We start from the raw sequence: 115,343 nt of genomic DNA on the forward strand, positions 1-115,343 counted from the left end.
CAGAAGTGAAACCTCTTAGCGCTGATGGTAGTGTGGGATTACCCATGTGAGAGTAAGTCATCGCCAGCTCATTATTCGAAACACCCCCGGTCTAAAGGCCGGGGGTGTTTTTTTAGGCCTGGAGTTTAGTCGAAAGCTTAGTCACTCATTCTTTATTAAAATAAATTCTATTTATAATTTTTAAAATATATCTATTTACTTTTCTATGCTGAATTTAGACCAGAAACTCTGTATCTTGATGTTAATTTGGACAATAAATCAGTATGGAGAAGATAATGTTATCGCAATTTAAAATAAAAATTTTACTTAGTTGCTGTGCTTTGGCATTTACTGCCTGTCATGCAGAAAATTCCTCCTCTAGCTCTGAGACTGCTCAACAGACTTCTATAGCTACTCATGCATCCGATTCAGTCTCTTCAAGCATGCAAAAATATAAGGTTGAACAGGTTGCTCAATTTAATGAACCTTGGGCAATTGCCACCTTAAATGATGGCCAGCTGCTGATTACTGAGCGTAAAGGAAAATTGCAGCTCTTTGATCCCAAAAATAAGAAAAAAATCGAGGTGAAAGGCATACCTCAGGTTGCGTATGGAGGCCAAGGCGGCTTAGGTGAAATTGCTTTACATCCAGATTTTGTAAAGAATCAGTGGGTATATCTGAGTTATGCTGAAAAGGGTCAAGGTGGATATGGTGCTGTGGTTGTTCGTGGCAAACTTGATTTGAGCCAGCCTACCCCCCAACTGAAACAGATTAAACGGATCTGGACTCAAGTTCCCAAATTTTCGGGTCAGGGGCATTATGCGCATCGAATAGTGTTTGGGCCGGATGGCAAGTTATGGATCAGTTCGGGGGAGCGTCAGCAATTTGATCCTGCACAGGACATGCAATCCAATGCCGGTAAAATTATTCGCCTGAATGATGATGGTTCAATTCCTGCCGATAATCCCTTTATGAATCAGGGTAAAATTGCCCAGCAGGTTTGGAGTCTTGGACATCGTAATCCTCTGGGAATGGCGTTTGATCCCAAAGGGCAGCTTTGGGTCATTGAAATGGGACCGAAAGGCGGTGATGAACTGAACAAGATTATCAAGGCTAAAAATTATGGCTATCCTTTAGTATCAAATGGCGATCATTATGATGGCAAGCCCATTCCTGACCACAGTACCCGTCCTGAATTCGAAGCTCCGGCACTGGACTGGACACCAGTAATTTCTCCTTCAGATTTGCTGTTTTATACTGCGAATATCTTCCCACAATGGAAAAATAAGGCAATTGTAACCGGTTTGTCTTCCAAGGCAATCGTGATTGTAGATACCACTCAGACCCCAGTAAAAGAAATCCAGCGTCTGAATATGAAAGAACGGATTCGTGGGGCTGCCCAGGCAGAGGATGGTTCGTTATGGGTCATTGAGGATGGTCCGCAAGTCAACCTGTTAAAAATGACAGCACCTTAATCCGCTTTTTAAAGATATGGGGCTAAGAGAAATATCATCCGGAAACTGGAAAATCTCGAGATTGTAAGCTGCCGATGGGCTCTATCTCTGATTTCAGGTTGATGTCTAATACTGAGAAATGACTATTCAAGCCAAAACAAATCGTTTAAAACAAAAAAGCCTCAACATCCTGTTGAGGCTTTTCTGGATTTGCTTCTCAGATCTGACTCCTGTCTAATCTGTCAACGTCCTGTTGATTTGCGCTTTTTATTGTTGTGGTATCGCTTTGCAGACTTTCTGTCTGTCTATGCATTCACTATAGCCTTGCAGAAAATTAAGGTATAGCCGCCAAATACCGCGCTGCATGTAGGCTAAAACGTACAGGATTTCCGTCTAATCATTAGGCACTGACATACCGAATCAGTTTATCTACAGCAGCTTTTAAATTTTTATTATCGAATTCATTGCCCTGGAAGGAATAATCTTTGTTCCGTGCAAAAATATCCCGAATTTCGATGACAGCATTAGTATCCACCAGTCCAAGCTGAGTACCCACTTGACGAATCTGGTCAATTGAACGTGAGCCATTGGTCGCGCCATAACCAATATAAGCTGCCGGTTTGCCCTGCCATTCCTTGCCGAGATAGTCCAGGGCATTTTTCAGAGCTGGACTATAGCCATGATTATACTCAGGCGTGACAAAAATAAAGGCATCTCCAAGCGCAATCTTGTCTGCCCACTCTTACTGTTTGGGCTGATCATAAATCCCGGTCAGGGGAGGATGAGCGCCAGCAAATAGCGGAAGATCCCATTCTTTTAAATCGACAATTTCAGTTTCCAAAGTGCTAAAGGTATAACTTTTAATTTCCTGCAGTACCCAATGCGCCACTTTAATTGCAGTACGCCCCTCACGCACGCTCCCAACCACAATATAAATTTTCATATTTAGTCCTTTTTCAGGGTCTTAATCATCAAATTAAATTAATTAGATTTCAGAAAGGTGACTAGACATGATTTGTATCCGGAACATAAAAAAAGCTCCCGAAGGAGCTTTTTTAAATCAGTCAATTAGTTGAAACTTTACATCAGTTTAACGCCTTGCTGGCCAGCAGGTGTCACTTTAAAGATTTCCACTTCAAAGGTGATGTTCTTGCCTGCCAATGGATGGTTAAAGTCCACTTCGGTAATATCATCATTGACTGATCTGACTACGCCATACAGGGTGGCCTTGGCTTTGTCTTCAAACTCGATCATGTGACCTTCGATCGGACGTTCTCCGAATTTTACCGTGTCAAATTTCTGGATGTTTTCTGGATTCCATGGCCCAAAAGCATCTTCTGGTGGCAGGCTGACCGTGCGACGGTCACCGGCACGTAAGCCAATCAGTGCTTTTTCAAAACCAGGCAGTAGATTGCCATCGCCAATCACCAGGCTGACTGGTTCTTCACGGCTACGGGTATTATCAATTTCCACGCCATTTTCGATTGCGACAGAAAAGTGCAGCTCGACTTTAGAACCGTCTGCAACCCGGGTTTCTTCGTTGGGATGAATAAAATCAGTCATGTTGTGCTTGCGCCCGTTGAATTCGATGTTTTTCTAAGAAAAAGGTATCAATCAGCATCAGAATAGTACCTATAGTAATGGCACTGTCTGCAATATTGAAAGCAGGGAAGTGGCTGTTCTGGTAATACACATGAATAAAATCGACCACATAGCCAAGGCTGATCCGGTCGATTAAATTACCGATGGCACCGCCCAGAATCAGGGCTATCGCCAGCGGCAAGATTTTCATGTCTTTTGGCATACGCATCAGCCAAAACACGAAGACCACAGACACTAAACCTGCCAGTGAAGTAAAGAAATAGCGTTGCCAACCACCGGCATCGGACAGAAAACTAAAGGCAGCGCCATAGTTATGTAGCAGTGTCCAATTTAAAAAGGGCAGTACAGGAACAGGATCTGCATAATTCAGATTTGTTACTGCAATCCATTTGGTCCATTGATCCAGAATGATCGCCAGAATGGCCAGTCCAATCCACCATAAATTATGTGGATAGAACTGGAATAAGCCCTTTTTCGTGTGGGTATTAGGCATACTTTCTCTCTTCGCCTTGGCCTGTAGGAAGGTTAATGATACAACGGCCGCATAGTCCCGGATGTGAGCTATGTGTATTCACATCTGGAAGAACATGCCAGCAGCGTACACATTTTTCGCCATCTGCCGCAGAAACTTTCACGTGAAGACCTTCAAGATCAGATGCTTCACCTTGAGCTGCATCAAACTCATTCACCAGCACTTGTGACGTAATCAATACGAAACGAAGTTCGTCACCCAGTTTATCAAGTACCGCTTTCAGTTCGTTCGACGCCCAAAGTTCAACTTTGGCTGACAAGTTGGAACCCACTGTTTTCGCAGTACGCGCTGTCTCGATAAACTTGTTCACCGCAGATTTCACCGCAATCAGGGTTTGCCATTCCGTTTCTGTCACGATGTTGGCTTCAGTCGCTACAGGAATGTCATACCATTCCGCAGTAAACACATATTTCTCTGTTTGTTCAGGAATTAATGGCCAAGCTTCTTGTGCTGTGAAGCTCAAGATCGGTGCCATCCAGCGAACAAATGCCTGTACCAGGTGATACAACGCAGTTTGTGCAGAATGACGTGCTTGTGAGTCTGCTTTGGTGGTGTACTGACGGTCTTTGATGATGTCGAGGTAGAAACCACCCAGGTCATTGATACAGAAGTTAGTCAAGGCGCTGGTGACGATATGGAAGTTCATATCTTCATAGGCTTGCTGAACAGTTTTCTGTACCTCAGCTGCACGTTGCAGGATGTATTGATCCAGTGCAATCAACTGATTTACAGGCAATGCATCGGTAGACGGTTTGAAGCCATTCAGGTTCGCCAACAAGAAACGAAGCGTGTTACGGATACGACGGTAACCATCAGAGGCACGGCTAAAGATTTCCTTACCAGCCGTCATTTCATAACGGTAATCCGCAGAGGCGATCCAGAAACGTAAGCCATCTGCACCCATATCTTTAATGATGTCTTGCGGTGTGATGACGTTACCGATCGACTTAGACATCTTGCGGCCTTTTTCATCGACCACGAAACCGTGGGTCAGCAGACCTTTATATGGCGCACGTTCATTGATCGCAATCGACGTTAACAATGAAGACTGGAACCAGCCACGGTGCTGGTCAGAACCTTCAAGGTACAAATCAGCAGGATCAGTCAGTTCTTCACGTTCACGCAGTACCGCAAAGTGTGTTGTACCCGAGTCAAACCATACGTCCAGCGTATCGCGTACCGCGTTGTAGTGTTCAGCATCATCGCCGATGAACTCAGATGCATCACGGTTGTACCAGCCATCAATGCCTTCCTGCTCGATCAGTTTCGCGACTTCTTCGATCAGTTCAGGCGTACGTGGATGTAGCTCATTGGTGTCTTTATGCACGAAGAATGGGATTGGCACACCCCAGGTACGTTGACGCGAGATACACCAGTCTGGACGACCTTCGATCATCGCCTGAATCCGGTTTTTACCCCAGTCTGGTACAAAGCTGATCTCATTTTCGATTGCGTTTAATGCACCTTGACGTAAACCTTTCGCATCCATGCTGATGAACCATTGTGGTGTCGCACGGAAGATAATTGGAGTTTTATGACGCCAGCAGTGTGGGTAGCTATGTTTGATGACGACATGTGCCCAAAGCTTGCCTGCTCCAGTCAAGGTTTCAATAATTTTGGGGTTGGCTTTGTAGATATGCTCGCCTGGAAAGATTGGCGAGGTTGGTAAATACACACCATTTCCGCCGACCGGGTTGTCTACTTTAAGGTTATAAATCAGGCCAACTTTATAATCGTCTACACCATGGCCCGGTGCGGTATGAACGGCACCTGTACCACTGGTTGCAATCACGTGTTCACCCAAAATAACGGGAACTTGACGGTCGGCAATTAAAGGGTGTTGTAATTGTAAGTTTTCAAGTTTGCTACCAGTAAAGTCAGCAAGGACTTCAAATGCTTCAAAGCCATAACGCTCAGAGGCAGATTGAACCAGATCTTTTGCTAAAATCAGGTTTTGTGCAACCTTGTTTTCGCCTGTTGCTTTCACCAGTTGGTATTCAATCTCTGCATGCAGGGCAACGGCCTGGTTGGCAGGTAGCGTCCAAGGTGTCGTGGTCCAGATCACGATGTCTGTTGAATCGGTAACGGTTACACCCAAGCGTGTAGATAAGTCAGCTAAATCTACAACGGTAAAACCCACATCAATCGCGTCGGATTTTTTATCTTCGTATTCAACTTCTGCTTCAGCCAGAGATGAACCACAGTCCAGACACCAGTTCACCGGTTTCAGACCAGGTTCGATATGGCCGGCTTTGGCAATGGCACCCAGTGAACGTACGATATCCGCTTCCTGTTTGAAGTTCATGGTCAGGTACGGATTGTCCCAGTCCCCGAACACGCCCATACGTACGAAGTCTTTCTTCTGTAATTCAACTTGTGTGTAGGCATATTCACGGCAGGCTTTACGGAAAGTTGAAGCATCGACTTTCACGCCGACTTTGCCGACTTTCTCTTCGACTTTCAGTTCAATTGGCAGACCATGACAGTCCCAGCCCGGTACATACGGCGCATCAAACCCGTCCATGACCCGGCTTTTGATAATGATGTCTTTTAAAACTTTATTGACTGCATGGCCCAAATGGATCTGACCATTGGCATAAGGAGGGCCGTCATGAAGCACGTATTTTTTCTTGCCAATACGCGATGCACGAATCTGCTGATAAATGTTGTCGGCATACCACTCTTCTAACCATTTCGCTTCACGTACTGCCAAATTTGCCTTCATTGCAAAGTCAGTACCTGGGAGGTTCAGCGTGGCTTTATAGTCCACTGCATTTTCAGGAGTTTGCTTATCGCTCATGCAAGTCGTCTTCCAATCTAATCAGTTTATGTCACTGACACGTTTTACAATAAAAATATGGGATATTAAAAGGGAAAAGTGGGGTGATTTCGACGAAACTCAAGCAGTTTCTCGACATCATCATCAATTCCGGCTTTTAGCGCTTCAAGCGAAGGATAGTCCTTTTCGCCATGTAAATAGTTTAAGAACGTCACCCGCATCAACAGGCCATACAGGTTAGCAGAAACATCTGGAAAATGTACTTCTAATCGCCATTCCGGATGCGCTTGTTTAATGGCTGGACGGGTGCCGACATGACCTGCCCCAAACAGGGCCGTCGGTTCATAGCCTGGAATACCTGTTTGCGTTGGAGTATCAGCTTTTACCTTGTCTTTTAAGGATAAGGTTTCGCAAATAACATCAACTCCATAAATCCCCTTCAGGCAGGGCTTATGACGGTTGAGGCGGATATTGATGGTCGGAAAATCAAGGGTTCGACCAATCTGATCGCCATATTGTACCCGCCCGGTAATACTGTAAGGACGGCCCAGCAGCTGTGCGGCCAGAGCCAGATCACCTGCGAGCAAAGTCTGGCGAATCCGGGTAGAACTGACCCGTTCACCATCCAGAGCAATGGTATTTAAATTGGTGACTTCAAAGCCATAATTGCGGAGAAATTCGCTGTTACCCTGGCGGTTTTTGCCAAAGTGAAAATCATCACCCAAGACCAGATGCTGCGCATTGAGTTTTTCTTTTAAAATATCGGCAAAGGCTTCTGCGGTCAGGCTGCGAAAGCTATGGTCAAATTTTGCCACTGCAATATAGTCCACACCCAGTTCAGTCAGGTATTCGACTTTTTCACGCAGTGATGAAATACGCGGTGGCGCTTCATAACCTTTAAAGTATTCAAGCGGTTGTGGCTCGAAAATCATCACTACAGATTTTAAACCCTGTGCTTTGGCCACCTGTTGCAGCTGACGGATCATGGCCTGATGACCTAAATGCACGCCGTCAAAATTACCGATAGTCACGGCAGTTTTGGGTAACTTGGAATGAGACGCTAAAGCATTTAGACGGAGCAGCTGCATGGGCAAATCAAGTGCTTAGAAATTTCGAGAGGCTATATATTGCCATAATCTCAGCGTTTCGTCTTGTTGTTGTGTTTTTAGACAATAAAATTAATGCAATGATGAATCTATAATCAGTTAAATTGATAATAAAAATGAATATTAATAAATTTAATTTATATTTAATTATTCGTATGATGGTTCTAACATCCTTTCAGAGTGAAGCTGATGAAAAAGCCATTTGCCGATTTAAATCGAGTTTCTGACCTGATCCGTGAGTTCACACCGAACTGGTTCACAGTAACCATGGGTACCGGTATTGTCGCTTTAATCATAGCAGAATCTCCGCTGGCATCTGAGCTTTTCTGGCAAATGGGTGCCGGGCTTTGGCTTTTGAATATCATCTTATTTGTTGCTTTCCTGAGTCTTTATGCGCTGCGCTGGATTTATTACCCAGTTGAAGCCAAACAGATTTTTCAGCATCCAAATATGAGTTTATTTTTGGGTGCAATCCCGATGGGGCTTGCCACAATCATCAATGGCTTTCTTAAATTTGGTATTGTTCAAATGGGCGATATTGCCGTACAGATTGCAGGACTACTTTGGTATGTCGATGTGGCACTTGCAGTTATGATTGCGTGGGCCGTGCCATTTTTTATGTATAGCCGGCAGAAGCATGAGTTTAAAAGCATGACAGCAGTGTGGTTGCTGCCCATCGTGGCGTGTGAGGTTGCTGCAAGTAGTGGGGGATTGTTGTTGGCCCATCAGGAGCCAACTCAACAGAGCGTCATGATTCTATTCGGCAGCTATATGCTGTGGGGAATTTCAGTTCTGCCTGCATTTGGAATTCTGAGCATTTTAATGTTGCGTCTGGCTTTACATCAGTTACCTGAAAAAGAAATGGCCATTAGCAGTTGGCTTGCCCTTGGGCCAATTGGTACAGGTGCATTGGCATTGTTATTACTGGGTCATCAGGCACCGCAAGTGTTGGCAGTGATAGATCAATACAGTCTGGGGCTATTTTTAGAACAGGTGGGTATTATGGGTGCCTTAATCCTGCTTGGCTTTGCTGTCTGGTGGTTTGGTATCGCCTTATTGACTACCTTATCTCATGCCAGAAAGCAGTTGCCCTTTAACTTGGGCTGGTGGGGACTCACCTTTCCAATCGGTGTATTTACTTTGGCGATATTTAATCTAGCTGCCGCACTAGAGCTTCAATTTTTATATGCGGTTGCTTATGCACTGGGAGGTGTATTAGTCATGTTATGGATACTGGTTGCAACTAAAACGGCAGCGGGTTTTTACCATGGAAATTTAATCTTTTCACCTTGCCTTAAACAGTATTTGCAAAACCAGCAAATTGCGAAGGCCACAGAAAAATAAGAATGCAATTCCTTGTATGACTAAGTATTTAAAATGATGCAACTCAGGCTGCCTTGCGCTGCTGTTTTATGGTATATCACTGCCATATAGCGCAGGAGACGATTGTGAGTCAAGAAATTGCATTAATTATGGCACTTCCGAATGAGTCCAAAGGCTTGTTTGAAGCAGAAGGTATTGAAGTACATTACAGCGGGATTGGCAAAATTAATGCAGCCTTTAAAGCCTTTGAAGTGATTCAGAAGACGGGTTGCACTACCTTACTGAACCTGGGTACAGCAGGGAGTACTCATTTTAATGCACATGAACTGATTGAAGTGAGCCAGTTTGTACAGCGTGATATGGATGTTTCACCACTCGGTTTTGAAATCGGCGTTACGCCGATGGATCATCATTTCCCGGGTGCTATTGAGCTGGAATCGTTCTTTGAACATTTGCCGAAAGGGATTTGCGGGACAGGTGATAGTTTTGAAACCAGCATGTCGAAAGTCACGTGTAATCTGGTTGATATGGAAGGCTATGCTTTGGCAAAAGTCTGTAAAAAACTGGGTGTTCGCCTGATTTCAGTCAAATATATCAGTGATGGTGCCAATGAAACTGCGCATCTGGACTGGGAAGAGAATCTGTTGCTGGGTGCGAGGAAGTTATTAGATTTATATCGAATGGTAAAATAAAAGGGAGGCTTAAGTTTGCTCGGCGACCATAGGAGCTATGGCCGTATGCCAATCATAAGTGTGCTTATTGATCCTTACGTGGGATCACGCCATATAACATCATGTTTACCGTATGCTGGATAATGCGTTGCTGCATGCTGCGGTTACGCAAGGTTTTACCTGTGACCATTTCCATCTGGATAGAGAAATCTGCATAGTTTTGGGTGATGGCCCAAATATTCAGAATCAGTAATTCAGGATCAATGTTCGCAGAGATTTTGCCTTGTTCCTGCCAGTTAGAAATCACTTTGGCTTTGCGCTTCACCAGTTTTTTCAGCGGACCTTTTAAAATCTCCAGAATGTGCGGTGCTCCTTGAATCACTTCTAAAGCAAATAAACGTGATGCTTTAGGCTGGGTACGCGATACTTCAATTTTTTGCATCAAATAATTGGTGATCGCTTCTTCAGGTTCAAGTTCTGCTTCAAGGGTTTGTAAAGGCGCCAGCCATTTTTGTAGAACGGTGGTTAATACCTCGACATACAGGGCTTCTTTATTTTCATAATAATAGAAAATATTCGACTTATGCATTTCTGCAATTTGTGCGATTTCATCCAGACTTGCCCCACTAAAACCATATAGGGAAAATACGTCTAGTGCAGCATTTAGCAGCTGATTGCGTTTTTGAGTGCTCTTTTTTTGTTCCATTAGCAAATATAAAAACAATGAAAAAAGGGAATCTTCAATTGTACGGCAAATCATCAGATTTGTGCACACAGTCACAGGCTAATTTTTTGAATAATGATGATTTATTCTCTAGATTAATATTTAAAACAGGCTAGATCCATCCACACAGAGAAAATTCAAGTTTCTGAAAATATTTCATTTTCTTGTTGGTCTTGTGACTAAATGACAGAGGAGAGTGAAGTTCAAAGGATGGAAATTGAAGTATATCGGATTAAACTTAAGATAATTTTTAAGCATCAAACCCATAACCCTGTGTGATTTTGGGTTTGATCCAAGCTTCAGGTTGCTAAAACCGCTTTTAGAACCTGCTGTTCCAGTTCTGCAAATTTGACACTTTTTTGCCGGGGACGAGGTAAATTAACCCTAAACTCTTTGGCAATATGACCTTTGTCCAGCAAGATAATCCGGTCTGCCAATTGCACGGCTTCACTGACATCGTGGGTCACCAGAATGGCGGTAAAACCTTGTTCGGTCCAGAGACGCTCAATCAGGCTTTGCATTTCCAGTCGTGTCAGGGCATCCAGGGCGCCGAGTGGTTCATCCAGCAGCAGAATACGCGGCTGATGCGATAATGCTCGTGCCAAGGCGGTACGTTGCCGTTGTCCTCCGGAAAGCTGTGAAGGCCAGAGTTCGGCTTTTTCTTTGAGGCCGACTTTTTCCAGCATTTGCGAAGCTTTGGCATGCTGCTCCCTCGGTAAACCGAGTTGCACATTCTGTTCGATGCTGCGCCAGGGCAGCAGACGAGGGTCCTGAAACATCACCCGGATATCATCTGCAGTAATGCCTTCACGAATATGCCGGGCGGACTTAAACTTGATTTCGCCATAGCTTTGTTTTTCTAGGTCAGCAATCAGGCGCAATAAGGTACTTTTACCACAACCACTGCGACCGACAATCGCCAGAAACTCGCCCGGTTGAATATGCAGGTCCAGGTCTTGCAGAACTTTGACCGAACCGTAAAATTTGTGCAGCTGTTCAATGATAATTTCGGCACCAAGCACTGTAGCAGGATTGATCTCTGCCGCAGGTTGCTCGAGTGGTCTAATCGGGTCATTGGCATGACGCCCTAAACTGAGATCAGTCATCACATGCTCCTTATTTATTCTTTATTTTTGATACCCGGCATGCCAGCGCAGCAGGAATCGTTCTAAAGCGACGGCCAGGACATCGGCCAGTTTGCCCAGCAGGGCATACAGTAAAATACCTACCAGAACCACATCGGTTTGCAAGAATTCACGTGCATTCATGGTCATATAGCCAATACCGGACTGGGCAGAAATGGTTTCGGCAACGATCAAAAGTACCCAGACCAGACCCAGAGAAAAACGCAGGCCGACCAGAATTGACGGCATCGCACCCGGCAGAATAATTTCTCTATAAAGCTGCCAGCGAGTTAAACCATAGCTTTTTCCCATCTCTATTAATTGTGGATCGACCGAGCGGATACCGTGATAAGTATTGATATAAATTGGGAAAAATACCCCAATCGCCACCAAGAACAATTTGGCGGATTCATCAATCCCGAACCATAAGATCACTAGGGGAATGAGTGCCAGTGCAGGAATATTGCGGATCATCTGCAAGGTCGTATCGAGCAGGGTAGAGGCAGTTCTGGATGAGCCATTTAACAGTCCCAGTAATAGACCCAAACCACCCCCCACCAATAATCCGCTGATGGCACGTCCTGCACTGACTTGCACATGTGTCCACAGTTCACCGCTGAGCAATAAATTCCAGAAGGCTAAAACTACGGCACTCGGTGCAGGCAGAATCCGGCTTTCCAGCAGGCCTGTGCTAGAGGCAATTTGCCAAACTGCAATCAAGAAAATTGGAACCAGCCAGGGCAGCAGGTGCTGCCCCAGAATTGTTCCACGTGAAACCGGTTTTTGGGCCAGGGTTTCAACGGAAACGACTTTTGACATTAAGCAGACTCCTGAATTTTCTCAGCCTGCTTGTTCTCGTCCGGTGTGTAGTTGTTCGCCACGATTTCACCAAATGGACCGGTCAAGTTTGGTTGAGTGAGTTTTTGCTGGGTTTCCAGTGGAAGTAAAGGGAATACTAGTTCGGCAAAACGGATTGATTCTTCCAGATGTGGGTAGCCTGAGAAAATAAAGGTGCTGATTCCCAGATCTGCATATTCCTGGATACGTGCAGCGACAGTTTCTGGATCGCCGACCAGTGCCGTACCGGCACCACCACGTACCAGACCTACACCTGCCCACAGGTTCGGAGAAACTTCGAGTTTGCTGCGGTCGCCGTTATGCAGTTCTGCCATACGGCGCTGACCGACCGAGTCCATGGATTTAAACTTGGCTTGGGCCGCAGCGATAGTGGCATCATCCACATATTGAATCAGTTCTTCAGCCGCCGCCCAGGCCTGCTCATTGGTTTCGCGTACGATCACGTGTAAACGGATCCCGTAATTCAGTTCACGACCTTTAGCTGCAGCCTTGGCTTTTACCACTGCAATTTTCTCTTTGACTGCGGCCGGTGGCTCGCCCCAGGTCAGGTAGGTGTCGACCTGATCCGTAGCCAGTTCAATGGCATCATCCGATGAACCGCCAAACCATAAAGGTGGATGTGGTTGCTGAATTGGTGGATACAGCAATTTTGCCTCATCGACACTTAAGCGTTCGCCATGGAAACTAAAGCTTTCCCCAGTATGTGAACGTTTTAAAATTTCACGCCAGATAGTGGTGTATTCGGTCGCCGTTTTATAGCGGGTTGTGTGATCTTCATAGACGCCATCACCTTTTAACTCCTGTTCGTCACCGCCAGTCACCAGATTCAGCAGCACCCGGCCATTGGACAAACGGTCAAAGGTCGCAGCCATGCGTGCAGCCAGAGCCGGGGTGGTCACGCCCGGGCGCAGGGCCACCAGGAATTTTAATTTTTTGGTCGCGTCAATCAGGCTGGCTGCAGTTAACCATGGATCTTCACAAGAACGGCCGGTTGGAATCAGGACACCTTCATAACCTAAGTTATCTACCGCAACGGCAATCTGCTTCATGTAGGCATGATCTACAACACGTGCGCCCTTGCTGGTGCCTAAGTAACGACTGTCACCATGAGTGGGGATAAACCAGAAAATTTTCATGTGATATTCCTTAAATTAAATCATCTTGTTTGCTAATTAATGTGTGGCTGCTGGCGACCAGATCTGTTGCTGGACGCTGATGGTTTTGGGAATCAGTTGAACCTGCTGGAAGAGATCGGCAATATTCTGTTGGGCTTTGATCACTTCCGTCGTTAAAGGCTGAACCGGCGAAGGTTTAAGACGACGCTCAAATGCAAGCTTTGCCACTTCTGGTTTCAGACCGGTACTTTTCTGATAAATATCTAGGGCTACAGCCTGGTTTTTAAGAATCCACTGGTCAGAGGCATTTAAAGCCTGAATAAACTTCTCGGGACTATCCGGATGCTTCTGAATAAATTCGGGATTGCCGATATAAAAGGAGTAGGTTTGCGGAAAGTCACTGGATTCAATCAGTACCTTCACCTGGCTGTCGAACTCGGCTGCGCCCAGGAAGGGATCCCAGATTGCCCAGGCGTCAATGGCTTTTTTGTCAAAAGCAGCACGTGCATCCGCGGGTGGAAGCCAGACGGCTTGAATCTCTGACCAGCTTAAGCCGGCTTTTTCCAGAGTTTTGGCCAGAAGTTCATGGGCACTTGAACCTTTCTGCACCGCGATCCGTTTTCCTTTCAACTGTTGAATCGTCTGGATGGCACTGTCTTTCGGCACGACCACGGCCAAAGAGTTTCCAGCCACTTTTTCAAAGGCTACATAGCTCAGGGCTTTATCTGCAGCCTGGGCAAAAATGGGTGGGGTATTCCCTACATAGCCATAATCCACTGCACCGACTGCCAGTGCTTCCAGCATTTGTGGACCCGCCGGAAACTCTTTCCACTCAATTTTGGCATTGGGAAATTGTTGTTCTAACAGCTTTTCATTGCGTGCTACCAGCAGATTCAAGGCTGATTTCTGAAAGCCAATCGCAATGCTTTGTACCTGTTGTGCTGCTTTGGTTTCTGCAGCAGCCGTTTGCTGTGATTCCTGTTTCTGGCAGCCAGTCAGACTAAAGCTCAATAACGCTAAGCTGATATAAAAAACTGTTTTTAAATGACTCATTTTTATTCTCAAAGTATTCTGCTGTTATTTAATAATTGCTGCATCAATATTCAGCTTTTGTGGAATTAGCTGCTGCGCATAAAACGCATCGGCGACCTGTTGCTGTTTTTGAATCACGTCAGTCGTGAGGGGTTTAACACCGAAGCCCATGCGTGAAATAGAGGTTTTTAAGACATCGACGGCCAGACCTGTCGGTTTTTGCAGGAGCTGAGCAGCAGCATCCTGATTTTTTGCCACCCAGTCCGTGGTCAGGTTCAATTCATTGACAACTGCCTGTACCACCTGAGGATGGCTTTCTGCGAACTTGCGATCTGCCAGATAGAACTGGTGGTTGCTCACCACATTTTCACCACTGGCAATGACACGCGCACCAATCTGATGTTCAGCAGCTGCAAAAAACGGATCCCAGATCACCCAGGCATCGACTGCACCACGTTCAAATGCAGCACGTGCATCGGAAGGGGGTAAATAAATTACTTCGATATCATCAAGGCCAAGCTGGTTGGCTTCCAGAACTTTTAACAGTAAGTAATGCACATTTGAACCTTTGTTCAGGGCCACCCGTTTGCCTTTCAGATCCTGAATGGACTGGATTGGTGAATCTTTCGGTACAATTAAGGCTTCGGCTTTAGGTGCTTGCGGCTGATTGGCCACATAGACCAGATTTGAGTTGGCCGCCTGAGCAAAAATCGGCGGTGCTTCACCGGCTTCACCAAAAGAGACGCTGCCAACGTTCAGTCCCTCAAGCAGTTGCGGACCAGCAGGAAATTCTACCCATTTCACATTGATCCCTTGTTGCTTCAAGGTCGTTTCCAGCGTGCCGCGTTCTTTTAAAATCGGTAATACGCCGTATTTTTGAAAACCGATATTCAGGGTAAGGGTATCTTCCTTTTTCGAGCAGCCTGAAAGCATCATGACACCCGCCATCGCAGTACCGAGTACCACAGTCTTTGTTAAAAACTGAACATGAGATTGGCGCATGAATCAAAACTCCCGAAAATGACACACTAGTGAATGAAAACTTAGGGACACGCTAATCGTTTTTGTTTTTCTAAAAAAATAACTATTCAGGAATTTCTAATGAAGAAAAAAGATAAATAAAAAAGCGCAAAACTTATGCGAAAAAGTGATTTATATAAAAATGAATATTTACTATTTAAGTTAATTAAGATTTTGAAATATATAATTATATTTTTAAGTTAAATATGTTGATATGTTTATCTGAAAAGCAGCAATACAATCTTAACAACTAAATCAAAATTACAAGATATCTTTATCTGAAATTAAGCTAAGGCACCAAAAGAAAAAGTCACTTTAAAGTGACTTTTTGCAAACAATGGAATTGCGTTGATAATTATAAAAAGCCTGACGGGCATCCGGCAGATCATCGACTGAAGCCGGTTCAAAGCCCTGTTCCAGAAACCAGTGCGCGGTGCGCGTGGTTAGAATAAACAGTTGCTGAATCTGCATGCTTTTGGCTTTTTCTTCAAGATAATGCAGGATCTGGCTACCCCGATTGGACTGGCGATAACTTGGATGGACCGCAACACAGGCAATTTCTGCAGAACGCAATTCATCCCCTGTTGTCGGAATCGGATAAAGGGCGGCACAGGCCAGAATCATGCCGTCCCGTTCGATTACAGCAAACTGGTTGATTTCATTTTCCAGACGTTCCCGGGAACGATAGACCAGAATGCCTTCTTCTTCCAATGGACGTAGCAGACTGATCAGGCCACCGACATCCTGAATATCGGCCATACGCACTTCTTCATAATGTGCATCGGTGACCAGAGTACCGGAACCATCCCGGGTGAACAGTTCTTCCAGCAGGGCACCATCATAGGCATAAGAAATCAGGTGCACCCGATGGACGCCGTTCATGGAGGCTTCTTGTGCGGCTTTTAGCTGTAATCCTCTTTCAGGTGCATCTTGCAGCGGAATATAGTCATTCAATTGTTGCGGCGTGACTTCCCGTTTGAGCTGGCCGTTACGATCTATCAAACCATGCTGCTTGCCCAGAAAAATCAGTTTATCTGCCTTGAGCCGAATTGCAGTTTTGGTCGCGACCTCTTCAGCAAGCAGATTAAAGACTTCTCCGGTGGTGGAATAACCCGTCGGGCCAAGTACCACAATATTATGATTGTCCAAATGGCGCTGAATCGCATCGGTATCGATCGCACGGACTTCCCCGGTCAGTTGAAAATCAATACCATCACGAATGCCATAAGGCTTGGCAGTGACAAAATTCCCCGAAACGGTATCAATGCGGGCACCATACATGGGTGAATTGGCCAGTCCCATCGACAGCAGTGCTTCAATTTGCAGACGGATTGAGCCGACAGCACTCATCACGCAGCTTAAAGATTCACGTGTGGTGACCCGACGCTGCTGGTAAAAAGGCGTGGTAATCTGGTTTTGGGCCAGATTCTGGTTAATTTGCGGACGAGCGCCATATACCAGAATCAGCCGAATCCCCAATGAATGCAACAAGGCAATATCATGAATAATATGCTGAAAGTTGTCATCTAAAACGGCTTCACCATCAAACATGATCACAAAGGTTTTGTTGCGGTGCGCATTGATATAAGGCGCAGAATTGCGAAACCAGTGCACATATTGCAGTGTTGTGCTTTGTGACGTGTCTGCCGAAGTCATGCCTGTGCCTATTTCAATGATGAGATCCAACTTTGATTCTAATGAAAAAAAACGCAAGTGGAAGTACAGATATAAAAAAACACCTGAAGGGGAACTTCAGGTGTCTGCAAGACGAGCAGTAATGGAGAAAGATTAGTTCATGATCCGTACGATTTTATTGGTACGCTCATTCACCAGAACATAGTCATTGTTGACTTTATACCACTGCTGGAAACGGCCGGTATTCGGTAGACGACGTGCTTCACGATCACTCACTTCAAAACGTTTGTTGTCGTATTGACGTGGTAAAGTTTGCCCTACGCGCCAGTCCCGGCTTGGATTGACTACACGGTTGTTATGACGGCGGTCATCATTCCATTTTTTACTATCTTTGGCGTCCCAGTGTGGTGCCGATTTATGCGGATTATGGTCATAACGTGAGTCATGCTGTGGTGCTGCCATTGCAGAAGTAGCTAACAAAGCACTGAGAGATAACGCAACTGTAGTTAAAACTTTTTTCATGGCTCTCACCTAAAGATGTAAATCTAATTTCGATGAGACTAAATTAGCGAACAAGTGCATAGAAAGCATGAGGGCTATTTAGTTAAAATGTTAAATTCGTGAAGAAATTTAGAAGATGGTTGCGCTAGAGCTAGATAAGCACAGGACAGCGAAATCATGGGCAGTTGGAAAAATCAGTCACCTAAATAAAAAAGACCCAAACAATGTTGGGCCTAGAGCATGAGATGTAATTTAGTCACCAACAATACGGATAATATTGTTATTTTCTGAATCGACCAGAATATAGTCGTTATTGACTTTGTACCATTGCTGCTTGCGATCAGGTCGAGGCAGGCGATGATCTTTGTATTCGACTTTATAGCCATTACCACGATAATGCTGCGGCATTACATAACCTGGCTGCCATCTGAGCTGTTGTAGACGTTTCACTCCGCGTTCTTCCCGCATACGACGGTTATCCTGCTGCTCTTGAGGAGCCTCGCGGAACTCGCGGCCTTTTTTCTTGTCTGCGCCATAATGCGAATCATCATTGAAATGAGGGGCAGCGATGACGACATTGCTCAGCATGAATGTACTGCAAGAAATTGCCAGTGCCATCAAAACCTTTTTCATGTTGAACCCTCATTAAATTGTTCACTTTCTACAGTACCTAATGTACGGAAAAATTGCAGAGAAACTGTGAAGAACAGGCACAAGTTTTATAACAAATGCAGAGATATTATGATGATGTCATAATATCAGACTGCGGTCTTGATCATAAGGCTCGGTATAAAGAGCTATGTTCTTATCTGATCAAAGCGAGGGCAAACATGCAAGCTAAAATCGATGATTTTGTTCAAAAAAGCAGCATTGAATCACTCGTAAAATAATCAATCCTCTACTGAAATGGCAGAAAATTTTATCGGTTTATCTCAAGATTAATTCCATTGTTCTGCTAGACCCTGTAAGGAGTGAATCGCTTCAGCGACTGATTCCGCTTGCAGGGCATCATCTAATGCCACAATCAGGGCCTGTGATAATTGTAATTGTTCAATCTTATGAATTGTTTCAATTTTTCGTTTCTGGTCAGCCATGCTGTACTCCTGTCTGATCTATCTGGCGATATAAGAAGCATAGTTCATATAGATTTATTTGGAAAACCGTATAATTTTATAAAAATGATGTGAAAATTCGATTAATAAATTCTTTTTTTAAAAAAATCAGCTAAAAAAAGAGTACTTTTCAAAAGTACTCTCTCTATAAACTGCTTGGCTTTTAATAAGCGTAGTTCAGGTCAGTATAATCCATTAGTGATTTATGTACATGTGCCTGGATAAAAGTACGTACATCTTCAGCGGTCATGGCTTTGCCCTGATTGCTGATGACATGTTCGATTTCTGGTTGTCCTTCAATCTTAATGCGATAAACAAAATGCTTGGCCAGACGATAACAATCGTCTAATTTTTCAATTCCGGTCACATAATAATAGGCATGTTCAAAATTCAGATCATGATGTGAAAATACAAACTGCTCGAACAGTTTGAGTTTCTGGGCATTTTCGAGTGCTTTGATGTCATCCACAATACTGGCTTCAAACTTGGTGTCATATTTTTCAGAAATAGGCTGTTGATCAATCAGCAGCGAGACCATGCCATCGTCTAAATGGGTCACCGTAATATTGTTTAATTCAGTCATGATGCACTCTTGTTAAATGTAGTGAGGCTTAGTATGCGGGGATTTTAGTGAAATTCAATGCGATCCGGCGAGAGTCATTCCCGGTTTATGCGCCATATGCAGCCTGAAAGCATAGAAAAGGGAGCAATTGCTCCCTGAATAAAGTAAAAAGAAGGTTAATCCTGCGCATCAATACTTTGACCATTCATATGCAGGCTGTCATCGCCCATCAAATACAGATAAGCCGGCATAATAGAATCGGGAGTCGGTAAAACTTTTGGATCTTCATCCGGATAGGCCTTGGCGCGCATTGCAGTACGCGTCGCCCCAGGATTGATACAGTTATAACGGATATTGGGATGTACCTGCTCTTTGGCAAATAACTGGCTTACTGCTTCAATGGCAATTTTAGATACGGAATAAGCGCCCCAGCGTTCGCGGGCTTCACGGCCTACACCTGAACTGGCAAATACGACGGAAGCATGTTCAGATTTGGATAATAGCGGTAACAGCGCCTGGGTCATGACAAAAGGGGCACGCAGATTAACTGCCATCACATCATCCCAGACATTGACCGGATAATCCGCCAGGGGAACCCGGTCACCCAAAATTCCGGCATTATGCAGAATTCCGTCCAGACGGCCAAACTGACGGTCTAGGGTATCGAGCAGAAGTTCATAATCCCGTTCCGAGGCGCTCGAGAGCTGTAACGGCAAGATGGCAGGTTGCGGTGCACCTAAACTTTCAATTTCATCATAGATGACTTCCAGTTTATTCAAGGTACGTCCATGCAGCACCACTGTTGCACCATGCAAGGCATAACTGATTGCTGCTGCACGCCCGATGCCATCGCCCGCACCCGTGATCAGGATAATACGATCCTTGAGTAGATCGGGGCGAGGTTGATATTCTGAATATTTCATTATCTACCTCCTTATTTCTTATTGTTTGGTTTTAAGCTTTCAAGATACCGCAGTCTGCCGTTGCACGAGCAGTTTCTGAATCAGCCGCTGTAATTCTGCAACTGTATCCACTATATAGTCGGCTTGCCAGGCTGTTAAGTCATCTTTGTATTGCAGTGGTAAATAACCATAAGCTGCCAGAATGGTGGTCATCTTGGCATGACGCCCTGCATCAATATCACGCGGATGATCACCGACATAGATACAGTCTTCTGCAGCAAGCTCGAGCTGTTTGGCTGCCAGATACATCGGTTCAGGATCAGGCTTGGTGCGGATGACATCTTCCGGGCAAACCAGTACCGCACAGCGTTCAGTTAAATTCAGTGCTTTCAGTAAAGCCTCACTGAGCCAGCGCGGTTTATTGGTGACGATGCCCCACGGAATATCTTGTGCTTCCAGCTGTTCCAGCAAGGGATACATACCATCAAACAGATCGGTATCGACCGCAATATCGGCACCGTACATATCCAGAAAACGCTGACGATGGGCTAAAAATACCGGATCTTCCAGTTGCAGTTCCGGATAGACCAGTTTCACCATGGCGCGTGCACCTTCTGAAACCTGGGTACGGATCAGCTCGGGTGCAACCAGTGCGCGGCCTTCTTCACGGCACATCTGCTGGATAATCCGGACAAAATCGGCCGCAGTATCAATGAGGGTACCATCGAGATCAAATAAAACTGCTTTCATTCTGTGGGCTCTGCTGCATTCTCTTTCACGGTATAGACCATATAATTTACATCTACATTCGCTGCCAGCCAATAATGCTTGGTCAATGGATTATAGTGCAGGCCGGTCATATCTTTGAGTTTTAAACCGGCATTACGAATATCATGCGCCAGTTCGGACGGCTTGATAAATTTGCTGTAATCGTGGGTGCCTTTGGCCAACATCCGCAACACATATTCTGCCCCGATAATGGCAAATAAATAGGACTTCGGATTACGGTTAATGGTCGAGAAAAACACATGACCGCCTGGCTTGACCAGCTTGTAACAGGCCTGAATAATCGATGCTGGATCTGGCACATGTTCCAGCATTTCCATGCAGGTCACGATGTCATATTGACCAGCCTGTTCGTCTGCCAGTTGCTCGACCGGCACCTGTCGGTATTCGATATTGCTGACACCTTCTTGTTCGGCATGGATGCGTGCCACATTCAGAGGCGCTGCGCCCATATCAATCCCGAGTACATCAGCACCCCGACGTGCCATGCTTTCGGCCAGAATCCCGCCACCACAGCCGACATCCAGCACTTTTTTACCATTCAGACCACCGGCATGTTCATCAATCCAGTTTAAACGTAGTGGATTAATCATGTGCAAGGGGCGGAACTCGGAATGCTGATCCCACCATATAGCTGCAAATGCTTCAAATTTGGCAATTTCTTGTGGATCAACATTCAATTGCGACATTGGTGTCACCTCAATCAGTCATGATTAGCTAAAAATATGTACGTGCCGAAAGGCCAGGGAAACTGATGTAAAACCTTGAAAATCAGTTCGATGGTTTAGTGTAGCGATTCTGGCAGAAAAAGCGATAAAAGCAGCAAAAAAGTTCACAGAATGAAAACGAAACCGGCATAATTGATTTATATTGAACACATAAACTTAAGCATAATGATTTAGAGGACGATAATCCGAATGAAAAAATTCCTTTTAGGCGCTGTTGCCGCATCTGTTTTGGCCGTTTCAGGCAATGCTATGGCCAATTTTGTGGCAGGTCAGGACTATCAGGTGGTTGCAAAACCAGTCAAAGTCGAAAAACCAGGCAAAATTGAAGTGCGTGAATTCTTCTGGTACGGCTGTGGTCACTGTTTCTCGCTTGAACCACATATGCAGAGCTGGTTAAAGAAATTACCAAAAGATGTACGTTTTGTACGTACACCGGCTGCGATGAACCCACTTTGGGAACAGGCAGCGCGAGCTTATTATGTATCTGAAGCATTGGGGGTGCGTCAAAAAGCACATTTACAGCTATTCCATGATATTCATGACAAACAGCGTCCAATTTTAGAACAGGCACAGCTGGCCAAGTTCTATACCCGCTATGGTATTCCTGAAGCGAAATTTAACAGCACCTATAAATCTTTTCCGATCACTTCAAAAATTGCCCAAGCCAAAAATCTGGCTGCCCAATATCAGTTAAGTGGTGTTCCGGCAGTCACCGTGAATGGTAAATATATTGTGCAGGGGGATGGTGCCAAAGTCATTCAGGTCGTGAATTATCTGGTTGAAAAAGAGCGTAAGGCCAAATAATGTTAAACTGAAGACCAGCCAAAAACCTGCATCTTATACGGGTTTTTTTGTTTAGGTCGGGGGAGTGACCATTGCATGGGTTAGGGGAACTGCTGTTTCGGCAGGACTCCGATACCAGTGCAAAACGCCACGCAGCAAGAGCTGCATCTGTAGCACGCTTTGGCTTTTAAAGACATTGGATTGGACTTGGCGCAGCTCGGGATCAGCCTGCTGCTGCAGATGAATCCAGCCCATGGCCCAGTTCAGGGACAGCTCAATCAGCATTTGTGCCAGAGCCTGCAAGTCCTGTGGGGTCTGGATATGCCGGGTGGTTTGCATCTTGGCCAGTTCATGCATGACATCTTCGGCCAGAAAATGAATTTCCCGTTCAATTCCGGTACGTAACACATCCGAGCCGCCCCAGCGTTCTGCCACAAAAAAAATCCAGGATTCAGGATGGTATCCGACGGCCTGAAAAAACAGTTCTAGCCCGGTTCGGGTCCGGGTATTTGGCTGATACAGATAAGCCTGTCCCAATTGATGAAGTACCCCTTTGATGTGCATCGCCACCTGATCCAGCAATTCCAGACCGAGCTGGTCCATATCCTGAAAATGCCGATAAAACGCCGCGGGTACCAGTCCAACAGCATGTGCGACTTCCCGCAAACTGATCGTGCTGAAAGCGCGTCCCTGACTGCTCAAGGCCAGAGTCGCATCAAGTAGTGCCTGATGACTTTGCTGCTTGCGATCTTCACGTAAGGACATAAATCGGTTTCCTGCCACTGGCTTCCCTTATGGGGTGTTTTAGTCTAGCAAAAATCAAGTCAAATCGTAGCGTCACAGGTCGGCAGAATTTTGATATTTCTTCGCGCTCTGATGCACTGATTTTGTAAATGAATGCCCCGCTTGCCTAATCTTGGTCAAGGCTTCTGCTATACTGGGCCGCAATTATTTTGAACCCCTACAGGACTTATTATGCGTATCGACCAACGAGCATTAGATCAATTACGTGAAGTGAAAATTACCCGTAACTATACACGTTATGCGGAAGGCTCTGTATTGGTTGAATTTGGTCATACCAAAGTACTCTGTACTGCCAGTGTAGACAGTTCTGTACCGCGTTTCCTGAAAGGTCAGGGCCAAGGCTGGGTGACTGCTGAATATGGCATGTTGCCACGTTCAACTCATACCCGTAGCGATCGTGAAGCGGCACGTGGCAAACAGAGTGGCCGTACCCAGGAAATTCAGCGCCTGATTGGTCGTAGCCTGCGCTCAATGGTTGATCTGAAAAAGCTGGGTGAAAATACCATTACCATCGACTGTGACGTGATTCAGGCTGATGGCGGTACCCGTACTGCAGCGATTACCGGTGCTGCAGTGGCTTTGGTCGATGCTATGAACGTATTGCTGGAAAGAAAGAAAATCAAACATGATCCATTAAAAGGTTTGGTGGCTGCGGTTTCTGTGGGTATTTTCAAAGATGAAGTATTACTGGATCTTTGCTATGAAGAAGATTCAAACTGTCAAACGGACTTGAATGTGGTGATGACGCAGGCAGGTGAATTTATTGAAATTCAAGGCACTGCAGAAGACAAACCATTTACCCGTGCCCAATCGGATGCCATGCTGGAAATGGCCGAGAAAGGGATTCAGGAATTGGTGAAAAAACAGCAAGAAGCTTTAGGCTGGTAATTCATTAAAGCTAAAAAAACGCATCTAAAAGATGCGTTTTTTTATGCCTCAACATTAGCTCACAAAAATTGAACAGGACCTGTCTACTGTAGCGCTCGGTTTCAGGAGATGATTTTAAATCTACTAACTCGTAGAGGATTGAGATATGAAAATATGGTTCATCGCACTGTCAGTGTGTACAGTTCTGGGTCTGGCTGCCTGTGATAATAATAAGTCCAAGTCCCATGATGCAAATCAGGATAGTACTTCTACACCAGCAGGACAAAATAACAATAAGTGATGAAAATCCGACATCACTTCATCCTCAATATATTTTTTGTACAAAATATGCGCAAAAAATTTTAAAAAATAAAAAAAGGGTGCTTCGCACCCTTCTCCTATTGCGTATCAAATTTAAGCTTCAGCATTAAAACGCATCGATAGATCAATGGCTTTGACATCTTTGGTTAGCACGCCCATGGAAATATAATCAACGCCGGTACTGGCAACCTCACGTAAATTCTCAATAGTAATATTCCCTGAAGCTTCTAGCTTACAGCGGCCGGCTACATGTTGTACCGCATCAATCATTTGTTGCTGACTGAAGTTATCCAGCATCACGATATCGGCATGGGCTTCCAGCGCCTGATTCAGCTCATCCCAGGTTTCGACTTCAACTTCGACCGGTTTGCCCGGCGCAATCTGATGAGCCTTGGCAATTGCCTGTGCAATACCACCCGCTGCCATAATATGATTTTCTTTAATTAGAAAGGCGTCAAACAGACCCAAACGGTGATTCTGACCACCGCCAATGGCCACGGCATATTTTTGTGCAATACGCAGACCCGGAAGTGTTTTGCGCGTATCTAACAGCTTGGTATTTAGACCTTGCAACTGTTTGACATAGTGGGCTGTTTTAGTGGCAACGGCCGATAGTGTCTGGACAAAGTTTAGGGCAGGGCGCTCCACGGTCAATAAACTACGCGCAGATCCCGCCAGTTTTAAAAATGCTTCGTTGGCCTGAACATGATCGCCATCATTTTTCAGCCAGATCACTTCAACACTCGGATCGTAGGCCTGAATCAAGGCATTGACCCAAGGCTGACCGGCCAAAACCATGTTTTCACGGCTAATGATGGTGGCAGTGGCCTGTTCGTCTTCAGGGGTCAGCAGGGCGGTAATATCGCCTTCACCAATATCTTCTGAAAGTGCCTGTTGGATGTTGATTTGAATCGACTGGTCTAGCAAAGCTTGAGATATGCTCATGTCTACTTCCGTATCTTTTTAAGCCGTAAAAATTGCGCCTTATCTTAGCACCGTTACATAAAAGATGAGCGATTTTTCATCCAGTTTGCCGGGATGAATTGAGATTTGTCCTTGAAAGTTTTAGCATGAAGCCGGCTGCAATGCTGATCTTGCAGATTTTATTTTTTGGGGAGAACGGTTCTATGCAACAGGCAGCTGAGTTTCAGGTTAGGGACGGGCAACTAATCGGTGTACGTCAAATCCCATCTCCCAATTTTAATCAGCGGCCAGTACAAACTGAAATCCAATTGCTGGTGATTCACAATATCAGCCTGCCTCCTTCCCAGTTTGGCGGCGGTTATATTGAACAGTTTTTTCAGAATCAGCTGGACTGGTCCGTACATCCTTATTTTCAGACAATTGAAGGGATGCAGGTTTCAACTCATCTGCTGATTTTAAGAACGGGAGAGGTGCTGCAATTCGTCAATTTTAATGACCGTGCCTGGCATGCAGGCCGCTCGACCTATTTGGGCAAAAAAGAATGTAATGATTATTCGATCGGGATCGAGCTGGAAGGCAGTGATGATTTGCCTTTTGCAACCGCACAGTATGAAGCCCTAGTCAAAGTGACTGCCTGTTTGCAAGATTATTATCCTAAAATCCAGCAGCATATTGCCGGACATTCAGATATTGCACCGGGCCGCAAGACTGATCCGGGGCCGTATTTTAACTGGGCTGATTTTCGTACACAGTTACAGCATTATAAAAACACTTCAAACTCGCTTGCGGGATGAAATTAAGCAATGAACTTCTGACAAAAGTTTCATTACAATAGCCACAAATTTATACATTAGGTGAAGAGGATGGCGCTTTGGCGTTCGACCGTCATTGTCAGTGCGATGACCATGTTGTCACGCGTACTGGGATTGGTTCGAGATATTGTTTTACTGAATGTCTTTGGTGCTGGTAAAGACTTCGATACTTTCGTAGTTGCATTTCGTATTCCAAACTTTTTCAGGCGATTATTTGCCGAAGGCGCATTTTCACAGGCTTTTATTCCGGTACTGACCGAATACAAAACCAGTCGTACTCATCTCGAAGTCCAGATTCTGATCAGTCGGGTATTCGGCTGTCTGGCGACAGTGATGACAGCGCTGACCATGGTCGCGATGATTGCTGCACCATTGATCATGTATATCTATGCGCCGGGTTTCCATAGCGATCCTGAAAAATTCGCCCTGGCAACGGACATGTTTCGCCTGACCATTCCTTATTTGCTGTTCATGTCGCTGACTGCCTTTGCCAGCAGTATCCTGAACAGTTATGGCTCTTTTAGCACACCGGCATTTGCACCGGTCTTGTTAAATGTTGCCATGATTGCCGGAGCAGTCTGGCTTACGCCTTATATGGCAGAGCCCATTATGGCACTGGGCTGGTCAGTTATTATTGCCGGTATTTTACAGCTGGCGATCCAGATTCCTGAATTGTGGCGTAAAAAGCTGCTGATTCCTCCAAAAATTGACTTCAAACATGAAGGTGTTGATCGCATCATGAAGTTGATGCTGCCGGCACTATTTGGGGTATCGGTCACGCAAATTAATCTATTGTTAAATACCATCTGGGCTTCGTTCATGCAGGATGGTTCGGTGTCCTGGCTGTACAGTGCCGAGCGTATGACCGAATTGCCGCTTGGCCTGATCGGTGTTGCGATTGGAACTGTAATTCTGCCATCATTATCTGCGCGGCATACCGAGCAGAATCCGGAAAAATTTCGTGGCATGATGGACTGGGCTGCCAAAGTGATTGTGATGGCAGGTCTTCCTGCCAGCATTGCATTATTTATGCTCTCGACACCGATCATTCAGGCCCTGTTTGAACGTGGCCAGTTCACCTTTGAAGATACTCAAATGACGGCTCTGGCATTAAAATGTATGAGTGGTGGTGTGATCGCCTTTATGCTGATTAAAGTCTTTGCGCCCGGTTTTTATGCAAGACAGGATACCAGAACACCAGTACGTATCGGCTTGATAGCCGTGGCAGCCAATGCGATTCTGAACGTGATTTTTATCGGTTTCTTCAAGCTAATTCATTGGGAAGCAGAGCATATGGCGCTTGCACTGGCATCAACGGGTTCAGCCATGGTCAATGCCGGTTTACTCTATTATTATCTGCATAAACGTCATATTTTCCGTTTTGGCTCCCATTGGAAAAAAATCTTCCTGCAGTTTATGTTTGCCAATACCATCATGATTGCCGCTTTAGCCTATGGCCTGAGCTGGTATAACGCAGATGTATCGCAATGGATGCGTGTTTTAGAAGTGGTGATCTTATGTGTTGTCGGTGTGGCAGCTTATCTTGCAGCCTTACTGGTAGCGGGATTTAGGCCTCGTCATCTAAAACCTTAAGCTTAAAACCGAGCTGGTATAAATTAATAGAGCCATAAAAAAACAAGAGCCAAAAGGCTCTTGTTTTTTTCGAAAGTTAACACTTGCCTCGGGCAAGTCTAGTTTAAATCTAGACTTTGCCGCGAGAAAGAAAACCCACGATCGCAAGAATCACCGCAATTACCAACAAGATAATTGCAAAATCCTTAGATAAGCCTGCAACGCCACCAAAACCTAGTAGACTCGCAATTAATGCAATAACAGCAAAAATAATAGCCCAGCGAAACATATATATTCTCCATGTGTTTTTATTTTCAAATTTAGTATAGAAATAAACGATTCTAGCGACTGTTAGTGTTTTGTTGATGAACTGTCTATGATTTAACAATAGTTTACGTGATAGTAATAAGAATTTGAGCGATAGGTCTGTAAGGTTCGGGCTGCTATAATAAGCTGATTTTTGAATGTGCCGACCTGATCATGAGCGATACTTTACGTCCTGAATTCTGGAAAAACTATTCACTGGCTGAACTGACGCAGGCCGAGTGGGAAGCTTTATGTGATGGTTGCGGCTTATGCTGTCTGATTAAACTGGAAGACGAAGATACCCAGGAAGTTGCCTATACCAAAGTGGCCTGCAAGCTGCTGGATTGCACCACTGCACGTTGCTCCAATTATCCGGATCGCCTGCAATATGTGCCGGACTGTATTCAGCTTACCCCAGAAAAATTGCAAACCATTCATTGGTTACCATCAAGTTGCGCCTATCGCCGGGTAGAACAGGGCAAAAGCTTGCCATCCTGGCATTATCTGGTCAGCGGTTCACGAGAAAGTGTGATTCAGGCACGCAAGTCAGCAGCAGGACGCTGCCTGAGTGAAAGCGACATTCATGAAAATGACATCGAAGACTATATCGTACGCTGGGTGCGTTAAATCTGTCTGCATGATTGCTGAATAGTTGCTTCTTGCGCTAGCGGATGCAGCAAAGCTTGGGCCGAAGCACCGGCCATCGGACGATAGAAATAGAATCCCTGTCCAATCTGGCAGTCACAATGAATCAGGGTGTCCAGCTGTTCTGTATTCTCGATACCTTCGACTAGAACATCCAGTGCAATACTGGAGCCAATCTGGGTAATGGCTTTGACAATAGCCAACGCAGATGGGTCACTGTTCATGCGTTCTACAAAGTTGCGGTCAATCTTGATGCAATCGACCGGATAGTCCTGCAAGCGGGTCAGTGAAGAATGTCCGGTACCGAAATCATCCAGCGAGATCTGGATTCCAGCCTGTTTCAGCAGGTTCAGAGCACGGACCACATAATTGGCACCATGCTCGGACAGACTCTGTTCGGTAATTTCCAGTTCAACTTTGTGGGCCGGAATATCGAAATTGGACAGGCGTGCCAACAGTTTTTCGGCATAGTCATCGCGCAGGAATTCAACCGGTGCAGCATTGATTGAAATTGGCAACAGATCCAGACCTTGAGCCTGCCAGCGACTCATATCTGCAAAGACTTTCAGTTGCATGGTTTCACTGATACGTGAGGCCAGCTCATAGTCCTGAAAGGCGCCAAAAATTTCAGAAGGTAACTGGATATTCTGGTCCTGATCCTGCCAGCGTAACAGGGCTTCAAAACCAATCACTGCACCATCAGATAGACGCACCTTGGGCTGATAATAGGGAATGATCTGATCGGCCAGAATAATCTTGCGCGCCAGAGTCAGCTGCTTGGTCATATTTTCCAGTGATCCGCACATTTCCTGATTAAACATGCGGATACCACCACGACCACTATTTTTCAGGTCATTCAAGGCAATATCGGCACATTTCAGCAGATTAGAAGTATTCAAGGCATCACGTGGATAAATTGTGCAGCCTATGCTCATGGCACTGTTGATGCTATTGCCGACATAATTGATCGGTTGCTCCAGCTGGGCATACGCCATTTGCGCTGTTGCCAGCAGCTGTTCTTCACTTTCCAGATTTTTGACTAGTACGGCAAACTCATCCCCACCCAGGCGGGCAACGATGGTATTTGGCCCGAAACAGGCCTGGAAACGCTTACCCAGAATATGGAGCAGATGATCGCCAGCAATATGACCCAGGGTATCATTGATGTGCCGGAAATAGTCCAGATCAATGAGTAGTAAACCTGCCATGGTCTGCTGTTGCTTGGCCTTTACCAAGACCTGTTTGAAGGTTTTATAGAAGGTACTACGGTTATACAGGCCAGTCAGTTCATCACGTTTAATCACTTCTTTTAAACGGGTTTCTGCGATTTTTTGCTGACTGATATTCCGTGATACACAGAGGATATTTTGAGTAATATTCTGCTGATCCAGAATCGGGGTCAGCAGGTGATCCCAATACTGGATTGGTTGATCTTTAATCTGAACTTTGCTGGAAAAACGACTGTTTAAGCCTTGGGCAGCCTGATTTAATGCGCGCTGCGCGGGTTTTCGCGCTTCAGGGGTTAAGCGATTGAACCAGGACAATGAGCGGTCCTGATCCTGTTCTTCGGCCTCATTTGCTTGTGTCAGACAACCCGGCTGGTTGCTATGTCGAATTTCACCTTCAGGACTGATAATGTTAATGCAGTCTGCACTGGCATCCAGCATATTTTCCTGGGTGGAAACAATATGAGAAAGTTGCTGCTGGATTTCAAAATAATCATGCACATCGGTCAGGGAAACGGCCCATTGCAGCAAATGGTCCGGCTGATGATGAAATTTTACAGCCAGAGTACACATGCGATAATGGGTATCACTGCGTTTAATCCGGCACTGGGTTTCAAAATCCTGATGCTGGTCCAGCGCTGCATGCCACTGCGTTAAAAACAGCTGCAGGTCCTCTGCATGAATGAAGTTCTGCCATTGTGGATTGCCCTGTTCATTCAGGTTTACCCCAAGATAGTCAGTCATGGCATGGTTAAAATATTGCAGATGTTGTTTGTTGCTGACCCATAAGGGTTGGGGTAAGGCATCAATCAGATTTTTTAACAAAATAGATTCAGACAAGTGAACGTGTGGCGCAATCAGTGATGATGATGCCAGTGGCTCCGACCAGCTCACAGTTCCCTGTTCAAATTTATCATGCTTCATGCATTCACCACTACAGCCCAGAATTGCCCAATGGGCTAGATAAGTTTCTTTTAATTAGAATAAACAATATGAAAATTACACTGTAATTAATTCACAATTAATCATGTTCAAATTATTTGCTTTTATAGAGATTAATTCATTCAGAATTAAAAAAATAGGGGATATCTATATAAATTAATTTTTTGTGCTTGGGGCTTGCAATCTTGGAATCAAAACTGCTGGTGTTAGAATGAGATCAGAATTTAATTTGAGCCAATAATAACATGTCAGATAGTCATATCCCGCTTCCAGAACGTTTACGGCCACGCGACCTTACACAGATTATCGGGCAGGAACATTTGCTGGGTGAGCAGGCGCCTTTACGCCAGATGATTGATCAGGGACATCTGCCTTCGATCATTTTCTGGGGACCACCCGGGGTCGGTAAAACCACCATTGCCTTACTGCTGGCTCAAGCGGTAGACCGGCCTTTTATCAGTCTGTCTGCTCTGAATACTGGCGTAAAAGAGCTGCGTGAAATCATTGCCGAAGGTGGTGATCTGCTGACGCCTGTAGTATTTATTGATGAAATTCATCGGTTTAATAAATCTCAGCAGGATGCGCTGTTAAACGCGGTCGAGAAGGGGAAAATTACCTTAATTGGTGCTACCACGGAAAACCCGTCCTTTGAAGTGAATAGTGCCTTATTGTCACGTTGTCAGGTGTATAGCCTGAATGCCTTGAGTGCTGAATCAATTCAGAGCTTATTGACGCAAGCCTTGCAAAATGACTCTTTCTTGCAGGAAAGACATATCCTGATTGAAGAATTTGACGCCCTGATCCAGTTCGCGGCAGGAGATGCCCGTAAGGCACTAAATCTACTCGATCTGATCGCCAGTACCTTTGAACCGGATATGGAAAATATCATCACCAATGCGATAGTGGTGAAAGTGGCTCAGCAAAATATTGCCCGTTATGACAAGTCTGGTGAGCAGCACTATGATTTAGTTTCGGCCTTTATTAAATCAATTCGCGGCAGTGATCCGGATGCAACCCTATACTGGATGGCGCGGATGCTCAAAGGCGGTGAAGATCCAGTGTTTATTGCACGCCGTATGCTGATTGCCGCATCTGAAGATATCGGTAACTCCAATCCGAATGCCTTGTTACTAGCCGGTGAATGCTTCCGTTCGGTACAGGCTGTAGGCATGCCGGAATGCCGGATTATTTTGGGGCAATGTGCAGTTTATCTGGCGACTAGTGCCAAAAGTAATAGTACCTATCTGGCAATTAACAAAGCGATGGAACTCGCAGATAAAACGTCCAACCTGCCGGTACCTTTGCATTTAAGAAATGCACCGACCAAGCTGATGAAAGAGCAGGGCTATGGGGTAGATTATCTGTATCCGCATAATTACCCTGAGCATTTTGTGATGCAGGAATATTTGCCACCAGAGCTAAAAGGAACAAAACTGTATGAGTCAGCGCGGAATAAGCGTGAAGTAGAGGCCGAGCGCTTGCAGCAACGTCGCTGGCAGCAACAACAGCAACAGTAAATAAAAGCCCGGGATCGGGCTTTTATTTTAATTACTATTAAATAATTTGAATCCTGTTTTAAAAATGGTTAAATATTGGGACAGATAATTAGTTGAAATAGCAGAAATAAATGATTTAAGTATTTTTAAATAGATTTAATATAATGGTATTAATCTGCCGGAAAATGTTTTTAATCCAATTATTTAATCATCTAAAAATTCAGGACTTAATAATAATGATTTAACTCGAAACAGATTGATTTTTTATGTAAAAATAATGCCCCAAAGATGATTAAATCTATGGAGCATCATTTGGAAATTTAAAGCTCGATGAGTTTTAGTCTTTCCCAGACAGATTATTGAATTGACTGCTTGGCAGCTTGTACTCTACCCAGGTATTCAGGAGAGTATTTTAAAATATTCATAGCCATTGAAGCGATGCCTTTACTTGCTTCAGTATCACTTAACCAGTGTACCCGGCAGACTATACGACTCTTCGCATAATCAACTGCAGTGTTTTCAAACTCACTTCTTCTGCTATTGTCTACATCGGACAGGCTGTAGCCGACCAGATATCCTCTTAAGCTATGGCCTGATGGATATGAGGTATTCGTCAACAGGAAGTCGCGGTCTTCAGGGGTACATATTTCACTGTTATAGTAAACAAATGGCCGTTCACGATTATATTTCGCCTTAATTTCATTTGCGACTGGCTGTTCAAAATCAACCATATAATTGATTAGCGCGGTAACTTCAGTGGTATAGTACTTGTAATTGAAGCCGAGAAAACGTCTGGCTAAATACTGTGAGGTGATATTGGCATCTTGTTGAGCCAGTGTCCATCTTGATGCAGAAGGGTTGAGCAGTTCCTGATAGGTCTTTTTATCAAGCTCGAACGCTGCTGAGTTCTCCGCAGGCGGGTCTGGCGTTAACCAGTTTGCGGTGATTTTAATTTTTTCAAGGTTGGACAGATTTTCAAATACAACCTGGTCATGTGCACTGAAGTAGATGCGGGATGGCTCATCTACCTTAAAGTCAATTGCTAGAATAGGAAGATATTTTTGGGTGTCCTCATAATATGCTTGCTGGAAGCTTTGAGCTGCTTCTAAACCTGCTTCATTACCCAGATTATAATAAAAAGCTTCGATCGGTGCAGTGGTGGCCTTTTCGTCATTCCAGGCAGTGACCAGAATCTCGTCATTCCACCAGTCTGGGCGCAAATCAGTTGGAACACCTTTTCGGATAGCGGCAAACATACTAAAGTAATTCGCCCGAGTCGCAAATTTAGCCTGATCAGATACAGACATGGTATACGAGCAGGTCTGTCCCGGGAACTGATCTAGGGTACCTTGTGCCTTGGTAGCCCGCATGACGGGTATAAATATATCCAGCCATTTCTGTGGCGTATCGATGCCCCAGTCCTGACAGTCTTTTACTGTATAGTCGACCGAGCCATACTGGACTTCATCCGATTTCAGACAGTTATTAAATGAGCCAGTTCTGGCATCAGTATTCATGTCCATAGGCGATGCACAGCGGGTCGGTGCTACATCTTCATAATCCGGTCTGATCACAATACCTGCCTGATAGGTATCATCGGGTAACTTGAAATTCAGATCCTGGCGAATATAAGCAAAAGCTACAGCGCCTTTGTCGCGGTCTCTTTGCCGGTGAACCCAAGGTTTCGGTTGAGCTGCGATCCGAATACCTCTAAATAACAGTCCGGAACATTCATATTGTGGCGCTGAGTCAGACCCACAGTTCTCGACCACATTATTATATCTCTGCTCGTATTTTGTCGCAGCAATATAATTATTCATGTCTTCCATGTCATAAGGGGGCGGTTCAACAGGATTAGGAATTGGGGTAGGAGGCGGATTAGAACTGGAAGAGTCATTATCGCTGTCATGACATGCACTTAATAGGGCAGCAAGCAGCAATATGGTAAAGCCAGATGTTTTCATAAGAAAATCCTCAACTTATTTTAGTTTTTTCTCGATCATTATTAATTGGTTATAAATTAAGTGGTGAGCAGTGAAAAATTTATACTTCCTTATCTTTTTTAAGCAAGGATTAATTATAATTAACATGCTTTGATAAGCTAAAAAAATAATTATGTAATGAATTATTTTAAAATAAATATTTGTTTTAAAATGTAGTTTTTTATGAATAAAAATAATTAATTATTTTAATGATTTAATTGGTTGAATTTTATTTTAAATGAATAATGTGTTGAATCTGATTTAAATTAGTACACTTTATTTTAATTATCAAAAACTAATGAAAAAGTGTTAAATAAACTATTTATTTATATGACAGGTTTATTTTTAATTTCTCTCTTTAAAAACTGAATTAAATAACTGGAATGAGAAAGTAGCAGGGATTAAAAAACCGGATTTATAAATCCGGTTTTTTAATTAAGGAATAATTAGATATCGGAAAGATCAATACCTAGACGGCCAGCGACTTCTTCATATGCCTCAACCACACCGCCTAAACCTTGGCGGAAACGGTCTTTATCCAGTTTTTTCTTGGTGTCTTTATCCCATAAACGGCAACCGTCTGGAGAGAATTCGTCACCCAGTACGATACGGTCGTGGAATACGCCGAATTCAAGCTTGAAATCGACCAGAATCATGTTACCTGCGTCAAACAATGCTTTCAGCACGTCATTTACTTGGTAAGTCAATTCTTTCATTTTTGCCAATTGTTCAGCAGTTGCCCAGCCTAAAGCAATTGCTTGTGACTCATTGACCATTGGATCGCCAAGCGCATCATCTTTAAAGAACAATTCAAATGTTGGAGGAACCAAGGCCTTGCCTTCTTCCACACCTAAGCGGCGGCATAAAGAACCTGCTGCATAGTTACGAATCACACATTCAACCGGGATCATATCCAGTTTTTTCACCAGCACTTCATTTGGAGTCAGCAGCTTTTCAAAGTGAGTTTCAATACCCGCTTCTGCCAGCTTTTCCATAATGAAGGCGTTAAAACGGTTGTTCACCTTGCCTTTACGATCTAGTTGCTCGATTTTTTCGCCATTGAATGCAGAGGCATCATCCCGAAAGACTAAAATCAGATGGTCTGAACTGTCTGTGGTATAGACAGATTTCGCTTTACCAGTATAGAGCAAGGTTTGTTTTAACATGAGGGAACCTTTTACAAAAAAAAATGCCTAGAAATGTCTAGGCTGGCCAATTTTGGTAAATCTGGTTGAGCAGTTCTGCGGCTTTTTCACGGTCGGCAAAACTGTTATCGGCATTGAACACAGCGAGGTTATTACTTGAACCTACAGAAGATAATCTTAATACATAGGTTTGCTGATCGATCTTAACCGTAATTTCGTAACGATCTTTGCTCTGGGCAACGACGCTATGATTCAGACTGCTGAGGGTGGCAAGGGTGTATTGCCAAATTGTAGCAGAATTTCCCTCAATTTTAAGCAGAGGATTAAGATTTCCGTCAGTGACCAACTGCGGTTTACCGATAGTATTGGTTTCGGTCTGATTCGCTGCACCTGAGTTTGCAGTCTGGGCTGGCGGGCGTGGCAAGGCAAAACGGTTGCCACGCTGGTTTTCAAGCTTAGGTGCATGCTCAATTGCAAGCGGATCGACCGTTGGAGCAGGGTACAATGGCGTTGCCGGACGAACCAGAGTGCCTTCAGGATATTGTAAAGCTTCCAGGCTTGTAGTCTCTTTATAGTCTAAAGAGCCGTTGTTAACGGCCAATGAACTACAACCTGCCAAACTGAATACTGAAAGTGTAAGGCTAAGTCCTAAACGTAATTGCATAATCTTCTGCTCTTTTATTTGATAACGCCCGCTTCGACCAGTGCTTCATGAAGCGGAGCGCGATATTGTTCTGCAAGTGGTGTTAATGGAAGGCGAATACCTGTACCAATTAAGCCCATGTCGTGGAGTGCCCATTTCACAGGAATTGGGTTGGATTCGCAAAATAAAATATTGTGTAAATTTGCAACCTGAGCATTTAACTGTTCAGCAGTTGCAGCATCACCGGCAATGGCAGCGGCACATACTTCGCTCATGGCTTTCGGAGCCACGTTCGCCGTAACCGAGATATTGCCTTTGGCACCATAGCCCATCAGCTGATACGCAGTCGCATCATCACCTGAATAAACAGTCATATCCTTACCGCTAAGACCTTGCAGCAGTTCAGCACCGCGTGGCACATCACCAGTCGCATCCTTAATACCGATAATTTGTGGAATATCGGCCAGGCGGATTACGGTTTCATTGGCCATATCCACACCGGTACGGCCTGGTACGTTATACAGGATCTGAGGCAGGTCAACCGCTTCAGCAATGGCTTTATAATGCTGATACAAGCCTTCCTGAGTCGGTTTATTATAATACGGCGTTACCAGTAACGCGGCATCTGCCCCCAGCTCTTTGGCTTCGCGGGTCAGTTCGATTGCTTCACGAGTCGAGTTTGCACCTGTGCCGGCAATAATAGGAATACGTTTGTTGGCCACACGAATGATTTCTTTGATCACCTGGGTGTGTTCACTCATGCTGAGAGTAGAGGCTTCGCCTGTTGTTCCAACGGCGACAATACTGTTGGTACCCTCTGCAATATGCCATTCAACCAGCTTCTCGAGACCCTTCCAATCTACGCTGCCATCTTCAAACATAGGGGTGACGATTGCGACTATGGAACCTTGAATGGTCTGTGCTTGCTGAGTCATTTTAAAAAACTATCCTATTTGTCCATCCGAAAGGAATGAGAAAACATAAATTGGGATGGATTTGTATTTAGATTTATAGCAAATTCAATAGATTTGCATTGAATTGAATATTGCTTATGCAAATTATGACTGATCAAACGCATAAGAACAATATGCTTTAGTAAAAGCTACTGAATTCTTTATACAAAGCCTTCTGGAAACAATCAAGTAATAAATAAGATGATTTATAAAGCAAAATCCTGAGACTAAAGTCCTGCCTCTACCTACATAGCAATAGATAATCCAGCAAATCGACTCAAAAATGTTAACGCTTGTGCAAAAAGCTCAGCTCAAAACCGCCGTTTCAGTATGTTTTGCTTATGGATTAATAGTTATATTGGATAAATTGAGATATTACACATCTTGATAGCCTCTTTCGGCCCAGACAAATAAAATCCAAAACTGTTAAAACTAATCTCTTTTAAATATCAATATATTGAGGAATTTTTTTCTTATCGGTTGATTTTTTAACTTGATGTATAAGCCTTAAGGTCAAAGTCTTGCATTTTATGCTGTTCTGATTAAGTGTTTTTGCGACTTTATCTGGTCGTATCCTCTCTTCACCCGCTTCTGCTCCTTTGGGAATATCCAGGCAAAACCTTCCACTTATTGATAGTTATTTCTGCAGTCAGGCTCATAGATGATGACTCTCTTTTGTAACGCTGATTGAACAAGGATAATCCAATGGAAAAATCAGACAATAAGCATGCTATCGTCACGGTCGCGATCTGTTTTCTGATTGCGGTGATTGAAGGCTTAGATATTCAGGCAGCCGGAATTGCTGCTGCAGGTATTCGTGAGCATTTTGGTCTCGATAGTTCCCAGTTGGGTGTGTTTTTTAGTGCAGGGATTCTGGGTTTATTACCTGGTGCACTGATTGGTGGTCGGTTTGCGGACCGCATTGGCCGTAAAAAGGTCTTGATCTGGTCGACAGCAGTATTTGCTGTATTTACCTTATGTACCGTCTGGGTGAATAGCTTTAACAGCTTGCTGGCAGTGCGTTTTCTGGCCGGGGCCGGTCTGGGCGGCGCGATGCCAATTCTGATTACACTCGCTTCTGAAGCTGTCTCTCCACAAAACCGTGGCCGTGCAGTCGGCTTGATGTACTGCGGCATGCCAGTCGGCGCAGCAATTTTATCTTTAATTGCGGCGACTGAATTTGGTGCCAACTGGAAGAATGTTTTTTATCTCGGTGGTCTGTTACCGATTTTTGCCATTCCGCTGATGATGCTATTTTTGCCTGAGTCGAAGGAATACCTGAAAGCACAGAACAAAACTGCAGCAGAACTTGCCGTTACACCGAAGGGTTCATTCAAGGACCTGTTTAATTCGGACAACCTGTTGCGTACGCTATGTATCTGGGTGAGCTACTTCTTTACCTTGATGGTGGTTTACATCATGTTGAGCTGGCTGCCATCATTATTTATGGAACTTGGCTTCACACGTAAAGATGGTTCAACCGCACAGTTCTACTTCATGGTTACAGCGACGATTGGTACGATTATTCTAGGTATGCTGACCGACCGCTGGAAGAAAGCCTATGTGATCCTGTTGATGTACGGTGGTATCTTGGCAGGTCTACTGGCGCTGAATGGTGCAAGCTCGCTGAACCAGATGTATATGGCAGCCGCATTGGCCGGTGCTTTTGTCATTGGTTGTCAGGGTGTACTGTATGCCTTTGGCAGTATCGTTTATCCGACAGAAGTACGTGGGACCGGTGTCGGTGTGGCATCGGCCGTTGGTCGTATTGGTGCCATGCTGGGTCCAGTCATTGCCGGTCAGTTACTGACGGCAGGTTTTGGGGCTGCGGGAGTCATTACCGCTGCGATCCCATGTATCATTATCTCTGCATTATGTATGCTGTTTTTAGTGAACCGCACCAAAGTGTAATGTTCAAAGATTTAAAAAAGCCTGCAATTAGCAGGCTTTTTTATTTTTAGAATTTAAGAACAAGACAGGGCTATATGATTAAAAACCTGCATGGCCTTATCTACGATAATCTAGAATTCATTTTTGTATAGGTCTAGATCGGCGCACGTCCAGAACTCATCCTAGATTTTCAAAAAAGAAGGAATCTCTCGATCTGCTTCTATGAGCGCATTCAGCATTCAGAATGCACAGTCATGCCATTTTTAACCGTAGGGCTAAAAATCCTGGAGTATTTTGCGCTATGCTTGGGTATAAATCGAGATTTCAATGGATGAAAACAGATGCAGAATAATATCGCTTTACTGGTCGTGGACGTACAGAGAGGATTTACCCCAGGAGGTAATCTGGCTGTAGCCAATGCTGACCAGATTATTCCAAATATCAATCAATTGGGACAGCATTTTAAGCATATTATCCTGACTCAGGACTGGCATCCGGACAATCATATTTCTTTTGCAGATAACCATCCTGGCAAGGCCGCCTATGACAGTATTCAGCTGGATTATGGCACTCAGGTCTTATGGCCAAAACATTGTGTGCAGGGAACATTAGATGCCGAACTGCATCCGGATTTGAATTTACCGCAAGCACAACTCATCATTCGCAAGGGTTTTCATGAGCAGATCGACAGTTACTCGGCCTTTATGGAAGCTGACCGGAAAACCATGACGGGTCTTGCTGGCTATCTGCGTGAGCGTGGGATTGATACCGTATTTGTGGTCGGGATTGCCACGGACTTTTGTGTGGCCTGGACTGCCATTGATGCCTGCAAACTGGGCTTTAAAACCTATGTGATTGCCGATGCCACCAAGGGCATTGATCTGAATGGTTCCCTGCAACATGCCTGGCAGGATATGCTGTCGCATGGAGTGAAACGGATTTATGTCAAAGATATCGTCCAGACAGTTTAAAAGCTTACAAGAATAGGCTTTAGATATCTCGTTAATTGTCTTTGTATTTAAATCTATAAACTCAGGTATCAAGAGATACCTGTTTTATTTAATCTCCCTTGATGTCATACCTGGATGAAACCCATGTCAGCCTTGCTCCAGTTTAGCCAATTTATCCAAAAAACCTTTGCGCTATGGGTCGTGCTCTTTTCTGGCATTGCCTTGCTGGTTCCTGAAGCTTTTGTCTGGTTGAGGGCTTATATTCCGTGGATGTTGGGCATCATCATGTTCGGCATGGGTATCACCATGACGGTAGGCGATTTTAAAAGTGTCCTGCAAAGTCCGAAAGCTGTGGCAATTGGTGTCGTCGCCCAGTTTGTGGCGATGCCAGGCTTGGCTTATCTGCTGTGCAAACTGTTTCAGCTACCGCCAGAGATTGCAATCGGGGTGATATTGGTGGGTTGCTGTCCGGGCGGAACGGCATCCAATGTGATTACCTATATGGCCAAGGGCAATACCGCCTTGTCTGTCGCCTGTACCTCGGTTTCGACTTTACTGGCGCCCATTTTTACTCCGGCCATTTTCTATGTGTTGGCCAGTCAGTGGATTGAGATTAATGCCTTATCCATGCTGGTATCAATCTTACAGGTGGTGTTATTTCCGATTGTTCTGGGTTTAATTGTTCGGGCGCTACTCAAGCAAAAAGTCAGCACCTATATTCAGGTCATGCCCTTGATTTCTGTGATTGCCATTGTTGCAATTGTCGCGGCGATTATTGCCGGCAGCAAAACCCAGATTTTACAATCGGGGCTAATAATTCTGGGGATTGTAGCCTTACATAATGGTATGGGCTATCTGCTGGGTTATTGGGCCAGTCGCATGTTCAAGCTGGCAGAAATAGACTGTCGTGCAGTATCGATTGAAGTCGGTATGCAAAACTCTGGTCTAGGCGTGGCCTTGGCGGCAACCCATTTTGCTGCTTCTCCATTGACAGCTTTACCAAGTGCCATTTTCAGTCTGTGGCACAATATTTCAGGTCCGGCATTAGCCACTTACTGGGCTGCCAAAAATAAAGACAGTGCCTCAGTGCCAAAGCAGAATCTGGATACAGAGCGCTAGAATTTTAAAAAAAGTTGATGTCTAAATTCTGCTGAGAAGCTAAAAGCAGCATCTAGCCAGTGAAAATTTGCAGAACTAAGCTATAAAAAAGCCCGATTCAATATCGGGCTTTTTAATTTAAAAAATTTATGAAGCTTTGGACTGTTTGGATTTTAAAATCTCGGTTCTAAAAGTCTGTGCCAGCTCTGCCGTTTCTGCATCCATTCCGTTCACCACAAAGGCATGACGGGTCAGGACATTGGTTGGATTAGGCATACTCACCAGCTGGAAGTGATCACTTACATCTTTCAGCAAATGATTCGGTACATGCAGGGCACTTTCTTTCGAGACCAGATGCTGTGTCAGACGCTCAGAGGCTTGTACCGAGCTGAGCTGCATCTCCTCGACTTTAGAGGCAATTGCGCTGCGGGTTTGCAGCACAAAACGTTTTTCTTCCCGGTAACGTTTATACAGTACTTCGGACAACAGCTGGAACACGGCACTGATCATGGTCAGGCAAGCCAGGGCATTTGGTTTATCTGCTGCAATACTGATCGTGGCCCCTTTTTCATCAAATTTATGTACGGTACAAATATCAGAACTATTCAATTTATAACGTTGCACACAGAGTTCGGTGGCTTTGTTCAGAAAAATCTGACAGAGATTGAAATAAGGTACCGAAACGGTTTTATTGACGCTATCCAGTAACTGTTTTGGATCATAGAACTGGATATTTAAGCTCAGGCTATCCTGCTCCAGGACCGCCGGCTTATGTTCTTTTTCTTTGGCTTTATTTTTCACTGCCTGTTGAGCCTGGGCAATGGCCAGTGCTGCATTATGCTTTTCCTGTTCCAGTGCCTGGGTCAGGGTCTGAATCTCGAATTTCAGCCGCGATTCGTTATTGATGCGTGCCAGATATTCGGTACGGCTTGGACGTGCCACAGCACGATAAGCAACCCAGAGCAGGGCATGAATGATGAATGAGAACAGAATCGCCAGCCATTGCGTTCGTAGAATTTCACCAATACTAGGCTCAATCAGCGTGATTTCAATCACACCGACTTTTTTCTCGTTTTGCAGGGCATCACGGACAAAAACTTCACCTTCCCGGGTTTTGGTCAGTCCGCCTGTGGCTAAAACCTGACCTTTTGCATCCAGGATCCGAATTGAAGCTACGCTTGGATTGGTGGCGTAACGATTTGCCAGCAAAGCCAGAGAAACACGGTTAGGCGGTTCAAGCTCGGACAGGCTGTCTGTCACCAGCTGACTGGTCATCAGCTGCCCCTGATTGGCACGGTTTTCATTCAGTTGGTGAGTGGTTGCCAATACCAGTAAAAAGGTATGCAGAGCAAAACTTATAATCAATAGGCTAGCAAATAGCCCTTGTCTAGGCGCATTCAACGTAAACTTCCAAGGCAATTCTGTTCAATTTCGATTATGATTCTAACAATAGTTGTAGCTCAGACCCGAGTCAATTCATGCGAGAAATCATTCTTATATCATTCTTAGGACCTGACCAGCCTAATCAATTTACACGATTAATGCAGGTTTTGTCCGCCCATTCCCTACAGATTTTAGATGTAGGGCAAGCGGTTATTCATAATCAGTTAACCTTAGGTATTGTTGTAGCCTCTGAAGACCAGACAGCGACAGCATTAGCCATGAAGGAGATCCTGATTCTAGCACATGATATCGGGTTAACTGTGCGCTTTAAACCGATCTCTGCGACTGAATATGATCAGTGGGTCAAAGAGGGTGGACGCACACGTTATATCGTAACGGCATTGGCTCCTGAATTAAATGCCTCTCATCTGCAAGCCGTGACCCAGATTGTCTCGGCTCAGGGTTTTAATATTGAAACCGTGACCCGTCTGTCTGGCCGTCCGGCTCTGGATGGTCAGAGCAGCGGGCCGAAACGCGCCTGTGTGGAGTTCGGTTTAAAAGGACAGATGCTCGATGCAGCCGCAATGCGTGCTGCCTGTTTGCGTTTATCCACTGAACTTAATGTCGATGTCGCGGTACAGGAAGACAATGCCTACCGCCGTAACCGTCGTCTGGTGTGCTTCGATATGGACTCGACCCTGATCGAGCAGGAAGTCATTGACGAACTGGCAATTGAAGCCGGTGTCGGTGCACAGGTTGCAGAAATTACCGAACGTGCCATGCAAGGCGAACTGGATTTCCAGCAAAGTTTCCGGGCGCGTGTCGCCTTGTTAAAAGGCATGGACGCATCGGTACTTCCAAAAATTGCCGAGCGCCTGACCATTACAGAAGGTGCCGAACGTCTGATTTCAACTCTAAAAGCATTGGGTTACCGTACCGCAATCCTTTCCGGCGGTTTCCAGTATTTTGCTGAATACTTGCAAAGCAAACTGGATATTGATGAAGTGCATGCCAACGCGCTTGATGTTCAGGATGGGGTCGTTACCGGTGAAGTCAAAGGTCATATCGTTGATGGCGCGCGTAAAGCATTCTTGCTCGGTGAAATTGCTCAGGAGATGGGCATTTCTCTGGAACAGACCATTGCGGTCGGTGATGGCGCTAATGACTTGCCTATGTTATCCATTGCAGGACTGGGGGTGGCTTTCCGGGCCAAGCCGCTGGTTCGCCAAAATGCCAATCAGGCGATTTCTAGCGTCGGTCTGGACGGAGTGCTATATCTGCTCGGTGTCCATGATAAAGACTTGAACCGTTCATAAATCAAGGCTTTAACAGATTTTAAAGGCGACCGCAGGGTCGCTTTTTTTATCTTGAATGAAATGACTTAAATGCGTGAAGGATAAAATTTGACTACAAAAACATCGATCATCTTAAACGGAAAAATAATTTTTTCCCTCAAAAAAAGCACTGATAATTTTGTAATGACACGCCAACATTGGCGCAGTCATTAATCCACAAAAATGTGAAAAGCAAAAATTGTAATGACAATATAATATCGCGACAAAGTATGTCGTTAGGCTGGATCGCAGGACTTTTTTTATGCAAAAAACTCAGCATAATGCAGACATAGAGATACAAATCAACAGATTCCATTTTATTGATGTAACGAAATTCAATAGATAGAAACTTTGCAATATCAGGCGGAAAACTATCTATCTGGATGGAGGGGGTTATATGGTAACAGCGAATTTAGCAACGATTGTGGGCTTCAGTTTAGTCGCTGTAGCTGTGCTTGCTGTATTCTTCTCGCCTTATCGTCGCTGGTTAAGCTTTATGGCTGCCGGGATGCTGGTTTGGGGCCTGATCGAGGTGATCCGTATAGGGACTCAGACCTGGTTTGAGCTGCCAATGACGTATAGTTATCTGAGTGCATTAACTGCGGTCATGCTGGTGGTGACCTGCCTGTTATTGCGTGAAGATCGTCGTGCCGAGCGTGCTTTGGCAAAACGTCGCTATATCGAACACACACCAGTCTATGAAGATGACCAGCAGCAGCTTTCTAGCCGTTAAGTTCTCTAATATCAGTGAAATAATGCACCTACGGGTGCATTATTTGTTTAGAAATATGATACAAACTGCTGCATCCACCTAACCCGGAACTATGCTAGGATATTTGTCAATTTTCGTACAATTAGAATAGGCATCCTTCATGAAACTGTCGTCCATTCCTGTGTTAAAACTTCCTCTTGTTGATGTAAGTACAGATCCGCTGGACTTACTGGTCGCAGGTTTAGCATTACGTATGAAACAGTTGGCACGTACCAGCCCAAAATTCATCGAACTGGTACATGGGCGTCAATTCCGCATCCAGATTGGTACGGATGAGGGTATGGCACGTCAGATCATTGTGAATAACGACCATATCGAGACCGTTTCTGGTGATGCTGAAAAAGCAGATTTTGTTTTGCAGTTTGCTGATAGTGAGCAGGGCGTAAAGACTTTAATTAAAGGTGATCCGACCGCATTTATGACCGGCATGCAAAGTGGCACCATCAAAATGGAAGGTGACTTCGGTTTGCTGGTCTGGTTTAACCAGGTGGCGAAGATGATTCCACCAAAACTGCCAAAGCCAGTCAAAGAAAAAGTGAAAATGGTACGCCAGTTTATTAAAGAAAAAACTGGTAAATAAGAAACTTCCGCTTAGTTCCCCCTCCTTTTTAAAGGAGGGGCTAGGGGAGGATTAAATAGAAAAAGCCCTCAAATATGAGGGCTTTTTGAATTCTGGAATAATTAAAACTTATTCAACTTCTAAATTAAAAGTCACCGGCCCATCATTGACCAGATGCACTTTCATGTCGGCAGCAAAAATACCGGTTTGTACATGCTCAAACTGGCTTCGAGCATATTCCACCAGCTGCTCATATAAGGCTTTTGCTTCAGCCGGTGGCATGGCCGGACCAAAGTCTGGACGTAAACCTTTCTGGGTTTGCGCCATCAGGGTAAATTGTGAAACCAGCAATATACCACCGCCAGCCTGGGCAACGTTCCAGCCCATTTTGCCCTGTTCATCATCAAAGAAACGGTATTTCAATATCTTATCAATCAGTTTTTTGCCTTTTTCCAGATTATCGTCTTTGCCCAACCCCAGAAAAACCAGAATTCCTTTTTCAATTTCTCCGGTAATTTCACCCTCGACCACGACTTTAGCTTCTAAAACTCTTTGTAATAAGGCACGCATTTTACATATTGACTGAAAACCATAGATAGACGTGATTGTAGCAATAAAAAAATCTGGAGCAGTATGAGATGCTGTTTTTATGAACTTTAAATATCTGAAAATCAATTGATTAATTTTTATAAATTCATTAAAACGATTGAATTTATAAAAATAATCTGTTTTATCTATTTATTGTGCTCGCGTATCTTAGTCTGTGCAGGAAAGGTAATAAATTAAGAGATTTAGAAATGTTTAAGTGTTCATTACTGGTTGCAATGCTTGCAACTGTCACAGCCGCACAAGCTGCTCCTTTAACGAAAGACAATGGTGCGCCAGTGGGGGATAACCAGAACTCGATCACTGCAGGTTCAAATGGTTCAGTGTTACTTCAAGATGTTCAATTGATTCAAAAATTACAACGTTTTGGTCGTGAACGTATTCCTGAGCGCGTGGTACATGCACGTGGTACGGGTGCCTATGGTGAGTTCGTCGCAACCAAAGACCTGTCTGATCTTACCCTTGCTTCATTATTTAAAGCCGGTACTAAAACTCCAGTTTTCTTACGTTTTTCTACCGTAATTCACGGTAAGGGTTCACCCGAAACCCTACGAGATCCGCACGGTTTTGCAGTGAAATTCTACACTCAGGAAGGCAACTGGGACTTGGTCGGTAACCAGACCCCGGTATTCTTTATCCGTGATGCGATCAAATTCCCGGACTTCATTCATGCCATGAAGCCAAGCCCGGTGACGAATGTTCAAGATGCCAACCGCGTGTTTGACTTCCTGTCGAGCCAGCCATGGGCCACCAACATGCTGACTTATGTGTATGGCAAGCAAGGTGTTCCAACCAGTTACCGCGAACAGGACGGTTTTGGGGTACACGCTTACAAACTGTATAACGACAAAGGCGAATACAAATACGTGAAATTCAACTTCCGTTCAAAACAGGGCGTGAAGGGCTTGAACGTAAAAGAAGCGGCTGAGCAGCAAGGCAAAGATTTCAACCACTTGACCAATGATCTTTATCACAACATCTATGCAGGTAATTTCCCGAAATGGGACCTGTACATTCAGGTGATTGATCCTAAAGACTTGGGCAAGTTTGATTTCGATCCGCTAGATCCAACCAAAATCTGGCCAACCGAGCTGGTGCCGGAAACCAAAGTCGGCACCTTGACCCTGAACCGTATGCCGAAGAACTTCTTCAACGAGACTGAACAGTCGGCATTTGCGCCAGGTAATCTGGTACCAGGTATCGAGCCGTCTGAAGACCGTCTGTTACAAGGTCGAATCTTCTCTTATTCAGATACCCAAATGTACCGTCTGGGTGCGAACCACCAGCAAATTCCGGTAAACCGTCCAGTGGTGAATGTGAACAACAATAACCAGGATGGCTACATGAATATCTCTGAGCGTGACTCGGATGTGAACTATGAGCCAAGCCGTAAAGAGCCAAAAGCTGCCACTGAAAAAGCACGTGCAGTACAAACTCCTTTAACTGGCCATGTTCAGCAGATCGGGACCAAAGAGCAGAACTTCAAGCAGGCAGGTGAGCTGTACCGTTCATATACGGCCAAGGAAAAAGATGACCTGATCATGAACCTTGCTGCTGACCTTGGTAATGTCAAAGATTCAGAAACCAAGCACATCATGTTGTCTTATTTCTACAAGGCAGATGCGGACTACGGTACCCGCATGACCAAGGCAGTGAACGGTAACCTGGCGACTGTTAAAGCCAAAGCTGCAAAATTAAAAGACTGATTTCGATTGGTCTTGAGGAACTGGTGATTAGGGCATAGCGCATCACCTCCGAAAAGTCCTGTAAAACTCCAAACCTTTCCTGCACCCTAGGGGGAGTTTTACAGGCACTTCGTTTTTTATCTCATCTCAGGTGAATTTGATCCTGAGTGACTGAAATTTTCTTTTCGATTTCTGTTGGAGTTCATCATGAACGTTATGCCACACGCATTTTTAGCCAGTATTCTTGCCTTCAGTTCTATATTCGCAACGGCTGTTGAAGTGAAGAATGTCTCCCTTGCAAAAACAGCGGCAAGCATTCAGATGAACTCACAACAGGAATTGGTCAACCTGTTCTTTGCTGCGGCTAAAGTTGGCAATAGTGAAGTTATCAACGAATTTCTGAAACATGGCTTCCCGGTCGATGTACGCAATAAAGACGGTTATACGCCGCTGATGATGGCGACTTATTATGGCCATCAGGAGATTGTCAGCAGTTTGCTTAAACATGGTGCTGACCGCTGTGCCCGGGACAATCGAGGCAATACGGCCTTAATGGGTGCCTTGTTTAAAATGGAATTTGCCATTGCCAAGCAGCTGCATCAGGCTGACTGTGATGCCCAGGCCCAGAAAACCGGGCAAAAGACTACTGCTGAGTTTGCCAATGTGATTGGTCAGGAAAAACAGTTACAGCAATTGATTCAGGAGCAGGAAAAAACCCAGGTCAAAACCCAGAAATAAGCCGGTTTATGTTGGGATACTGTTGTTGAAAATCCGGCCGGCTGTACGTAAATCCTGCAATATTGCATGACTTTTTATGCTTTAATGCAAAGATAAGCACAGCGATATTCCTTTAGTTATGGCTCCAATTATCCATTCTCTGTTAGATACTGACTTGTACAAATTCACCATGTTGCAAGTGGTCTTACACAAGTTTCCACAAACACATAGTGTCTACCATTTCCGTTGTCGTAATCTGGAAGATACAGTGTATCCCCTGACGGATATTCTGGATGATCTGAACCATCAACTCGATCTGCTGTGCCAGCTTAAATTTAAAGAAGACGAATTACAGTATTTACGCAGTCTACGTTTTATCAAAAGTGACTTTGTTGACTATCTGGAACTGTTCCAGCTGAAACGCCGTTTTATCAAGGCCAGTATTGACAGTCAGGGGCGTCTGGATATTGTGATAGAAGGTCCGATGGTTCAGGCCATGATGTTCGAGATCTTTGTCCTTTCCATTGTCAATGAGTTGTATTTCAGCCGGATTCGTACCCCCGAAGTGCTGGTTGAAGGTGAGCGCCGTTTAAAGGCTAAAGTGGAGCTGTTAAAACAGTATGCTGCCGCACAGGACCCAAATGATCCCCCATTTCTGGTATCGGACTTCGGTACCCGCCGTCGTTTCAGCTTTGCATGGCAGAAGCATGTGGTTGAAGAATTTAATAAAGCTGCGCCTTATGTGTTCCGTGGTACCAGTAATGTACTGCTGGCCAAAGAGTTGGGCATTACTCCAATTGGCACCATGGCGCATGAATTTTTGCAAGCTTTTCAGGCACTGGATGTACGTTTGCGGAATTTCCAGAAAGCCGCACTGGAAACCTGGGTACAGGAATACCGTGGTGACCTGGGAATTGCCCTGACTGATGTGGTGGGAATGGATGCTTTCCTGCGTGACTTTGACCTGTACTTTGCCAAGCTGTTTGATGGCCTGCGTCATGACAGTGGTGATCCTTACGAATGGGGTGATAAAGCCTATGCCCACTATAAAAAGCTGAAAATAGACAGCAAAACCAAGATGCTGACTTTCAGTGATGGCCTGAATCTGGAAAAAGCCTGGAAATTACATCAATACTTTAAAGACCGTTTCCAGGTCAGTTTTGGAATCGGGACCAATCTGACCAATGATATGGGACAGACACCACTGAATATTGTCCTGAAACTGGTGGAATGCAACCGTCAGTCGGTGGCCAAGATTTCAGACAGTCCGGGCAAAACCATGACAGATAATGATACCTTCCTGGCCTATTTACGTCAGGTGTTTAGCGTTACAGAAACTGCTTAACAGGGACACATTCTATTTAAAAACTGCTTCAGTATTGAGGCAGTTTTTTATTTCTGAGTCAGCTTTTTCTACTTTTCCTTAGCTAAAATTATGCTAAGGATCTTGATAAAAATATCATAATTGAAAAAATGAGCTGTGCTAAGATCAGACAGATTTGACCGTGACGACACCTGATAATGATGACAGCTTCAGCCTTGGATTTTGGCCTGCTGATTGAAGCAGAAGACCTGGTTCCGTATCTGGGACATGAGAAACTCAGAATTGTGGATTTAAGCCGGGCTTCGGTCTACGAGCAATTGCATATTCCACATGCCCTACATTTAAAGCCTAAACTTCTGGTGCGCCAGGAAGAAACGGCGATGGGACTATTACCGGATACCGAAGGCTTACAGGCGCTCATCAATTATCTGAATATTTCTCCAGAACATCATGTCGTGGCTTATGATGATGAGGGCGGTGCATGGGCCGGACGTTTACTCTGGAACCTGCATTGTCTCGGCTTTGAAAATACCAGTTTACTCAATGGCGGGATTCATGCCTGGCTTGGTGCCAGTCTGCCTACTTCATCTGATCAGGAAACTGTTCAGCCGGTCGAGCATTTAGTTCAGGTACAACTCGAGCACAAGGCCCAATTCCAGATTGGCTATGAGGAATTAAGACAACAGGTTGAAAATGAAAATATTCAGCTCTGGGATTGTCGTACAGAAGAAGAATATACCGGCCTGCGTCTGGCAGCGCGACGCGGTGGTCACATTCCAGGTGCACGTCATTTTGAGTGGAGTACTGCCCTTAACCGGCAAAATCATTTAAAATTACATCCTTTACCACGCACACAGCAGCGTCTGGAACAACTGGGTTTTGATTTGAATCAACCGGTTGTAGCGTATTGTCAGTCCCATCACCGTTCAGGTCTGGCTTATATTCTGGGCCGGTTATTGGGCTGGAATATCCGGGCCTATGATGGTGCGTGGAGTGAATGGGGCAACCGCCTCGATAGTCCAATCGCTACAGGAGAGGTGCCATCTTGAGCATCACATCGCGTCTAAAACAACAACTGTTTATCCAGGCCCAAAAAGTGGTGCCGCAGCATCGCCTGTCACGTGTGGTGGGAAAAATAGCAGCCAGTGAAAATCCGATTGTAAAAACAGCGGTCATTACAGCATTCAAGACCAAATACGGGATTGATATGTCGATTGCTGAGCAAACTAATGCACTGAAGTTTAATTCATTTAATGACTTCTTTACCCGTGGTCTGAGAACAGGTGTACGTGCGGTAGATGCGGATTCAACTGCAATTGTTTCTCCTGCGGATGGCGCGATTTCCCAACTGGGTAAAATTGAAAATGGCGATGTATTTCAGGCCAAAGGGCAGAAGTTCACTGTTGAAAATCTGATTGCCGATCCGCAACTGGCCGAACCATTTAAAAATGGTGAATTCGCAACAGTGTATCTGTCACCACGTGACTATCACCGTGTACATATGCCATTTGCCGGAACACTGACTGAAACCCTGTATGTACCGGGTGAACTGTTCTCGGTTAACCAGACGACAGCAGAAAACATTCCGGGCCTGTTTGCCCGTAATGAACGTATGGTCTGCCTATTTGATACAGAACTCGGCCGTATGGCAGTGGTATTGGTGGGTGCGATGATCGTTGCAGGGATTGAAACGGTTGCTACGGGTAAGGTGAAGCCTTCAGGACGAATCGAACTGAACCAGCATGATTTATTTCTGGAAAAAGGTGCTGAGCTGGGCCGTTTCTACCTCGGTTCAACCGCGATTATCCTGTTTGAAGAAAACAAAATGCATTGGGATGAGAAGTTTAAAGCCAATTCAACTGTATTGATGGGCGAAGCACTCGGGCATACGGTTTAAAAATTTTAGCTTCCCTTTATTAAAGGGAGGCTGGAGGAATTAAATATTTTCTAGTTTAGAATAAATAAAAATCCCCCTCAGTCCCCCTTTTGAAAAAGAGTGAGGTTCCCTCTCCTTGTAGGAGATGAGCAGCACTGCTGCGCAAGGGAGAGGTTCAAAAAAAGCGCCATCAGGCGCTTTTTTATTGTTAAGGTTTATCGTTTTACGACGATTGAATCGATTCCGCTATTTTGCAAGGTTTGCTGCGCGATGATTGCAGCTTCTGCTGAATCGTAAGGACCAGAAACCACGCGATACCAGACTTTGCCATTTTCCACACTGCGCACTACATCGGCAGATAAGCCATTAAGAATAATTTCTGCACGGCGAGCATCTGCCTGATCTGGGTCATCAAAACTGCGCACCTGCAGAATATAACTGGCCGGTGCGGCAACAGGAGCTTCACTGGCTTGCAGGCCAGGCTCAGTTGTGGTCGCCTCAGGTTCAGCCGCTTCAGGGCGGGGGGCTTCAACAATGACTACCGTATCCTGCTTTTTGTTTTCAGGAACTGCCTGTTCAGGAATTGGCGTCACTTGCTGCTGTGGTAACAGGTCATAAAAACGGTAATCTTTGTTGGTGTCTTCTTCTTGGACAGATTCACTTGTTTGAGTCTTCGGTTTGACTGGTTCCCATGGCTTCCAGAGCATGAGCGCCATCAAAAAACTTAACACGATTAAAATGATCACGAGTGTGCCGAGCCAGGTTGGAATAAGTGGCTTTTTAGGCTTATTCGGTCTTTCAGATACACCGCGCTGCGTTTTTCCAAACACTTGGGATTTTCCTCTTATTAATCGGGACATATAGAAAAGGCATAACAGCAGTTATGCCCCTACTATCATTTCATCCTATGTGATCAGGATCTAAAAGTCATCCTCTAGATCATAAATCACACAGAATTTTAATTTTTCTGTATCTTCAAGCATATAGCTCAAATTAAAAAATTCTGCTTGGCAGATAAACGGTAATAAAACATGCTTTCAAGCTAAGATATTTAAGCTTAAGAGCATGCCAATTGCTTACATGCTCACTTCGAGCATAGCTCTCGTCTTGCGAGCGTGCTCACCTTCTTGCATTAATGTAAAAGCAGTGCTTTACATTGATTCAGGAGCAGACACACCTAAAAGCTCTAAACCATTACGTAATACCTGGCGAACATTCACAGATAACAATAAACGTGCCTGAGTCAACTCAGCATCATCACCCAGAACCTTATTGTCGTTGTACCAGCCATGGAACAGCGCAGCCAGTTCTTTCAGGTAATTACCAATCTGATGTGGTTCATAACTGTTTGCAGCACGCACCACGATCTCCGGATACGCTGCCAGTTTTGCCAGGATTTCAGTTTCCGCTTCCAGCTCGAGTTTAGCTGCTAAACCACGCGCCACTGTCGCATCAAAGTTTACACCGATAGAGGCTGCCTTTTCTAACATACGGCAGATCCGGGCATGTGCATACTGGATGTAATACACTGCATTGTCCTTACTTTGTGACACGGCAAGATCCAGGTCAAAGTCGATGTGCTGTTCAGACTTGCGCATTACGTAGTAGAAACGTGCTGCATCATTACCGACTTCTTTACGCAGGTCACGCAAGGTCACGAACTGGCCTGAACGGGATGACATTTGTACCATCTCGCCACCGCGCCACAGGCTGACAAACTGAACTAAAAGTACAGTCAGTTTTTTCGAGTCATAACCCAGCGCATCAATGGCCGCTTTTACCCGGGAAATATAACCGTGGTGGTCTGAACCCCAGATATCAATAATATCGGTATAGCCACGTTGCAACTTGTTCAGGTGGTAGGCAATGTCAGACGCGAAGTAGGTGGTCTGGCCATTACGGCGTTTCACCACGCGGTCTTTTTCATCACCGAATTCAGTCGACTTGAACCAGATGTTGCCATCTTTTTCGTACAGGAAACCGCGCTGATCCAGAGTTTGTAAGGCTTCTTCAATTTTTTCAGTGAGAGAAGCTTCGCTGAACCACTGGTTGAAAGTCACTCCGAACTCACCCAGATCGTCTTTAATGTCATCCAGAATGGCTTTTAAAGCAGCCTGATGGAAAACACGGTAGCCTTCATTTAATAAGGTTTGTGAATTGAAGATCAGGCCATCGATATGCTTTTCTTTATCGCCAGAAACAACGACTTTATTGCCTTCAGCATCGGGCTCTGCAGCATATTGCACATCTTCCGGTACATCTTTATAAACATCTGCAACAGGGCGGACATAGGCATCACCATCCTGGTCAATAATGCTTTGCGCGATTTCTTTAACGTAGTTGCCCTGGTAAGCATTTTTCGGAAAGACCAGTTCCTGACCGGTTAATTCTAAGTAACGCAGGTAAGTAGAAGTCGCCAGAATATCCATCTGACGGCCAGCGTCATTGACATAGTATTCACGGTCGACTTTGGCACCGGTTGCTTCAAGCAGATTCGCCACCGTCATACCATATGCAGCACCACGACCATGACCCACGTGCAGGCTAGAGGTTGGATTGGCAGAGACGAACTCAACCTGGATACGTTTGCCGGCATTGACCTGGGTACGACCATACGTTGCCTGTTGGGCCTGAATTTGATCCAGAACAACAAAGCGCTGGTCGGCATTCAGAAAGAAGTTAATAAAACCGGGACCGGCAATTTCTGCCTTGCTGATATCTGCCACTTCAGGCAGGGCAGCAAGAATCTTTTCTGCTAAATCACGTGGCTTCATACCTGCAGCTTTCGACGCGATCATGGCAATATTCGACGCAAAGTCACCATGGCTTCGGTCTTTGGTACGCGTCAAATTACTTGTATTATTCCAGTCAGATGGGAGTACGCCTTGTGCCTGTAGAGTGTGCACTGCATGATCGAGAGCTGCTTGTATTGCCGTATTCATAATCAGTCGAAAATAGAGATCGCAGAAAAACAGCAAATATAGCAAATTTCCGGCTGTTTAGGTAAAAGCATTTATGGAGAAGAAAAACTATACAATTAACAGTCATAAATTTTCTAATTAAATCAATAGAGAATAACGGGATAAATCTCATGAAAATTGAATTAATATCAGGCAAAACTATCTAAATAAAAAAATCACTCAGCCAAGTCTGAAGATTTGGCTTATATTGTGGGTAGTCGAAGAACAAACAAAAAAAGAGGCAGTATGGCTTCACCACAACGTCCAACTATTATCGGGAACATTCCTAAACTCCCTGCAAAATGGGCACTGATTATTGTGCCTTTTATCCTGTCCTGCCTGATGAGTGGCATTATTTCCATGATCAATATGCTGCGTACCCTCGGCTGGACTGAAGGATTTATCGCGCTCTGGTTTCATAACTGGATGATTTCCTGGGCGATTGCTTTTCCAATTGTAGTGACTTTATTGCCGTTTGTACGCAGATTTACCGGGCTACTGGTAGATATGTCCGGACCTCAGCCACCCAAATGATCATTTTTAAATTTAATCGGGTGAGGAACAACTCTCTGACGACTTAAAAGCTGGGCTGTATGGGGCAAATAGCCTCACCTTTAAATTAAATGCTCCACTGCCGCCCGGATGATCCCGAGCACCAGACCGATACAGGCCCCAACTACCACGCCATTGACCCGGATCATATGCAGGTCACCACCGACCTCATTTTCAATCTTGTCAATCATCTCGCTTGAATCCCATTCGTGGATGCGCTCGCTGATAAAGCGGATGACTTTTTCACTGTACTGGTCGCTCAGGTCCACCGCGATTCCGCTGAGACGTTTATTCAGCAGCTCACGAACCGAGACATTCGAGATAATATTTTCTCCAACCTGCTGGATAGCAATCCTGAGATTTTCCGCAATACCCGAATCTGGTTTTTGCAAGTCTTCCTTGATTGCATCACATAAAATCACCACGGCACCACTGATAAAATTCAGCACTTGTGGACTATCCAGTAAGGCATCTTTGGTTTCATTCAGACGCTGGCTGGCTTCACTGTCATTATCCGACAGCTGTAACATCCAGCTATTTCCCATTTCCTCAATTTTAAGTCGCCATGGATGATCTGGGTCGGCCAGCATGGCCTCAACCCGCTGAATGACAGAGTCGATACTGCGTTGCTGCACATCAATCCCGATCCAGCTGGCACCTTTGGCCAGTTTCCACACACCCATTTCCTTAAACAGGTTACGGGTCAGTTCCCGGGTCTGTTCGGGATGAGAGGTCATCCAGGCATGTACCACATCCAGTCCTCGCTGTAACACATCCTGATGGAAATCATTGTCCAGTACTGCGCGTAGCATTTCACTGGCCAAGGTATTGATCTGGGTGTTTTTGACCCATTGCACGCTGTTGCTCTGGATAAATCCGGCAATCTGTTCCTGCCCGACAAATTCAAAGATTTTCGGAGCTGTCTGCTGGATGACCTGAGTCACCTGGACACTGTTCTGTGGGTTGGCCAGCCAGCGCCCCGCAGCCAGACTGAGGTCGGTACTCTCCAGACTGCGCTGTACAATTTGTGGAGAAAGAAAGTTTTCCTGGACAAAACGGCCCATCGATTCTGCAATCCGGGCCTTGTTGCGTGGAATAATTTCGGTGTGGTCACGTAAAAACTTGGGAATAGGCAGACGGCCAAAGGGATTGCGGAACAGAACCGTAATCGCATACCAGTCTGCCAGACCACCAACTACCCCTGCTTCTGCCGAAAGCATCAGGATCTGAAGCAGCCAGACATATTCCGGCAGCAGTTTGGCTGCCACCATCAATGCCAACCAGATCAGAACCGCAACCACCAGGGCAATGGTCGCGAAACGTTTACTTCGTTGTAGGCTCGGGGAAATACGCTCTGTCTGCATGAATCATCCTGTCAGGAGGGATTGGCCGGTTGCGGTTGCAGCACTGTACCAGATGGACTTAAACCATATTTAGCGCCAAGTGACTGTAAAATCAAGCGGGCATCAAAAGCATCTTGAGGTGCCTGATTGGCTTTGAAGCATTCAATGGTATAGGCCACCTGGGCAGGATCCAGAGTCACGGTATAAGGACGGTCATAGAATGGGTCAGGCCAGAAACCCGGATAACGGCGGTAATAACCAAATGGATAGTAGCTCGGTGCTGGATAAACCACGGCCTGCCGCGGCGGTTGGGTCCGGTTACTTGGATCATTGAGCACCCTGAAGAACTGAAAGCCATTCTGTACGGTGGTCTGGGCGGCTTTGAGCAGGGTAATTTCTTCCGCTGTACCAAAACTCATATTGGGGCGTGCCTGAAAGCTGATGCGATAGGTATTGGCATTCAATGGCGTGGTGCTGTACTGGCCGAGCTGGTCAAAGGTCAAGGGTTTGGAAGGTGTGGTGGCACAGCCCGTCAGGCTAAGGGCAGCAATTACACCCAATCCCAGTAGTGTATTTTTCATGTTCGGTCTCCTGATGCAATGATCCAGTCCGGACAGCCTGTTAAAAAATCTTAAAAGCTGCTGTCGGGCTGGGTCAGGAAAATAAGTTCTTCATCGGTCGATTCACGGCCCAAGATTTGATTTCTGTGCGGGTAACGTCCAAAGCGGTCAATAATGACCTTGTGCTTTTTCTCGAATTCAAGATTGGTCGGATTACCCAGACGCTGGAACAGTTTCAAAGCGAATTCATGAATCAGTCTGGATTCACTGTGCATAAACGGCATATAAAGAAAGGCACGCTGTTCCGGACTGAGCTGTTGATCCAGGTTCAGGCTGATGGCTTCCTGAGCCAAAGCCAGTGCCAGACTGTCTTGGGCAAAAGCCTGGGGAGAATCCCGGAATAAATTTCGTGAAAATTGATCCAGAACAATAATTTCAGCCAGCCGGCCTTCTGCGGTTTTACGCCAGGCCCAGAGTTCAGCTTGGGTTGCCTGCCGATGGGTGCTCATGAACTGCTGTGCAATACTTTGGTCGAATTCATGACTCTGGCTAAACCATAATGGCTGGCTGTCCGCATGAAACCAGAAGTCTAAAATATCTTGATAATTCATAATATTTACAATTCATTAGCATCTATTTGTTAATAAAATCACAAATTATCCATGTCTTATAGAGGAAGTTTGTGTTAAATATTTGCCAAATTAAAAATCAAAGGTTTGCCTGAAAACTAGGCAGCCTGTCATATGCCGGCATGAAATCACGTTATACTGATTAAACTGATGATTTTAATTTATTTAATAGTTTAGCCCCCTTAAGCGAGATTGTAATGAGTCAACCTGAATCGACTTCCCTAAATGTGTTACCGACCTGGGTCGAGTCGTCACTCATCAAAGGCATGCTGCGTGGTATTGAGCGTGAAAGCTTACGCATGCAAAGTGATGGATTCCTGTCACAGGCAGCGCATCCTCGTGCCTTGGGTTCAGCCTTGACTCATCCCCATATCACGACGGACTATTCTGAAGCATTGATGGAGTTCATTACTCCGCCACAAGACAGTATTAAAAAAGCGCTGGATTATCTCAGTGATATTCATGCGATTGTGCATCGTCATCTGGAAAATGATGAAAAACTCTGGCCCTTGTCGATGCCGTGTATGCTGGACAGCAGTGATGACAGTATTCCGCTGGCACAGTATGGCAGCTCGAACATCGGCCTATTCAAGACCTTGTATCGTCATGGTCTAGGTGTGCGTTACGGCCGTCGTATGCAGACGATTTCAGGCGTGCACTATAATCTGTCTTTTCCGGATCATCTGTTCGAGGCCTTACAGCAGCAGGAACAGGACGAATCTCTCAAGGCATTAAGCTTGCAGGATTATCGCAGCCACCGCTATATGGGGCTGATCCGTAACTTTATCCGCCTGACCCCACTGGTCATGTTCCTGATCGGGGCCAGTCCGGCAGTCTGCCAGTGCTTCATGACCGGCCGTGACCATTTCTTGTTGCCATTGGTCAAAGGCACCCTATATTCTCCATATGCGACTGCACTGCGTATGGGGCGTTTTGGTTATCAGAACTCTGCGCAGAAACAGCTCGGTATTCACTACAATAATTTGCAGGACTATCTGGATGGACTGCAAAAAGCCGTCAAAACGCCCTATGAGCCGTTTAGCCGTTTAGGATTGGACGATGCAAATGGTCAGCCGATCCAGATCAATGATCATGTGCTGCAAATCGAAAATGAATATTACAGCTTAGTGCGCCCGAAACAGGTACCGCAAGCGGGTGAAACACCCTCCCAGGCCTTGGAAAATCGCGGAATTGCCTATATCGAGTTGCGTGCAGTCGATGTCAATCCTTATAGTCCGACTGGTATCAATGAAGATACAGCCGGTTTTCTTGAAGTACTGGCCCTGTACTGTCTATTACAGGACAGTCCGGCACTACTCGGTGATGAACAGGACCTCATTGAGCAGAATCAGGCCGAGGTCGTCAACCGTGGCCGTGCACCTAATGCAGCGATTATAGAAAATGGCCAGTCTTATCTGATTGAAGACTGGTGTGGCATGCATTTGCAGCGCATGCTGCCCCTGGCCAAGCTGCTTGATTCGACCTATGACATCACCGTGTATACCGATGCCCTCAAAACCATGATGCTCCGGGTCGATGAAGTTGATGCTACCCTGTCTGCCCTGGTGGTCGGGGATATACGTAAACAGGGCGGTATGTGGCATTTTGGCCAACATCTGGCACAGCAGCACAGCCTGGTCTATGAAGAACATCAGCTCAGTCCCGAAACACTGGCTTATTTTGAAGAAATGTCACAAAAGTCATTGCAGCAGCAACAGCAACTCGAGCAAGATAGCAGCATCAGTTTTGCTGATTATTTAGCCCAATATCGATAAAAAACAAGAGGATTCACCATGCAATGGGGTTATCGCTTCGTGAGTGGGGTGTTGTTTCTGGCTGCTGTCATCGGCATGGCATTTGCCTTATATCTTGAGCATGTACAAGGGCTTGCACCTTGTCCGCTCTGTGTGTTTCAACGTGTCGGATTAATCGGACTGGGGATTATCTCCCTCATTGCATGTCTGCATAACCCTGCATCCAATCTCATGAAACGGTTTTATGCCTTGCTGGGTTCGCTCAGTATTTTGTGGTCTGTGGGGGTGGCGGCGCGGCATGTCTGGCTGCAGAACCTGCCCCCAGATCAGGTGCCGAGCTGTGGTCCCGGTCTGGAATACTGGCTGGAAACCTTGCCGTTGCAGTCTGTATTACAACAGGTGCTCAATGGTTCAGGGGAATGTGCCACGGTTGACTGGACCTTCCTGGGCCAATCCTTGCCTGTCTGGTCCTTGATCTTTTTCAGTATTTTACTGCTGGTCAGTGTATGGCAACTGCTGCGTAAATATAAAACCGTACCGGTTAAACGACTGAGAGACAAATATTAATTCAGTCAGTCATAAAAAAGCCCTTAATCGAGGGCTTTTTTATGTGCTTGAGTTTAGGTCAGGGCAATGCCTTCCAGGCTGTCCAGGTCCATTAGATATTCATGAATCTGATCAAAGGCTTCATCTTCTACACTTGGATAAAACCAGCGTACGATCTGTTCGGCCACCAGTGGATGATACTGAATTTCAAAATGGTTCAGGCCATAGAAAATAGCCTTATGTGCATCCGGGACTTTGAGCTGGAAACGAGGATTAGGGTGCTCGCCCAAAGCACTTTTCAAACTGACCAGATAATCGCCAATCATATGCAAGGTCTTGTTCTTGCGGTGTTCAAACTCAATGGTACCTGCAACCAGATAGGTATCGATATGAGAGGGAATCGGGGCAGGTTTGCGGTGATCATCCATAAGGCCGATACGAAGCGGATTATGCTCCCAGTCATCATCACGAACACTACCATGGCGTAAATCCAGAATCCCGTTACTGCGGATATTGACCAGATGGCCAATTAGCCGGATCAGTGGAAAATGTCCAAGTTTGTCCTGCAGGCTAAAGCCAAAACGTTCCAGTACCGCACCATGATGCGGTGAACCCAGACAAACCAGATTCTCCACCATGTTGACCCAGCCATACATATTTTGCTTGCCATAGAACAGTGCACTGCGTGAGACCAGTCCACCCATACTATGTCCAATCAGGTCAATACTGGTAATTCGCGGATTGCGGGTGACCAGTTCCTGTAAGGTATTTGCCAGACTGCGACCATTGGCAGAAATCCGGCGTCCGGTATTGTAGTTCAGGTAGAGCATGGTATTGCGGCTGCGCTGCGCCAGTAATTTTTCACCGATTCCTTCATATTTGCGATTTGACCAGTCTAAATGGTTCATGCACAGGCCATGTACAAACAGGGTAATACGGCCGCTCAGCTCACCTTTTTGCAGCGAGCCATAATGGTCATAGATCACCATCGGTAGGGCGAGAGGGTTTTGATATTTCAGCAGGTAGTCCCCGATAATGCCATTTAAGGCACTGACCAGGAAATGCAAGGAAGGGGTCAACGGTTTGTTGTGCAGTTTTGGAAACCGTTCAATGATCTGGCGCAAAGCGGGAGCAATCAGGGTATTGCCATAATGAAACAGCATGTCATAAGACATTTGGTAGAGCCGCACAATCGAAGGAATATTCTGAATTTTCTGTGAATTGTTTTCACTTAAACCAAAAATACTCATTAAAATTTCGCGTTGAAGACTTTTGACCAGCTCCTGGATCACATCATTAAAGCGCATCGTGACCAGCTGCGCCAGACCTTCCAGTACATCGGCCTGACTCGGCGGGGTTCGGTCCCAGCGACAATAGGTTTCATGTAACGGTGTCAAACTTGGCATCTGATCCTGTCCTTTCATTGAGCCGCGTGTAGTACTGTCTTTCTTTTTAAAGAACTTCGCGGTATAAATTCTTTTTCTTGTTGGGTTTCCAGATTTTTAAGAGCCTTCGATTAAAATAACGAGAATGAGAAAAGATTTTGAGCTTTTTTGTCAGACAATTTAAGCAATTAACAGGTTATAAAAAGTAGTGTACTTCACATTTTTAAATTAAATTTTGATGATTGATGGGTTTTTTGTTGATAGTTGATGAATATCATTTATTTGCATGGATTTAAGAGTAATTCGAACTCGATCAAGGGGAGATTGCTGCAACACTACTGTGCACAGTATCCAGAGATCCGGGTACATTTACCTGATTTAAACATGCCACCGAATGCTGCCATTGCACATGTGTCCGCGCTGATTGAGTCAATGCAAAAGGTCGCATTGCTGGGCAGCAGTCTCGGGGGATTTTATGCGACACATCTGGTCGCACAGCATGCTGTGCCTGCTGTACTGATCAATCCGGCAATGCGACCATGGCAACTGTTTCGTGAACTGTTTGATGAGCAGTTACCTTATCAGGTACATCCAAACTGGTGTCTGGATGAGGCAGATCTGACACAACTGCAACAATTGGCCCTGCCGGTTGCACAAGATGCAGACAAAATACTGGTTCTGCTGCAACAAGGTGATGAAGTTTTGGATTATCGTGAAGCACATCGTTATTATAGTGCTGCGCATCCCCCGGCTATGCTGATGACTGAAGCGCATGGCAGTCACGGGATGGATGATTTTGCGGAAAAAATTCCGTTCGTCTTACAGTTTTTATTGGACTGCATAAAAAAGGAAACCGAATAACGTGTCTCAATATACGGCTCAATCTCTCGAAGTTCTGTCTGGTCTGGACCCGGTCCGTCGTCGTCCGGGCATGTATACCGATACTTCTCGTCCCAACCATTTGGCCCAGGAAGTGATTGATAATGCTGTCGATGAGGCACTGGCAGGGCATGCCAATAAAATTACCGTCACGGTCTATAAAGATGGTTCTTTGTCAGTCGAAGACAATGGCCGTGGTATGCCGGTAGATATACACCCGGAATATGGCCAGAGCGGTATTGAAATCATCATGACCAAACTGCATGCCGGCGGCAAGTTCAGTACCGATAACTACCAGTTTTCCGGTGGCTTGCATGGCGTCGGGATCTCGGTGGTGAATGCACTGTCGACCCGTGTTGAAGTTGCGGTACGGCGTCAGGGTAACCTGTATAAAATGGCCTTTGAAAATGGCGAACCGGTTGCACCACTTGAAGTACTGGCAGGTAAGGCACCAAAACGGGTATCCGGGACAACAGTTCACTTCTGGCCAGAAGCTAAATATTTTGATTCGCCTAAATTTGCCTTAAAAGCGTTAAAACATAATCTCAAAGCCAAAGCTGTTCTGGCCGCAGGTTTACAGATCAATTATATTGATCAGATCAATGATGAAAAGATCACCTGGCAGTTTGAAAATGGTCTGGTTGACTATTTGATGGATGAGTTGGAAGACCGTGAAATTATTCCGGCACCAGCTTTTGTCGCCACAGGTGATGCAGAGCGCGCCAGCGCAGAATTTGCGATTTGCTGGAATGTTGAAGGTGGTGAAAGTGTTCAGGAATCTTATGTCAACCTGATTCCGACCGCGCAGGGCGGCACCCATGTGAATGGTTTGCGTTCAGGCGTGACTGATGCGATGCGCGAGTTCTGTGAACTGCGTAATTTGCTGCCGCGGAATATGAAACTCTCTGCCGAAGACGTCTGGGACGGCGTGAACTATATCCTGTCACTGAAATTCCAGGAGCCGCAGTTCTCAGGTCAGACCAAAGAACGTCTGTCGAGCCGTGAAGCAGTAGGGATTGTGCAGAATATTGCCAAAGATGCCTTTGCATTATGGTTGAACCAGAATTCTGACATTGCCATGCAACTGGCTGAAATGGCCATTTCCAAAGCCGGTCGCCGTCTGAAAGCGGCCAAGAAAGTTGAGCGTAAGAAGATTGTCGCGGGTCCAACTTTGCCGGGGAAACTGTCGGATTGTGTAGGCCATGATCTAGACCAGTCAGAATTGTTTATTGTGGAAGGGGATTCTGCGGGCGGTTCGGCCAAGCAGGCGCGTGACAAGAATTTTCAGGCGATCATGCCAATTCGTGGCAAGATTTTAAATACCTGGGAAGTCTCTTCTGATGAAGTACTGGCATCTCAGGAAGTACACAACATCGCGATTGCCATTGGCGTGGATCCGGGTTCAGATGATCTGTCTGAGCTGCGTTATGGCAAGATCTGTATTCTGGCCGATGCCGACTCGGATGGTCTGCATATTGCGACCCTGCTTTGCGCCCTGTTTGTGAAGCATTTCCCAACTCTGGTCGAAGAAGGGCATCTGTATGTCGCCATGCCGCCTTTATTCCGGATTGATGACAACAAAGATGTGCACTACGCTTTGGATGAAGACGAGCTGAACAGCATCCTGAAAAAATGCAAAACCAAGAATCCGCAAATTACCCGATTTAAGGGTCTGGGCGAGATGAATGCCAGCCAGTTGCGTGAAACTACACTTGATCCGAACACGCGCCGTCTGGTGCAGCTGGATCTGGATGATGCGCATTTTACCGCAGGTCTACTGGATAAACTCTTGGCAAAAAAACGTGCCAGTGACCGCAAAGACTGGCTGGAGCAAAAAGGTAATCTGGCAGATTTGGTGGTTTAAACTATCGAATTTGAGCAATCAAAAAATCCCGCAAGCGCGGGATTTTTTGTTTTAAAACAGTGCAAAAAATATTCAATGAGCTGCACTTTTTTTGTACACGCTCTTCCGTTTTAGTTTGATCATATTTTCATTGGTCTTTACCAAAGCTATTTAAGGATGGATTGGGGCTCAGTATTTAAATAGACCATGATTTCTTTTCAGTATTACTAAATCTATGATTAATAATACAAATAATGAGGTAGGTTAAAGTAATTTTTTTATTTTTCGAAGTCTTGGCACAGAAATTGAATCACTCCAAGCAGATGTAAAACAAGACAAGCATGAAACATGCACCATTATAAAGTTTGGAGAAAATCTGATGTTCCAACGCAATTTATTTTCAAAAAGTATTTTAGCCGTAACTATGGCAGGGGCTGTTACATTAACAGGATGTTCAAAATCAAATGATGCAGCACCAACAGGTGAGAGTGAGCCAAAAGCAGCCGCCAGTGGTGACACGATTAAGGTCGGTATCCTGCATTCATTGTCAGGCACGATGGCAATCTCCGAAACATCACTCAAAGATACTGCCTTAATGGCTATTAAAGAAATTAATGCCAATGGCGGTGTGCTCGGTAAAAAATTAGAGCCTGTGGTCGTTGATCCTGCATCTGACTGGCCGCTATTTGCAGAGCAAGCACGGCAGTTGATTACCCAAGACAAAGTTGCGGTGATTTTTGGTGCATGGACATCGGTATCGCGTAAATCTGTTTTGCCCGTTGTTGAAGAACTCAATGGTTTATTGTTCTATCCCGTACAGTATGAAGGCCAAGAACAATCAAAAAATATTTTTTATACCGGTGCTGCACCAAACCAACAGGCCATTCCTGCGGTGGAATACTTGATGAGTGAGGAAGGAGGTAAGGCTGAGCGTTTTGTATTGCTCGGTACGGACTATGTGTACCCACGGACCACCAACCAGATTTTACGTGCTTTCTTAAAGTCTAAAGGCGTTGCAGATGCCGATATTATGGAAGAATACACTCCATTTGGTCATAGCAACTATCAAACTATTGTGGGCAATGTGAAGAAATTTGCAGCCGGTAAAAAGACTGCCGTGATCTCCACCATTAATGGTGACTCGAATGTACCGTTCTATCGTGAATTGGGTAATCAGGGCATTAAAGCTTCTGATATTCCAGTGATGGCGTTCTCGGTGGGTGAAGAAGAACTGCGTGGTATTGATACCAAACCATTGGTGGGACATTTAGCCGCATGGAACTACTTCATGTCAGTGAAAAATCCAGGTAATACTGAATTTATGAACAAGATGAAGCAGTATGCGGTGGAATACAAACTGCCAAATGCAGCCAAGTTTGTGACCAATGACCCCATGGAAGCGACTTATGTCGGTATCAATATGTGGAAGCAAGCGGTTGAAAAAGCGGGCAGCACAGATGTCGATAAAGTGCGCGAAGCGATGGCAGGTCAGGAATTTAAAGCACCATCGGGTTATACCCTCAAAATGAATGCAAGCAACCATCACTTACACAAGCCAGTCATGATTGGTCAGATTCGTGGTGATGGTCAGTTTGATGTGGTCTACAAAACATCTCAAACTATTCAAGCAGAGCCTTGGAGCCCGTACATTCCTAAATAAGACCTATCTTTTGCCTGCTACAGCCGTAGCAGGCATTCCCTGATTTTTTTCTTACTCTCCACGGAAAACTTCCAATGGAATAGGGGTGTATATAATGAATATTCGTGTGAATATCGCCACTATTTTTCTGTTTTTTATACAAATATTTTGTATGCAAATGGCAACAGCAGAAACCTCTTTACAAGACAATAATTCAACCATAGCGATACAACAACAAGATGCGATTCAGCAATTTGTGCAAGGTGATTTTGCTCAACGTCGTGCTTTACTCAATCAATGGCCAGGCAGTATTGAACAGTTAGATCAGCTTGCAGAATATGTTGAAAACAACCAGCTTTATAGCGGTTCTCAAGGACAAACTTATATTTTAGAAGCCGATAATCAGTTGCTCAGTTATCCAAGTTTAGATGTCGTTGCAGATTGGCCAAGTGACCTTGCACAAGTCACTTTGGTGAATACCTTGCGTAAAGCACTGACCTTTGGTTTGGCACAAAGCAAGTTGAAGTCGGATGATGCCTCTGAGCGTTTAGAAGCGATTGATATTTATGAAAGCAATCTTGCAGAACTTGATATAGCACATATCAATGCGCTGTATTTAAAAGAACAAAACAATAAAGTCAAAGCCCGTTTGGCACAGTTGAAAGCGCGTCTGGATTATCAAAACTCAGATGTGCTCGTCAAAATTCAAGCCGCAAAAATTTTACAAGATTCTAATCGTCCTGATGTCTTGGCGATGATCGACAATGAGTTGGCACAGCCGAATATCCATCCTGAACTGAAAGCGGCTTTGCTTGAAGCGAAAAGCAGTATTAAAACCCGTATTCAAGCCAGCGAATGGACAGGACATTTATTTTCAGGTTTAAGTACCGCCAGTATTTTGTTGCTTGCTGCACTGGGTCTTGCGATTACCTACGGTTTGCTCGGTGTCATCAATATGGCACATGGCGAGCTCATTATGATTGGCGCCTATACCACTTATGTGGTGCAAAGCCTGTTTAAAAGCTATTTGGGCAGCTATGTCGATTGGTACTTAATCGCCGCGATTCCTGCGGCATTCTTGGTAAGTGGGCTGATCGGCATGTTGATTGAACGTACCGTGATTCGTCCACTCTATGGTCGCCAGTTGGAAACCTTGCTTGCCACTTTTGGTGTCAGTCTCATTCTGATGCAATTGGTACGGATGACTTTTGGTGCACAAAATGTTGAAGTATCGAACATTTCATGGCTGTCGGGCGGGATCTCTATCACGCCTAGCTTAATGCTGCCCTATAACCGTATTGCGATTATTGTCTTTACCATTGCAGTGCTTTTACTGTTGGTTTACCTACTGAATAAAACCCGTTTTGGTCTATTCGTTCGTGCGGTGACACAAAACCGTCAAATGGCGCGAGCAGTCGGTATTCGTTCTAGTCGTATCGATATGATGGCCTTTGGTTTAGGTTCAGGTCTTGCAGGACTAGCCGGATGTGCTTTGGCACAAGTCGGTAACGTCGGGCCGGATTTAGGGCAAAACTACATTATTGATGCCTTCTTGGTTGTAGTTGTCGGTGGTGTAGGTCAGGTGTGGGGTGCAGTCCTTGCAGCGCTTGGTCTAGGTATTAGCGGTACCGCCTTGGAAATTGGCATTGGTGCGGTACTGGCAAAAATTGTTCTCTTGGTGCTTGTGATTTTGTTTATTCAAAAACGTCCACAAGGTTTGTTTGCCATCAAAGGTCGTTTTGTGGAGTAAGCACATGAAGATTAAACAATTATTATCCGACAAACCACATAGCGGGATTGCCATAGCCGTGTGCTTTGCCATCTTATTGGCATTGCCATGGCTACATTTATTACCTGCCGATTCAACCCTGCATTTATCTGCTTATTGGGTTACCTTGATTGGCAAAATCATGTGCTTGGCCTTGGTCGCTTTGGCACTGGATTTAGTCTGGGGCTATGCCGGCATTTTAAGTTTGGGGCATGGTTTGTACTTTGCCCTTGGCGGTTATGCCTTTGGGATGTACCTGATGCGCCAGTCTGCAGGGGATGGCATTCCTGACTTTATGCGCTTCCTCAGTTGGACGGAAGTGCCATGGTTTTGGGTGGGTACGGAGTACTTTCTTTGGTCGCTCGCACTTGTAGTGTTAGTGCCGGGCATCATTGCCTTTATTTTTGGTTTCTTTGCTTTCCGCTCGAAAATTAAAGGCGTGTATTTCTCGATTATTACCCAAGCCATGACTTTTGCAGCAGCATTACTGTTCTTCCGTAATGAAACCGGTTTTGGGGGTAACAACGGCTTTACCGGTTTTAAAACTATTTTAGGTATGGACATTACCTCGGCATCGATGCGGGCAAGTTTGTGCTTTATCACGGCATTGGTGTTGTTGCTGTGCTTTATCGGCTTACGTCATTTGATGAATAAACCTTATGGTCGTGTACTCGGTGCCATTCGTGACAGCGAAAACCGTCTGCAATATTTGGGCTACCGCACGCTTTGGTACAAGCTCTCGGCATGGGTGCTGTCTGCGGTGATTGCAGGGATTGCAGGGGCGCTGTATGTGCCACAAGCCGGCATTATTAATCCAGGTGAAATGAACCCGGTGAACTCGATTGAAATGGCGGTTTGGGTGGCAGCGGGTGGACGTGGCACACTGATTGGTCCATTGATTGGTGCAGGTGTCATTAACGGGGTAAAAACCTATTTCACCTCGGCTTATCCTGAAGCATGGTTACTCATTTTGGGTGCGCTATTTATTGTGGTCACCATTTTCTTACCGAAAGGCATTATTGGTCTGTTTGACCGTTTTAAAAAGGAGCGTAGCGAATGAGCGAGATCCTACAACCTCATGGTGGTCATGCTTCTGAAGGCTATGGTCGTCCAAGAGAACAAGGCGCAGACTTTACTCACGGCATTGCGTTATATCTGGAAAAAGTTAGTGTATGGTTTGATGCCTTTCGTGCCCTAAATGATTTGTCGTTGTATATCGAAGAGGGTGAATTGCGCTGCATCATCGGGCCGAACGGGGCAGGGAAAACCACCCTCATGGACGTGATTACCGGCAAAACCCGACCAACCGAAGGCAGCGCTTTTTTTGGGCAAAACTATGATTTGTCGAAAATGAGCACCGAAGAAATTGCCGAAGCTGGTATTGGGCGCAAGTTTCAAAAACCAACAGTGTTTGAAAATTTCACAGTGATGGAAAATCTGCTGCTGGCTGCACCCAAAGACAAGCGGGTGAAAAAGAGTTTCTTTAGCAAGCTCGATCCTGATGCACAAAATGCTTTAGATGAGTCCTTAACGCAAATTCGTCTGCAAGAATTTATTAATAAACCTGCTGGCTTACTGTCACATGGTCAAAAGCAATGGTTAGAAATCGGCATGTTGCTGATGCAACGTCCAAAACTGATTTTACTGGATGAACCTGTAGCAGGCATGACCGATGCAGAAACTGAACGCACGGCGGAGCTGTGTTTAGAACTCAAGAAAAATCACACCCTAGTCGTGGTCGAGCATGACATGAGCTTCATTGATACCATTAGTGAAAAAGTCACCGTGTTGGCACAAGGCGCAATTTTAGTAGAAGGCACATTGGCAGAAGTACAAACCAATGAAGATGTCATTGAAAAGTATTTAGGACGTTAAGGAGACCGCGATGTTAGAAGTCAAAGACGTCAATCAATTTTATGGTGGCAGTCATATTTTACGTGATGTGTCGTTGGCTGCACCTGTGGGTGAATGTTCGGTGGTACTTGGACGCAATGGTGTGGGGAAAACCACGCTCCTTAAATGCCTGATGGGTATTTTACCGATTAAATCCGGACAGATTTTGCTGGATGGTAAAGACATATCCAGGCTCAGTCCTGAACAGCGTGTACGTGAAGGTTTGGCTTATGTGCCACAAGGTCGAGATATTTTTTCAACGCTGACGGTGGAGGAAAATATTCTGATTGGCATGGCGAAATTTAAAGGAGCAAAGACACGTAAAGTGCCTGAGCATTTGTATGAAATTTTCCCTATCTTGGAGGAAATGAAGCACCGCCGCGGCGGAGATTTGTCCGGTGGTCAGCAGCAGCAGCTTGCCATTGCACGAGCCCTTGCTTCTGAACCGCGTGTGCTGATTTTGGATGAACCGACTGAAGGTATTCAGCCATCCATTATTAAAGACATTGGCCGGGTCATTCGTAAACTGGCGGATGGTGGTGAGATGGCGATTGTGCTGGTTGAGCAGTTTTATGACTTTGCTGAAGAACTTGCCGATGGTTATACCGTGATGGCACGTGGGCAAGTCGTGGCGCAAGGTGTAGGCAGTGAAATGCCGGAGAAGGGAATTCGGGAGTTGGTGGCGATTTAATGCTTCTGAAGCCTCCCTTTTTTAAAGGGAGGTTTGGAGGGATTAAATTTTAAATCTCCTCTTACCAAGCAGAGTTTCTCATCTCCTAAAGAGAGAGGGGAAATCTTCTTTTAAATAATGGAGGGATTAGATTTCTGTATTTTCATCCCAAAGGAAGTACATGCCAAATTGTCCGGTTCTAAATTCACCGCCTATCGCTTTGCCCGTATCAGCCATATTTTCCCTATAATATTTTGAATATTATGTTTTTTTATAGGGCAATAAGATATCGCTGAATCGGCAATCACTCAACCTTTAAATACATGCCATCCGCCGAGACATTATGCCCAAAACCGCAAGACATCGGATTTCTGCTATTGACCATAATCTGTTGTCCAATTTGAGCGTTAAACTGAAATTTCAAATCAATTCTGCAGTCGTCATAACGATATTGGGTATGTGTTTTGTTCAGTGGCATGCGGATTGAAAATTCTCCCATATTAGGACCATAAATCAGACTGCGTAAACCCATATAGAGTCCATTAAACTCAATCTGGTAGGCATTCGAAGCCTGTTTAACTTCCATCGTATTCCACTGACCAAAACCTGCATAGCGGACATATTTCCCTGCAAGACTCTTCGGTTTTTTTGGTACAGGTAACTGTTTTAGATTGAACTGGCTGGCTTTAGCATTCGGGAAAACGGAAAACCAGGCGCGTGCCCATTGCGGCTTGCCTAGCTTGGCATAACTTATACCGACATTATTAAACGCCGTGGTGATATCACGTTCAGAAAAAGCTGTACCGCCATCTTCTACATTCATCGCACAAAAGGATGACCAGGCCGCTTGTTGCTCAAATTGCGCGATGGCCTTTTGATATTGTTTCTGGTCGTAGAATTTCTTGCCATTATTTGCGTAACTTTGCACTTTGCTACAGCCTGAATACAATTCTTTCTCGAACTCTGAATCAGCAAAAGTGAGCGCGCTTAAACTTAAAAGAGCAATAGAAAATAGAGATTTGTACATGGTGTTATTCGGTATGAGTTTAATTCGAATAAAACATAGCAAGCCTGTGAAGTAAATAATATCTCTGTTGTAATCCAATCCAGTAAAAATCAGATAATATGAAAGTGATAAAGACAGTGGGAGGCTGATGTTAAGAAAATAGATCAAGAGAAGAATTTAAAATAAAAGTGAATTAACCCTGATCCAGATTGAGTTGTAATAGGACCAAATCACGCCATTGCCCAAACTTCTGTCCAACTTGCGGCATATAGGCAGTTTGAACGAAACCCAGTTTTTCATGCAGGCGAATTGACGAGGTATTTTCTGAATCAATTGCGGCAACCATAATATGCAATTTCTGTACTTGAGCCTGTTCAATTAAATACTGCAATAATTTAGAACCCAGACCTTGTCCTGCATAATCCGGATTTAAAAAAATGGAATGTTCAACCGTCTGTCGAAAGCCCTGAATACTGCGAAAATGATCATAACAGGCATAACCAGCCACGACCCGATTTCGAGTATCTTCAACCACAAAAACTGGAAAATTCTGATTTTTAAGCTGCTTAAACCAGATTTTGAAATAGTTCAGATCAAAGGCTGTTCTGTTCCAGGTCGCAGTGCCATAGAGCACTTCCTGATTATAAATCTCAAGGATGGTTTCAAGGTCACGTTCGGTCGCAGGGCGAATGTCAAAATCAGGCATATTCTTGTTCTGTTAGGATAAAGCTGAAATTATGGTTTAAAAAAAAGCAGAACCGAAGTTCTGCTTTTGATCATACATCAATTAGAAGTGATACTTCACAAGGGCACTGACATTGTTTTCGTCCGTACCTTTTACAGCATATTTGTTATTCCAGACAGAATGTTCAATACCTAGGTATAGACGGGTTTCTGGAGAGATATGTTTGCCCAGATTCCACTTGTATTGGGTGGTCCAGTTAAGCTCGCTCGCATGACCATTTTTTTCAGCAGTAGACCAGTCAAGGAATCCATCAACAAGAAAGTCTTCGGTGCCAACTTTGAAAGGAATAGCGTACACCACAGTCATTTGGTAATCGTCTTCAGAGCCTTTTTCATTATCGGCCTTGTAGAAGTTTAGCTGAGTATACTGAAAATACGGAATTTCAAGGTCAAAGCCAACACCATACAGATAATTGTTAAAATCACTGCCAGGATAGTTAGCGCTATTGCCTTCCCATGTACCCGCAATCAATACATCTTTAATCGGTCCAAGTTCAAGCTTTTGACCGGTGACAGCACCCAGACTCAAACGAGGTGATACTTCAAAATACGTTGCATTACCTGAGTCATTATGAGTACGGTCAGCAAAACCGAAGAAATCCCCGTAGTTCAACTTGGCAGCATATTCAAAGGTTGCAGTGGTTTGCTGGTTATCGTCACCTGCACCCGGGAAGGCATAGTGTTCACCATAAAGACCAGTAATGCTGAAGTCCTGCCATACAGGTTTTGCTTGAGCAAATACTGCAGTTGAAGCCAATGCACAAAGTGCTGCGAGTTGTGTAAATTTCATTTAAATCTCTCCCCCAAGAAAGCAGAATAAGCATACAGATTAATAAGTAAAAATAAAGTTAAAATTGCGGATCTAGCCAAAATATTCAGGGAGTCATGACCGCGGAGGAATCAGTCTTATTACTGCTATTCCGGTCTGAATTTTCTAAGTCTTTATTTTAAAAAGTCGAAAAAGAGTGATCTTTGTTTGCTTGTTAAGACGGCAAAACATTATTTATCTATAAATAAGCATAGAAAATCCAGTAGGTATAAGAGGGTTATCTTGGTTTTAAATTGTTAAAAATAATAGGATTTTTATCATAAAATATTATTTTCAGGTAAGAGCAGATGAAAAGAACTCATGGCTTGGTACTTACAATCTTGAAGGTATTGCTCTTTTAGATTTTATTCACCATTGATGTCATAAAACCGGGTCTAAAATTTTAGATTATTGGTTACTTGTCCAGCTTTATTCAGATAAAAAAGTATCTGGATTGTTTAATCTTGCTGCTTAAACAGCCAAAACTAAGCTTTTTGCAAAGCTGTTTCTGCTACGGCACACTAGAATGAAAAAATAATCTGCTTATCCGTAGTGATTCTAAATACAAAATCTATTATTTTTAATAATTTGCTCTCATTTTGTATTCTTGGGGATAATGGGCGGCTGCAAGTTATAAGCAGATTTTATAATGAAGAGTTCAATACCCAGTCACATAAATAATATTGCAACTACACCATAACTCATCAGTTGTTTTTAACTCGGTAAGTACTTGTCACAATCAATTATTCTTTTGCTAAAAATCCAAAATACCACTTGCATATTTTCCAGATAGGGCCGATATTCTAGATATAAGGACACGATTCTGCAGACTCAAAAAATGTGTTCATCATTCAAAGTGGAGGTTAGAAGTCCAGTCATTTGGAGATGTAAAATGCAATGTGAAACAGCAAGTTAAGAGCGTGCCAAGATAAAGAATTTTGCACTAAAAAAGTTACAAAGATTCGAGGGTGGTAATTTATGAATATTGAAATCCGTACAGATAAGCACATTCAGAATAGCGATCGTTTAATTGAGTATGTACGTGCAGAATTGAATCAGGAATTCCAGCGCCACAGCGAACGTATTACCCATTTTTCAGTCCATCTTAGTGATGAAAATGGCGCCAAAGGCGGTGAAGACGATATTCGCTGCATGATTGAAGCACGGCCTGCAGGATTGAAACCAGTAGTGGTCAATCATCGTGCACCGAGTGTAGCGACTGCGATTAGTGGTGCTATTGACCGGCTGAAACGCAGTCTGGAGCATGTTATCGAGAAAAATGATGACCCTCGTGCAGGTACACTGGAACTTGCAGATACGGATACAGTAGATACAGAAAACTGATTTCGGAACGATTTGAAAAGAGCCCTGCGGGGCTTTTTTCATATTAAAACCAAAATATACTTGCTGGAAATACAACAAAAGCCTCTTTATTCGGCATAATAGTCGAAAACGAATTAAAGTGAGTTCCATCATGTTAACTGCGCAACAACAGCTTTTTGTGCAAGCACTCGAAGAATTGAATCTGGAACAGGTCAAACAGCTGCTGGCAGGTGGACTCAATCCAAATTTTGTAGATCATGACAAAGGTCCGGTGATTTCGGTCTGGTCGGATGGCCTGTTTAAATGGTGGGAAGAGGTGTGCGAGTTGTATGAAGCCGGCACCCCACTTTCAGAAGATGAAAAGCAGGCACGTTTACAAGTGCATTTACAGATTCTGGAAGAGCTGATCCAGGCCAAAGTAAATCTGCATCTCTGGGATGCTGAAGAAATTTATGGTCCGCTTTGGGATGCTGCAAGTGCCGCATGTGCACCTGCCGTACAGCGTTTACTTGATGAAAAAGTAGATCCGAATAGCAAAGATGAAGATGGCATGACAATTTTATCTTCAATTAGTGACCTGTTCTTTGACTGTGATTTTGATGAAATTAACTGGTCAGAAGCCCTGCAAGAAGAAAAACAGACGCTCGAACTACTTCGTAGTCATGGCGCAAAAATGACCAAAGAGCTTGGTTAAATACATTTTATAAAAGAGCCTGGATATGACAACATTAAGAATTTTGGGTCTGATAGCACTGGCGAGTTGTAGTGCCCAAATTTTCGCAGCTGATTTTGAATTTGACCGGCCTGGTGAAGGTCTCGGTACCGGCATCACTCCCGTAGGAAAGGTAGCCTGGGAACAGGGATTGCCCACAGTTCAGTATAGCGATTCAGGCGAGCAGACGATTACCAGACTTAATGCAGATATGTTGTTACGTACCGGGATTGCCAAGGATTTAGAACTACGTCTGGGCTGGGATGGTCCTGGATGGAAGCAAGTAAAATCCAATGGTCAGACCGATGACGAAGACGGCTTGGGTGATATCAGTATCGGTCTAAAAAAAGCCATTGATCTGGATGATGACAAACTGAGTATGGCCTTGCTGGCTGAAGCAATTATTGCGACAGGCAATGCCGGTTTTAGTAATGAAGAGGATATTTACAGCCTCAGTTCTGCAGTTTCTTATCAGTATAATGAGTTGGTAAGCACAGCAATCACCATGCGTTATGAATGGCAGGACAGTCACTGGGCAGTTGTGGCAGTTCCATCTTTAGGCTACCAGATTAAAGATCGCTGGTCAGGCTATTCTGAACTGGTTTACCGTAAGGCTGAAGGAGTCAATAATGAATACGCGCTTGGCACTGGAGTGATGTATGCATTAAACGATCGTGTCCAGTTGGACGCCAGTGTAGGTGTAGATCTGAATGGTATAGATCGAAGCTACTTCTCAGGCCTAGGCTTATCTGTCCTGTTCTAAGCGGTTTAGTTTACAGATGATCAAATACTCGCAGTTTCCGGTCTGGGGGAAAGTACTTGTCCCGCTCATTTTAGGCTGCTCTGTATTCAGTAGTCCTGCTCAGGCGGAAACGGCATTGTTGTCTGCCGAGCAGGCTTTTCCGTTAACTGTGATCTCCACCAGTCAGCAGCAGGCTGAACTGAGCTGGCAGATTCCAGACAATTATTATCTGTATCAGCATAAAATTGAAGTGCGGCAGGGCAATCAGGCATTAGTGCTTGAATTGCCGCCAGCTGAAGATTTATATGATGACAACTATGGGCATACCCAGGTTTATTACCAGCAGTTAAAGTTTCAGGTTCCGACCCAGGCGGGGCAATCCTATCAGGTCAGTTGGCAGGGCTGTGCTAAAGACCGGATCTGTTATCCGCCACAAACCATCCAGTTCAAGACCGATTTATCTGGTCTGGTACAATTTGAAGCAGCCGGATCAGGAACAAAACGTTTACTTGATTTGAATAGCGCCTCACCGCAACAAAATACCCTGTTTAATACAGCAGGTTCCTCAGAGTCTGCTGTAGATAACCTCTCCGCATCAGACTGGCAAACCGGACCCTATGCAGCACAAGACCAAAAATGGTCAGCCCAGCTGCTTGAACGCTCTTTAGGTTATGGGCTTTTGCTGTTCTTTGGTTTGGGAATATTACTGGCTTTTACCCCATGTTCCTTGCCGATGCTGCCGATTCTGACGTCGCTGATTGTACGAGACAGCAAAGGTCTGAAAGCCTGGATGATTGCACTGACTTTCGTCAGCAGTATGGCTGCTGTCTATGCGGTACTTGGCTTAATTGCATCTTCAGCCGGCCTGAACTTCCAGCGCTGGTTGCAGCAACCCGCCACCTTGATCGGATTTAGTCTGCTATTTGTCCTGTTTGCCCTGAATCTGTTTGGCCTGTTTGAAATCAAACTGCCACAACGTCTGGTTCATCGTCTGGACCGGGCACAGGCCATGCAGCAGGGAGGTAGTCTGGTCAGTGCGGGTATTATGGGAGTGATTTCGGCACTCCTGGTCGGACCCTGCATGACTGCACCGCTGGCAGGTGCATTGTTGTTTATTTCCCAGACCCAAAGTCAGTGGCAGGGAGCTCTGCTACTGTTTACCCTGGGTTTCGGAATGGGCACACCTTTACTACTGGCCAGTATTCTGGGGGCGCGGATTCTACCGAAAGCCGGGCACTGGATGAACCAGATTAAAGTGCTCTTTGCCTTTATCATGCTGGCGCTGGCGCTGTATTTTATTCGGCCGCTGATTTCAGAAGCTGTTTTACAGTGGTTATCCCTAGCTTTGGGCATGGCCTTTGTTGCCTATGTGCTATTCCGGATTTTCTGGCATCGTACTGGTCTAAGATGGCTGTATATCCTGTGTCTGGCATTGGCCGTGCCTTATATTGCTTATAGCCAATATCAGCACAGTCAGCGGTTTTTTGTGGAGCAGGCGAGTACAGAAGCCAAGTGGCATGTGGCCCGTAATGCGGCAGAATTTCAGCAGATTTTGGCCAAGGTCCCACAAGGACAAAAGGTCATTATTGATGTCTATGCCGACTGGTGTGTCGCCTGTCAGCCGATCGAACACCGGATTTTAAAATCTGCAGCGGTACAGCAGGCCCTTGCGCCATATTTCCTGATCAAGCTGGATTTAAGCCAATATAATGCTTCTCATCAAGCACTGTTAAATCAATGGGAAATTCTTGGACCGCCGACGTATTTATTCTTGAATGCGCAGCAGCAGGAAATCCGGGGGTTGCGATTGACTGGTGCATTTAGCGAAGCTGAATTGCTGGCCCAGTTGCAAAGTTTGGCGCAAAGCGAAAAGCCTTAGTATTCAATATTATCCAGAAATTGGGCTGTTTAGGAAACTTGCATCTGGGCAGTCAATGGCTCAACATAGGCTTTGACCAGATTACGTCCATCCGCTTTAGCCTGATAAAGTGCCTGATCGGCCTGACTCAATAATTGTTGTGGGCGTAAATCAGCTGTCGAAATGGCAATCCCGAAACTGGCCGTGACCGGAATCAACTCACCCTCATCACTGAAAATCTGCAATTGCTGAATGGCAATGCGGCAGCGTTCAGCCACTTGTTCGGCTTTTTCCAGACTGGTATTTTTAAGCACCAGAATAAATTCTTCCCCGCCAAAACGGCCGACCACATCACTTTCACGCAATTGCTGGTTCAGCACGGCGCTCACTTCTACCAGGGTTTCATCACCCTTATGATGGCCAAAATGGTCATTAATCTTCTTGAAATGATCCAGATCCAGCAACACCAGGGCATAATTGGGAGTCGCTGCGGCATTCAGTTTGTCCAGACACTGATTGATGCTACGACGGTTAAACAGGTTGGTAAGCGGATCGATCTGGCTCAGCTGTTTGATCAGCTGCTCGCGATGCCGCCACTGACTGAGCAGAATCTCGAATAATACCATGCAGACGGCCAGAATTGGCAAAATGAAATACAGCATCGATAACAGCCAGAAACCATTATAGAAAAGCTCGCCATCGAGATTAAATAGCGGTGAATAAGGCAATTGATGGCTGAAACTTAAATAGGCACATCCGCCTAGGAAAATGGATGCTGGAATCAGCATGCTATAGACCAGTGTGCGATGGAACAGCACCAGTCCCACCATAATTAAACAGACATAGGAGGTCGTGGCCACAGGGCTGATCACCCCGACGAGATAGGCGTCACGACACAACGAGATAACAAAAGTACCCACTGCCATGTAGGGCAGATAACGTTCAATCAGCTGATTCCCCTGAAATTTATAACAGGGAAAAATCAGGAGAAATAGAATTACCAGAAAGCTGCTGTTCAGAGTAATTTGTGTATAGACCCGTTCTAGATGAACATATTGCCAATATTCGGGATTTAATAACACGAAAATATCCCAGCCGAGCCAGGTCAGATGTACTCCGCATCCCAATGCCAGCATCAGGATGCACTTTTTTAGAATACTCCAGTTCATCACGACTTCATCTTCGACCAGATATTTCGTGATTTTATGCTTCAGTATTTTTTCTGGTACAGGCGATATTCGCTTCATGGTCCCGGCCTGATTTTAATTGCTATGGCAGTTTTTTTTAAGACTTATCGGATATTTATGGCGTTATTTACATAAGATAACATAAGTTGGAGTACTTGATAAACAACAATATTTAATCCAGTTTGGTTATTTTTATATCTGGTTTGGTGGGCTTTAGCCTGTGATGCAGGCGCTCAGTGCTATGTCAAAGCATCCTTAATTAAAAATCGGAGAGCTTAAGCAGTATACAGTTTTGTTCTAAATTCAGGATGATGTGTTTTATTGGTGCTAATTATTTCATTATGACGAATATTTAAAATAGCTGGATTAATTATCCAATAGAACCGTAAAGAAAGAGCCATATCATGAAAGTTTTACAGATAGATTCCAGTATTTTAGGAGAAGCCTCAATTTCGCGTCAGTTGACGCAGGCTGTGGTAGAGCAATTACAGCAAAAATATGCTGAGGCAATTGAAGTTGACTATCTGGATCTGGCTGCACAGCCCATTCCACATCTGAATGCTGAGATTTTAATGGGTCAAAATGCAGAACAGACCGCCTTGGGTGACAAAATTTTAGAGCAATATTTGCAGGCTGATATCGTGGTCATTGGTGCCGCGATGTATAACTTTGGTTTACCCTCGACTTTAAAGGCCTGGATTGATCGGATCTGTGTCGCAGGACGTACCTTTAAATACACCGAACAAGGTCCTGTGGGGCTGGCGGGAAATAAGAAAGTATATATTGCCAGTAGCCGTGGTGGTGTTTATGGTGAGCAGAGCCCGGCTGATTTTCAGGAAGCTTTCCTGAAAACCGTATTTAACTTTACTGGTGTGACGGATATTGAAGTGATTCGTGCCGAAGGTGTTAACATGGGCGAAACTGCCAAAGCACAAGCCCTGCAAAGTGCATTACAGCAGGTTCAGGCTATTTAAGACTTAGCCCTTTCCTTTCTGAATAAAGTCAGCTGCGGCTGACTTTTTTACATATTGAATTATATTTAATCCCGATCCAGACCATGGGCAAATTCAGCAAGATCACCTAAGGCCTGTTTGGCTTCATCGAACCAGGCACTGAACATCTGGAAATTATGCCACATGCCGGTATACAGTTTGAATTCAACCTCGATACCTGCCTGCTCGGCTTTTTCTTTAAAACGGGTCGCATCATCCAGCAGAATTTCTTTGGAACCTACCTGAATATGGATCGGGGGCAAGCCGTTTAAATCGGCAAAAAATGGGGAAACTTCCGGATCGCCACGGTTAATTGAGCGCGGGACATAATATTCAATTCCGGTTTGAAGTGTTTCCAGAGAAAGCAGGGAATCATGTTTCTGGTTATAGCGTAAAGATTCGCTGGTTAAGGTCAGATCCAGCAGGGGAGACAGGAGAATCAAACCGCTAACCTGTGGGAGATTTTCCTGCTGTATTTTAAGTGCCAGCGCCAGTGCCAGATTGGCTCCGCAAGAGTCGCCGGACAGGATGATATCTTTGGCCTGAACTCCTTGATCCAGCAGCAGGTAATAAACATCAAACAAGGCTTCCAGGGCTTCCGGATAGGCAGATTCAGGGGATAGCGGATAATCTACATGTAGGACCTGCATTTGCGTCCGAGCTGCAATTTGCGTCATAAAAGCACGATGGGTTTTTAAGGAGCCTAAATAAAATGCACCACCATGAATATGAAAAATCAGCTGGCTGGATTCCTGCTGTGGTTTGATCTCCTCAGCACGTAGCCCCGCCAGACGTAGGGAGCGAATCTCCACAGTTTTGTCCTGAGGGAAAAGTTTGCACATTTGTTCCAGTGCAAGACGCATGGAACTAGGTGGAAGATTCAATCTGCTCGGGGCACGAATGGCTGTTTTTAAAAAGCTTTCTGTAATTAATTGTTTCGTTAGCGCGTTTATCTTCATTTTCCTTCCATCTTTTTGTGCTTTTATTAATCATGTAGATTATTTACCAACCATATTTACAAGGTTACACTAAATAGTCACAGCTAAAAATTGAAAATTTGTTGTGACTTTTTAATACTAGATTGGTCTATTTTCAGACTAAGGAAATGAAGAAAAATGAAAAAAATAGCGCTTATGTTAGGACTACTAGGCTTATCTGCATTGGCTAATGCTGCGGATCCTTTAAATGGCACGGTATGGAAAACCATTGATGACAAAACCAAGCAGCCGAAGGCGATGGTTAAATTCACTGAACAAAAGAATGGCACTTTGTCAGCTAGCATTCAGTCGGTGTTAACTCCAGGTGAAGAAAATGCCTGTACCAAGTGTGAAGGCCCTTACAAGAACAAGTCACTCAAAGGCTTGACTATTGTTAAAGGTCTTAAAAATACTGGTGGTACCAGCTATGACAGCGGTTCAATCCTGGATCCACAATCTGGTAAAACTTATAAGTTGAAAGGTCAGCTAGCTGATGGTGGCAAGAAGCTTGAGCTACGTGGTTTCATTGGTGTAGCGGCATTGGGTCGTAACCAGACCTGGATTCGTGCCAACTGATTTATTTAAGTAGATATTTAAAAGCCTGACGGATGTCAGGCTTTTTTTATGGCGCTTGTTTAAAAAAGGAATCAAGAATCTAAGTTACGATAGGCAGATTCATCAAAACCCGCAATAAATCCTGCAGAGGTCGCCAAGATAGGGCGTTTAATCAAACTGGTGTGGGTGGTTAATGCATTAATTAAAGCATCTTCACTCGATAGGGCCATCTGTTGTTCTTCTGCGCCGAGTTTACGCCAGGTAGTACCTTTCTTGTTCAAAACTACATCCTGACCCAGGGCGTCCAGCCAGATTTTCACTGTTTCAGCATCGATGCCCTGTTTTTTATAATCATGAAATTCATAAGCGAGACCTTGCTCATTAAGCAGATCAAAGGCTTTTTTCATTGAACTGCAATTTTTAATTCCGTAAATTTTTAACATAGCTGTCATCTAGAAAATTTAAATCATGCATTAGCTTAACCAAATTGGCCACAGCAGACCATGTAAAACCCAAACAGGAAAAGGAAATTTTTTTAAATATCAGTTTTAAATACCCGCCAAGCCCTGTCATTAAAATGACATCAAGCTGCTTTAACATTGGTGGCAAGAAAAAGAATAATCTGCATCATAAAAAATGAAATTGAGGTGTAGCAGAAGTAATAAAAATAGAAAACCCGCATTTAATCATCCTGATCATGCGGGTCTCAATCCAACGTCCATTGTCACATCCATGCAAAACAGGCTACATCTATAGTCTGTTTTATTTTCGTCCTACGGCGTCCTGTCCTTATATGGTCATCCTGACCTGTCCCTGTGCCGTAGCGCTATAATGCTATGTTATTACATGGAGATAAACCCAAGAAATACGTCATGTCATGTAAGAGATAAACCCTAACTGAGTGAACATATGTTTACTATGTTGCATCGTACGGATTTATAGTTTGTAGTCAATAATCACGGGAGCATGGTCACTAAACCATTGATCTTTATAGACCCAAGCATTCACAGTGCGCTCTTTCCAGTCTGGAGAACAGGCCTGATAATCAATCCGCCAACCCACGTTCTTGGCGCGTGCTTGACCACGGTTTGACCACCAAGAATATAACTCGGCTTCTTTGCGCACTTCACGGAAAGTATCGACATAACCCAGCTCATCGTAGATATGATCCAGCCAGGCACGTTCATGCGGCAAGCATCCTGAAGATTTCTGGTTACCTGACCAGTTTTTAATATCAATACGTTTATGCACGATATTATAGTCACCACAGACAATCACCGACTTATTTTCATCACGCCACTGTTTCAGGATTTTCGCGTATTCTTCCAGAAAGTGATCTTTACGTGCTTGCGCTTCATCTCCTGATGAACCCGAAGGCAGGTACAGTGAACAGATCTGTACAGTTTGCTCTAGACCCAAGTCAAATTCAGCGGCAATAAAACGACCTTGTGAATCGGCCAGTTCAAAACCCAGGCCATCGGTTAAAGAGACAAAAGGCAGGCGGCTATAAATGGCAGTACCGGCATACCCCGGACGTTCGGCAGGAAACAGGTGCGCGTACCAGCCTTCAGGCTTGAATTTATCGGTCCACTGCGCATGCGTGATCCGACTTTCCTGCATGCAAATTACATCAGCTTCAGACTGTTCCATCCATTCTAATAGACCTTTGGTGACAGATGAGCGTAAGCCGTTGACATTAATCGAAACGACGCGAAGAATTTTTTGATCACCTGGATAGCTACTCTTTGGTATCATGCGCAAGTCTTACCTTAATTAATGGATTTAGGAGCACCTCATGTCAACGCCAGCTCAGTTTAACCCGCAAGCTTTTATCGAACTCGCATTATCACGCGGTGTGCTTAAATTTGGTGAGTTTACTTTAAAATCGGGACGTGTGAGCCCCTATTTTTTTAATGCGGGCCTGCTAAATGATGGTGAAGCCTTAACCCTGCTGGCTTCTGGCTATGCTGCGAAACTGACTGAATGTGACCATGTGGAAGTGATCTTCGGCCCTGCATATAAAGGTATCCCTTTTGTGGCAGCTACGGCGGTTGCCTTATCGCAAAATCATGGGGTGAGTGTGCCGTGGGGGTTTAACCGCAAAGAAGCCAAAGACCATGGTGAAGGTGGGGTATTGGTCGGTGCTTCTGTAGCAGGTAAAAAAGTCTGGATCATTGATGACGTGATTACCGCAGGCACAGCAATTCGTGAAGTCGTTACCATCTTGAAGAATGCCGGTGCTCAAATTGCCGGAGTTTTGGTAGCGCTAGACCGCCAGGAAAAAGGCCAGGGGGATTTATCTGCGATTCAGGAAGTACAGCAAGAGCTTGAGATCCCTGTACATGCCTTAATTACAATGAAAGATTTAATGGACTATCTGGAAGCGAAAGGTGATCTAGAGGCGTTGGCGAAAATGGAAGATTACCGGGTTAAATACGGGATCTAAGCCTTAATTATGAGAGAAAAGGAAGTTTTGGCTTCCTTTTTTTATTTACAGGTAACAGGACCTACGATCAAAACTATTGCTCAGAAGAAGGAATTAGATCGTACATTTTTATTTTAAGATTCAATTTATTTATAAATTCAGCCATTTAATAGCTATCTAGGTTAAACCAAGTAAAATAATTGAAATTTAAGTTAATCCATTGTTTTATAATAATAAAATAAATTAAGAATACTGGAGATCGAAATTAATATTTCATTATTTTTTGTACGCATTTGCTTACGTTAATTCAGGCACTTTGCATCTATACGAGCTGCCCGTCATTTCCTATGATGAAGTTATCAGGAACAGGATGTTCCATAGAAGAATAACCAGAGATAAATACAAGGAAAGTAAGGTACGACAGGAGTTATACCAAGCAAATCAACACGAAAAACCCTTGGCAGGATGCTGGGGGTTTTTCACTTTTATCTTTTTATTTTTTATAAAGTCCAACTCAGAACAGCAATGACTCAAAATTATTTATCTTCAGAGCTAAAAAAAGCACCTTCAGGTGCTTTTTTTCATTGTTGGGCTAAATTATAGCGCAACGATATTGATCGCATTTGGACCTTTTTGACCATCAACGACGCTAAAAGAAACACGTTGACCTTCAAATAAAGTTTTGAAACCAGAACTGCTGATTTCTTTAAAGTGTGCAAAAACGTCAGGACCTGATTCTTGTTGAATAAAACCAAAACCTTTAGTTTCGTTAAACCATTTTACTGTACCGGTAACTGTAGTAGACATAATATAAACCTGTTAAATTTTAATAATTTTAGTCATCGAAATGACTATGGATAACTTGGAAAAACAACAAGAATTGAAATAAAGATCTGAAAAAACTGAGGATTATAAATAATACTGCGGCACTTAAAGAAGTTTAACTAAACAACGCTTTTTTCTAGTTAAAGACAGCATAACCTAAATCATAAAATATTCAAGTTTTTTTATATTTATTATTTATTTTTCTTATAAAAATGACTCGCATTTTTTGCTTTTAAATTTTGTCCTGATCAGTTTGCGCTTTATGCAGAGCATTCCAGCATCAGCAAATTAAAACCCCTAAATCTATGTGGTGGTTAAGTTGTTTTATGTTAATCAAAATCGTTTTTTAAGTAATAATGTTTTTATAAGTATATGAATTTTATTAATTTGGTTAAAATAAGGTTTTTGTCTTTAAGTTAGTTATTGTCATTGCCGAGATATAAGAATCCACCTATATTAAAAATTAATTGGAAAAATTAACTATAAGAATTTCTTAATTTTAATTTAAAACCATAACAAGAGTGAGTCTCATGGATTACTGGAACGGTGTGTTGCTTATATCCATCATCACCATGGTCGGGCTGGCCATGATCATCCTGTTTGTCGGATGTAAAATGTGGAAAAATCTGGTGGTGACTTTGCTGATAGCCACCTTGATCGGTTTTCTGATTATGTGTGCGATCAACTTTATCCTCGGTGACCGTCTGCAATTTCTTTGGGGTGTGCCTCAAAGTCACAATAGTAATTTCATGCTGGAAATGGGTCTGATGAGCCTGTTAATCGGTGGCGTGAGTACTTTTATCATTATGCTCGGCACGCTGGTAGCAAAAAGTAACAATAGAAATCAAAGTGATGAAGACTAGTTTTTCGCAAAATAACAGATATCGGCATAAGCGGGAGTGTACCGGAAAACCCAAAAAGTATAATGAGAATGCTTATAAAATCTAAAATCAAAAAAATTATCTTTAGCCTAAAACACAGCAGCATAGGGCTACGGAGTATGAATGTAGTTTCATCTTCCGTAGCGACATGATTAACCTGTAAAAAATTAAAGTTAAGAAAAACTTAGAACATCATTCTCAGGCCTGCCCCATAGATCCAGCCTTTTTCAGAGTCAGAGCTTTGCTGCCAGTCCGTCTGTTTGTTACCTTTGCTGTATTCATAACCCACTTCCAGATAAGGCATGAGCTTTTTGCTCAGCTCATAACGTGTTTCCAGACCCAAGGTTGCATGACGAAGACCGGTTTTTTTCGCATTCGCTGCCTGATCATTCAGGGTAAGATCCAGCTCGATAAAGGGCTGCATAATCAGTTTCTGCGTCAATAACAGGTCACGTTCCGTTTCCAGCTTTAATCCCACAAAGTCATCTTCACCGATATACAGATAAGCATCAGTTTCAAAAAAGTAGGGGGCCAGGCCATGCAGGCCAAATACAGCATCGAAGCGCTTGTTCTGCTGTCGTGTTGCAGGCTCAGCTAAATTTTCCTGACGGTAACGCACACCGGCCTGTACATCCCAGAAATCGGAAATATTTCGGCTATACAACACTTTGGCCTCATATTCGGCCGGCTGGGATTCATGTTTGTCGGCTTCTAGCTTGAGGAAGATTTTATTTTCATCCGTGCCGACTCTGGCCTGGTTCTTGGACTTGAAGGCTCCATTTCCCTCTGAACTATGCTGCCATTTCTGGTCCAGAATAATCTGGCTATATATCTGTGCACCATGTTCTTTACGGTGGTCATGTTCGTTGGCAGAACTGACTGAATTTTGTGGTGTACTCAGCGCCTGCTGTTGATGCAATAACTTTGGAGGCGGTTGATAGGATGCTTCATCTGCAGTTTCAGTATGCTGTGCGTGGTCATCAGCCATGTTTTGCATGGCATGATGTCCGCTATGATGCTGATGTTCATTATGACCCGTATGCTCGCTAGAAGCTGCCGCAAAAATACTCAGACTGCTTAGGGTAAGCGCACTGCTGAGCACTGACTTTACCAAAAGATTAGTGATGTGCATGGCTTTCTCCTTGAGCTGCTGCTGGCTTTGGCATTTTTTGTGAAGAAGGGTGAGATGCTTGATCTTCGTCAACCTGTGCCACAATCAGCTTGTTCATCATGCCAGCACTCATGTGATAGAGCAGATGGCAGTGAATCGCCCATTCTCCCAGTTCGTCAGCCGTGAGCAGGGTGGTCACTGTTTTCCCGGGCGGCACAATCACGGTGTGTTTATTTGGCATATTTGCAGCAGACTGACCATTTTCCAGCTGCATAAACATGCCATGCAAATGCATCGGATGGGCCATCATGCTGTCATTGATAAATTTCAGCCGGATCCGCTCGCCATATTTCACTTGAAGTGGCTCGGCATCACTGAATTTTTTACCATTAATGGTCCAGATGTAGCGCTCCATGGTTCCACCCAGACGAATCACCAGTTCACGTTCTGCTGCGCGGGTATCAGGTTGCGGTGTCAGGGCTTTGAGGTCTTGATATTGCAAGGCTTTGTGCCCTGCAGGCGTAGACATATTGGCCCAGCCCTCAACCGGCTGATGAGGCTGATTGGTCCCGGACATGGCACTATGACTTGCATGCATGTCGTGCTGGGCATGATCATCATGTTTAGGCGTATCTGTTGCAGATTGTGTGGTCTGACTGCTGTGTGTGTCATGTGACATGTCATGTTGTCCGCCATGTCCCATATCTTGCATGGTCAATAAGGCACGAGGGCGCGGTGTTAGTAATTGAACCGGAGCCGGGGTTTTGCTTGAATCAGTTGCCTGATGCAGACTGCCAATGGCAAAGCCTGATCGGTCGATCGATTCCGCTTCAATCTGGTAATGCGCTGTAGTGGGTTCCACAATCACATCATAGGTTTCAGCAGTTCCAATCCGGAATTCATCTACAGTGACCGGCTGCACAGCTTGTCCATCGGCACTGACCACAGTCATTTTCAGCTGGGGAATACGCACATCGAAAAACGACATGGCTGAGGCATTAATGAATCGCAGGCGGACTTTTTCATTGGGCTGGAACTGGCCACTCCAGTTCTGTTGCGGCGTTTTTCCATTGACCAGAAAGGTATAACCGGTAACATCAGACAGGTCGGTTTTCAGCATGCGCATCTGGTTCCACATCTTGCGATCTGACCAGGTGGCCTTGAGGCCGTCACGTTTTATCTGCTTAAATACATCGCCTACGGTTTCGCGCTGGTTCTGATAATATTCGGCCGATTTTTTTAAATTGTTCTGAATCTGCTGGCTGCCCTGTTCGTGAAAATCCGACAGCATCACCACATAATCCCGCTCGGTCTGTTCATGTGCAGGTAGCAATGTCTGGGCTTTGGGGCGAATCACCAATGCGCCATAGAGGCCGTCCTGTTCCTGACCTTTGGAATGTGCGTGATACCAGTAGGTGCCGTTTTGACGAACCTTGAAGCGATAAGTAAAAGACTGTTTCGGTTTGATCCCCTGAAAACCGTTAAATCCGGGGACGCCATCCATCAGCCCGGGCAGGAGCAGGCCATGCCAGTGCAGCGAGGTATCCTGATTGTTCAGGTTGTTTTGTACATGAATGACTGCATCATCACCTTCTTCAAATTCCAGCAAGGGTGCAGGGAATTTTCCGTTTACAGTGATACGCTTGACCGTCTTTCCGGTGAGATTGATCGGGCTTTCATCAATGACCAGATGATATTCTTTTACGGCTGCAAACAGGGCAGACGACGAGATGAGACCGAAGCCCAGACACAGGCTTTGACTGATTTTAAGCAACATAACTTAATCCTTAATGAATAAAAAAATTTAAAAATTCAGGATCAAGCTTTGGGTGGGCGTAAGATTTCTTGCCAGTAACCGGCAAGGTGCTTGGCATGGTAAGCAGGGAGGAGGGTTTTTTCCGGATAACCGTAATCAGGCACGCTTAACTCGGGCGTTGCAATGGGCAGGCTGGTGACCAGGTTCTGGCAGGCCATAGTGCCACAATCCAGACAGTCTGATGACTGCTGGGTGCTGTCACTGACACAATCCGGTTGTACCAGAATCTGATCTTGATGATAATCAGTCTCATGCAGCGAGTGAGAAGCAGATGGTTTTTTCATTTCCAGACAATGACTGCTCATTTTTTCAGTCGACATGACCAGATGCATGGTGTTTGCAGATGCGACAGACACACTGCTCCAGCCTATGGCAAAAACCACAAGCATCACCAACCAGATCTGTTTGACGAGCCGTATGAGCAAAAGTACACCCTGAAAAAATGCGCTGCATGTTTGAGCAATAAAAGCATAAACGCAGTAACTCAAATTAGCAAATTCTGGACAAGATTATTTTTTAGGTCACCTACATACTACTTTTTTCATAGGTTCAGGTTTCAGTTTCGCACTTTTCACACTTTTTACAATCCAGCAGTATCCCGATCTTTTCCTTGCGCCCTTGCTCGGTCATCACCCAAGGACGGTTTTGCCATGGCGGGGTATGCCGTACATGCTGGCCATGTCCGCAGGCCAGCCCTGCAACCCAATGCTGTTCTTCATCCAGATGAAAACTGATAATGGCCTGTTGCATGGTATACCTCCTGTGAGTTCAATCTGCCTCAGTATTGTTCTAAAAACCTATATAAATAAGTCATGCAAAATCACCATAAACAAAAGAATCCACACAAGCTATACTCCTTGCCAAGTCATTTTTTGAAAAAGAGCAGAGACACATGCGCGTACTTGTTGTGATGGATCCCATTGAAAATGTAAACCTGAAGAAAGACTCGACCATGGCGATGCTATGGGCAGCCGCACGTCGCGGGCATGAACTCGGTTATGCATTGCAGCAAGATTTATATATCGATCAGGGCAAGGCCTTTGGTCTGATCGCGCCGTTACAGGTGTTTGAAGACTACGACCATTATTATGAACTTGGCGAAAAACAAAAAGAGTCGATCGCTGCTTATGACGTTGTCTTGATGCGTAAAGATCCGCCTTTTGATATGAACTTCGTCTATACCACTTATATTCTGGAACAGGCAGAGCGCGAAGGGGCATGGATCATCAACAAACCGCAAAGCCTGCGTGACTGTAATGAAAAACTGTTCGCGACCCAGTTCCCGCATCTGCAAGTTCCGACCTTGGTGACTTCACAGCAAAGCCTGATCCGGGAATTTTTAAAGGAACAGGTCGATGTGATTGTAAAACCGCTGGATGGCATGGGCGGCACCGGGATTTTCCGCCTGTATCAGGATGGCATCAACATCGGTTCAACCATTGAAATGCTGACCAATAATGGTACCCAGCCGATCATGGCGCAGCGTTATATTCCGGAAATTGTCGAAGGCGATAAGCGCATCCTGATGATTAATGGCGAGCCAGTGCCATATTGTCTGGCCCGTATTCCGCAAAATGGTGAAGTGCGCGGTAATCTGGCCGCGGGTGGCTTGGGCGAGGCGCGCCCACTAACTGAAACTGACAAGGCCATTGCAGCAAAAGTAGGGCCGTATCTCAGAGAGAAAGGTCTGGTTTTTGTGGGGCTGGATGTGATCGGAAATTATGTCACTGAAATTAATGTGACCAGTCCAACCTGTATTCGTGAAATTGACGCCCAGTTTGGTACTTCGATTGCGGATGATCTGTTTGCCGTGCTGGAAGCGGGTCAGGCCAATCAGGTTTAAAGGTAAAATCAGGTGAAAGAAGAGTCTGCTTGCAGGCTCTTTTTACCTTTTTATTTCGGGTAACGCTTAAATAAATATGCCGTCATTACCATGCCTAGCATCGAAAGGCAGACGGTGATAATGGCAAGATTGGCCCAGTATTGGGTGGCAGATATCAGCGCAGCGCTCAGGGTCGGTATAAAAAACTGTGCGCAGGCTGAAATTTGTAAAACCAGACCCACACTGGCCGCTGCTGCATAGGCGCGTGGTGCATAATGCAGGGTAATCGCAAAAACAGTGGTCGGGATCATCCCGCCAATCAGTGAAAACAGCACGGCACTGACAACCTGCAATTCAAATGAGAGCCAGGAATTTGCGGCAAATACCAAGCAACTGCTACAGAGCATTGCCACAAATCCGGTACTCAATAAGGTGCGCGGTCTATAACCCTGTTGCAGCAACATGCCTGCGCCAAAAGTACCACCCAGATTGGCCAGAACGACCATCGAGACCAGCATCCCTGCGCGTTTTAAGTCCAGCCCCTGTTCAACATACAGCGTAGGCAGGAAGCCCGTGACAGTAATCCATTGACTGGTATAACAGGCAAAAATAATCGCCAGACAGATAATGGGAGGATGAGTCAGGGTAATTTGAACAATCTGCCAGAATGAGGTGTTTTCTGTAGCTGCCTGGGAAGAGTCTGGCTGTGTTACCAGGGCAGGTTCAATATTTAAATATTGTTTGATCATGCCAGCAATGACAAGGCACAGGCAGCCCAAAATGGCCCAGATCGTTTGCCAGTCCAGATATTCAAGCAGGAGAGGAATCATCAATACGGCCAGACTGACACCGATGCCCATATAGGAACTCCAGAGTCCCATCTTGAAATTCAGTGTTTCAGCGCGGCTGGTACGTTTTAAAATTGCTGGCGCACACAAGGAGATGGTTAAAAACCCGATTCCTTCCATAAAACGCAATACATATAAAGTGGCAGGCTGCGTAATCCAGAGCCCGGCAAGACTGCTCAGCCCTAAAATGATTAAGGCCATGATCAGGCAGCGCTTTAATCCCATTTTTTCCGAGAAGGCGCCAATGCATAGCGCAAACAGCATTCCGGCGGCCTGCACCAATGCTAACGAAAAACCAGCCTGAGTAAAACTCAGGTTTAAATCCTGCTGCAACACAGGAATCACGGCCGAAAGTTTGCCCACATGGATCGCAGCCAGATAACCGGCCAAGATAATCCATACATCACGCAATGAGATTTTTGACATCTATCCGAACTGAGTCCATTTAAAGCATCTGCTTGTACATCAAGCATCATTCATATATAGATATGAATAACATGAAAGTTTTATAAAATTTATAGGTTTTAAGCCTAAGCTCATTAGTCGATGATAAGACATGGATTGACCGGGAGTGAGCTGTAAATGGTTCTAAATAAAGCCCTATCCGGGGCAAGATCATTGATAATATAATGAAAAGTGAGTTTAAAATTGATATGATATGTCACTTAAGTCGAAGGAAAAGTGCAGACCTTATAAATAAAACGAGTCCAAACTTGAAATTTGCGTGAAAAAAACAATTAAAGCCTTGTTGAAATAAAGTAAATAAACTTTCATGGCCTGAGGTTTGTGATTACAATTGATTACTTAAATCAGATTTCCTGCTCCATTTTTAGTATTGAAGAATTAAACCGTGACCGACGCTCAGCAAAAACAGCCTAAACATGTCATGATGATGGCCGCAGGTACAGGTGGACATGTGTTTCCAGCGTTAGCTGTTGCCAAAGATTTACAACAAAAAGGTATACAGGTTTCATGGTTAGCCACCCCCACAGGCATGGAAAACCGCCTGTTAAAAAACCAGAATATTCCCATTTATCACATTGATATTCAGGGTGTGCGTGGCAATGGTTTCTTACGTAAAGCCTTGGCGCCTTTTAAAATCATGAAAGCCACCTTCAGTGCCATGAAATTCATGAAACAGCTTCAGGTCGATGCCGTGGCAGGCTTTGGCGGTTATGTGGCAGGCCCGGGTGGTTTGGCCGCGCGTATCTTAGGCATTCCGGTGCTGATTCATGAACAGAATGCAGTCGCCGGTTTTACCAATACCCAATTGTCGCGTGTGGCAAAGACGGTGTGTCAGGCTTTTCCAAATACCTTTCCGGCCCAAGAAAAAGTCGTGACTACAGGTAATCCGGTACGACAAGAAATTAGTGAAATTTTAAATCCGTCCTGGCGTTATCAGGAGCGTGACAAGGCAGGACTGCCCTTACGTATTCTGATTGTTGGCGGATCTTTGGGGGCGCAAGCCTTAAATGAACGGGTTCCGGAAGCTTTAAAGCAACTCAATGTGCCATTAAGCGTCTATCATCAGTGTGGGCAAAACCATGCCGAGTCGACACGGGCACGTTATGAAAATGCACCAGCCAGTTTGCAAGTTGAAGTACAGCCCTTTATTGAAGATATGGCCAAAGCCTATTCTGATGCCGATCTGGTGATTTGCCGTGCCGGAGCTTTGACTGTAACTGAAATTGCCACTGCCGGCGTAGCTGCGATTTTTGTGCCGCTTCCAAGTGCAGTGGATGATCATCAGACGGCCAATGCCGGTTTCCTGGCCAATATCAATGCGGCAAAGATTTGCCCGCAGGCCACAATGACCCCGGAAAGTTTAAAAACATTATTAGAGCCGATGCTGAATCGCCAACTGTTAATGGAAATGGCCGTGAAAGCACGCCGACAGGCTCAACCCGATGCGACTCAACATGTGGTCCGTTTAATTCAAGAATTGTAATCCGAGTAAACTATGTCTCCAACAACCCCAGCTGAACAAGCGAAAAAGTTAATTAAAGTGCCAGAAATGCGCCGTATCAAACACATTCATTTTGTGGGGATTGGTGGCGCAGGCATGTGTGGTATTGCGGAAGTGCTGAAAAACCAGGGCTATAAAGTTTCCGGTTCAGATATCAAGACATCCAATACCACCGCACAGCTGGAAGCGAATGGCATTAAAGTCTATATCGGACATACTGCAAATAATATTAAGGGCGCCAACGTGATCGTGGTCTCTACCGCGATTGATAAGGAAAATCCGGAAATTAAAACCGCGATTGAAAACCGTATTCCTGTGGTTCGCCGTGCGGAAATGTTGGGTGAACTGATGCGTTATCGTCATGGTATTGCCGTTGCCGGCACGCATGGCAAGACCACGACCACCAGTCTGATCACCTGTATGCTGGCTGAAGAAAACATGGATCCAACCTATGTGATCGGTGGTTTGCTGAACCGTACCGGTATGAATGCAGCCTTGGGCGCCAGCCGTTATATTGTGGCCGAAGCCGATGAGTCAGATGCTTCTTTCCTGCACCTGGAACCAATGGCTGCCGTGGTGACCAATATTGATGCCGATCATATGGATACCTATGGCGGTAGCTTCGATGTCCTGAAAGATACTTTTATCCAGTTCCTGCAAAAACTGCCATTTTACGGCTTGGCCGTAGTCTGTGGTGATGATGCCAATATCCGTGAAATCATGCCGCGGATTGCACGTCCATTACTGACTTATGGCTTCAATGAAGACAATGACATCCGCGCAGTAGATGTTGATCAGGATGGCATGCAAACCCACTTTACCGTATTGCGTAAAGAGCGTGAGCCATTGCGTGTAACGGTCAACCAGCCAGGTTTGCATAATGTGCTGAATGCCTTGGCTGCGATTGGTATAGCAACTGATGAAGGCGTGTCTGATGCTTCAATCTGCCGTGCACTGGAAGGTTTTAGTGGTGTGGGTCGCCGCTTTGAAGTTCAGGGTGAGTTTGCGATTGAAGGCGGTGACGTGAAACTGGTGGATGACTATGGTCATCATCCAAAAGAAGTCGAAGCGACGATTAAAGCTGCGCGTCAGAGTCATCCGGACCGTCGTCTGGTAATGATGTTCCAGCCACACCGTTATAGCCGTACCCGTGACTGCTTTGATGATTTTGTGGAAGTACTTTCGACTGTAGACCAGTTATTGTTGCTGGATGTTTATCCTGCTGGCGAAAAACCGATTGTCGGGGCGGACAGCCGTACTTTGGCCCGCAGCATTCGTCTACGTGGTGAAGTCGAGCCAATTCTGGTCGATGCGGCGGACGGCAACCTGAATCAGATCATGAGAAAAGTATTGCAAGCAAATGACTTGTTATTAACCCAGGGCGCAGGTAATGTTGGAGCAATCTCAGTCGAACTTGCGCAAAATCACTTATATATAAAATAGTCATCTTGCGTGACTGAATTGAATTGACCAGATTGAAAAAAGTTTAAGGATATAAACGTGTCAAATGCTTCAAAATTCGGAAAAGTTGCCGTGTTGCTTGGTGGTAAATCTGCAGAGCGTGAGGTTTCTTTAGACAGTGGTACGGCGGTACTTGAGGCATTAGTGCGTTCAGGGGTCAATGCGGAAGCGTTTGATCCGCAGGAGCGTAGTGTCACAGAATTGGTGAATTATGATCGTGCATTCATTGTATTGCATGGTCGTGGCGGGGAAGACGGCCAGATCCAGGGTGTGCTGGAATGGTTAGACGTACCATATACCGGTACGGGCGTACAAGGTTCTGCCATCGGCATGGACAAGGTCAAGACCAAACAGGTCTGGCAGGGCTCGGAATTGCCGACAGCACCATATCGCATTGTCACCAAAGATTCCGATGCGGCTGACATTGTTAATTCTTTAGGTTTGCCTTTGATTATCAAGCCGGTACATGAAGGTTCCAGTATCGGTATGAGCAAGGTCGAAAAAATTGAAGACTTTGCCGAAGCGATTGCCAAGGCAACTGAACACGATGCCGTAGTGATGGCAGAAAAATGGATTACCGGTCGTGAATTCACCATTGTGGTTTTAAATGGTCAGGCGCTGCCGGTGATTCGTCTTGAACCGCCTCAAGATGTTGCCTTCTACGACTATGAAGCTAAATATAACCGTAATGATGTGCAATATGGCATCCCGTGTGGTTTAAGCGAAGCTGAAGAGCAGCAGTTAAAAGCCTTGAGTTTACGCGCGTTCCAGGCAGTCGGCGCCAGCGGTTGGGGCCGGATTGATGCCATGCAGGATGAACAGGGCAATTTCTGGCTGCTTGAAGTCAACACCGTGCCGGGTATGACCAGTCATTCTCTAGTGCCAAAAGCGGCAGCTGCAGTCGGATACAGTTTTGATGAGCTGTGTGTTGCGATTCTGGAACAGACTCTGACCGGTTCGGCACACTAAATATGGCTCAGCTTCCTGTTTCCATGCGCCGTAAACGTGCTGCAATTACCTCGATTCACGACAAGCCGCCAACACGCAAAGAAAAGCTGGCTAATTTTGGTGGTTGGTTATTGTTGTGTATCGCGGTGCTGGTACTGGCCGCTGGAGTATGGGGTTTATATAAAGTCATGACCAATACTGATGTAGCAGAACTGGGCGTAGTAGGTACGCGCTCGGCTGCTGAACAGCATCAGGTCATGCAATATGTATCACCGATTGTGACCGAAAACTATTTTACTTCGGATTTGGAAGCGATCCGCGACCGTACCCTGGAATTGTCCTGGGTGGACCGGGTCGTGGTTTCTCGAGCGTGGCCAAATGGTATTCGGGTCAGGGTCATGCCGCATCATGCAATTGCACGTTGGGGAACAGGGCGTTTATTAAGTGACAGTGGCGTGATTTTTACGGAAGTCACACCCAAGAATTATCAGGCATTACCGTTACTACATGGGCCGGCGAGCCATGCAGAAACCATGATGCGTCGTTATAATGAAATTAATCAGTTATTTTTACCACAAGGCATTCGTCTAAAAGAATTATACCTCACCGAGCGAATGACCTGGTTTATGCAGTTTGATTCGGGTTTAAGAATAATTGTGGATAAAGATCAGACCATGAGCAAATTACAGCGTTTGAGTCAGCTGTCCCAGCGTGATTTGAAGCCGGTCTGGTCTAAAATCTCGGCTATCGACCTGCGTTATCGCAATGGATTGTCGATACAGTGGAAAAATTCAATTTCGCCTAAAATTGTAAATGGACATTTTATTGTAACCATTAATGACATGGGCGTTGAGAATAATGTAACAGTAAAGCCATAATGACCGGCTTTAAAAAATAGAGGCATTTAAAGCCATAAATCTAACAAACACGTAATGGTAGTAGTGAATAATGAGTGAAGCTGTTCCCTCGGTTGTGGCGATTGACATTGGGACACACAAAGTTTCAGTTTTGATTGGCAAGGTACACGCGCCAGACAATATCCAAGTGATTGGTATGGCCACCGCTCGTAACCGAGGCATGAGTAAAGGGAAAATTGTCAGTCTCGATAAAGTTATTACTGCAATTAAAAATGCCGTTCAAGAAGCAGAAGATATGGCAGAATGTCGAGTACATTCTGCCTGGGTTTCTATTCCAAGTGCCGAATTAAAAAGCTTTTATGCATCGGGGCGTACCTCGATCGACAATAGCGAACATGCGATTACCACCAGCGAAGTGGTACGTGCACTGGAGTTGGCCAAAGCCAGTCATTTGACTTCAGACCATTATCTGGTCAGCGCTGTGCCTCTGGGCTTTGAGCTGGATGATTCACCGGAATGGGTGCTGAATCCGATTCGGATGTCGGCACATAGCATGACCGGACATTATCATCTGATGATGCTGCCGATCAGTACCATGCAGAATATTGACCGTGCCCTGAAAGGGGCCAATATCGGCGTAGAAAAAATGGTGGTGTCGAGTCTGGCCACCGCTGAAGCCAGCCTGCTCAAAGACGAAAAAGAATATGGCGTATGTCTGGTAGATATTGGGGCTGGCACGACCAATGTTGCAGTGTATGTAGATGGCCGTCTGGCCTTAACCCATACTTTCCAGCGTGGCGGTGAACATGTGACCCGTGATATTGCAGCAGTATTGCAAACCACAACCGAAGAAGCTGAACGTCTGAAATTGCTGTACGGCTGTGTTGACCTGAAAGTGGTCAAGCCTGACCATATGATTCAGTTCCAGGGCATTGATGGACCACAGACCATCAGCCGGATCGAGCTGACTGAAATCATTATGGCGCGTTATGAAGAAATTCTCGGACTGGTGCGTGATGAGCTGGTGAAAAACGGTGCTCTCCAGGGCTTATATCATGGGGTAGTCCTGACCGGGGATGCCAGTCATATTGAAGGAATGGTGAGTTTTGTCCGCCGTACCATGGGAGTCTCGGCGCATTTAGGTAATCCGCCGACTCAGGTGTATGCGGATGAACCTCATCAGGCCGCTTTGCGTCGTTCGCAATATAGCACTGTGGCTGGTTTGTTGATGTTTAGCCAGAGTGATACCCAGGACACGATAGTGGAGCAGGATGATGTAGAACGGTTGTCATTGGCTCAGCGGGTGAAAAGAGCCTGGTCTGGCTTTAACGACACCTTGAAATCCATCTTTTAAGTCGATTTTTATTGTGAATATTGTTGAGAAGATGTAGTTAATCGGGCTTGTACTTGACAAGTGAACGCATGAGCAGCATTCTTAAAAACAATTTTATCAAGATTAAGGCAGTATACGGGCTTAGTGACTGCCAATTATGAATTAGGAATTTTATAGGTCATGGCCTCATTTGAATTTTTCGAAGACGATCATAGCGATAGCAATGGTCAAGCCCGTTTCACTGTATTTGGTGTAGGTGGTGCGGGTGGTAATGCTGTACAGCATATGTTGCAGTCCGATATTCAGGGTGTAAAGTTTGTTTGTGCCAATACGGACAAGCAGGCACTGGATCGCATGGAAGCTGAATTTAAAATTCAGCTGGGCGAGCAGAGTACCCGTGGTCTGGGTGCCGGTGCAAATCCGCAAGTGGGCCAGACTGCAGCGGAAGAAAGTCGTGAACTGATCCGCCAGCAGCTTGAAGGCACAGATATGGTATTTGTGACAGCAGGTATGGGTGGTGGTACCGGTACCGGTGCTGCGCCAGTCGTAGCTGAAATTGCCAAAGAAATGGGTATCCTGACTGTAGGTGTGGTAACTACGCCCTTCAACTTCGAAGGTAAACGTCGTTTACAGTCTGCTGAAAAAGGTATCGAAGCCCTTGAGCAGCATGTAGACTCATTGATCATCATTCCAAACCAGCGGTTATTGAAAGTCTTTCGTGATATTTCAATGAAAGATGCATATAAAAAAGCGGATGATGTGCTACTGAATGCTGTACGCAGTATTTTTGATTTAGTGGTACGTCCAGGTCATATCAACCTTGACTTTGCTGACTTGAAAACCGCTATGAGCACACGTGGTTATGCCATGATGGGTGTTGGTCTGGGTCGTGGTGAAAACCGTGCCCGTCAGGCAGCTGAACAGGCGATCCGTAGTCCATTGCTCGATAACGTGACCATCATGAATGCCAAAGGTATTCTGATCAATGTAACCGGCGGCGATGATGTGACTTTTGGTGAAATTGAAGAAATTACCGATGTTGTCAACCAGATTGTCGATTTAGATGAAGGTCAGGTGTTCTACGGTACCGTTTTTGATCCGGATGCACGCGATGAAATCAGTGTGACCGTAATTGCAACAGGTCTCACCCGCCATGCAGCCGATTCAGTTGAGCCGACCAAACGTACCAATGTACAGGCAACTCGTCCAGCTGCTGCACAGGCCGTGGTTGAAGATGACGATGTGCCGGCAATTCAGCGTCAGCAGCATGAAACAGGAGCAGCAGCGAACCCGGCAGCAGCTTCAGTTTCCAGCCCGCGCCCAACGCCAATGAGTATTCAGGATTATCTTAAGAATCAACAACGTAAATAACATGTAACATGATGTGTTTACTTGGATTACACAGTAAAGGTGGCTTAAAAGCCACCTTTTTGTTTTTTATCAATGGCCAAATATGCTAACGTATAGCGGTTTTATAGATGAACAGATGATAAAAGCATGTTGAAACAACGCACCCTGAAACGTATCGTGAAAGCGAGCGGAATCGGTCTTCACAGTGGGCAGAAAGTCATGATTAACTTTGTGCCGCACCATGCCGATGGGGGAATTGTGTTTCGTCGTATAGACCTGAACCCACCAGTGGACATTCCGGCTGATGCCATGCTGATTCAGGAAGCCTTTATGTGCTCGAATCTGGTTCAGGAAAATGCCAAAGTGGGTACGATTGAGCATGTCATGAGTGCGATTGCCGGTTTGGGAATTGATAATCTGATAATTGAAGTCTCTGCCTCTGAAGTACCGATTATGGATGGCAGTGCAGGTCCGTTTATTTACCTGTTAATGCAAGGTGGATTACAAGAGCTGGATGCTGCCAAAAAATTCGTCAAGATTATTAAACCGGTTGAAGCACTAATTGATGACAAGCGTGCCGTTTTTAGCCCCCATCAAGGCTTCCAGCTTAATTTCACCATCGATTTTGATCATCCTGCCTTTAAAAAAGAACATCAGTCCGCCAGCATCGATTTTTCTACTGAAACTTTTGTTTATGAAGTCAGTGAAGCACGTACCTTTGGTTTTATGAAAGATCTGGATTATCTCAAAGCCAATAATCTGGCGTTGGGAGCCAGTCTGGAAAATGCGATTGGAGTGGATGAAACCGGGGTCGTTAATGAAGAAGGCTTGCGTTTCTCGGACGAATTTGTACGGCATAAAATTCTGGATGCCGTCGGTGATTTATATCTGCTCGGACATCAGATTATTGCCAAATTTGACGGTTATAAATCTGGACATGCCTTGAATAATCAACTTTTACGCAATGTGAAAAGTGATCCAAGCTGCTATGAAATTGTAACATTTGATGACGAGTCTAATTGTCCAATCATGTATGTGAATGTGACATAAGTCATTGTGTTTGTGTCTTTATGTTTTTATTACTGCGTTAATACTGTGATACAGGTCACATAATGGTTACTTTTTAATTTATTACATTTGATTGCTATGTTACTTTTTATTGCTTGCCAAACGTAGTAAAGCTTGGCTAAGCTTAGGGTCGCTTATAAAGTCAGCCGCACTACGAAGTAATTCCTGTGTTTCTGCATTTAAGGCTCTTTCAGGTGTTACTGGAGCAGGGGGCATTTGCGAAGGATTCCGCAAGCAAACTTGAATTTTAGTGAGATCTGTTAATTCATTTATTTGAGAGAGTTGTGAGATGTATTGCTTTTGAAGATAGGCCAGTTGACTGATCATGGCCTGGTTTTCACCAGTAATCGTTAACACACCATTTTGATAGCAAACAACTTGCCAGCGTTCCGGTTGGGGCAACAGCGGTTGTACGAGTTTCGTAAGTTTCTGCCAAGCGGCAACTTGTGATGAGAGAAACGAAAAGTTTCCTGTTTTTATCTGCTTTCTTGTTTGTTGAAAAACGTTGACAGGTTCAGACATACATTGTTCCTACATATTTATGTCTTAATCTTATGCGCTTCTTTTAGTGGATATCAAGGATAGAGATCTTCAAGAAACTCGATTAAAGCAGTTTAGAGAGGTTTTTTATGCATATGCGACGTATTTTGTTGGCATTTTCTTTGTCGGCTTCAGCTGCCTCGGTAGCGTTTGCAGATTTAGTCAATCTAAATCAAGAAAATGGTTCAACAGATCGTATCGAGCAATTGACACGGACTTTGGCACAGGGTGCATATACTCATCCAGATGATATCGATATCCCAGCGCAAACCAAATTAAATGTTCAACTGCGTGAGAAACCTGTTGAGCTTAACAATCGAACACTTGCTCAGAAGTATGCCAGTACTTCCTCTAACAAAGCGGCAGCAAACAGCACTTACTCTTGGTTGATTTCCCATCCTTTACCTAATTCTCGCATAAGTTCAAGTTACGGCGGGCGTACCATGGGTGGCCGTGCTGAAAATCATTCAGGCCTTGATCTCGCTGCACCAAGCGGTACACCGATCTATGCTACTGGTCCCGGTATTGTGACCAAGTCAGGTTGGGGTACAGGTTATGGCCAATATGTTGAAATCAATCATGGCAACGGCTATTTAACACGTTATGCTCATGCTTCACGACTTATTGCACGTGTGGGAGAACAGGTGCAAGCGGGTGATCATATTGCCAATGTAGGCTGTACTGGTCGCTGTACCGGTCCACACTTACATTATGAAGTAGTAAAAGACGGTCAACGTAAAAACCCATCGACTTATTTGGCCATGTTACCTTAAATATAGTCTGGGATAGCGAGATATATCTCTATACATAAATAATCTCCATTAAGCAGTTTTAAACACTTAATCTGAAAGCTCTTCAAATCAAATTGAGGGGCTTTTTATTTAATCGCTTTTAAATATCATATTATCACCAACTATTATAATGATTGTATAATAAATCGCCTTTATTGGCTGTTTTTTGTTATGTAGTGTAATTATACGTCACCAATCATTTAGTTCCTAAATAGTACTGCCAAATCGCATTCAGCTAGGGCCATACCAGCTGAGGTCTCAAATATGGTACATATAGGCTATTAGATTAGGCTTTTAGGAACTGTAGATTATGGCGTTTTATGGTGATACAGACGCGCAAGAAACCCAGGAATGGCAAGATGCATTTGATTCGGTTTTGCAGCATATGGGCACTGAGCGTGCAGCATTTTTATTAGAAAAACTTTATCAACGCGCAATCGCAAAGCATGTTCCTATTCAGCGTTTAAATACTCCCTACTTAAATACGATTTCTGTTGAAGAACAGCCTGCCATGCCGGGTGATCAGGATATGGAGCGTCGTATTCGTGCGCTGATCCGTTGGAATGCTCTGGCAATGGTATTGCGTGCGAATAAAACCGGTGATGACCTCGGTGGTCACCTGGCGAGCTTTGCTTCTTCTGCGACCCTTTACGATGTCGGCTTTAACCACTTTTTCCGGGCCAACAGTGACCACTTTGGCGGTGACATGATCTATTACCAGGGCCATTGTGCACCGGGTATTTACGCGCGTTCATTTTTGGAAGGCCGTCTGACCGAAGAGCATCTGAATAATTTCCGTCGCGAAGTCGGCGGTAAAGGTCTGCCATCTTATCCGCATCCTTATCTGATGCCGGACTACTGGCAGTTCCCGACTGTATCGATGGGTCTGGGTCCAATCATGTCAATTTATCAGGCACATATTCAAAAGTACCTGATGAACCGTGGCCTGATCAAAGAAGAAGACCGTAAAGTCTGGGCTTATCTGGGCGATGGCGAGATGGATGAGCCGGAAAGCTTGGGTGCAATTTCTCTGGCCGGTCGTGAAAAGCTCGATAACCTCATCTGGGTGGTGAACTGTAACTTGCAACGTCTGGATGGTCCGGTACGTGGGAATGGCAAGATCATTCAGGAGCTTGAGTCGCTATTCCGCGGTGCAGGCTGGCGTGTAATTAAAGTCGTGTGGGGCCGTCACTGGGATCCATTACTAGCGAAAGATAAATCTGGTGCACTGAAAGCAGTGATGGAAGAAGCGGTGGATGGCGATTTCCAGCGCTACCAGGTAAAAGGTGGTGCTTATGCACGCGAAAAGTTCTTTGGTAAATATCCGGAAGCCAAAGAGCTGGTGAAAGATTTAAGTGATGAAGATATTGATAATCTGAACCGCGGCGGTCACGATCCGTACAAAGTCTTTGCGGCTTATGCCGAAGCTTGTACTGCCAAAGGTCAGCCGACCGTGATCCTGGCGAAAACCGTGAAAGGTTATGGTTTGTCGGAAGAAATCGAAGCAGTTAATAAAACGCATCAAATCAAGAAGATGCAGATTAATTCTTTGAAATATGTGCGCGACCGTTTCAATCTTCCTTTCACTGATGAACAGCTGGAAGAAGTGCCGTTCTATCGTCCTAGTGAAAATTCTCCTGAAATTAAATATATGAAGGCTCGTCGTGAAGCGCTGGGTGGTTATCTACCTGCACGTCGCAAAGACAGCGAGCAGTTGGCAATTCCTGAGCTGTCTGTATTTGATTCGGTCTTGGCGGGTTCGAACGGCAAAGAACAGTCCACCACGATGGTGATGGTGCGTTTAATCTCGGCACTTCTTAAAGAGAAAGCGATTAAAGATCGTGTTGTGCCAATCGTACCTGATGAAGCACGTACTTTCGGTCTGGAGGGCATGTTCCGTCAGTTGGGTATTTATGCCGCGCATGGCCAGAAATATACTCCGGAAGACCAAGAACAGCTGATGCATTACCGTGAAGCCAAAGACGGTCACATGTTGCAAGAAGGGATTAACGAAGCCGGTGCCATGAGTGCATGGGCGGCATTAGGCACCAGTTATTCAACCAATAACCTGCCAATGATTCCGATGTACATGTACTACTCGATGTTTGGTTTCCAGCGTATCGGTGATATTGCATGGGCTGCAGGTGATGCACAGGCACAAGGTTTCTTGCTGGGCGCAACAGCAGGCCGTACCACACTGAACGGTGAAGGCTTGCAGCATCAGGATGGTCATTCACATATCCTGGCCAGTACCATTCCAAACTGTGTCGCTTATGACCCATGTTTCGGTTATGAGTTGGCAGTGATCGTGCATGACGGTTTACGACGTATGTATGTGAATCAGGAACGTGTGTTCTATTACCTGACCGTAATGAACGAAAACTACGAACATCCTGAAATGCCAAAAGGTGTTGAAGAAGGTATCAAGCGCGGTATGTACCTGCTTGAAGAAGACGAGAAAGCTACCGTTCAGTTACTGGGCTCAGGTGTGATTCTGCGTGAAGTGATCAAGGCAGCGAAGATCCTGCGTGAGGAATACCAGATCCACTCGAATGTCTACAGTGTGACCAGCTTCAATGAACTGGCACGTGACGGCATGGCATGTGAAGAATACAACCGCTTGCATCCGCTGGCTGAAGACGTGAAAGAAGCATGGGTATCGAAACAGCTCCGTGGTACTGAAGGTATTGTGGTATCTGCAACCGATCACATGCGTGCCTATAGTGAACAGATTCGTGCTTATCTTCCGGATAACCGTCCATTCGTAGCACTGGGTACTGACGGTTATGGCCGTTCAGATACACGTGGCAACTTGCGCAGCTACTTTGGTGTTGATGCTGCACATATTGTAGTGGCCACCCTGAAAAAACTGGCTGATGAAGGTGAAGTTGATCCGCGTCTGGTTAAAGATGCGATCTCGACTTTCGAGCTTGATACCGATCGTCCAGTGGCTTGGGCACCGCAAGAAACTCCATCAGTACATGCTGTTGCTGACTACAAAGAGGAGAACTAAGCATGCAAATTACGACTCCCGATATTGGTGTAGATAAGGCAACAGTGGCCGAAATTCTGGTCAAAGTCGGTGATACGATTGCGGTCGATGACAGCATCGTATTGCTTGAATCTGATAAAGCCTCTGTTGAAGTGCCTAGCACTTCCGCCGGTGTGGTGAAAAGCATTCTGGTCAGCCAGGGTGATGAAGTGGCTGAAGGCGCGGTACTGATTGAACTGCAAGCTGAAGACGGTAGCACTGATGTGGTCGAGCCACAGCAAGCAGATGCATCACAAAAAACTTCAGAAAATACGCCAACCGCATTGCCTGATCAGGAAATCATGCAGGAAATCGCTTCACATCAGCCCAAAGCTTCTGCTGCTCCTGAAGCGCAAGCAGGCTCACAAGTGGTCGATGTGCAAGTGCCTGATATTGGTGTAGAGAAAGCCACAGTGGGTGAAATCCTGGTCGCTGTCGGTGATGAAATTGAGGTAGATCAAAGCATCGTGGTGGTGGAATCAGACAAGGCGACTGTTGAGGTGCCAAGTACGGTTTCAGGCATGGTGGAATCCATCGAGATTAAAGATGGCGATACCATTAAAGAAGGTGTAGTCATTCTGAAAGTGAAAACGGCTGTTTCGGCAGCGCAAGCACCGACAGAAGCACCTCAAGCACCAGTTGCTCAAGCGGCGACCCAAGAGAAAGCAGTCGAAGCACCACAAACGCCAGCAGCACCTGCAGGTGATGTTGAAATTGCCGTGCCTGACCTGGGTGTAGACAAGGCGGCTGTGGCTGAAATTCTGGTTCAGGTCGGTGATACGGTTGAAAAAGACCAGAGCATCATCGTGGTTGAATCAGACAAGGCGACTGTTGAAGTACCAAGTACTGCGGCCGGGGTTATCAAAGCCATTCATGTTGAACTGGGTCAAAATGTCTCTCAAGGTCTTGCACTGGTGACGATCGAAGCAGAAGCTGCTCCTGTTGCAGCCAAGGCAGAAGTAGCAAAAGCAGCAGAAGAATCAAAAGTGCCTGCTACAAAAGCAGTACCGGCACCTGCGGCATCTTCTAATCAGGCAGTCGCGACGTCGGATAATGTCGACAAGCTGACCAAAGAGCAGAATGCGGCCAACTCGAAAGTCTATGCCGGTCCTGCTGTGCGTAAACTGGCTCGGGAGCTTGGCGTCGTGCTGGCAGATGTCAAGGCCTCTGGTCCACATGCGCGCGTCATGAAAGAAGACCTGAAAGCCTATGTCAAATCGCGTCTTACTGCGCCGCAGGCGGCTCCTGTCGCCGCTGCTGCCCAAGTCGCAGGACTGCCAAAACTGCCAGACTTTAGCGCTTTTGGTGGAGTGGAAGAGAAAACCTTGACGCGTTTGCAACAAGTGTCCATTCCACAGTTGTCGCTGAATAATTTCATTCCGCAAGTGACCCAGTTTGATGCAGCAGATATTACGGAACTGGAAGCATGGCGTAATGAACTGAAAGGCAACTTCAAGAAAGACGGCATTGGTCTGACCATTATGGCGTTCATCATCAAAGCAGTTGCGCACTTGTTAAAAGAAGAGCGAGAGTTTGCCGGTCACTTGGCTGATGATGGCAAGTCAGTATTGTTACGTAACGAGATCCATATGGGTATCGCGGTCGCAACGCCAGATGGTTTGACCGTGCCTGTGCTGCGTCATCCAGATCAGAAGTCAATTAAACAGATTGCAGTTGAGCTGGGAGAACTAAGCCAGAAAGCGCGTGACAAGAAATTGTCACCGAAAGATCTGCAAGGCGCGAACTTCACTATTACTAGCCTGGGTTCAATTGGTGGTACGGCATTTACACCGTTGGTCAACTGGCCACAAGTGGCGATTCTGGGTATTTCACCTGCAACCATGCAACCGGTCTGGAATGGTGAAGGTTTTGATCCACGCTTGATGCTGCCGCTTTCATTGTCATACGATCACCGTGTGATCAATGGTGCAGATGCTGCTCGTTTCACCAACAAGCTGACCAAGCTGCTTAAAGATATTCGTACTTTGCTCATCTAAAACCTTATCTCTAGGCCTTTGTTTTTCTCTCTGGGAGAAAGACAAAGAGGATATAAAAAACCCTGCTTCGGCAGGGTTTTTTCTGCTGCATTGAAAAATAATCTATTTGATTCTATACTTGGCGCACTTCATTGGGGAGTAGCCGCCTTTTGCGCAAAGCAGAAGGGTGATGGTCAACATATTTGCTCAACCGGGCATGGTCATCATAGCAAAGAACCAAGTCAGCTTTTCCAAGCTTTCTTTTGTTGGCAAGACCTTTGATTTACCACTCTGCAGATTTTGGCTAGCAGGAGCGGTGAGTCATTGGTATTGGATGCTAGCCAGAGAAAAACCTCATGTATGAATTCCTACTGTCGACTGCAATCGTAGCACTGGCTGAAATGGGTGATAAAACCCAATTGCTGGCATTGCTGCTTGCCGCACGCTTTCGCAAACCTGTTCCTATTTTAGTTGCCATTTTATTGGCGACGGTGATTAACCACGGCCTTTCTGCGGTATTGGGACAATGGGTCACTACAGTGATTGGGCCAGAGGTACTGATGTGGATCGTTTCGCTTGGCTTTATCGCGATGGCTATCTGGATGCTGATTCCGGATGAACTCGGGGATGAAAATGCCAGCATCAATAAATGGCAAAAATTCGGGGTATTTGGTGCGACCTTTATTCTGTTCTTTCTGGCAGAAATTGGCGATAAAACCCAGATTGCCACAGTTGCACTGGCGGCACGTTTCGACAGCGTATTCTGGGTCATGCTTGGGACCACTTTGGGTATGATGCTGGCCAATGCACCTGCGGTCTTTTTAGGTGATAAACTAGCCAACAGATTGCCAATCAGCCTGATTCATAAAATTGGTGCGGCGATTTTCCTGGTGATTGGTGTGGCAACCCTGGTTCAACATTATTTCTTTTAAAGAATAAAATAATATTTATGTGAATCCTGAGCTAAAAACTCAGGATTTTTTATGCTTAAAATGCTGTCGAAATGTTGATAAATAGCATGATATGGTCAGTTCTATTGATTGTAAGTTTGACTAATTCCATATATTTTATACGGGTATAAAAGTGTCATTTTTATTATAAATTGGGGAATTTACATGGCTTTCGAACGCACCACATCGCAGGTTCTGTTTGATAACGGGACGCATAAATGCATCAGCTTTACCAGCCTGGTTAAAGGTGAAGGCGTTCAGGCAAACCAGTTTCTGATCATTGATCATGAACGTGCTGCGGTGCTCGATCCGGGGGGTGATTTAACCTATGTGCCGCTGACCATGGAACTGAATAAATATACCCGTTTGACCAATCTGGATTATGTCATGGCCTCGCATCAGGATCCGGATATTATTACCTCGATGCCACGCTGGCTGGTCTATACGGATGCCAAAGTCGTCGCATCCAAGCTCTGGGCACGTTTCTTGCCCCACTTAAACTCAGCTTTTATGAGTGACCGGATGAAAGGTAACTGGCTGGACCGCCTGGTAGAGCTTCCTGATCACGGTCAGATCGTTCCGCTCGGTCAATCTCATATTGTGGCAGTACCGGCGCATTTCCTGCATTCGGTTGGGAACTTCCAGTTTTATGATCCGGTTGCCAAAATCCTGTTTTCCGGTGATATGGGCGCGTCCATGGTTGAAGATGCCGCAAAGCCACTGGAAAACTTTGCCGCGCATATTCCGAAAATGAAAAGTTTCCATCAGCGCTATATGTGCAATAACAAGGTCATTCGTCTCTGGGTGCAAATGGTGCGCGGCATGGAGATCGAGATGATCGTGCCGCAGCATGGTACGCCATTTATCGGCAAAGAACAGATTACCCAGTTTCTCGACTGGATTGAAACGCTGCAATGCGGTACCGATCTGATGGATGAAACGGTTTTTACCTGTCCTGAATAGTTCATCCAAAAGATAAAATTTTTCTTGTATGGAAAAACAACATTTTTTATATTTCTTCTTCAAAAAATTTTTTTGATGACGAGAACTTATAAGAAATGTTGTCTCAAATTCCAACACCGGATGCGTGTTTAAGCTGTGGGGCGTGTTGCGCCTATTTCAGGGTTTCTTTTTATTGGGCTGAAGGGATTCATATGCCTGAGCACTATACTGAACCTGTTAATGCAGTTTATTCATGTATGGCTGGAACCAATCAAAAAAATCCACGCTGTATCGCACTGGATGGCACCATCGGCCAGCAGGTAAGCTGCGGTATGTATGAGCTGCGCAGTTCATCCTGCAAAGAAGTGCAGATTGCCGATCAGCAATGCAACAAGGCACGTGTGGCACACAATATGTTGCCCTTTGTTCAGATTGAAACTGATGAAGCCGAGAATGATGACAGTTTTGAATATGTCAGCTGAATCCATCCGTAGCAGAGCTTAGGCTCTGCTTTTTACAACAGTCTCGAAGGATCAGGGTATATTAAGTTAGGAAACTCGATTATTAAGCATAAGGGACTACCCCAGAATACAAATCGCTCTGCTGGTACAACGCTTGAAGAAAAAAATAATTTTGCAATTGCAATGAAATTTAAGCCGATATTTGTTTATAATAGTGCACGGAAATTACCAGTGAGACTGTTATGTTGACCATCGTTCAAGACGCGTTAACCTTCGATGATGTCCTATTACTCCCTGCCTATTCTACTGTTCTTCCAAAAGATGTCTCCCTAAAGACACGTTTAACTCGTGGCATTAACCTGAATATTCCTCTTGTGTCCGCAGCAATGGATACGGTGACTGAGTCCCGTATGGCAATTGCAATGGCGCAAAATGGTGGTATCGGTATTTTGCACAAGAACATGGATATCGCTGTTCAGGCTGCAGAAGTGCGCCGTGTGAAAAAATTCGAAGCGGGTATGGTCAAAGACCCGATTACAGTGACTCCTGAAACCACAGTACGTGAACTGATTGCCTTGACTCAAGCCAATAACATCAGTGGTGTGCCCGTTGTGAAAGACGGCAAAGTGGTGGGTATCGTGACCGGTCGTGATACACGCTTTGAAACCAATCTTGAGCAGCCAGTCAGCAACATCATGACTGGTCAGGATCGTCTGGTGACGGTTCGTGAAGGCGAATCGAAAGAAAACATTCAAGCTTTATTACAACAGCATCGTATTGAAAAAGTACTGGTGGTTAATGATCAGCAAGAGCTGAAAGGCTTGATTACGGTAACAGATTTCCGTAAAGCTGAATTGTATCCAAACAGCTGTAAAGATGATTTGGGTCGTCTGCGTGTTGGTGCTGCAGTCGGTACCGGCGCAGAAACGCCAAGCCGCGTAGAAGCCCTGGTTGACGCAGGTGTGGACGTGATTGTAGTTGATACTGCACATGGCCATTCTGCAGGTGTGATTGAGCGTGTACGTTGGGTGAAAGCCAACTATCCACAAGTGCAGGTGATTGGCGGTAACATCGCCACAGGTGATGCTGCGCTGGCGCTTCTTGATGCAGGTGCTGATGCAGTAAAAGTCGGGATCGGTCCTGGCTCAATCTGTACCACACGTATTGTGGCCGGTATTGGCATGCCGCAAATCTCTGCGATTGATTCTGTTGCCAATGCACTAAAAGACCAGATTCCTTTGATCGCGGATGGCGGTATTCGTTTCTCTGGCGATATGGCCAAAGCCATTGGCGCTGGTGCAAGTACCATTATGGTCGGTTCATTGATGGCAGGTACTGAAGAAGCACCAGGCGAAGTTGAATTCTTCCAGGGCCGTTACTACAAAGCCTATCGTGGTATGGGTTCATTGGGTGCAATGGCGGGTGCAACCGGTTCTGCAGACCGTTACTTCCAGGACGCTAAAGCCGGTGCCGAGAAATTGGTTCCTGAAGGCATTGAAGGTCGCGTACCGTACAAAGGTCCAATGGGCAATATCGTGCATCAGATGATGGGTGGCCTACGTTCTTCGATGGGTTATACCGGTTCTGCGACAATTGAAGACCTGCGTCAAAATGCCAAGTTTGTAAAAATCACTTCTGCCGGTATGTCGGAATCACATGTACATGATGTGACGATTACCAAAGAAGCACCAAACTATCGTGTGGGTTAATCTCCCGTGATTTAAAATTTGAAAAAGCCGTCATGCAAATGACGGCTTTTTTATTTTGGTGTAAAGTGTGGCACAAGGAAAAAAATGGGTGATATCAATCATCCGCGAAGAAGTGAGATAAAGATGAGTTATTTTGGTACGGACGGTATCCGTGGAAAGTTTGGCGAATTGCCGATTACCCCTGAGTTTGCCCTGAAACTGGGATTTGCAGCCGGAAAAGTTTTAAAACGTCATAGCAAAAAATCCAAACCGCTGGTGGTTTTAGGTAAAGACACCCGTTTGTCTGGCTATATTCTGGAAGCGGCCTTGCAGGCAGGTTTAAATGCTGCCGGTGTGTATGTTCATCTCTTGGGTCCATTACCGACACCAGCGATTGCCCATCTGACTCGTGCCCTGCATGCCAGCTTGGGAATCGTCATTTCTGCGTCACATAATCCTTACTTTGACAATGGGATCAAGTTCTTTTCTGCGGAAGGCAAGAAATTGCCAGATGCTATCCAAGAAGAAATTAATCAAGAACTTGATAAAGAAATGGTCATTGAAGATACGGCGAATCTGGGTAAAAGTGTCCGGGTCAAAGATGCCAACGGCCGTTATATTGAGTTCTGTAAATCGACGTTCCCATATCACCTGGATCTGAATGATTTAACTATCGTGGTGGATTGTGCCAATGGCGCGGCCTATAACGTCGGACCTGCGGTGTTCCGTGAACTGGGTGCCAAGGTCATTGCCATTCATGATGAACCAACCGGTTTAAATATTAATGATAATTGCGGTTCCACCCATCCTGAAAGCTTGCAACAGGCGGTACTTGAGTATAAAGCGGATCTGGGCGTTGCGTTTGATGGCGATGCCGACCGTGTGGTCTTGGTGGATCAATACGGCAAACTGATTGATGGCGACCATATACTGTATATCTTGGCCACTCAAAGCTCGAAAAAACCGGCTGGGATTGTGGGTACCTTAATGAGCAACATGGCACTGGAACTGGCGCTAGAAAAAGCGCAAGTACCCTTATTGCGTGCCAAAGTGGGTGACCGTTATGTATTGCAGGGTCTGGAAGAAAATGGCTGGACCATTGGTGGTGAGCCTTCAGGTCACATTCTGACTTTGGACAAGAGCACCACAGGCGATGCGATTATTGCCGCCTTGCAGGTCTTAACGGTGATGGTGGAACAGAAAAAAGCCCTGCATGAACTGGTAGCTGACTTTAAACTGCTGCCAAATGTCCTGGTCAATGTACGTTTAGATGCCATGTTTGATCCTTATTCAGTACCGGCACTGGCAGCTGAATTTGAAAAAGCCGAACAGCACCTTAAAGGCCGTGGCCGTTTATTGATTCGCAAATCAGGCACAGAACCGGTCATCAGGGTGATGGTCGAAGGTGATGATCTGGCTGAAGTTACCACACTTGCAAATAGCTTGGCAGATGCTGTACGTGCCAATGCTGCTTAACGGGAGCATAAATGATGAGTGATCTGATCAAGGATCTGAGTGAGCTACGCCTGAATTATGAAAAAGGCGAGTTGCAGGAACAGCAAGTCAATCCGAATCCGCATATGCAGTTCCTGCAATGGTTTAACCATGCACTGGAAGCGAAATCGCATGAACCCTATGCCATGTCGCTGGCGACTGCCAATGCACAAGGGCGTCCGCATGTGCGTACTGTGCTGTTACGTGGTGCCACTGAAGCAGGCTATGACTTCTATACCAATTATGACAGTCAGAAGGGTCTGGATCTGGCTGAAAATCCGTATGCCGAACTGTTGTTTTACTGGCAGGATCAGGAGCGCCAGATTCGTATTTCGGGTCGTGTAATGAAAATCTCGGAAGAAGAATCCACCGATTACTATCATAAACGTCCACGTGATAGCCAGATTGCCGCACATGTCAGTACGCCGCAAAGCGGGGTGATTGGTAGCCGTGAAGATTTGCAACAGCGGTTCTGGGATTTGCATCATCAGGTCGCGAATCAGCAAGAGCTGGACAAACCGGTCTTCTGGGGTGGCTATCGTCTCGAGCCAGATTATTATGAATTCTGGCAGGGTCGTCCCAACCGTTTACATGACCGTCTGAGTTATCGTAAAAGCGATGATGGCTGGACTTTAGAGCGCTTAATGCCATAACCATGCAAAAACTGGAAATCAAACAGCGACCTTTTTTAACCCGTCCTGAAAACTTATCGGGTGTTCCTGCATTTGTAGCCGAGATTCTGGCCCGGCGTGGGGTGGCATCTGGGCAGGAGCTGGAACTCAAGCTGAAGCATCTGCTGGCACCGACCATGAAAGGATTGCCTGAAGCCATTCAACTGATCGATCAGGCGATTGATCGTGGCCAGAAAATCGTGATTGTCGGTGATTATGATGCTGATGGCGCGACCAGTACTGCTTTGATGGTGCTGGCACTTCGGGATATGGGTGCAAAGGTCGATTATCTGGTACCGAACCGTTTTAAATATGGGTATGGACTGACACCTGCAATTGCAGACCTGGCCTTTGTCAATTTTACCCCTGATTTACTGATTACCGTGGACAATGGCATTTCCAGCCATGACGGAGTAAAACAGGCGCAGGATCACGGCATGCAGGTGATCATTACCGATCATCATCTCACGACCAAGCCGACACCTGAAGCTGAAGCGGTGGTCAATCCCAATCAGCTGGGTTGCGACTTTCCAAGTAAAGCCTTGGCCGGGGTCGGGGTGGCTTTTTACGTTCTTGCTAATTTGTCTACACATCGTAAAAAACTGGGAAAATCCACCACCTCAATTATTAACTATCTTGATCTGGTGGCGCTCGGTACTTATGCCGATGTCGCGAGTCTGGACTACAACAACCGCATTCTGGTCGATGCAGGTCTGAAACGGATTCAGCAAGGGCAGTGCCGCGCAGGAATCAGTGCGCTACTTGATATTGCCAAACGTGATCCCGCTGGTCTGAAAGCTCAGGATTTGGGCTTTGTGCTGGGCCCGCGGATTAATGCCGCTGGACGCATGGAAACCATGGACATCGGCATCGAATGTCTGCTGGCTCCTGATCTGGCCACGGCCTATCCACTGGCTGAACAACTCAATAAGCTCAATGTTGAACGCCGTCAGGTGGAAGGAAAAATCAAGCAGGAAGCGCTGCTTGAGCTGGATAAAATTCAGTGGGATGCAACTGAACTGCCTGCTGCACTGATTATGTTTGAACAGCATTGGCATCAGGGTGTCATCGGGATTGTAGCAGGACGTTTGAAAGAGCAGTTTCATCGTCCAAGTATTGTCTTCGCTGCTGATGAGGATGGCATTCATATTAAAGGTTCGGCACGCTCGATTGAAGGTATTCACATTCGGGATAGCATTGAACGGGTTGCGGAACAGTTTCCGCATCTGGTCAGCCACTTTGGTGGACATGCAGCTGCGGCAGGTTTGACGATAAAAAAACAGTACTTTTCTGAATTTAAACAGGTTTTTGAAAATCTCGTTGCACAGATGGATGAGGATTTATTCACTGCAACTTTATGGACAGATGGGGAATTGCCAAGTTCTGCTTTTCAGATTGAAACAGTCGACTTGTTGCAAAACTTAAGTCCTTGGGGGCAAAAATTTCCCCAGCCGACTTTTGAGGGTGTATTTAAAATTATGGACTATCGCTGGCTCAAAGATGTCCATCTGAAATTGCGCGTGGCTTTGGAGAATGGTCAGGTGGTGGATGCGATTGCCTTCAATGCAGCGGATAAATATAGTTTTGACCCAATGAAAAATACGCGGTTGGTCTATGAGCTGGATAAAAATATCTTTAACGGCAATGTCAGCCTGCAGATGCGGATTATTCATTTAGAACAGTAGCTAATAGGCCATAAAAAACCGCTCACTAGAGCGGTTTTTTCTTTTCAACGGAGAGATTAGAAGCGGAAAGTACCGTTAATTCCAAAAGAGTCAGCACCGTCAGTAGTCGTATAATTTACGCCAGCTGCAATAGCAGGGGTAAAGAATTTTTGTGCGCGTACTGAGAAGACAGTATCAAAATCTTCTAAAGTTGTATCGTTAATAGATACACCAACGCTTAACGTTGGATCAATATAAAGATCAGCAGCAACACCATATGCTGTTTCATCACCGAAAGCAGTTGACGCTTCAAAGTTAGCGTAGTGGTTGCCAATGAGAGTTACATATTTAGCACGTAGAGTAAAAGCAGTATCATCTGCTAATGCAGAAGCAGAGCTAAAAGTATTGATAAAGCCTTTTTTGCCTGCTTGATACGCATCGATATTTTCTTTTGAAATACCAACAGCTAAAAGTAGGCCATTAATCGGTAAATAACCAGCTTCAACAGCGTAACCTGTATTGTCATCAGACACTTTACCAAATTCATTTTCAACAGTTACTTCTGCACGGTTTAAGCTACCAGCAACGTAGAATTGCGAATCTGGAATAAAGAATTCACCATTGATGCCTACAGTATCAATTTTAAGCTCAGCGCCTTCATCGTCAGTATTCGCATGAGCATAAGCTAAACCAATATTACTTGCTCTACCTAAAAAAGCTGCTTCAGCAAGAGGTGAATTTTTAACTTGCACTCCGTTTAAATAATATTTTCCACCTATAGAAAATGTATTTACATCATCACTAAAACCATCAAGATCTGTGTTCTCATATCCAGCATTGAGTTCAGCTTGATAAGCATGTGCAGTTCCTAGGCTAGCAATAAGTGCTGTAGCAAGAGCAAGTTTCTTAAGCATTTAGATTTCTCTCTTTGTTATAAAAATATAACTGTTTGATTAACAGTTGTAACAAATTGTACGGTTTATATTTGATCCGTCAATGTGCAAAAAATACCTAAATGCCTGTTAAAAGTGCAATAAAAAAACCCATCCGAGGATGGGTTTCTTTTGAATGAAAAGTATCGTGGTTTAAATTAGAAGCGGTATTTCGCAGCTACACCAAATTTGTTGTAGTCATTATTCCCTACTTCACCAAAACCTACGCGACCTTCCAAGCTTACTTGCTGGTTAATGAACTTACGTGCACTGATACCAAATTCATTGGTATCTGCAAAACCATGATCTTTACTATAATAATCTATACCAACACTGAGAGTTTTATCGATGAAGTAGTCTGCTGCCAGATTCCATTCATCTAGATCACCAAATCCTGCACCTGCTTCCAGGTTAATATCTTTACCATTGCTTAATGTAGTCACATATTTAGCACGAAGCGTTGGATCTACACCATCATCGTAGTCATTATCATAACCTTTCAGACCCGCAGCAATTAATAAGCCTGGTGCTGGAAGATAACCAATTTCGGCGCCATAGACAGTTTCATCAAAATCACGGCCGTTGTCGCGTTTGATATCATCACGACCCACGTTACCACTTAAATAAAAATCGGAATTTGGTACAAAGTATTCAACGCCTACACCATAACGATGACGATCATCATCACCCACTTCATCATATTGGTATTGAGCGCTTACATTGCTAGCACGGTCAAGGAATGCCGCTTCTGCCAATGGTGCATTACGAGTTTGAACTGGATTGAAGTAATATGTACCATCAACACCGAAAGAACCGCTGGTTCCACCGTTGTCCGGATCAATTACTCCCGCTGATCCACCAATTTCAGCTTGGTAAGCATGTGCTGCTGTTCCAGTCATGGCTATTGCTGAAAGTAGTGCTGAAGCAATCGCTAATTTTTTCATGGTTAATACCCCTCAAATCGTGAGTTAAAATATTACACTTTTTGTTACAACTTTAAGTGTAGA

At 45.0% G+C, this 115,343-nt stretch carries 107 protein-coding genes, 1 pseudogene and 1 riboswitch; of the genes and pseudogenes, 57 read left to right on the forward strand and 51 right to left on the reverse strand.

The annotated features are described in order from the left end of the window. The first annotated feature begins 275 nt into the window (after nucleotides 1–275). A complete protein-coding gene (locus tag H9629_RS09470) occupies nucleotides 276–1,454 on the forward strand; it encodes a PQQ-dependent sugar dehydrogenase (protein WP_191730988.1) in 1,179 nt (392 codons plus the stop codon). Nucleotides 1,455–1,833: 379 nt separating this feature from the next. Here H9629_RS09470 and H9629_RS09475 read toward each other — a convergent pair. The 5 genes and pseudogenes from H9629_RS09475 to ribF form a co-directional block, all read right to left on the reverse strand. Then, a pseudogene (locus tag H9629_RS09475) lies at nucleotides 1,834–2,376 on the reverse strand (NADPH-dependent FMN reductase). Between the two features lie 137 nt (nucleotides 2,377–2,513). Then, on the reverse strand, nucleotides 2,514–2,996 hold the full coding sequence (locus H9629_RS09480; protein WP_064095155.1) for an FKBP-type peptidyl-prolyl cis-trans isomerase: 483 nt from the start codon (nucleotides 2,994–2,996) through the stop codon (nucleotides 2,514–2,516). After that, a complete protein-coding gene (gene lspA / locus H9629_RS09485; protein ID WP_064095154.1) occupies nucleotides 2,989–3,528 on the reverse strand; it encodes a signal peptidase II in 540 nt (179 codons plus the stop codon). The genes H9629_RS09480 and lspA overlap by 8 nt, the downstream gene beginning before the upstream one ends. Next, a complete protein-coding gene (gene ileS, locus H9629_RS09490; RefSeq protein WP_191730989.1) occupies nucleotides 3,521–6,367 on the reverse strand; it encodes an isoleucine--tRNA ligase in 2,847 nt (948 codons plus the stop codon). Before ileS ends, lspA begins: the two co-directional genes overlap by 8 nt. A gap of 65 nt (nucleotides 6,368–6,432) precedes the next feature. Further along, nucleotides 6,433–7,434, reverse strand: a complete 1,002-nt coding sequence (ribF, locus tag H9629_RS09495) for a bifunctional riboflavin kinase/FAD synthetase (RefSeq protein WP_191730990.1) — start codon at nucleotides 7,432–7,434, stop codon at nucleotides 6,433–6,435. Between the two features lie 207 nt (nucleotides 7,435–7,641). Between ribF and H9629_RS09500 the strand changes: the two genes are divergently transcribed. Further along, nucleotides 7,642–8,796, forward strand: a complete 1,155-nt coding sequence (locus tag H9629_RS09500; protein ID WP_191730991.1) for a TDT family transporter — start codon at nucleotides 7,642–7,644, stop codon at nucleotides 8,794–8,796. A 104-nt stretch (nucleotides 8,797–8,900) separates the two neighbouring features. Next, nucleotides 8,901–9,467 (forward strand): 5'-methylthioadenosine/S-adenosylhomocysteine nucleosidase family protein, encoded by a 567-nt coding sequence (locus H9629_RS09505; protein WP_191730992.1) that lies wholly within the window; start codon nucleotides 8,901–8,903, stop codon nucleotides 9,465–9,467. Between the two features lie 64 nt (nucleotides 9,468–9,531). Here H9629_RS09505 and H9629_RS09510 read toward each other — a convergent pair whose 3' ends face one another. From H9629_RS09510 to ubiG, 14 genes are all read right to left on the reverse strand, one after another. Further along, nucleotides 9,532–10,152, reverse strand: coding sequence for a TetR/AcrR family transcriptional regulator (locus H9629_RS09510; RefSeq protein WP_064095150.1), 621 nt, complete (start codon nucleotides 10,150–10,152; stop codon nucleotides 9,532–9,534). A gap of 317 nt (nucleotides 10,153–10,469) precedes the next feature. Further along, on the reverse strand, nucleotides 10,470–11,276 hold the full coding sequence (locus tag H9629_RS09515) for an ABC transporter ATP-binding protein (RefSeq protein WP_191730993.1): 807 nt from the start codon (nucleotides 11,274–11,276) through the stop codon (nucleotides 10,470–10,472). A gap of 21 nt (nucleotides 11,277–11,297) precedes the next feature. Next, entirely contained in the window at nucleotides 11,298–12,113 is an 816-nt protein-coding gene (gene ssuC / locus H9629_RS09520; RefSeq protein WP_064102559.1) for an aliphatic sulfonate ABC transporter permease SsuC, read from the reverse strand. After that, the gene (gene ssuD, locus H9629_RS09525) at nucleotides 12,113–13,288 is read right to left on the reverse strand and encodes an FMNH2-dependent alkanesulfonate monooxygenase (RefSeq protein WP_064102560.1); all 1,176 of its coding nucleotides are present in this window, start codon (nucleotides 13,286–13,288) and stop codon (nucleotides 12,113–12,115) included. The genes ssuC and ssuD overlap by 1 nt, the downstream gene beginning before the upstream one ends. Before the next feature lie 36 nt (nucleotides 13,289–13,324). Next, a complete protein-coding gene (locus H9629_RS09530; protein ID WP_191730994.1) occupies nucleotides 13,325–14,320 on the reverse strand; it encodes an aliphatic sulfonate ABC transporter substrate-binding protein in 996 nt (331 codons plus the stop codon). Nucleotides 14,321–14,344: 24 nt separating this feature from the next. Continuing rightward, the gene (locus H9629_RS09535) at nucleotides 14,345–15,301 is read right to left on the reverse strand and encodes a sulfonate ABC transporter substrate-binding protein (protein WP_064102562.1); all 957 of its coding nucleotides are present in this window, start codon (nucleotides 15,299–15,301) and stop codon (nucleotides 14,345–14,347) included. Nucleotides 15,302–15,634: 333 nt separating this feature from the next. After that, entirely contained in the window at nucleotides 15,635–16,975 is a 1,341-nt protein-coding gene (gene argA / locus H9629_RS09540) for an amino-acid N-acetyltransferase (protein WP_144724120.1), read from the reverse strand. Between the two features lie 132 nt (nucleotides 16,976–17,107). Next, nucleotides 17,108–17,476, reverse strand: coding sequence for an RcnB family protein (locus tag H9629_RS09545; protein WP_064095143.1), 369 nt, complete (start codon nucleotides 17,474–17,476; stop codon nucleotides 17,108–17,110). A 231-nt stretch (nucleotides 17,477–17,707) separates the two neighbouring features. Beyond that, complete coding sequence (locus H9629_RS09550) at nucleotides 17,708–18,088, reverse strand: RcnB family protein (RefSeq protein ID WP_064095142.1); 381 nt, start codon at nucleotides 18,086–18,088, stop codon at nucleotides 17,708–17,710. 305 nt (nucleotides 18,089–18,393) lie between these two features. Continuing rightward, entirely contained in the window at nucleotides 18,394–18,549 is a 156-nt protein-coding gene (locus H9629_RS09555; RefSeq protein ID WP_171254894.1) for a hypothetical protein, read from the reverse strand. A 181-nt stretch (nucleotides 18,550–18,730) separates the two neighbouring features. After that, nucleotides 18,731–19,150 (reverse strand): hypothetical protein, encoded by a 420-nt coding sequence (locus tag H9629_RS09560; RefSeq protein ID WP_064102564.1) that lies wholly within the window; start codon nucleotides 19,148–19,150, stop codon nucleotides 18,731–18,733. A gap of 155 nt (nucleotides 19,151–19,305) precedes the next feature. Beyond that, entirely contained in the window at nucleotides 19,306–20,052 is a 747-nt protein-coding gene (locus H9629_RS09565; protein ID WP_064102565.1) for a YciK family oxidoreductase, read from the reverse strand. Nucleotides 20,053–20,091: 39 nt separating this feature from the next. Beyond that, nucleotides 20,092–20,781 (reverse strand): HAD family hydrolase, encoded by a 690-nt coding sequence (locus H9629_RS09570; RefSeq protein WP_191730995.1) that lies wholly within the window; start codon nucleotides 20,779–20,781, stop codon nucleotides 20,092–20,094. Then, nucleotides 20,778–21,506: a bifunctional 2-polyprenyl-6-hydroxyphenol methylase/3-demethylubiquinol 3-O-methyltransferase UbiG gene (ubiG, locus tag H9629_RS09575; RefSeq protein WP_191730996.1), complete on the reverse strand. Its 729-nt coding sequence runs from the start codon at nucleotides 21,504–21,506 to the stop codon at nucleotides 20,778–20,780. Before ubiG ends, H9629_RS09570 begins: the two co-directional genes overlap by 4 nt. 228 nt (nucleotides 21,507–21,734) lie before the next feature. On the opposite strand from ubiG, the gene H9629_RS09580 reads away from it, so the two are divergent. Continuing rightward, a complete protein-coding gene (locus tag H9629_RS09580) occupies nucleotides 21,735–22,349 on the forward strand; it encodes a thiol:disulfide interchange protein DsbA/DsbL (protein ID WP_064102568.1) in 615 nt (204 codons plus the stop codon). Between the two features lie 51 nt (nucleotides 22,350–22,400). Here H9629_RS09580 and H9629_RS09585 read toward each other — a convergent pair whose 3' ends face one another. Then, complete coding sequence (locus tag H9629_RS09585) at nucleotides 22,401–23,093, reverse strand: TetR family transcriptional regulator (RefSeq protein WP_064102569.1); 693 nt, start codon at nucleotides 23,091–23,093, stop codon at nucleotides 22,401–22,403. Nucleotides 23,094–23,303: 210 nt separating this feature from the next. Here H9629_RS09585 and rph point away from each other — a divergent pair, with 210 nt between their 5' ends. Next, entirely contained in the window at nucleotides 23,304–24,020 is a 717-nt protein-coding gene (gene rph, locus H9629_RS09590; RefSeq protein ID WP_005261502.1) for a ribonuclease PH, read from the forward strand. 145 nt (nucleotides 24,021–24,165) lie between these two features. Continuing rightward, the gene (locus H9629_RS15480) at nucleotides 24,166–24,300 is read left to right on the forward strand and encodes a hypothetical protein (RefSeq protein WP_263600642.1); all 135 of its coding nucleotides are present in this window, start codon (nucleotides 24,166–24,168) and stop codon (nucleotides 24,298–24,300) included. A 113-nt stretch (nucleotides 24,301–24,413) separates the two neighbouring features. On the opposite strand, the gene nadC is transcribed toward H9629_RS15480, so the two are convergent. After that, the gene (gene nadC, locus H9629_RS09595) at nucleotides 24,414–25,265 is read right to left on the reverse strand and encodes a carboxylating nicotinate-nucleotide diphosphorylase (protein WP_064102570.1); all 852 of its coding nucleotides are present in this window, start codon (nucleotides 25,263–25,265) and stop codon (nucleotides 24,414–24,416) included. Nucleotides 25,266–25,447: 182 nt separating this feature from the next. Between nadC and ampD the strand changes: the two genes are divergently transcribed. Beyond that, entirely contained in the window at nucleotides 25,448–26,038 is a 591-nt protein-coding gene (gene ampD / locus H9629_RS09600) for a 1,6-anhydro-N-acetylmuramyl-L-alanine amidase AmpD (protein WP_191730997.1), read from the forward strand. A 60-nt stretch (nucleotides 26,039–26,098) separates the two neighbouring features. Beyond that, a complete protein-coding gene (murJ, locus tag H9629_RS09605) occupies nucleotides 26,099–27,649 on the forward strand; it encodes a murein biosynthesis integral membrane protein MurJ (protein ID WP_171255306.1) in 1,551 nt (516 codons plus the stop codon). 109 nt (nucleotides 27,650–27,758) lie between these two features. Here murJ and H9629_RS09610 read toward each other — a convergent pair whose 3' ends face one another. After that, nucleotides 27,759–27,917 (reverse strand): DUF1328 domain-containing protein, encoded by a 159-nt coding sequence (locus H9629_RS09610; protein WP_004647174.1) that lies wholly within the window; start codon nucleotides 27,915–27,917, stop codon nucleotides 27,759–27,761. Between the two features lie 191 nt (nucleotides 27,918–28,108). Here H9629_RS09610 and H9629_RS09615 point away from each other — a divergent pair, with 191 nt between their 5' ends. Continuing rightward, nucleotides 28,109–28,561 (forward strand): YcgN family cysteine cluster protein, encoded by a 453-nt coding sequence (locus H9629_RS09615; RefSeq protein WP_191730998.1) that lies wholly within the window; start codon nucleotides 28,109–28,111, stop codon nucleotides 28,559–28,561. Here the strand turns inward: H9629_RS09615 and H9629_RS09620 are convergent. Beyond that, entirely contained in the window at nucleotides 28,558–30,729 is a 2,172-nt protein-coding gene (locus tag H9629_RS09620) for a bifunctional diguanylate cyclase/phosphodiesterase (RefSeq protein WP_191730999.1), read from the reverse strand. The genes H9629_RS09615 and H9629_RS09620 overlap by 4 nt on opposite strands. Before the next feature lie 263 nt (nucleotides 30,730–30,992). Here H9629_RS09620 and H9629_RS09625 point away from each other — a divergent pair, with 263 nt between their 5' ends. Next, nucleotides 30,993–32,264 (forward strand): replication-associated recombination protein A, encoded by a 1,272-nt coding sequence (locus tag H9629_RS09625; protein WP_191731000.1) that lies wholly within the window; start codon nucleotides 30,993–30,995, stop codon nucleotides 32,262–32,264. A 335-nt stretch (nucleotides 32,265–32,599) separates the two neighbouring features. Here H9629_RS09625 and H9629_RS09630 read toward each other — a convergent pair whose 3' ends face one another. The 4 genes from H9629_RS09630 to dapA form a co-directional block, all read right to left on the reverse strand. Then, complete coding sequence (locus H9629_RS09630; protein WP_064095130.1) at nucleotides 32,600–34,207, reverse strand: phosphatase PAP2 family protein; 1,608 nt, start codon at nucleotides 34,205–34,207, stop codon at nucleotides 32,600–32,602. A 464-nt stretch (nucleotides 34,208–34,671) separates the two neighbouring features. Then, entirely contained in the window at nucleotides 34,672–35,391 is a 720-nt protein-coding gene (purC, locus tag H9629_RS09635; protein ID WP_064102573.1) for a phosphoribosylaminoimidazolesuccinocarboxamide synthase, read from the reverse strand. A 37-nt stretch (nucleotides 35,392–35,428) separates the two neighbouring features. Further along, nucleotides 35,429–36,034 carry a lipoprotein-34 precursor (NlpB) gene (locus H9629_RS09640; protein ID WP_191731001.1) on the reverse strand — a complete coding sequence of 202 codons (606 nt, stop codon included), beginning with the start codon at nucleotides 36,032–36,034 and terminating at the stop codon, nucleotides 35,429–35,431. Nucleotides 36,035–36,048: 14 nt separating this feature from the next. Then, the gene (gene dapA, locus H9629_RS09645) at nucleotides 36,049–36,948 is read right to left on the reverse strand and encodes a 4-hydroxy-tetrahydrodipicolinate synthase (RefSeq protein ID WP_064095127.1); all 900 of its coding nucleotides are present in this window, start codon (nucleotides 36,946–36,948) and stop codon (nucleotides 36,049–36,051) included. Nucleotides 36,949–37,671: 723 nt separating this feature from the next. On the opposite strand from dapA, the gene mhpT reads away from it, so the two are divergent. From mhpT to H9629_RS09660, 3 genes are all read left to right on the forward strand, one after another. After that, a complete protein-coding gene (mhpT, locus tag H9629_RS09650) occupies nucleotides 37,672–38,877 on the forward strand; it encodes a 3-(3-hydroxy-phenyl)propionate transporter MhpT (protein WP_064095126.1) in 1,206 nt (401 codons plus the stop codon). A 320-nt stretch (nucleotides 38,878–39,197) separates the two neighbouring features. Beyond that, nucleotides 39,198–39,827 carry a bifunctional nicotinamidase/pyrazinamidase gene (pncA, locus tag H9629_RS09655; protein ID WP_064095125.1) on the forward strand — a complete coding sequence of 210 codons (630 nt, stop codon included), beginning with the start codon at nucleotides 39,198–39,200 and terminating at the stop codon, nucleotides 39,825–39,827. Nucleotides 39,828–39,950: 123 nt separating this feature from the next. Further along, the gene (locus H9629_RS09660; RefSeq protein ID WP_064095124.1) at nucleotides 39,951–40,925 is read left to right on the forward strand and encodes a bile acid:sodium symporter family protein; all 975 of its coding nucleotides are present in this window, start codon (nucleotides 39,951–39,953) and stop codon (nucleotides 40,923–40,925) included. Nucleotides 40,926–41,051: 126 nt separating this feature from the next. Here the strand turns inward: H9629_RS09660 and H9629_RS09665 are convergent, their stop codons facing one another. Continuing rightward, nucleotides 41,052–42,305 carry a hypothetical protein gene (locus H9629_RS09665; protein ID WP_064095123.1) on the reverse strand — a complete coding sequence of 418 codons (1,254 nt, stop codon included), beginning with the start codon at nucleotides 42,303–42,305 and terminating at the stop codon, nucleotides 41,052–41,054. 77 nt (nucleotides 42,306–42,382) lie between these two features. Here H9629_RS09665 and serB point away from each other — a divergent pair, with 77 nt between their 5' ends. The 3 genes from serB to H9629_RS09680 all read left to right on the forward strand — a co-directional run bounded on the left by serB (nucleotide 42,383) and on the right by H9629_RS09680 (nucleotide 44,973). Continuing rightward, nucleotides 42,383–43,603 (forward strand): phosphoserine phosphatase SerB, encoded by a 1,221-nt coding sequence (gene serB, locus H9629_RS09670; protein ID WP_064095122.1) that lies wholly within the window; start codon nucleotides 42,383–42,385, stop codon nucleotides 43,601–43,603. 415 nt (nucleotides 43,604–44,018) lie between these two features. Continuing rightward, nucleotides 44,019–44,354: a ciprofloxacin tolerance protein AciT gene (aciT, locus tag H9629_RS09675; protein ID WP_064095121.1), complete on the forward strand. Its 336-nt coding sequence runs from the start codon at nucleotides 44,019–44,021 to the stop codon at nucleotides 44,352–44,354. 139 nt (nucleotides 44,355–44,493) lie between these two features. After that, nucleotides 44,494–44,973 carry an SCP-2 sterol transfer family protein gene (locus H9629_RS09680; RefSeq protein ID WP_064095120.1) on the forward strand — a complete coding sequence of 160 codons (480 nt, stop codon included), beginning with the start codon at nucleotides 44,494–44,496 and terminating at the stop codon, nucleotides 44,971–44,973. Nucleotides 44,974–45,081: 108 nt separating this feature from the next. Here the strand turns inward: H9629_RS09680 and dtd are convergent, their stop codons facing one another. Beyond that, entirely contained in the window at nucleotides 45,082–45,522 is a 441-nt protein-coding gene (dtd, locus tag H9629_RS09685; protein ID WP_064095119.1) for a D-aminoacyl-tRNA deacylase, read from the reverse strand. Nucleotides 45,523–45,749: 227 nt separating this feature from the next. Between dtd and H9629_RS09690 the strand changes: the two genes are divergently transcribed. From H9629_RS09690 to asd, 5 genes are all read left to right on the forward strand, one after another. Next, nucleotides 45,750–47,264: a catalase gene (locus H9629_RS09690; RefSeq protein WP_191731002.1), complete on the forward strand. Its 1,515-nt coding sequence runs from the start codon at nucleotides 45,750–45,752 to the stop codon at nucleotides 47,262–47,264. A gap of 186 nt (nucleotides 47,265–47,450) precedes the next feature. Beyond that, nucleotides 47,451–47,981, forward strand: a complete 531-nt coding sequence (locus H9629_RS09695) for an ankyrin repeat domain-containing protein (protein ID WP_191731003.1) — start codon at nucleotides 47,451–47,453, stop codon at nucleotides 47,979–47,981. A 118-nt stretch (nucleotides 47,982–48,099) separates the two neighbouring features. Next, nucleotides 48,100–49,305: a nicotinate phosphoribosyltransferase gene (gene pncB, locus H9629_RS09700; protein ID WP_064095116.1), complete on the forward strand. Its 1,206-nt coding sequence runs from the start codon at nucleotides 48,100–48,102 to the stop codon at nucleotides 49,303–49,305. 179 nt (nucleotides 49,306–49,484) lie between these two features. After that, nucleotides 49,485–50,333 carry a sulfurtransferase gene (locus H9629_RS09705; RefSeq protein ID WP_064095180.1) on the forward strand — a complete coding sequence of 283 codons (849 nt, stop codon included), beginning with the start codon at nucleotides 49,485–49,487 and terminating at the stop codon, nucleotides 50,331–50,333. Next, a complete protein-coding gene (gene asd, locus H9629_RS09710; RefSeq protein ID WP_064095115.1) occupies nucleotides 50,330–51,181 on the forward strand; it encodes an archaetidylserine decarboxylase in 852 nt (283 codons plus the stop codon). Before H9629_RS09705 ends, asd begins: the two co-directional genes overlap by 4 nt. A 194-nt stretch (nucleotides 51,182–51,375) precedes the next feature. Here the strand turns inward: asd and H9629_RS09715 are convergent, their stop codons facing one another. Together H9629_RS09715 and argS are read right to left on the reverse strand one after the other, a co-directional pair. After that, entirely contained in the window at nucleotides 51,376–51,990 is a 615-nt protein-coding gene (locus H9629_RS09715; protein WP_064095114.1) for an SPOR domain-containing protein, read from the reverse strand. A 321-nt stretch (nucleotides 51,991–52,311) separates the two neighbouring features. Continuing rightward, nucleotides 52,312–54,102 carry an arginine--tRNA ligase gene (argS, locus tag H9629_RS09720; protein WP_064095113.1) on the reverse strand — a complete coding sequence of 597 codons (1,791 nt, stop codon included), beginning with the start codon at nucleotides 54,100–54,102 and terminating at the stop codon, nucleotides 52,312–52,314. Between the two features lie 264 nt (nucleotides 54,103–54,366). Here argS and H9629_RS09725 point away from each other — a divergent pair, with 264 nt between their 5' ends. After that, nucleotides 54,367–54,654 (forward strand): DUF2798 domain-containing protein, encoded by a 288-nt coding sequence (locus H9629_RS09725; RefSeq protein WP_064095112.1) that lies wholly within the window; start codon nucleotides 54,367–54,369, stop codon nucleotides 54,652–54,654. Between the two features lie 80 nt (nucleotides 54,655–54,734). On the opposite strand, the gene H9629_RS09730 is transcribed toward H9629_RS09725, so the two are convergent. Genes H9629_RS09730 through H9629_RS09740 form a run of 3 tightly spaced genes read right to left on the reverse strand, consistent with a single transcriptional unit; the run spans nucleotide 54,735 to nucleotide 57,186 of the window. Then, entirely contained in the window at nucleotides 54,735–56,036 is a 1,302-nt protein-coding gene (locus H9629_RS09730) for a DUF445 domain-containing protein (protein ID WP_064095111.1), read from the reverse strand. Between the two features lie 11 nt (nucleotides 56,037–56,047). Then, entirely contained in the window at nucleotides 56,048–56,596 is a 549-nt protein-coding gene (locus tag H9629_RS09735) for a CC0125/CC1285 family lipoprotein (protein ID WP_064102586.1), read from the reverse strand. Nucleotides 56,597–56,646: 50 nt separating this feature from the next. Next, nucleotides 56,647–57,186: a DUF924 family protein gene (locus H9629_RS09740; protein WP_064102587.1), complete on the reverse strand. Its 540-nt coding sequence runs from the start codon at nucleotides 57,184–57,186 to the stop codon at nucleotides 56,647–56,649. Nucleotides 57,187–57,401: 215 nt separating this feature from the next. On the opposite strand from H9629_RS09740, the gene gshA reads away from it, so the two are divergent. Next, nucleotides 57,402–58,979, forward strand: coding sequence for a glutamate--cysteine ligase (gene gshA / locus H9629_RS09745; RefSeq protein ID WP_064102588.1), 1,578 nt, complete (start codon nucleotides 57,402–57,404; stop codon nucleotides 58,977–58,979). An 18-nt stretch (nucleotides 58,980–58,997) separates the two neighbouring features. After that, nucleotides 58,998–59,525: a disulfide bond formation protein B gene (locus tag H9629_RS09750; protein WP_144724134.1), complete on the forward strand. Its 528-nt coding sequence runs from the start codon at nucleotides 58,998–59,000 to the stop codon at nucleotides 59,523–59,525. Nucleotides 59,526–59,578: 53 nt separating this feature from the next. On the opposite strand, the gene H9629_RS09755 is transcribed toward H9629_RS09750, so the two are convergent. After that, a complete protein-coding gene (locus H9629_RS09755) occupies nucleotides 59,579–60,910 on the reverse strand; it encodes a PGAP1-like alpha/beta domain-containing protein (protein ID WP_064095179.1) in 1,332 nt (443 codons plus the stop codon). Nucleotides 60,911–61,156: 246 nt separating this feature from the next. On the opposite strand from H9629_RS09755, the gene H9629_RS09760 reads away from it, so the two are divergent. The 7 genes from H9629_RS09760 (at nucleotide 61,157) to urtE (ending at nucleotide 69,602) form a co-directional block, all read left to right on the forward strand. After that, a complete protein-coding gene (locus tag H9629_RS09760) occupies nucleotides 61,157–61,750 on the forward strand; it encodes a YqiA/YcfP family alpha/beta fold hydrolase (protein WP_064102590.1) in 594 nt (197 codons plus the stop codon). Nucleotide 61,751: 1 nt separating this feature from the next. After that, a complete protein-coding gene (parE, locus tag H9629_RS09765; RefSeq protein ID WP_064095105.1) occupies nucleotides 61,752–63,632 on the forward strand; it encodes a DNA topoisomerase IV subunit B in 1,881 nt (626 codons plus the stop codon). Nucleotides 63,633–63,990: 358 nt separating this feature from the next. Further along, nucleotides 63,991–65,271, forward strand: a complete 1,281-nt coding sequence (gene urtA, locus H9629_RS09770; RefSeq protein ID WP_144724135.1) for an urea ABC transporter substrate-binding protein — start codon at nucleotides 63,991–63,993, stop codon at nucleotides 65,269–65,271. 94 nt (nucleotides 65,272–65,365) lie between these two features. Beyond that, nucleotides 65,366–67,000, forward strand: a complete 1,635-nt coding sequence (gene urtB / locus H9629_RS09775) for an urea ABC transporter permease subunit UrtB (protein WP_191731004.1) — start codon at nucleotides 65,366–65,368, stop codon at nucleotides 66,998–67,000. A gap of 4 nt (nucleotides 67,001–67,004) precedes the next feature. Then, a complete protein-coding gene (gene urtC, locus H9629_RS09780) occupies nucleotides 67,005–68,078 on the forward strand; it encodes an urea ABC transporter permease subunit UrtC (RefSeq protein WP_144724137.1) in 1,074 nt (357 codons plus the stop codon). Then, nucleotides 68,075–68,893, forward strand: coding sequence for an urea ABC transporter ATP-binding protein UrtD (gene urtD, locus H9629_RS09785; protein ID WP_191731005.1), 819 nt, complete (start codon nucleotides 68,075–68,077; stop codon nucleotides 68,891–68,893). The genes urtC and urtD overlap by 4 nt, the downstream gene beginning before the upstream one ends. A 10-nt stretch (nucleotides 68,894–68,903) precedes the next feature. Beyond that, nucleotides 68,904–69,602, forward strand: a complete 699-nt coding sequence (urtE, locus tag H9629_RS09790) for an urea ABC transporter ATP-binding subunit UrtE (protein WP_191731006.1) — start codon at nucleotides 68,904–68,906, stop codon at nucleotides 69,600–69,602. Nucleotides 69,603–69,885: 283 nt separating this feature from the next. Here the strand turns inward: urtE and H9629_RS09800 are convergent, their stop codons facing one another. From H9629_RS09800 to H9629_RS09810, 3 genes are all read right to left on the reverse strand, one after another. Continuing rightward, complete coding sequence (locus H9629_RS09800) at nucleotides 69,886–70,608, reverse strand: outer membrane protein assembly factor BamD (RefSeq protein WP_191731007.1); 723 nt, start codon at nucleotides 70,606–70,608, stop codon at nucleotides 69,886–69,888. Between the two features lie 172 nt (nucleotides 70,609–70,780). Continuing rightward, the gene (locus H9629_RS09805; RefSeq protein ID WP_064095091.1) at nucleotides 70,781–71,293 is read right to left on the reverse strand and encodes a GNAT family N-acetyltransferase; all 513 of its coding nucleotides are present in this window, start codon (nucleotides 71,291–71,293) and stop codon (nucleotides 70,781–70,783) included. An 81-nt stretch (nucleotides 71,294–71,374) separates the two neighbouring features. Beyond that, nucleotides 71,375–72,121, reverse strand: coding sequence for an outer membrane protein OmpK (locus H9629_RS09810; protein WP_064102593.1), 747 nt, complete (start codon nucleotides 72,119–72,121; stop codon nucleotides 71,375–71,377). Between the two features lie 996 nt (nucleotides 72,122–73,117). Between H9629_RS09810 and H9629_RS09815 the strand changes: the two genes are divergently transcribed. The 4 genes from H9629_RS09815 (at nucleotide 73,118) to dsbD (ending at nucleotide 76,795) form a co-directional block, all read left to right on the forward strand. Next, nucleotides 73,118–73,483 carry an HPF/RaiA family ribosome-associated protein gene (locus H9629_RS09815; protein ID WP_064095089.1) on the forward strand — a complete coding sequence of 122 codons (366 nt, stop codon included), beginning with the start codon at nucleotides 73,118–73,120 and terminating at the stop codon, nucleotides 73,481–73,483. A gap of 130 nt (nucleotides 73,484–73,613) precedes the next feature. Continuing rightward, on the forward strand, nucleotides 73,614–74,156 hold the full coding sequence (locus H9629_RS09820; RefSeq protein ID WP_064095088.1) for a hypothetical protein: 543 nt from the start codon (nucleotides 73,614–73,616) through the stop codon (nucleotides 74,154–74,156). Nucleotides 74,157–74,181: 25 nt separating this feature from the next. Beyond that, nucleotides 74,182–74,937: a transporter gene (locus tag H9629_RS09825; RefSeq protein WP_191731008.1), complete on the forward strand. Its 756-nt coding sequence runs from the start codon at nucleotides 74,182–74,184 to the stop codon at nucleotides 74,935–74,937. A 16-nt stretch (nucleotides 74,938–74,953) separates the two neighbouring features. Then, complete coding sequence (gene dsbD, locus H9629_RS09830) at nucleotides 74,954–76,795, forward strand: protein-disulfide reductase DsbD (RefSeq protein WP_225215777.1); 1,842 nt, start codon at nucleotides 74,954–74,956, stop codon at nucleotides 76,793–76,795. A 29-nt stretch (nucleotides 76,796–76,824) separates the two neighbouring features. Here the strand turns inward: dsbD and H9629_RS09835 are convergent, their stop codons facing one another. Further along, a complete protein-coding gene (locus H9629_RS09835; protein WP_064095085.1) occupies nucleotides 76,825–78,021 on the reverse strand; it encodes a GGDEF domain-containing protein in 1,197 nt (398 codons plus the stop codon). Between the two features lie 344 nt (nucleotides 78,022–78,365). Here H9629_RS09835 and H9629_RS09840 point away from each other — a divergent pair, with 344 nt between their 5' ends. Next, nucleotides 78,366–78,935 (forward strand): FMN-dependent NADH-azoreductase, encoded by a 570-nt coding sequence (locus H9629_RS09840; RefSeq protein ID WP_191731009.1) that lies wholly within the window; start codon nucleotides 78,366–78,368, stop codon nucleotides 78,933–78,935. Nucleotides 78,936–79,000: 65 nt separating this feature from the next. Here H9629_RS09840 and H9629_RS09845 read toward each other — a convergent pair whose 3' ends face one another. Beyond that, nucleotides 79,001–79,912, reverse strand: a complete 912-nt coding sequence (locus H9629_RS09845; RefSeq protein WP_191731010.1) for an alpha/beta hydrolase — start codon at nucleotides 79,910–79,912, stop codon at nucleotides 79,001–79,003. A 156-nt stretch (nucleotides 79,913–80,068) separates the two neighbouring features. On the opposite strand from H9629_RS09845, the gene H9629_RS09850 reads away from it, so the two are divergent. Beyond that, the gene (locus H9629_RS09850; RefSeq protein WP_064095082.1) at nucleotides 80,069–80,506 is read left to right on the forward strand and encodes a DUF2147 domain-containing protein; all 438 of its coding nucleotides are present in this window, start codon (nucleotides 80,069–80,071) and stop codon (nucleotides 80,504–80,506) included. A gap of 71 nt (nucleotides 80,507–80,577) precedes the next feature. On the opposite strand, the gene H9629_RS09855 is transcribed toward H9629_RS09850, so the two are convergent. Further along, the gene (locus tag H9629_RS09855; protein ID WP_064095081.1) at nucleotides 80,578–80,928 is read right to left on the reverse strand and encodes a Spx/MgsR family RNA polymerase-binding regulatory protein; all 351 of its coding nucleotides are present in this window, start codon (nucleotides 80,926–80,928) and stop codon (nucleotides 80,578–80,580) included. 493 nt (nucleotides 80,929–81,421) lie between these two features. Further along, on the reverse strand, nucleotides 81,422–82,240 hold the full coding sequence (locus H9629_RS09860; protein ID WP_064095079.1) for an exodeoxyribonuclease III: 819 nt from the start codon (nucleotides 82,238–82,240) through the stop codon (nucleotides 81,422–81,424). 40 nt (nucleotides 82,241–82,280) lie between these two features. Here H9629_RS09860 and pyrE point away from each other — a divergent pair, with 40 nt between their 5' ends. Next, on the forward strand, nucleotides 82,281–82,931 hold the full coding sequence (gene pyrE / locus H9629_RS09865; protein ID WP_004281297.1) for an orotate phosphoribosyltransferase: 651 nt from the start codon (nucleotides 82,281–82,283) through the stop codon (nucleotides 82,929–82,931). Between the two features lie 576 nt (nucleotides 82,932–83,507). Here pyrE and H9629_RS09870 read toward each other — a convergent pair. Continuing rightward, nucleotides 83,508–83,717, reverse strand: a complete 210-nt coding sequence (locus tag H9629_RS09870) for a cold-shock protein (RefSeq protein ID WP_004281299.1) — start codon at nucleotides 83,715–83,717, stop codon at nucleotides 83,508–83,510. 548 nt (nucleotides 83,718–84,265) lie between these two features. Between H9629_RS09870 and H9629_RS09875 the strand changes: the two genes are divergently transcribed. Beyond that, nucleotides 84,266–84,598 carry a hypothetical protein gene (locus tag H9629_RS09875; RefSeq protein WP_191731011.1) on the forward strand — a complete coding sequence of 111 codons (333 nt, stop codon included), beginning with the start codon at nucleotides 84,266–84,268 and terminating at the stop codon, nucleotides 84,596–84,598. 202 nt (nucleotides 84,599–84,800) lie between these two features. On the opposite strand, the gene H9629_RS09880 is transcribed toward H9629_RS09875, so the two are convergent. The 4 genes from H9629_RS09880 to H9629_RS09895 all read right to left on the reverse strand — a co-directional run bounded on the left by H9629_RS09880 (nucleotide 84,801) and on the right by H9629_RS09895 (nucleotide 88,293). Next, nucleotides 84,801–85,748 carry a copper resistance protein B gene (locus H9629_RS09880; protein ID WP_191731012.1) on the reverse strand — a complete coding sequence of 316 codons (948 nt, stop codon included), beginning with the start codon at nucleotides 85,746–85,748 and terminating at the stop codon, nucleotides 84,801–84,803. Beyond that, the gene (locus tag H9629_RS09885; RefSeq protein ID WP_191731013.1) at nucleotides 85,735–87,504 is read right to left on the reverse strand and encodes a copper resistance system multicopper oxidase; all 1,770 of its coding nucleotides are present in this window, start codon (nucleotides 87,502–87,504) and stop codon (nucleotides 85,735–85,737) included. The genes H9629_RS09880 and H9629_RS09885 overlap by 14 nt, the downstream gene beginning before the upstream one ends. A gap of 41 nt (nucleotides 87,505–87,545) precedes the next feature. Continuing rightward, complete coding sequence (locus tag H9629_RS09890) at nucleotides 87,546–87,968, reverse strand: hypothetical protein (protein WP_191731014.1); 423 nt, start codon at nucleotides 87,966–87,968, stop codon at nucleotides 87,546–87,548. A gap of 124 nt (nucleotides 87,969–88,092) precedes the next feature. Beyond that, nucleotides 88,093–88,293 (reverse strand): DUF3565 domain-containing protein, encoded by a 201-nt coding sequence (locus tag H9629_RS09895; protein WP_064102602.1) that lies wholly within the window; start codon nucleotides 88,291–88,293, stop codon nucleotides 88,093–88,095. A gap of 142 nt (nucleotides 88,294–88,435) precedes the next feature. Between H9629_RS09895 and gshB the strand changes: the two genes are divergently transcribed. Then, on the forward strand, nucleotides 88,436–89,386 hold the full coding sequence (gene gshB / locus H9629_RS09900) for a glutathione synthase (RefSeq protein WP_004281308.1): 951 nt from the start codon (nucleotides 88,436–88,438) through the stop codon (nucleotides 89,384–89,386). A gap of 50 nt (nucleotides 89,387–89,436) precedes the next feature. On the opposite strand, the gene H9629_RS09905 is transcribed toward gshB, so the two are convergent. Continuing rightward, on the reverse strand, nucleotides 89,437–90,639 hold the full coding sequence (locus H9629_RS09905) for an MFS transporter (RefSeq protein WP_191731015.1): 1,203 nt from the start codon (nucleotides 90,637–90,639) through the stop codon (nucleotides 89,437–89,439). Between the two features lie 424 nt (nucleotides 90,640–91,063). Here H9629_RS09905 and murG point away from each other — a divergent pair, with 424 nt between their 5' ends. The 7 genes from murG (at nucleotide 91,064) to lpxC (ending at nucleotide 99,178) form a co-directional block, all read left to right on the forward strand. Continuing rightward, nucleotides 91,064–92,161, forward strand: a complete 1,098-nt coding sequence (gene murG / locus H9629_RS09910; protein WP_064095070.1) for an undecaprenyldiphospho-muramoylpentapeptide beta-N-acetylglucosaminyltransferase — start codon at nucleotides 91,064–91,066, stop codon at nucleotides 92,159–92,161. A 12-nt stretch (nucleotides 92,162–92,173) separates the two neighbouring features. Beyond that, nucleotides 92,174–93,622, forward strand: a complete 1,449-nt coding sequence (murC, locus tag H9629_RS09915; RefSeq protein WP_064095069.1) for a UDP-N-acetylmuramate--L-alanine ligase — start codon at nucleotides 92,174–92,176, stop codon at nucleotides 93,620–93,622. 57 nt (nucleotides 93,623–93,679) lie between these two features. Then, nucleotides 93,680–94,609: a D-alanine--D-alanine ligase gene (locus tag H9629_RS09920; RefSeq protein ID WP_144724149.1), complete on the forward strand. Its 930-nt coding sequence runs from the start codon at nucleotides 93,680–93,682 to the stop codon at nucleotides 94,607–94,609. A 2-nt stretch (nucleotides 94,610–94,611) separates the two neighbouring features. Continuing rightward, nucleotides 94,612–95,466 carry a cell division protein FtsQ/DivIB gene (locus tag H9629_RS09925; protein WP_064095067.1) on the forward strand — a complete coding sequence of 285 codons (855 nt, stop codon included), beginning with the start codon at nucleotides 94,612–94,614 and terminating at the stop codon, nucleotides 95,464–95,466. A gap of 70 nt (nucleotides 95,467–95,536) precedes the next feature. Further along, the gene (gene ftsA / locus H9629_RS09930) at nucleotides 95,537–96,799 is read left to right on the forward strand and encodes a cell division protein FtsA (RefSeq protein ID WP_064095066.1); all 1,263 of its coding nucleotides are present in this window, start codon (nucleotides 95,537–95,539) and stop codon (nucleotides 96,797–96,799) included. A 159-nt stretch (nucleotides 96,800–96,958) separates the two neighbouring features. Beyond that, complete coding sequence (ftsZ, locus tag H9629_RS09935) at nucleotides 96,959–98,149, forward strand: cell division protein FtsZ (protein ID WP_064095065.1); 1,191 nt, start codon at nucleotides 96,959–96,961, stop codon at nucleotides 98,147–98,149. A gap of 126 nt (nucleotides 98,150–98,275) precedes the next feature. Next, a complete protein-coding gene (gene lpxC / locus H9629_RS09940) occupies nucleotides 98,276–99,178 on the forward strand; it encodes a UDP-3-O-acyl-N-acetylglucosamine deacetylase (RefSeq protein WP_064095064.1) in 903 nt (300 codons plus the stop codon). Nucleotides 99,179–99,277: 99 nt separating this feature from the next. On the opposite strand, the gene H9629_RS09945 is transcribed toward lpxC, so the two are convergent. Next, on the reverse strand, nucleotides 99,278–99,718 hold the full coding sequence (locus tag H9629_RS09945) for a DciA family protein (protein ID WP_064095063.1): 441 nt from the start codon (nucleotides 99,716–99,718) through the stop codon (nucleotides 99,278–99,280). A 107-nt stretch (nucleotides 99,719–99,825) separates the two neighbouring features. On the opposite strand from H9629_RS09945, the gene H9629_RS09950 reads away from it, so the two are divergent. The 10 genes from H9629_RS09950 (at nucleotide 99,826) to recJ (ending at nucleotide 113,425) form a co-directional block, all read left to right on the forward strand. Further along, entirely contained in the window at nucleotides 99,826–100,509 is a 684-nt protein-coding gene (locus tag H9629_RS09950) for a M23 family metallopeptidase (RefSeq protein WP_180040788.1), read from the forward strand. Between the two features lie 328 nt (nucleotides 100,510–100,837). Further along, nucleotides 100,838–103,540: a pyruvate dehydrogenase (acetyl-transferring), homodimeric type gene (gene aceE / locus H9629_RS09955; RefSeq protein WP_064095061.1), complete on the forward strand. Its 2,703-nt coding sequence runs from the start codon at nucleotides 100,838–100,840 to the stop codon at nucleotides 103,538–103,540. Nucleotides 103,541–103,542: 2 nt separating this feature from the next. After that, on the forward strand, nucleotides 103,543–105,555 hold the full coding sequence (locus tag H9629_RS09960; protein WP_191731016.1) for a 2-oxo acid dehydrogenase subunit E2: 2,013 nt from the start codon (nucleotides 103,543–103,545) through the stop codon (nucleotides 105,553–105,555). A 121-nt stretch (nucleotides 105,556–105,676) separates the two neighbouring features. Next, nucleotides 105,677–105,818: riboswitch (yybP-ykoY riboswitch) on the forward strand. A gap of 72 nt (nucleotides 105,819–105,890) precedes the next feature. Beyond that, entirely contained in the window at nucleotides 105,891–106,466 is a 576-nt protein-coding gene (locus tag H9629_RS09965; protein ID WP_064095059.1) for a TMEM165/GDT1 family protein, read from the forward strand. A 183-nt stretch (nucleotides 106,467–106,649) separates the two neighbouring features. Further along, on the forward strand, nucleotides 106,650–107,447 hold the full coding sequence (locus H9629_RS09970; protein WP_064102608.1) for an oxygen-binding di-iron domain-containing protein: 798 nt from the start codon (nucleotides 106,650–106,652) through the stop codon (nucleotides 107,445–107,447). 95 nt (nucleotides 107,448–107,542) lie between these two features. Beyond that, the gene (locus tag H9629_RS09975) at nucleotides 107,543–107,908 is read left to right on the forward strand and encodes a YkgJ family cysteine cluster protein (protein ID WP_081406316.1); all 366 of its coding nucleotides are present in this window, start codon (nucleotides 107,543–107,545) and stop codon (nucleotides 107,906–107,908) included. 221 nt (nucleotides 107,909–108,129) lie between these two features. Further along, nucleotides 108,130–109,596 (forward strand): IMP dehydrogenase, encoded by a 1,467-nt coding sequence (gene guaB, locus H9629_RS09980; RefSeq protein WP_064095056.1) that lies wholly within the window; start codon nucleotides 108,130–108,132, stop codon nucleotides 109,594–109,596. Nucleotides 109,597–109,719: 123 nt separating this feature from the next. Beyond that, on the forward strand, nucleotides 109,720–111,051 hold the full coding sequence (gene glmM, locus H9629_RS09985; protein ID WP_191731017.1) for a phosphoglucosamine mutase: 1,332 nt from the start codon (nucleotides 109,720–109,722) through the stop codon (nucleotides 111,049–111,051). 14 nt (nucleotides 111,052–111,065) lie between these two features. Next, a complete protein-coding gene (gene pdxH / locus H9629_RS09990; RefSeq protein WP_064102611.1) occupies nucleotides 111,066–111,722 on the forward strand; it encodes a pyridoxamine 5'-phosphate oxidase in 657 nt (218 codons plus the stop codon). 2 nt (nucleotides 111,723–111,724) lie between these two features. Then, nucleotides 111,725–113,425, forward strand: a complete 1,701-nt coding sequence (gene recJ, locus H9629_RS09995; protein WP_191731018.1) for a single-stranded-DNA-specific exonuclease RecJ — start codon at nucleotides 111,725–111,727, stop codon at nucleotides 113,423–113,425. Between the two features lie 56 nt (nucleotides 113,426–113,481). Here the strand turns inward: recJ and H9629_RS10000 are convergent, their stop codons facing one another. Continuing rightward, nucleotides 113,482–114,318, reverse strand: a complete 837-nt coding sequence (locus H9629_RS10000) for a putative porin (protein ID WP_064102613.1) — start codon at nucleotides 114,316–114,318, stop codon at nucleotides 113,482–113,484. A 176-nt stretch (nucleotides 114,319–114,494) separates the two neighbouring features. After that, nucleotides 114,495–115,280 (reverse strand): putative porin, encoded by a 786-nt coding sequence (locus H9629_RS10005; RefSeq protein ID WP_064102614.1) that lies wholly within the window; start codon nucleotides 115,278–115,280, stop codon nucleotides 114,495–114,497. Nucleotides 115,281–115,343: the final 63 nt, after the last annotated feature.

Origin of the sequence: Acinetobacter pecorum, from assembly GCF_014837015.1 — a bacterium.
GTDB lineage: Bacteria > Pseudomonadota > Gammaproteobacteria > Pseudomonadales > Moraxellaceae > Acinetobacter > Acinetobacter pecorum.

What these genes read in the sequence shown, in the direction of transcription:
- H9629_RS09470 (WP_191730988.1), top strand. Translation starts at nt 276, where the DNA reads ATGTTATCGCAATTTAAAATAAAAATTTTACTTAGTTGCTGTGCTTTG.
- H9629_RS09480 (WP_064095155.1), bottom strand. Translation starts at nt 2,996, where the DNA reads ATGACTGATTTTATTCATCCCAACGAAGAAACCCGGGTTGCAGACGGT.
- lspA (WP_064095154.1), bottom strand. Translation starts at nt 3,528, where the DNA reads ATGCCTAATACCCACACGAAAAAGGGCTTATTCCAGTTCTATCCACAT.
- ileS (WP_191730989.1), bottom strand. Translation starts at nt 6,367, where the DNA reads ATGAGCGATAAGCAAACTCCTGAAAATGCAGTGGACTATAAAGCCACG.
- ribF (WP_191730990.1), bottom strand. Translation starts at nt 7,434, where the DNA reads ATGCAGCTGCTCCGTCTAAATGCTTTAGCGTCTCATTCCAAGTTACCC.
- H9629_RS09500 (WP_191730991.1), top strand. Translation starts at nt 7,642, where the DNA reads ATGAAAAAGCCATTTGCCGATTTAAATCGAGTTTCTGACCTGATCCGT.
- H9629_RS09510 (WP_064095150.1), bottom strand. Translation starts at nt 10,152, where the DNA reads ATGGAACAAAAAAAGAGCACTCAAAAACGCAATCAGCTGCTAAATGCT.
- H9629_RS09515 (WP_191730993.1), bottom strand. Translation starts at nt 11,276, where the DNA reads ATGACTGATCTCAGTTTAGGGCGTCATGCCAATGACCCGATTAGACCA.
- ssuC (WP_064102559.1), bottom strand. Translation starts at nt 12,113, where the DNA reads ATGTCAAAAGTCGTTTCCGTTGAAACCCTGGCCCAAAAACCGGTTTCA.
- ssuD (WP_064102560.1), bottom strand. Translation starts at nt 13,288, where the DNA reads ATGAAAATTTTCTGGTTTATCCCCACTCATGGTGACAGTCGTTACTTA.
- H9629_RS09530 (WP_191730994.1), bottom strand. Translation starts at nt 14,320, where the DNA reads ATGAGTCATTTAAAAACAGTTTTTTATATCAGCTTAGCGTTATTGAGC.
- H9629_RS09535 (WP_064102562.1), bottom strand. Translation starts at nt 15,301, where the DNA reads ATGCGCCAATCTCATGTTCAGTTTTTAACAAAGACTGTGGTACTCGGT.
- argA (WP_144724120.1), bottom strand. Translation starts at nt 16,975, where the DNA reads ATGACTTCGGCAGACACGTCACAAAGCACAACACTGCAATATGTGCAC.
- H9629_RS09545 (WP_064095143.1), bottom strand. Translation starts at nt 17,476, where the DNA reads ATGAAAAAAGTTTTAACTACAGTTGCGTTATCTCTCAGTGCTTTGTTA.
- H9629_RS09550 (WP_064095142.1), bottom strand. Translation starts at nt 18,088, where the DNA reads ATGAAAAAGGTTTTGATGGCACTGGCAATTTCTTGCAGTACATTCATG.
- H9629_RS09555 (WP_171254894.1), bottom strand. Translation starts at nt 18,549, where the DNA reads ATGGCTGACCAGAAACGAAAAATTGAAACAATTCATAAGATTGAACAA.
- H9629_RS09560 (WP_064102564.1), bottom strand. Translation starts at nt 19,150, where the DNA reads ATGACTGAATTAAACAATATTACGGTGACCCATTTAGACGATGGCATG.
- H9629_RS09565 (WP_064102565.1), bottom strand. Translation starts at nt 20,052, where the DNA reads ATGAAATATTCAGAATATCAACCTCGCCCCGATCTACTCAAGGATCGT.
- H9629_RS09570 (WP_191730995.1), bottom strand. Translation starts at nt 20,781, where the DNA reads ATGAAAGCAGTTTTATTTGATCTCGATGGTACCCTCATTGATACTGCG.
- ubiG (WP_191730996.1), bottom strand. Translation starts at nt 21,506, where the DNA reads ATGTCGCAATTGAATGTTGATCCACAAGAAATTGCCAAATTTGAAGCA.
- H9629_RS09580 (WP_064102568.1), top strand. Translation starts at nt 21,735, where the DNA reads ATGAAAAAATTCCTTTTAGGCGCTGTTGCCGCATCTGTTTTGGCCGTT.
- H9629_RS09585 (WP_064102569.1), bottom strand. Translation starts at nt 23,093, where the DNA reads ATGTCCTTACGTGAAGATCGCAAGCAGCAAAGTCATCAGGCACTACTT.
- rph (WP_005261502.1), top strand. Translation starts at nt 23,304, where the DNA reads ATGCGTATCGACCAACGAGCATTAGATCAATTACGTGAAGTGAAAATT.
- H9629_RS15480 (WP_263600642.1), top strand. Translation starts at nt 24,166, where the DNA reads ATGAAAATATGGTTCATCGCACTGTCAGTGTGTACAGTTCTGGGTCTG.
- nadC (WP_064102570.1), bottom strand. Translation starts at nt 25,265, where the DNA reads ATGAGCATATCTCAAGCTTTGCTAGACCAGTCGATTCAAATCAACATC.
- ampD (WP_191730997.1), top strand. Translation starts at nt 25,448, where the DNA reads ATGCAACAGGCAGCTGAGTTTCAGGTTAGGGACGGGCAACTAATCGGT.
- H9629_RS09610 (WP_004647174.1), bottom strand. Translation starts at nt 27,917, where the DNA reads ATGTTTCGCTGGGCTATTATTTTTGCTGTTATTGCATTAATTGCGAGT.
- H9629_RS09615 (WP_191730998.1), top strand. Translation starts at nt 28,109, where the DNA reads ATGAGCGATACTTTACGTCCTGAATTCTGGAAAAACTATTCACTGGCT.
- H9629_RS09620 (WP_191730999.1), bottom strand. Translation starts at nt 30,729, where the DNA reads ATGAAGCATGATAAATTTGAACAGGGAACTGTGAGCTGGTCGGAGCCA.
- H9629_RS09625 (WP_191731000.1), top strand. Translation starts at nt 30,993, where the DNA reads ATGTCAGATAGTCATATCCCGCTTCCAGAACGTTTACGGCCACGCGAC.
- H9629_RS09630 (WP_064095130.1), bottom strand. Translation starts at nt 34,207, where the DNA reads ATGAAAACATCTGGCTTTACCATATTGCTGCTTGCTGCCCTATTAAGT.
- purC (WP_064102573.1), bottom strand. Translation starts at nt 35,391, where the DNA reads ATGTTAAAACAAACCTTGCTCTATACTGGTAAAGCGAAATCTGTCTAT.
- H9629_RS09640 (WP_191731001.1), bottom strand. Translation starts at nt 36,034, where the DNA reads ATGCAATTACGTTTAGGACTTAGCCTTACACTTTCAGTATTCAGTTTG.
- dapA (WP_064095127.1), bottom strand. Translation starts at nt 36,948, where the DNA reads ATGACTCAGCAAGCACAGACCATTCAAGGTTCCATAGTCGCAATCGTC.
- mhpT (WP_064095126.1), top strand. Translation starts at nt 37,672, where the DNA reads ATGGAAAAATCAGACAATAAGCATGCTATCGTCACGGTCGCGATCTGT.
- pncA (WP_064095125.1), top strand. Translation starts at nt 39,198, where the DNA reads ATGCAGAATAATATCGCTTTACTGGTCGTGGACGTACAGAGAGGATTT.
- H9629_RS09660 (WP_064095124.1), top strand. Translation starts at nt 39,951, where the DNA reads ATGTCAGCCTTGCTCCAGTTTAGCCAATTTATCCAAAAAACCTTTGCG.
- serB (WP_064095122.1), top strand. Translation starts at nt 42,383, where the DNA reads ATGCGAGAAATCATTCTTATATCATTCTTAGGACCTGACCAGCCTAAT.
- aciT (WP_064095121.1), top strand. Translation starts at nt 44,019, where the DNA reads ATGGTAACAGCGAATTTAGCAACGATTGTGGGCTTCAGTTTAGTCGCT.
- H9629_RS09680 (WP_064095120.1), top strand. Translation starts at nt 44,494, where the DNA reads ATGAAACTGTCGTCCATTCCTGTGTTAAAACTTCCTCTTGTTGATGTA.
- dtd (WP_064095119.1), bottom strand. Translation starts at nt 45,522, where the DNA reads ATGCGTGCCTTATTACAAAGAGTTTTAGAAGCTAAAGTCGTGGTCGAG.
- H9629_RS09690 (WP_191731002.1), top strand. Translation starts at nt 45,750, where the DNA reads ATGTTTAAGTGTTCATTACTGGTTGCAATGCTTGCAACTGTCACAGCC.
- H9629_RS09695 (WP_191731003.1), top strand. Translation starts at nt 47,451, where the DNA reads ATGAACGTTATGCCACACGCATTTTTAGCCAGTATTCTTGCCTTCAGT.
- pncB (WP_064095116.1), top strand. Translation starts at nt 48,100, where the DNA reads ATGGCTCCAATTATCCATTCTCTGTTAGATACTGACTTGTACAAATTC.
- H9629_RS09705 (WP_064095180.1), top strand. Translation starts at nt 49,485, where the DNA reads ATGACAGCTTCAGCCTTGGATTTTGGCCTGCTGATTGAAGCAGAAGAC.
- argS (WP_064095113.1), bottom strand. Translation starts at nt 54,102, where the DNA reads ATGAATACGGCAATACAAGCAGCTCTCGATCATGCAGTGCACACTCTA.
- H9629_RS09725 (WP_064095112.1), top strand. Translation starts at nt 54,367, where the DNA reads ATGGCTTCACCACAACGTCCAACTATTATCGGGAACATTCCTAAACTC.
- H9629_RS09730 (WP_064095111.1), bottom strand. Translation starts at nt 56,036, where the DNA reads ATGCAGACAGAGCGTATTTCCCCGAGCCTACAACGAAGTAAACGTTTC.
- H9629_RS09735 (WP_064102586.1), bottom strand. Translation starts at nt 56,596, where the DNA reads ATGAAAAATACACTACTGGGATTGGGTGTAATTGCTGCCCTTAGCCTG.
- H9629_RS09740 (WP_064102587.1), bottom strand. Translation starts at nt 57,186, where the DNA reads ATGAATTATCAAGATATTTTAGACTTCTGGTTTCATGCGGACAGCCAG.
- gshA (WP_064102588.1), top strand. Translation starts at nt 57,402, where the DNA reads ATGAGTCAACCTGAATCGACTTCCCTAAATGTGTTACCGACCTGGGTC.
- H9629_RS09750 (WP_144724134.1), top strand. Translation starts at nt 58,998, where the DNA reads ATGCAATGGGGTTATCGCTTCGTGAGTGGGGTGTTGTTTCTGGCTGCT.
- H9629_RS09755 (WP_064095179.1), bottom strand. Translation starts at nt 60,910, where the DNA reads ATGCCAAGTTTGACACCGTTACATGAAACCTATTGTCGCTGGGACCGA.
- H9629_RS09760 (WP_064102590.1), top strand. Translation starts at nt 61,157, where the DNA reads ATGAATATCATTTATTTGCATGGATTTAAGAGTAATTCGAACTCGATC.
- urtA (WP_144724135.1), top strand. Translation starts at nt 63,991, where the DNA reads ATGTTCCAACGCAATTTATTTTCAAAAAGTATTTTAGCCGTAACTATG.
- urtB (WP_191731004.1), top strand. Translation starts at nt 65,366, where the DNA reads ATGAATATTCGTGTGAATATCGCCACTATTTTTCTGTTTTTTATACAA.
- urtC (WP_144724137.1), top strand. Translation starts at nt 67,005, where the DNA reads ATGAAGATTAAACAATTATTATCCGACAAACCACATAGCGGGATTGCC.
- urtD (WP_191731005.1), top strand. Translation starts at nt 68,075, where the DNA reads ATGAGCGAGATCCTACAACCTCATGGTGGTCATGCTTCTGAAGGCTAT.
- urtE (WP_191731006.1), top strand. Translation starts at nt 68,904, where the DNA reads ATGTTAGAAGTCAAAGACGTCAATCAATTTTATGGTGGCAGTCATATT.
- H9629_RS09800 (WP_191731007.1), bottom strand. Translation starts at nt 70,608, where the DNA reads ATGTACAAATCTCTATTTTCTATTGCTCTTTTAAGTTTAAGCGCGCTC.
- H9629_RS09805 (WP_064095091.1), bottom strand. Translation starts at nt 71,293, where the DNA reads ATGCCTGATTTTGACATTCGCCCTGCGACCGAACGTGACCTTGAAACC.
- H9629_RS09810 (WP_064102593.1), bottom strand. Translation starts at nt 72,121, where the DNA reads ATGAAATTTACACAACTCGCAGCACTTTGTGCATTGGCTTCAACTGCA.
- H9629_RS09815 (WP_064095089.1), top strand. Translation starts at nt 73,118, where the DNA reads ATGAATATTGAAATCCGTACAGATAAGCACATTCAGAATAGCGATCGT.
- H9629_RS09820 (WP_064095088.1), top strand. Translation starts at nt 73,614, where the DNA reads ATGTTAACTGCGCAACAACAGCTTTTTGTGCAAGCACTCGAAGAATTG.
- H9629_RS09825 (WP_191731008.1), top strand. Translation starts at nt 74,182, where the DNA reads ATGACAACATTAAGAATTTTGGGTCTGATAGCACTGGCGAGTTGTAGT.
- dsbD (WP_225215777.1), top strand. Translation starts at nt 74,954, where the DNA reads ATGATCAAATACTCGCAGTTTCCGGTCTGGGGGAAAGTACTTGTCCCG.
- H9629_RS09835 (WP_064095085.1), bottom strand. Translation starts at nt 78,021, where the DNA reads ATGAAGCGAATATCGCCTGTACCAGAAAAAATACTGAAGCATAAAATC.
- H9629_RS09840 (WP_191731009.1), top strand. Translation starts at nt 78,366, where the DNA reads ATGAAAGTTTTACAGATAGATTCCAGTATTTTAGGAGAAGCCTCAATT.
- H9629_RS09845 (WP_191731010.1), bottom strand. Translation starts at nt 79,912, where the DNA reads ATGAAGATAAACGCGCTAACGAAACAATTAATTACAGAAAGCTTTTTA.
- H9629_RS09850 (WP_064095082.1), top strand. Translation starts at nt 80,069, where the DNA reads ATGAAAAAAATAGCGCTTATGTTAGGACTACTAGGCTTATCTGCATTG.
- H9629_RS09855 (WP_064095081.1), bottom strand. Translation starts at nt 80,928, where the DNA reads ATGTTAAAAATTTACGGAATTAAAAATTGCAGTTCAATGAAAAAAGCC.
- H9629_RS09860 (WP_064095079.1), bottom strand. Translation starts at nt 82,240, where the DNA reads ATGATACCAAAGAGTAGCTATCCAGGTGATCAAAAAATTCTTCGCGTC.
- pyrE (WP_004281297.1), top strand. Translation starts at nt 82,281, where the DNA reads ATGTCAACGCCAGCTCAGTTTAACCCGCAAGCTTTTATCGAACTCGCA.
- H9629_RS09870 (WP_004281299.1), bottom strand. Translation starts at nt 83,717, where the DNA reads ATGTCTACTACAGTTACCGGTACAGTAAAATGGTTTAACGAAACTAAA.
- H9629_RS09875 (WP_191731011.1), top strand. Translation starts at nt 84,266, where the DNA reads ATGGATTACTGGAACGGTGTGTTGCTTATATCCATCATCACCATGGTC.
- H9629_RS09880 (WP_191731012.1), bottom strand. Translation starts at nt 85,748, where the DNA reads ATGCACATCACTAATCTTTTGGTAAAGTCAGTGCTCAGCAGTGCGCTT.
- H9629_RS09885 (WP_191731013.1), bottom strand. Translation starts at nt 87,504, where the DNA reads ATGTTGCTTAAAATCAGTCAAAGCCTGTGTCTGGGCTTCGGTCTCATC.
- H9629_RS09895 (WP_064102602.1), bottom strand. Translation starts at nt 88,293, where the DNA reads ATGCAACAGGCCATTATCAGTTTTCATCTGGATGAAGAACAGCATTGG.
- gshB (WP_004281308.1), top strand. Translation starts at nt 88,436, where the DNA reads ATGCGCGTACTTGTTGTGATGGATCCCATTGAAAATGTAAACCTGAAG.
- H9629_RS09905 (WP_191731015.1), bottom strand. Translation starts at nt 90,639, where the DNA reads ATGTCAAAAATCTCATTGCGTGATGTATGGATTATCTTGGCCGGTTAT.
- murC (WP_064095069.1), top strand. Translation starts at nt 92,174, where the DNA reads ATGTCTCCAACAACCCCAGCTGAACAAGCGAAAAAGTTAATTAAAGTG.
- H9629_RS09925 (WP_064095067.1), top strand. Translation starts at nt 94,612, where the DNA reads ATGGCTCAGCTTCCTGTTTCCATGCGCCGTAAACGTGCTGCAATTACC.
- ftsA (WP_064095066.1), top strand. Translation starts at nt 95,537, where the DNA reads ATGAGTGAAGCTGTTCCCTCGGTTGTGGCGATTGACATTGGGACACAC.
- ftsZ (WP_064095065.1), top strand. Translation starts at nt 96,959, where the DNA reads ATGGCCTCATTTGAATTTTTCGAAGACGATCATAGCGATAGCAATGGT.
- lpxC (WP_064095064.1), top strand. Translation starts at nt 98,276, where the DNA reads ATGTTGAAACAACGCACCCTGAAACGTATCGTGAAAGCGAGCGGAATC.
- H9629_RS09945 (WP_064095063.1), bottom strand. Translation starts at nt 99,718, where the DNA reads ATGTCTGAACCTGTCAACGTTTTTCAACAAACAAGAAAGCAGATAAAA.
- H9629_RS09950 (WP_180040788.1), top strand. Translation starts at nt 99,826, where the DNA reads ATGCATATGCGACGTATTTTGTTGGCATTTTCTTTGTCGGCTTCAGCT.
- aceE (WP_064095061.1), top strand. Translation starts at nt 100,838, where the DNA reads ATGGCGTTTTATGGTGATACAGACGCGCAAGAAACCCAGGAATGGCAA.
- H9629_RS09960 (WP_191731016.1), top strand. Translation starts at nt 103,543, where the DNA reads ATGCAAATTACGACTCCCGATATTGGTGTAGATAAGGCAACAGTGGCC.
- H9629_RS09965 (WP_064095059.1), top strand. Translation starts at nt 105,891, where the DNA reads ATGTATGAATTCCTACTGTCGACTGCAATCGTAGCACTGGCTGAAATG.
- H9629_RS09970 (WP_064102608.1), top strand. Translation starts at nt 106,650, where the DNA reads ATGGCTTTCGAACGCACCACATCGCAGGTTCTGTTTGATAACGGGACG.
- H9629_RS09975 (WP_081406316.1), top strand. Translation starts at nt 107,543, where the DNA reads ATGTTGTCTCAAATTCCAACACCGGATGCGTGTTTAAGCTGTGGGGCG.
- guaB (WP_064095056.1), top strand. Translation starts at nt 108,130, where the DNA reads ATGTTGACCATCGTTCAAGACGCGTTAACCTTCGATGATGTCCTATTA.
- glmM (WP_191731017.1), top strand. Translation starts at nt 109,720, where the DNA reads ATGAGTTATTTTGGTACGGACGGTATCCGTGGAAAGTTTGGCGAATTG.
- pdxH (WP_064102611.1), top strand. Translation starts at nt 111,066, where the DNA reads ATGAGTGATCTGATCAAGGATCTGAGTGAGCTACGCCTGAATTATGAA.
- recJ (WP_191731018.1), top strand. Translation starts at nt 111,725, where the DNA reads ATGCAAAAACTGGAAATCAAACAGCGACCTTTTTTAACCCGTCCTGAA.
- H9629_RS10000 (WP_064102613.1), bottom strand. Translation starts at nt 114,318, where the DNA reads ATGCTTAAGAAACTTGCTCTTGCTACAGCACTTATTGCTAGCCTAGGA.
- H9629_RS10005 (WP_064102614.1), bottom strand. Translation starts at nt 115,280, where the DNA reads ATGAAAAAATTAGCGATTGCTTCAGCACTACTTTCAGCAATAGCCATG.